General features: G+C 64.7%; 109 protein-coding genes, 1 tRNA gene and 1 riboswitch (1 of these 111 running past the window's edge). Of the genes, 70 read left to right on the top strand and 40 right to left on the bottom strand.

Translation table 11 applies throughout. The features are described 5' to 3' along the window. The 3 genes from M622_RS38355 to M622_RS38345 all read right to left on the bottom strand — a co-directional run. Positions 1–352 carry the 5' end (the start) of a spermine/spermidine synthase domain-containing protein gene (locus M622_RS38355; protein ID WP_021251043.1) on the bottom strand. The gene continues 419 nt to the left of window position 1, outside the view, so only the first 352 of its 771 coding nucleotides appear in the window; the start codon lies at positions 350–352; its stop codon lies off the left edge, out of view. A 9-nt stretch (positions 353–361) separates the two neighbouring features. Continuing rightward, positions 362–2944: a DNA mismatch repair protein MutS gene (gene mutS / locus M622_RS38350; protein ID WP_442478138.1), complete on the bottom strand. Its 2583-nt coding sequence runs from the start codon at positions 2942–2944 to the stop codon at positions 362–364. Between the two features lie 165 nt (positions 2945–3109). Then, positions 3110–3910 carry an inositol monophosphatase family protein gene (locus tag M622_RS38345; RefSeq protein WP_021251041.1) on the bottom strand — a complete coding sequence of 267 codons (801 nt, stop codon included), beginning with the start codon at positions 3908–3910 and terminating at the stop codon, positions 3110–3112. Positions 3911–4009: 99 nt separating this feature from the next. Here M622_RS38345 and M622_RS38340 point away from each other — a divergent pair, with 99 nt between their 5' ends. From M622_RS38340 to iscX, 11 genes are all read left to right on the top strand, one after another. Beyond that, entirely contained in the window at positions 4010–4741 is a 732-nt protein-coding gene (locus M622_RS38340; protein WP_021251040.1) for an RNA methyltransferase, read from the top strand. A gap of 181 nt (positions 4742–4922) precedes the next feature. Then, on the top strand, positions 4923–5678 hold the full coding sequence (gene cysE / locus M622_RS38335) for a serine O-acetyltransferase (RefSeq protein ID WP_021251039.1): 756 nt from the start codon (positions 4923–4925) through the stop codon (positions 5676–5678). Between the two features lie 137 nt (positions 5679–5815). Continuing rightward, on the top strand, positions 5816–6298 hold the full coding sequence (iscR, locus tag M622_RS38330; protein ID WP_031347596.1) for a Fe-S cluster assembly transcriptional regulator IscR: 483 nt from the start codon (positions 5816–5818) through the stop codon (positions 6296–6298). Positions 6299–6306: 8 nt separating this feature from the next. Then, complete coding sequence (locus M622_RS38325; RefSeq protein WP_021251037.1) at positions 6307–7470, top strand: cysteine desulfurase family protein; 1164 nt, start codon at positions 6307–6309, stop codon at positions 7468–7470. 56 nt (positions 7471–7526) lie between these two features. After that, on the top strand, positions 7527–8738 hold the full coding sequence (locus M622_RS38320; RefSeq protein ID WP_021251036.1) for an IscS subfamily cysteine desulfurase: 1212 nt from the start codon (positions 7527–7529) through the stop codon (positions 8736–8738). Between the two features lie 40 nt (positions 8739–8778). Continuing rightward, the gene (gene iscU, locus M622_RS38315) at positions 8779–9162 is read left to right on the top strand and encodes a Fe-S cluster assembly scaffold IscU (RefSeq protein ID WP_021251035.1); all 384 of its coding nucleotides are present in this window, start codon (positions 8779–8781) and stop codon (positions 9160–9162) included. 27 nt (positions 9163–9189) lie between these two features. Then, positions 9190–9513, top strand: a complete 324-nt coding sequence (gene iscA / locus M622_RS38310) for an iron-sulfur cluster assembly protein IscA (protein ID WP_021251034.1) — start codon at positions 9190–9192, stop codon at positions 9511–9513. Between the two features lie 14 nt (positions 9514–9527). Beyond that, the gene (gene hscB, locus M622_RS38305; RefSeq protein ID WP_021251033.1) at positions 9528–10061 is read left to right on the top strand and encodes a Fe-S protein assembly co-chaperone HscB; all 534 of its coding nucleotides are present in this window, start codon (positions 9528–9530) and stop codon (positions 10059–10061) included. Between the two features lie 23 nt (positions 10062–10084). After that, complete coding sequence (gene hscA, locus M622_RS38300) at positions 10085–11953, top strand: Fe-S protein assembly chaperone HscA (protein ID WP_021251032.1); 1869 nt, start codon at positions 10085–10087, stop codon at positions 11951–11953. A 7-nt stretch (positions 11954–11960) separates the two neighbouring features. Next, positions 11961–12302 carry an ISC system 2Fe-2S type ferredoxin gene (gene fdx / locus M622_RS38295; RefSeq protein WP_021251031.1) on the top strand — a complete coding sequence of 114 codons (342 nt, stop codon included), beginning with the start codon at positions 11961–11963 and terminating at the stop codon, positions 12300–12302. Between the two features lies 1 nt (position 12303). After that, on the top strand, positions 12304–12498 hold the full coding sequence (gene iscX, locus M622_RS38290; RefSeq protein WP_021251030.1) for a Fe-S cluster assembly protein IscX: 195 nt from the start codon (positions 12304–12306) through the stop codon (positions 12496–12498). 80 nt (positions 12499–12578) lie between these two features. Here the strand turns inward: iscX and M622_RS38285 are convergent, their stop codons facing one another. The 5 genes from M622_RS38285 to dapD all read right to left on the bottom strand — a co-directional run bounded on the left by M622_RS38285 (position 12579) and on the right by dapD (position 17387). Continuing rightward, on the bottom strand, positions 12579–13034 hold the full coding sequence (locus tag M622_RS38285; RefSeq protein ID WP_021251029.1) for a response regulator: 456 nt from the start codon (positions 13032–13034) through the stop codon (positions 12579–12581). A gap of 28 nt (positions 13035–13062) precedes the next feature. After that, the gene (gene prmB / locus M622_RS38280; RefSeq protein WP_031347594.1) at positions 13063–14046 is read right to left on the bottom strand and encodes a 50S ribosomal protein L3 N(5)-glutamine methyltransferase; all 984 of its coding nucleotides are present in this window, start codon (positions 14044–14046) and stop codon (positions 13063–13065) included. A gap of 29 nt (positions 14047–14075) precedes the next feature. Continuing rightward, positions 14076–15263, bottom strand: a complete 1188-nt coding sequence (dapE, locus tag M622_RS38275) for a succinyl-diaminopimelate desuccinylase (protein ID WP_021251027.1) — start codon at positions 15261–15263, stop codon at positions 14076–14078. A 54-nt stretch (positions 15264–15317) separates the two neighbouring features. Beyond that, complete coding sequence (locus M622_RS38270; RefSeq protein ID WP_021251026.1) at positions 15318–16490, bottom strand: PilT/PilU family type 4a pilus ATPase; 1173 nt, start codon at positions 16488–16490, stop codon at positions 15318–15320. Between the two features lie 75 nt (positions 16491–16565). Continuing rightward, positions 16566–17387, bottom strand: coding sequence for a 2,3,4,5-tetrahydropyridine-2,6-dicarboxylate N-succinyltransferase (gene dapD / locus M622_RS38265; RefSeq protein WP_021251025.1), 822 nt, complete (start codon positions 17385–17387; stop codon positions 16566–16568). 299 nt (positions 17388–17686) lie between these two features. Between dapD and smc the strand changes: the two genes are divergently transcribed. The 4 genes from smc (at position 17687) to galU (ending at position 25516) form a co-directional block, all read left to right on the top strand. After that, positions 17687–21253 carry a chromosome segregation protein SMC gene (gene smc / locus M622_RS38260; protein WP_021251024.1) on the top strand — a complete coding sequence of 1189 codons (3567 nt, stop codon included), beginning with the start codon at positions 17687–17689 and terminating at the stop codon, positions 21251–21253. A 28-nt stretch (positions 21254–21281) separates the two neighbouring features. Continuing rightward, complete coding sequence (locus tag M622_RS38255) at positions 21282–22391, top strand: cell division protein ZipA (RefSeq protein ID WP_021251023.1); 1110 nt, start codon at positions 21282–21284, stop codon at positions 22389–22391. After that, positions 22388–24472 (top strand): NAD-dependent DNA ligase LigA, encoded by a 2085-nt coding sequence (ligA, locus tag M622_RS38250; RefSeq protein ID WP_031347591.1) that lies wholly within the window; start codon positions 22388–22390, stop codon positions 24470–24472. Before M622_RS38255 ends, ligA begins: the two co-directional genes overlap by 4 nt. A 96-nt stretch (positions 24473–24568) precedes the next feature. Beyond that, positions 24569–25516, top strand: coding sequence for a UTP--glucose-1-phosphate uridylyltransferase GalU (gene galU, locus M622_RS38245; RefSeq protein ID WP_021251021.1), 948 nt, complete (start codon positions 24569–24571; stop codon positions 25514–25516). A gap of 84 nt (positions 25517–25600) precedes the next feature. Here the strand turns inward: galU and typA are convergent, their stop codons facing one another. Next, positions 25601–27418 carry a translational GTPase TypA gene (typA, locus tag M622_RS38240; RefSeq protein ID WP_021251020.1) on the bottom strand — a complete coding sequence of 606 codons (1818 nt, stop codon included), beginning with the start codon at positions 27416–27418 and terminating at the stop codon, positions 25601–25603. Between the two features lie 152 nt (positions 27419–27570). Here typA and M622_RS38235 point away from each other — a divergent pair, with 152 nt between their 5' ends. Next, positions 27571–28308, top strand: a complete 738-nt coding sequence (locus tag M622_RS38235) for an S-methyl-5'-thioinosine phosphorylase (protein WP_031347589.1) — start codon at positions 27571–27573, stop codon at positions 28306–28308. 36 nt (positions 28309–28344) lie between these two features. On the opposite strand, the gene M622_RS38230 is transcribed toward M622_RS38235, so the two are convergent. Continuing rightward, positions 28345–30921, bottom strand: coding sequence for a [protein-PII] uridylyltransferase (locus M622_RS38230; protein ID WP_021251018.1), 2577 nt, complete (start codon positions 30919–30921; stop codon positions 28345–28347). A gap of 58 nt (positions 30922–30979) precedes the next feature. Next, positions 30980–31813, bottom strand: a complete 834-nt coding sequence (gene map, locus M622_RS38225; protein WP_021251017.1) for a type I methionyl aminopeptidase — start codon at positions 31811–31813, stop codon at positions 30980–30982. Positions 31814–32119: 306 nt separating this feature from the next. Between map and rpsB the strand changes: the two genes are divergently transcribed. The 20 genes from rpsB (at position 32120) to M622_RS38125 (ending at position 51086) form a co-directional block, all read left to right on the top strand. Further along, the gene (gene rpsB, locus M622_RS38220; RefSeq protein WP_021251016.1) at positions 32120–32875 is read left to right on the top strand and encodes a 30S ribosomal protein S2; all 756 of its coding nucleotides are present in this window, start codon (positions 32120–32122) and stop codon (positions 32873–32875) included. A gap of 120 nt (positions 32876–32995) precedes the next feature. Then, on the top strand, positions 32996–33898 hold the full coding sequence (gene tsf, locus M622_RS38215; protein ID WP_021251015.1) for a translation elongation factor Ts: 903 nt from the start codon (positions 32996–32998) through the stop codon (positions 33896–33898). Between the two features lie 10 nt (positions 33899–33908). Continuing rightward, positions 33909–34622 (top strand): UMP kinase, encoded by a 714-nt coding sequence (gene pyrH, locus M622_RS38210; RefSeq protein ID WP_021251014.1) that lies wholly within the window; start codon positions 33909–33911, stop codon positions 34620–34622. Between the two features lie 19 nt (positions 34623–34641). Next, positions 34642–35199 (top strand): ribosome recycling factor, encoded by a 558-nt coding sequence (gene frr / locus M622_RS38205; protein WP_021251013.1) that lies wholly within the window; start codon positions 34642–34644, stop codon positions 35197–35199. A 46-nt stretch (positions 35200–35245) separates the two neighbouring features. Continuing rightward, entirely contained in the window at positions 35246–36025 is a 780-nt protein-coding gene (gene uppS, locus M622_RS38200) for a polyprenyl diphosphate synthase (protein WP_021251012.1), read from the top strand. Next, a complete protein-coding gene (locus tag M622_RS38195) occupies positions 36018–36839 on the top strand; it encodes a phosphatidate cytidylyltransferase (RefSeq protein ID WP_021251011.1) in 822 nt (273 codons plus the stop codon). Before uppS ends, M622_RS38195 begins: the two co-directional genes overlap by 8 nt. Positions 36840–36885: 46 nt before the next feature. Next, complete coding sequence (gene ispC / locus M622_RS38190) at positions 36886–38085, top strand: 1-deoxy-D-xylulose-5-phosphate reductoisomerase (protein ID WP_021251010.1); 1200 nt, start codon at positions 36886–36888, stop codon at positions 38083–38085. Continuing rightward, positions 38085–39449, top strand: a complete 1365-nt coding sequence (gene rseP, locus M622_RS38185) for an RIP metalloprotease RseP (RefSeq protein ID WP_021251009.1) — start codon at positions 38085–38087, stop codon at positions 39447–39449. Before ispC ends, rseP begins: the two co-directional genes overlap by 1 nt. Before the next feature lie 8 nt (positions 39450–39457). Beyond that, a complete protein-coding gene (bamA, locus tag M622_RS38180) occupies positions 39458–41806 on the top strand; it encodes an outer membrane protein assembly factor BamA (RefSeq protein ID WP_021251008.1) in 2349 nt (782 codons plus the stop codon). A 35-nt stretch (positions 41807–41841) separates the two neighbouring features. After that, positions 41842–42342, top strand: a complete 501-nt coding sequence (locus M622_RS38175) for an OmpH/Skp family outer membrane protein (RefSeq protein ID WP_031347588.1) — start codon at positions 41842–41844, stop codon at positions 42340–42342. A 12-nt stretch (positions 42343–42354) separates the two neighbouring features. After that, the gene (gene lpxD, locus M622_RS38170) at positions 42355–43407 is read left to right on the top strand and encodes a UDP-3-O-(3-hydroxymyristoyl)glucosamine N-acyltransferase (RefSeq protein WP_021251006.1); all 1053 of its coding nucleotides are present in this window, start codon (positions 42355–42357) and stop codon (positions 43405–43407) included. 8 nt (positions 43408–43415) lie between these two features. Then, positions 43416–43850, top strand: a complete 435-nt coding sequence (fabZ, locus tag M622_RS38165; protein ID WP_021251005.1) for a 3-hydroxyacyl-ACP dehydratase FabZ — start codon at positions 43416–43418, stop codon at positions 43848–43850. Then, a complete protein-coding gene (gene lpxA / locus M622_RS38160; protein ID WP_021251004.1) occupies positions 43847–44617 on the top strand; it encodes an acyl-ACP--UDP-N-acetylglucosamine O-acyltransferase in 771 nt (256 codons plus the stop codon). The genes fabZ and lpxA overlap by 4 nt, the downstream gene beginning before the upstream one ends. Positions 44618–44632: 15 nt before the next feature. Further along, the gene (gene lpxB / locus M622_RS38155; RefSeq protein WP_021251003.1) at positions 44633–45784 is read left to right on the top strand and encodes a lipid-A-disaccharide synthase; all 1152 of its coding nucleotides are present in this window, start codon (positions 44633–44635) and stop codon (positions 45782–45784) included. Beyond that, positions 45781–46404, top strand: a complete 624-nt coding sequence (gene rnhB / locus M622_RS38150) for a ribonuclease HII (RefSeq protein WP_021251002.1) — start codon at positions 45781–45783, stop codon at positions 46402–46404. Before lpxB ends, rnhB begins: the two co-directional genes overlap by 4 nt. Beyond that, complete coding sequence (locus tag M622_RS38145) at positions 46401–47210, top strand: TrmH family RNA methyltransferase (RefSeq protein ID WP_021251001.1); 810 nt, start codon at positions 46401–46403, stop codon at positions 47208–47210. Before rnhB ends, M622_RS38145 begins: the two co-directional genes overlap by 4 nt. A 219-nt stretch (positions 47211–47429) precedes the next feature. Then, positions 47430–47933, top strand: a complete 504-nt coding sequence (locus M622_RS38140) for a hypothetical protein (protein WP_021251000.1) — start codon at positions 47430–47432, stop codon at positions 47931–47933. A 130-nt stretch (positions 47934–48063) separates the two neighbouring features. Further along, entirely contained in the window at positions 48064–48855 is a 792-nt protein-coding gene (gene yaaA / locus M622_RS38135; RefSeq protein ID WP_021250999.1) for a peroxide stress protein YaaA, read from the top strand. A 5-nt stretch (positions 48856–48860) separates the two neighbouring features. Then, positions 48861–50015 (top strand): M14 family metallopeptidase, encoded by a 1155-nt coding sequence (locus M622_RS38130; RefSeq protein ID WP_021250998.1) that lies wholly within the window; start codon positions 48861–48863, stop codon positions 50013–50015. 60 nt (positions 50016–50075) lie between these two features. Then, on the top strand, positions 50076–51086 hold the full coding sequence (locus M622_RS38125; protein ID WP_021250997.1) for a mechanosensitive ion channel family protein: 1011 nt from the start codon (positions 50076–50078) through the stop codon (positions 51084–51086). Between the two features lie 74 nt (positions 51087–51160). Here the strand turns inward: M622_RS38125 and hpnE are convergent, their stop codons facing one another. The 5 genes from hpnE to M622_RS38100 all read right to left on the bottom strand — a co-directional run bounded on the left by hpnE (position 51161) and on the right by M622_RS38100 (position 56621). Beyond that, a complete protein-coding gene (hpnE, locus tag M622_RS38120) occupies positions 51161–52489 on the bottom strand; it encodes a hydroxysqualene dehydroxylase HpnE (RefSeq protein ID WP_021250996.1) in 1329 nt (442 codons plus the stop codon). A 4-nt stretch (positions 52490–52493) separates the two neighbouring features. Further along, positions 52494–53327: a presqualene diphosphate synthase HpnD gene (hpnD, locus tag M622_RS38115; RefSeq protein WP_021250995.1), complete on the bottom strand. Its 834-nt coding sequence runs from the start codon at positions 53325–53327 to the stop codon at positions 52494–52496. Further along, positions 53324–54157, bottom strand: coding sequence for a squalene synthase HpnC (hpnC, locus tag M622_RS38110; protein WP_031347583.1), 834 nt, complete (start codon positions 54155–54157; stop codon positions 53324–53326). The genes hpnD and hpnC overlap by 4 nt, the downstream gene beginning before the upstream one ends. A 108-nt stretch (positions 54158–54265) precedes the next feature. Then, entirely contained in the window at positions 54266–55129 is an 864-nt protein-coding gene (locus M622_RS38105; RefSeq protein WP_021250993.1) for a universal stress protein, read from the bottom strand. Between the two features lie 13 nt (positions 55130–55142). Next, positions 55143–56621 carry a SulP family inorganic anion transporter gene (locus tag M622_RS38100; protein WP_021250992.1) on the bottom strand — a complete coding sequence of 493 codons (1479 nt, stop codon included), beginning with the start codon at positions 56619–56621 and terminating at the stop codon, positions 55143–55145. 403 nt (positions 56622–57024) lie between these two features. Here M622_RS38100 and M622_RS38095 point away from each other — a divergent pair, with 403 nt between their 5' ends. The 9 genes from M622_RS38095 to M622_RS38055 all read left to right on the top strand — a co-directional run bounded on the left by M622_RS38095 (position 57025) and on the right by M622_RS38055 (position 66698). Further along, on the top strand, positions 57025–57702 hold the full coding sequence (locus tag M622_RS38095) for an ABC transporter ATP-binding protein (protein WP_031347582.1): 678 nt from the start codon (positions 57025–57027) through the stop codon (positions 57700–57702). Beyond that, a complete protein-coding gene (locus M622_RS38090) occupies positions 57699–60287 on the top strand; it encodes an ABC transporter permease (RefSeq protein ID WP_021250990.1) in 2589 nt (862 codons plus the stop codon). The genes M622_RS38095 and M622_RS38090 overlap by 4 nt, the downstream gene beginning before the upstream one ends. Positions 60288–60311: 24 nt before the next feature. Further along, positions 60312–61505 carry a lipocalin-like domain-containing protein gene (locus M622_RS38085; RefSeq protein ID WP_021250989.1) on the top strand — a complete coding sequence of 398 codons (1194 nt, stop codon included), beginning with the start codon at positions 60312–60314 and terminating at the stop codon, positions 61503–61505. 54 nt (positions 61506–61559) lie between these two features. Continuing rightward, positions 61560–62630, top strand: a complete 1071-nt coding sequence (gene rfbB / locus M622_RS38080; protein ID WP_031347580.1) for a dTDP-glucose 4,6-dehydratase — start codon at positions 61560–61562, stop codon at positions 62628–62630. Then, the gene (gene rfbD, locus M622_RS38075) at positions 62627–63514 is read left to right on the top strand and encodes a dTDP-4-dehydrorhamnose reductase (RefSeq protein ID WP_021250987.1); all 888 of its coding nucleotides are present in this window, start codon (positions 62627–62629) and stop codon (positions 63512–63514) included. The genes rfbB and rfbD overlap by 4 nt, the downstream gene beginning before the upstream one ends. A gap of 82 nt (positions 63515–63596) precedes the next feature. Then, the gene (locus M622_RS38070) at positions 63597–65045 is read left to right on the top strand and encodes a mannose-1-phosphate guanylyltransferase/mannose-6-phosphate isomerase (protein WP_031347579.1); all 1449 of its coding nucleotides are present in this window, start codon (positions 63597–63599) and stop codon (positions 65043–65045) included. 96 nt (positions 65046–65141) lie between these two features. Continuing rightward, positions 65142–65226, top strand: a tRNA-Leu gene (locus M622_RS38065). Between the two features lie 393 nt (positions 65227–65619). Next, positions 65620–66045: a disulfide bond formation protein B gene (locus M622_RS38060; RefSeq protein WP_021250984.1), complete on the top strand. Its 426-nt coding sequence runs from the start codon at positions 65620–65622 to the stop codon at positions 66043–66045. After that, positions 66042–66698 carry a DsbA family protein gene (locus M622_RS38055; protein ID WP_021250983.1) on the top strand — a complete coding sequence of 219 codons (657 nt, stop codon included), beginning with the start codon at positions 66042–66044 and terminating at the stop codon, positions 66696–66698. The genes M622_RS38060 and M622_RS38055 overlap by 4 nt, the downstream gene beginning before the upstream one ends. A gap of 77 nt (positions 66699–66775) precedes the next feature. On the opposite strand, the gene M622_RS38050 is transcribed toward M622_RS38055, so the two are convergent. Genes M622_RS38050 through M622_RS38040 form a run of 3 tightly spaced genes read right to left on the bottom strand, consistent with a single transcriptional unit; the run spans position 66776 to position 70382 of the window. Beyond that, positions 66776–68236, bottom strand: coding sequence for a heavy metal sensor histidine kinase (locus M622_RS38050; RefSeq protein WP_021250982.1), 1461 nt, complete (start codon positions 68234–68236; stop codon positions 66776–66778). Positions 68237–68238: 2 nt separating this feature from the next. After that, a complete protein-coding gene (locus tag M622_RS38045; RefSeq protein WP_021250981.1) occupies positions 68239–68919 on the bottom strand; it encodes a heavy metal response regulator transcription factor in 681 nt (226 codons plus the stop codon). Next, positions 68916–70382 carry a hypothetical protein gene (locus M622_RS38040; protein WP_021250980.1) on the bottom strand — a complete coding sequence of 489 codons (1467 nt, stop codon included), beginning with the start codon at positions 70380–70382 and terminating at the stop codon, positions 68916–68918. The genes M622_RS38045 and M622_RS38040 overlap by 4 nt, the downstream gene beginning before the upstream one ends. Positions 70383–70701: 319 nt before the next feature. Here M622_RS38040 and M622_RS38035 point away from each other — a divergent pair, with 319 nt between their 5' ends. From M622_RS38035 to M622_RS37985, 11 genes are all read left to right on the top strand, one after another. Then, positions 70702–71166, top strand: coding sequence for a hypothetical protein (locus tag M622_RS38035; protein ID WP_031347575.1), 465 nt, complete (start codon positions 70702–70704; stop codon positions 71164–71166). A 78-nt stretch (positions 71167–71244) separates the two neighbouring features. Continuing rightward, positions 71245–71553 (top strand): hypothetical protein, encoded by a 309-nt coding sequence (locus tag M622_RS38030; protein WP_031347573.1) that lies wholly within the window; start codon positions 71245–71247, stop codon positions 71551–71553. Continuing rightward, positions 71550–72962: a TolC family protein gene (locus M622_RS38025; protein WP_021250977.1), complete on the top strand. Its 1413-nt coding sequence runs from the start codon at positions 71550–71552 to the stop codon at positions 72960–72962. Before M622_RS38030 ends, M622_RS38025 begins: the two co-directional genes overlap by 4 nt. Positions 72963–72979: 17 nt before the next feature. Then, positions 72980–74383, top strand: coding sequence for a multicopper oxidase family protein (locus M622_RS38020; RefSeq protein ID WP_031347571.1), 1404 nt, complete (start codon positions 72980–72982; stop codon positions 74381–74383). Positions 74384–74461: 78 nt separating this feature from the next. Continuing rightward, a complete protein-coding gene (locus M622_RS38015) occupies positions 74462–74968 on the top strand; it encodes a cupredoxin domain-containing protein (protein WP_021250975.1) in 507 nt (168 codons plus the stop codon). 102 nt (positions 74969–75070) lie between these two features. Further along, entirely contained in the window at positions 75071–75418 is a 348-nt protein-coding gene (locus M622_RS38010) for a copper-binding protein (RefSeq protein ID WP_021250974.1), read from the top strand. 703 nt (positions 75419–76121) lie between these two features. Then, a complete protein-coding gene (locus M622_RS38005) occupies positions 76122–77429 on the top strand; it encodes a TolC family protein (RefSeq protein WP_021250973.1) in 1308 nt (435 codons plus the stop codon). After that, positions 77426–79015, top strand: a complete 1590-nt coding sequence (locus M622_RS38000) for an efflux RND transporter periplasmic adaptor subunit (protein WP_021250972.1) — start codon at positions 77426–77428, stop codon at positions 79013–79015. Before M622_RS38005 ends, M622_RS38000 begins: the two co-directional genes overlap by 4 nt. A gap of 1 nt (position 79016) precedes the next feature. Further along, positions 79017–82214 carry an efflux RND transporter permease subunit gene (locus M622_RS37995; protein WP_052028759.1) on the top strand — a complete coding sequence of 1066 codons (3198 nt, stop codon included), beginning with the start codon at positions 79017–79019 and terminating at the stop codon, positions 82212–82214. A gap of 32 nt (positions 82215–82246) precedes the next feature. Continuing rightward, positions 82247–84325 carry a copper-transporting P-type ATPase gene (locus M622_RS37990; RefSeq protein ID WP_217995347.1) on the top strand — a complete coding sequence of 693 codons (2079 nt, stop codon included), beginning with the start codon at positions 82247–82249 and terminating at the stop codon, positions 84323–84325. Positions 84326–84407: 82 nt separating this feature from the next. Continuing rightward, positions 84408–85625 (top strand): MFS transporter, encoded by a 1218-nt coding sequence (locus M622_RS37985; RefSeq protein WP_245543112.1) that lies wholly within the window; start codon positions 84408–84410, stop codon positions 85623–85625. Here the strand turns inward: M622_RS37985 and M622_RS37980 are convergent. Then, positions 85602–86975: a phospholipase D-like domain-containing protein gene (locus M622_RS37980; RefSeq protein WP_217995346.1), complete on the bottom strand. Its 1374-nt coding sequence runs from the start codon at positions 86973–86975 to the stop codon at positions 85602–85604. The two genes, M622_RS37985 and M622_RS37980, sit on opposite strands and share 24 nt — an antisense overlap. 17 nt (positions 86976–86992) lie before the next feature. Beyond that, positions 86993–87562: a DedA family protein gene (locus M622_RS37975; protein ID WP_031347563.1), complete on the bottom strand. Its 570-nt coding sequence runs from the start codon at positions 87560–87562 to the stop codon at positions 86993–86995. A gap of 297 nt (positions 87563–87859) precedes the next feature. Between M622_RS37975 and M622_RS37970 the strand changes: the two genes are divergently transcribed. The 6 genes from M622_RS37970 (at position 87860) to M622_RS37945 (ending at position 93017) form a co-directional block, all read left to right on the top strand. Continuing rightward, a complete protein-coding gene (locus M622_RS37970) occupies positions 87860–88603 on the top strand; it encodes a COG4705 family protein (protein ID WP_245543111.1) in 744 nt (247 codons plus the stop codon). A gap of 138 nt (positions 88604–88741) precedes the next feature. After that, positions 88742–89404 carry a response regulator transcription factor gene (locus M622_RS37965; protein WP_021250965.1) on the top strand — a complete coding sequence of 221 codons (663 nt, stop codon included), beginning with the start codon at positions 88742–88744 and terminating at the stop codon, positions 89402–89404. Then, positions 89380–90759 (top strand): ATP-binding protein, encoded by a 1380-nt coding sequence (locus tag M622_RS37960; protein WP_021250964.1) that lies wholly within the window; start codon positions 89380–89382, stop codon positions 90757–90759. Before M622_RS37965 ends, M622_RS37960 begins: the two co-directional genes overlap by 25 nt. A gap of 168 nt (positions 90760–90927) precedes the next feature. Beyond that, positions 90928–91103, top strand: a riboswitch (yybP-ykoY riboswitch). Between the two features lie 7 nt (positions 91104–91110). Then, the gene (locus M622_RS37955; RefSeq protein ID WP_021250963.1) at positions 91111–91686 is read left to right on the top strand and encodes a TMEM165/GDT1 family protein; all 576 of its coding nucleotides are present in this window, start codon (positions 91111–91113) and stop codon (positions 91684–91686) included. A gap of 6 nt (positions 91687–91692) precedes the next feature. Next, positions 91693–92463: a phosphatase PAP2 family protein gene (locus tag M622_RS39510; RefSeq protein WP_021250962.1), complete on the top strand. Its 771-nt coding sequence runs from the start codon at positions 91693–91695 to the stop codon at positions 92461–92463. A 116-nt stretch (positions 92464–92579) separates the two neighbouring features. Then, positions 92580–93017 carry a GFA family protein gene (locus M622_RS37945; protein ID WP_021250961.1) on the top strand — a complete coding sequence of 146 codons (438 nt, stop codon included), beginning with the start codon at positions 92580–92582 and terminating at the stop codon, positions 93015–93017. A 95-nt stretch (positions 93018–93112) separates the two neighbouring features. Here the strand turns inward: M622_RS37945 and M622_RS37940 are convergent, their stop codons facing one another. Both M622_RS37940 and arsC read right to left on the bottom strand, forming a co-directional pair. Continuing rightward, the gene (locus M622_RS37940; RefSeq protein WP_031347559.1) at positions 93113–93649 is read right to left on the bottom strand and encodes a sigma-70 family RNA polymerase sigma factor; all 537 of its coding nucleotides are present in this window, start codon (positions 93647–93649) and stop codon (positions 93113–93115) included. 49 nt (positions 93650–93698) lie between these two features. Next, complete coding sequence (arsC, locus tag M622_RS37935; protein ID WP_021250959.1) at positions 93699–94100, bottom strand: arsenate reductase (glutaredoxin); 402 nt, start codon at positions 94098–94100, stop codon at positions 93699–93701. Positions 94101–94360: 260 nt separating this feature from the next. Between arsC and M622_RS37930 the strand changes: the two genes are divergently transcribed. The 4 genes from M622_RS37930 (at position 94361) to M622_RS37915 (ending at position 97267) form a co-directional block, all read left to right on the top strand. Further along, entirely contained in the window at positions 94361–95428 is a 1068-nt protein-coding gene (locus M622_RS37930) for a permease (RefSeq protein WP_021250958.1), read from the top strand. A 12-nt stretch (positions 95429–95440) separates the two neighbouring features. Further along, positions 95441–95671, top strand: coding sequence for a thioredoxin family protein (locus M622_RS37925; protein WP_021250957.1), 231 nt, complete (start codon positions 95441–95443; stop codon positions 95669–95671). Between the two features lie 265 nt (positions 95672–95936). After that, positions 95937–96713 (top strand): PEP-CTERM sorting domain-containing protein, encoded by a 777-nt coding sequence (locus M622_RS37920; RefSeq protein ID WP_021250956.1) that lies wholly within the window; start codon positions 95937–95939, stop codon positions 96711–96713. Between the two features lie 116 nt (positions 96714–96829). Next, positions 96830–97267 carry a low molecular weight protein-tyrosine-phosphatase gene (locus tag M622_RS37915; RefSeq protein WP_031347558.1) on the top strand — a complete coding sequence of 146 codons (438 nt, stop codon included), beginning with the start codon at positions 96830–96832 and terminating at the stop codon, positions 97265–97267. A 96-nt stretch (positions 97268–97363) separates the two neighbouring features. Here M622_RS37915 and M622_RS37910 read toward each other — a convergent pair whose 3' ends face one another. The 4 genes from M622_RS37910 to M622_RS37900 all read right to left on the bottom strand — a co-directional run bounded on the left by M622_RS37910 (position 97364) and on the right by M622_RS37900 (position 99774). Then, positions 97364–97966: a PEP-CTERM sorting domain-containing protein gene (locus tag M622_RS37910; RefSeq protein WP_021250954.1), complete on the bottom strand. Its 603-nt coding sequence runs from the start codon at positions 97964–97966 to the stop codon at positions 97364–97366. A 231-nt stretch (positions 97967–98197) separates the two neighbouring features. Next, entirely contained in the window at positions 98198–98917 is a 720-nt protein-coding gene (locus M622_RS37905; RefSeq protein ID WP_021250953.1) for an HAD family hydrolase, read from the bottom strand. A gap of 75 nt (positions 98918–98992) precedes the next feature. After that, positions 98993–99487 (bottom strand): GNAT family N-acetyltransferase, encoded by a 495-nt coding sequence (locus tag M622_RS0120760; protein WP_031347555.1) that lies wholly within the window; start codon positions 99485–99487, stop codon positions 98993–98995. Then, on the bottom strand, positions 99484–99774 hold the full coding sequence (locus tag M622_RS37900) for a type II toxin-antitoxin system TacA family antitoxin (protein ID WP_021250951.1): 291 nt from the start codon (positions 99772–99774) through the stop codon (positions 99484–99486). Before M622_RS37900 ends, M622_RS0120760 begins: the two co-directional genes overlap by 4 nt. Positions 99775–99917: 143 nt before the next feature. On the opposite strand from M622_RS37900, the gene M622_RS37895 reads away from it, so the two are divergent. After that, positions 99918–101051, top strand: a complete 1134-nt coding sequence (locus M622_RS37895; RefSeq protein WP_021250950.1) for an enoyl-CoA hydratase/isomerase family protein — start codon at positions 99918–99920, stop codon at positions 101049–101051. Between the two features lie 50 nt (positions 101052–101101). Here M622_RS37895 and M622_RS37890 read toward each other — a convergent pair whose 3' ends face one another. Continuing rightward, complete coding sequence (locus tag M622_RS37890; protein WP_021250949.1) at positions 101102–101437, bottom strand: helix-turn-helix domain-containing protein; 336 nt, start codon at positions 101435–101437, stop codon at positions 101102–101104. Further along, positions 101418–101741 carry a type II toxin-antitoxin system RelE/ParE family toxin gene (locus M622_RS37885; protein ID WP_021250948.1) on the bottom strand — a complete coding sequence of 108 codons (324 nt, stop codon included), beginning with the start codon at positions 101739–101741 and terminating at the stop codon, positions 101418–101420. Before M622_RS37885 ends, M622_RS37890 begins: the two co-directional genes overlap by 20 nt. Before the next feature lie 207 nt (positions 101742–101948). On the opposite strand from M622_RS37885, the gene M622_RS37880 reads away from it, so the two are divergent. Then, on the top strand, positions 101949–102641 hold the full coding sequence (locus tag M622_RS37880; protein WP_021250947.1) for an MgtC/SapB family protein: 693 nt from the start codon (positions 101949–101951) through the stop codon (positions 102639–102641). A 535-nt stretch (positions 102642–103176) separates the two neighbouring features. On the opposite strand, the gene M622_RS37875 is transcribed toward M622_RS37880, so the two are convergent. The 6 genes from M622_RS37875 to M622_RS37850 all read right to left on the bottom strand — a co-directional run bounded on the left by M622_RS37875 (position 103177) and on the right by M622_RS37850 (position 108250). Beyond that, the gene (locus M622_RS37875; protein WP_021250946.1) at positions 103177–103638 is read right to left on the bottom strand and encodes an REP-associated tyrosine transposase; all 462 of its coding nucleotides are present in this window, start codon (positions 103636–103638) and stop codon (positions 103177–103179) included. Positions 103639–104669: 1031 nt separating this feature from the next. Beyond that, positions 104670–105842 (bottom strand): RtcB family protein, encoded by a 1173-nt coding sequence (locus M622_RS37870; protein WP_021250945.1) that lies wholly within the window; start codon positions 105840–105842, stop codon positions 104670–104672. A gap of 30 nt (positions 105843–105872) precedes the next feature. Then, positions 105873–106331 carry a TraR/DksA family transcriptional regulator gene (locus M622_RS37865; RefSeq protein ID WP_217995345.1) on the bottom strand — a complete coding sequence of 153 codons (459 nt, stop codon included), beginning with the start codon at positions 106329–106331 and terminating at the stop codon, positions 105873–105875. 430 nt (positions 106332–106761) lie between these two features. Further along, positions 106762–107523 carry a sulfite exporter TauE/SafE family protein gene (locus M622_RS37860; RefSeq protein WP_021250943.1) on the bottom strand — a complete coding sequence of 254 codons (762 nt, stop codon included), beginning with the start codon at positions 107521–107523 and terminating at the stop codon, positions 106762–106764. Positions 107524–107715: 192 nt separating this feature from the next. Continuing rightward, positions 107716–107997, bottom strand: a complete 282-nt coding sequence (locus M622_RS37855) for a type II toxin-antitoxin system YafQ family toxin (RefSeq protein WP_021250942.1) — start codon at positions 107995–107997, stop codon at positions 107716–107718. Further along, the gene (locus tag M622_RS37850; RefSeq protein WP_021250941.1) at positions 107984–108250 is read right to left on the bottom strand and encodes a type II toxin-antitoxin system RelB/DinJ family antitoxin; all 267 of its coding nucleotides are present in this window, start codon (positions 108248–108250) and stop codon (positions 107984–107986) included. Before M622_RS37850 ends, M622_RS37855 begins: the two co-directional genes overlap by 14 nt. A 190-nt stretch (positions 108251–108440) precedes the next feature. Between M622_RS37850 and M622_RS40245 the strand changes: the two genes are divergently transcribed. Beyond that, the gene (locus tag M622_RS40245) at positions 108441–108830 is read left to right on the top strand and encodes a hypothetical protein (RefSeq protein ID WP_157282154.1); all 390 of its coding nucleotides are present in this window, start codon (positions 108441–108443) and stop codon (positions 108828–108830) included. 81 nt (positions 108831–108911) lie between these two features. On the opposite strand, the gene M622_RS40740 is transcribed toward M622_RS40245, so the two are convergent. Then, entirely contained in the window at positions 108912–109037 is a 126-nt protein-coding gene (locus M622_RS40740) for a hemerythrin domain-containing protein (protein ID WP_021250939.1), read from the bottom strand. Positions 109038–109118: 81 nt separating this feature from the next. Between M622_RS40740 and M622_RS37840 the strand changes: the two genes are divergently transcribed. Next, a complete protein-coding gene (locus tag M622_RS37840; RefSeq protein WP_031347550.1) occupies positions 109119–109388 on the top strand; it encodes a ribbon-helix-helix domain-containing protein in 270 nt (89 codons plus the stop codon). Between the two features lie 66 nt (positions 109389–109454). On the opposite strand, the gene M622_RS37835 is transcribed toward M622_RS37840, so the two are convergent. The 4 genes from M622_RS37835 to M622_RS37820 form a co-directional block, all read right to left on the bottom strand. Continuing rightward, positions 109455–109658 carry a hypothetical protein gene (locus M622_RS37835; RefSeq protein WP_021250937.1) on the bottom strand — a complete coding sequence of 68 codons (204 nt, stop codon included), beginning with the start codon at positions 109656–109658 and terminating at the stop codon, positions 109455–109457. A 585-nt stretch (positions 109659–110243) separates the two neighbouring features. After that, positions 110244–111065 carry a hypothetical protein gene (locus tag M622_RS37830; protein WP_021250936.1) on the bottom strand — a complete coding sequence of 274 codons (822 nt, stop codon included), beginning with the start codon at positions 111063–111065 and terminating at the stop codon, positions 110244–110246. Between the two features lie 14 nt (positions 111066–111079). Next, positions 111080–111658 (bottom strand): hypothetical protein, encoded by a 579-nt coding sequence (locus M622_RS37825; protein ID WP_021250935.1) that lies wholly within the window; start codon positions 111656–111658, stop codon positions 111080–111082. Next, positions 111649–112449, bottom strand: coding sequence for a TIGR04255 family protein (locus M622_RS37820; RefSeq protein WP_031347548.1), 801 nt, complete (start codon positions 112447–112449; stop codon positions 111649–111651). Before M622_RS37820 ends, M622_RS37825 begins: the two co-directional genes overlap by 10 nt. Positions 112450–112961 lie beyond the last annotated feature (512 nt).

The raw sequence follows: 112961 nt of genomic DNA, 5'->3' as shown, positions 1-112961 counted from the left end.
CGACATGGATGGAGAAGCGCGCGTCTTGCTCGGGCAGCTTGAAGAACTGGCGTGCGGCGGCGATCACCGAGGGCGCGATCTCCACCACCTTGACCCGCGCCTGGGGGCAGTTGTGATGCACGAACTTGGCCAGGGATGCTGCGCCGAGGCCGATGATGAGCACCTTTTTTGGCCATTGCCCGGCGTCTTCGGCGAGGCCATCGCGCAGCAAGAGCCCGGCCATCATCTCGCGCGTATAGGCAAGCTCGAGCGCATTGGGTTTGCGGATGCGCATCGCACCCTGTATCCAGTCCGAGCCAAAGTGCAGGTAGCGCACGCCGGCGGCTTCTGAAATATCGATCGGGGTCGTCATCAGGGAGTCTCAGGAGGCCAGGCGCTTGAGCGCATACAGGCGCTCGAGCGCCTCGCGTGGGCTCAGCGCGTCGGGGTCGATGCTGGCGAGTTCGCTCAGCACCGGGTGCGACAGCGCCTCGGGCTCGGCTTCGGGCAGGTCGGCGAACAGGTCGGCCTGCGGCCCGGCGTGGATCTCACGGTTTTCCAGCGCGCGCAGACGGCGCCGCGCGTCGCGGATCACCGCGGCTGGAATGCCGGCCAGTGCCGCCACTTCGATGCCGTAGCTCTGGCTGGCCGGGCCTTCCTCGAGGGCATGCAGGAAGACGATGCGGTGGCCATGCTCGACCGCGTCGAGGTGCACGTTGGCGCACTCGGGGTAGTCGGCATTGAGTCGAGTGAGCTCGAAGTAATGGGTGGCGAACAGGGTCAGGCTGCGGTTCTTTTCCAGCAGCTGGCGCGCGATCGCCGCCGCCAGCGCGAGGCCGTCGAAGGTCGAGGTGCCGCGGCCGATCTCGTCCATCAGCACCAGGCTGTGTTCAGTTGCACCATGCAGGATGGCGGCGGCCTCGGTCATCTCCACCATGAAGGTCGAACGCCCGGAAGCGAGATCGTCCGAGGCGCCGATGCGGGTGTAGATGGCGTCCAGCGGGCCGATCTCCGCCGCCTCGGCCGGCACGAAGCTGCCGACATGGGCGAGCAGGCAGATCAGCGCCACCTGGCGCATGAAGGTCGATTTGCCGCCCATGTTGGGGCCGGTGATCATCAGCATGCGGCGATGCGCGGCGAGGCGGGCGTCGTTGTGGATGAAGTTCTCGACCTGTCGTTCGACCACCGCATGACGGCCACCACGGATGTCCACCCCGACGCCGTCGCGAAACTGCGGGCGGCAGTAGTTGTAGCGCAGCGCGGCGTCGGCGAAGGCGGCGAGGCCGTCTGCCAGCGCCAGCGCGCGGGCGATGCGCTGCAGGGCCGGAATGTGCGTGCACAGCGCGTCGAGGATGGTCTCGTAGAGCAGCTTCTCGCGCGTCAGCGCGCGTTCCTGCGCCGACAAGGCCTTGTCCTCGAAGGCCTTCAGCTCGGGCGTGATGAAGCGTTCGGCGTTCTTCAGGGTCTGGCGGCGGCGGTAGTCGTCGGGCACCTTGTCGGCATTGCTGCGGCTGACTTCGATATAGAAGCCATGCACGCGGTTGAACTCCACCTTGAGGCCGGGAATGCCGCTGCGCTCACGCTCGCGCGCCTCGAGTGCGAGCAGGAACTCGCCGCAATTGGTCTGGATGTCGCGCAACTCGTCCAGCTCGCTGTCGTAGCCGGGGGCAATGACGCCACCGTCGCGCACCATGGCGGCGGGTTCGCTGGCGATGGCACGCTGCAGCAGTTCGAGCGCATCGGGCGCAATGGCGAGCGCGGCGCAGATTTCGACCAGCAGCGCGGCGTGGCAGCCGCTCAATGTCTGCTCCAGCGCGGGCAGGCGGGCGAGGGTGTCGCGCAGGGCGGACAGGTCGCGCGGGCGCGCACTGCGCAGCGCGACACGGGCGGTGATCCGGTCCACGTCGGCCACTCCGCGCAGGGTGCCGCGCACGGCGGCGGCGCTGCGGCCGGTGCTGGCCTCCAGGCCCGTGATGGCGAACGCGTTGTCCTCAGCGCTCAGCGGCTCACCGACGAGCTCGGCAACTGCCGCCTGGCGCGCGGCCGGCAGCGCGCGCTCGCGCAGCGGATGGTGCAGGGCATGGCGCAGCCAGCGTGAGCCCATGCTGGTCATGCAGGTATCGAGCAGCGAGAGCAGGGTGGGCGAGGCTTCGCCGCGCAGGGTCTCGGTCAGCTCGAGGTTGCGCCGGGTGGCGGCGTCCAGACGCAGGTACTCGGATTCGCGCTCGACGATGAGACCGGTGACGTGGGCGAGGGTCTGGCGCTGGGTGGCCTGGGCATAGTCATAGAGCGCCGCCGCGGCGCCGAGAGCGACCGGCAGGTCTTCGACGCCGAAACCGACCAGGTCGCGAGTGCCGAAGTGGTTGGTCAGCAGCCGGGCGCCGGTCTCGGCATCGAACTGCCAGTCCGCGAGCCGACGCAAGGCGGGCGCCAGGGTCTCGAGCAGGGGCAGCGCCAGCCCGTCGGCGATCAGCACTTCGGCCGGGCGCAGGCGCTCGAACTGCGCCTGCAGGGTTTCGGCCGGGCACTGCATCAGGCGCAAGTCGCCGTTGGCAAGGTTGAGCCAGGCCAGACCGAGCACGCCGTGATGCAGGTTGGCCGCGAGCAGCAGGGCGTCGCGACGGTCATCGAGCAGCGCGGCATCGGTGAGCGTGCCGGGGGTGACGATGCGGCTGACCGCGCGCTCCATCGGCCCCTTGGTCGCGCCCGGCTCGCCGACCTGTTCGGCGATGACCACCGCTTCGCCGAGCTTCACCAGGCGCGCCAGATATTGTTCGACGGCGTGAAAGGGCACGCCCGCCATCTTGATCGGCTGGCCGCTGGACTGGCCGCGCGTGGTCAGCGTGATGTCGAGCAGGCGCGCGGCTTTTTCCGCGTCGTCGAAGAAGAGCTCGTAGAAATCGCCCATGCGATAGAGCAGCAAGGTGTCCGGGTGCTGCAGCTTGATGCGCAGATATTGCTGCATCATTGGCGTGTGCTGTGCGATTTCGGCTTCGCTCAGTTCGCGGGGCTGGGGCTGAGACGTCAATGCAACCTCTGGATCGGGACAGTCCGGGCGTGCGGCAGGCCGGCCCGGTCATGATCGAAAAACGGCCGCGCCACGGGGTCTGCGGCCGCTGTCTGCACCGGATCAGGTCTGCAGGGTGGACGGCCGGTAGGACTGGATGATGGGCAGCAGCTGAGCGAAGATCTTCGGCGTGCCAGCGACCATGTTGCCGCTGCTCATGTAGCCGTTTTCGCCCGACAGGTCAGACACCAGGCCGCCTGCTTCCTGAATGAGAAGGGTGCCCGCTGCCATGTCCCAGGGGGCGAGGCCGATCTCCCAGAAACCGTCCAGGCGCCCGCAAGCCACGTAGGCGAGATCAAGCGCTGCCGCCCCTGGGCGACGGATGCCGGCCGTTTTCTGCGCCAACTCCTTGAGCATGGCGAGATAGGCATCGACGTGTTCGAACTGCCGGTAGGGGAAACCGGTGCCGATGAGTGAGTCACCCAGGCGGGTGCGGCGCGACACGCGCATGCGGCGATCGTTGAGGAAGGCGCCGCTGCCGCGCGAGGCGGTAAATAGTTCATTGGTGTTGGGGTCGTAGACCACGGCGTGTTCGAGCACGCCGTTCTTGGTCTGCGCGATCGACACTGCGTACTGCGGAAAGCCGTGGATGAAGTTGGTCGTGCCGTCGAGCGGGTCGATGATCCAGTTGAACTCGCTTTCAGGTCCGGACTCGCCGGACTCCTCTGCTAAAATCCCGTGCCCTGGAAAGGCGTCGCTCAGCACTTCGATGATCGCCTTTTCGGCCAGGCGGTCCACCTCGGTGACGAAGTCGTTGGGCGACTTGGTGTTGACCGTCAGCAGGTCGAGCTGCGTGGATGCGCGAGTGATGATGCTTGCGGCGCGACGAGCGGCCTTGACGGCGATGTTCAGGGTGGGGTGCATGCGGAGCGGTCTCTGTTAAAGAAGCGGGGGGCAGCGCCAATCGCAGTCGCGAACACAGCCTGCCAACCCGACAAAATACGTACAACGCGGAATTTTAATATGAATCGCCCTCTTGCGCTTGACCGTGTCCGGGTCGTGCTGTCGCGTACCAGCCATCCCGGCAATATCGGCGCTGCTGCGCGCGCGATGAAAACGATGGGCCTGCGCCGCCTGTGGCTGGTGGCGCCGGCGTGCTTTCCCGACGAGGTGGCTACAGCGCGTGCGTCCGGTGCGGCAGACGTGCTGGAGTCGGCGCAGGTGGTCGGTACGCTGCAGGAGGCGCTGGCCGACACGGTGTTCTCGGCTGCGATCACCGCGCGCCGGCGCGAGTTGTCGCTGCCGCGCATGCACGCGCGTGAGGCGGCGGTGGAGATCGTCGGGCGCACGCTCGATGGTGAGGTGGCGCTGGTGTTCGGCAACGAAACCAGCGGCATGAGCAATGAGGAGGTCGGCTTGTGCAGCATGCCGGTGACGATTCCGACCGATGCCGAGTTTTCATCGCTCAATCTCGGTGCCGCGGTGCAGTTGCTGGCCTACGAGCTGCGCCTGGCGGCGTGTACGCCGCCGCCGCCGCAGGATGCGCAAGCCGAGGCGGCAACCCATGCGGACTTCGAAGGTTTCATGGTGCACCTGGAGCATGCGGTGACCATGAGCGGTTTTCATGATCCCAAGAATCCGAAGAAGCTGTTGCCGCGCATGCGGCGCATGTTCAACCGCGTGCGTCTGGAACGCGAGGAGGTCGCCCTCCTGCGCGGCATGCTGACCACCTTCGAGCAGCCGAAACGGCGTTGACCGTCCAGCGCTGCTGCAGGCTGAGTGCGGGCTTTGCTTGCGAACGGAGCGGGCTTGCAGGCGCTGCGCGGTTTCAGGATTGCGGCTAAGTCGATTAAAATGGTCGGGATTCGAGCCTCCTCGCCCAAGTTCGCCCCGCAGGCTCGGCTCTTTCGTCAATCTTTCCCGGAGTACTTTTCGAATGTTCAGTCGCCTGCGTGAAAACCTGGCCAGCGTGCGCGAGCGCGACCCTGCCGCACGCTCCACGCTCGAGGTGCTGACCTGTTACCCCGGCGTGCATGCCTTGATGTTTCACCAGCTGGCACATGGCGCATGGCGCCGACGGTGGTTCTGGCTGGGGCGCTTTCTGAGTCATGTCAGCCGCTTCCTGACCGGCATCGAGATCCATCCGGGTGCGGTCATCGGCCGCCGTGTGTTCATCGATCACGGCATGGGGGTCGTCATCGGCGAGACGGCCGAAATTGGCGACGACTGCACGATCTATCAGGCGGTCACCCTGGGGGGTACCTCCCTTTATCGCGGCGCCAAGCGCCATCCCACCCTGGGCAAGGGTGTGGTTGTGGGCGCGGGCGCGAAAGTGCTGGGCGGTTTCAGTGTCGGTGACGGGGCGAGGATAGGTTCCAACGCAGTGGTGGTGAAGCCGGTGCCCGCGGGTGCGACCGCGGTCGGCAACCCGGCGCGGATCATCGATGCCGAGCGCGACGCCGAGCGCGCGCAAAAGGCGCAGCAGATTGGCTTCAGCGCCTACGGCGTGACTCGGGACATGGATGACCCGGTGACCAAGGCCTTGCACGGCCTGCTCGATCATGCGGTCGAAACCGACCGCCGCCTGAAGGCGATCAGCGCGCGCCTGGAAGCGGCCGGGATGAAGCCTGATCCCTCCACCAATGCCACCGATGACTTCGACGCCGCCAGCCTCTCGCGAGGCGTCGATTGAGTGCGAGCGCCGCCGTGATCCTGCCGAGTAGTTGACCGTTTTTGTCGGGTTAAGTATAGTTGACCGAAACGTTCAGGTATTAGGCTCGACGGGCGTGCCCGCAAGCGAACGGCATACGGATTTCGAGAGGTGGCAAGATGAGATTGACGACCAAAGGGCGCTTCGCCGTCACGGCAATGATCGATCTGGCCGGGCGTCAGAGCGATGGGCCAGTAACCCTGGCGGGGATTGCCGAGCGCCAGAAGATTTCGTTGTCCTATCTTGAGCAGTTGTTCGGCAAGCTGCGCCGCCACGGCCTGGTCAACAGCGTGCGCGGACCCGGGGGCGGTTATCGCCTGGCGCTCGATAGCAATGCGATCACGGTTGCCGACATCATCATTGCCGTGGATGAGCCGCTCGACGCGACGCAGTGCGGCGGCAAGCAGAATTGCCACGATGAGCAGCGCTGCATGACGCACCACCTGTGGTCCAACCTCAACAAGCGCATGTACGCCTACCTCGACTCGGTCAGCCTGAGCGCGCTCGTCAAGCGTGAGGTCAAGCCGGATGCCGATATGGCGGTGCTCAAGAGTATTCGCCGTCGCGCCATCGTGCAGGTGCGCGAAATCGCCGCTGTCTGAGGCCGGGTATGAGTTTTGCACCGGTCTATTTCGACTGGAACGCGACGACGCCGCTCGAGCCTTTGGTGCGCGATGCCATGCTGCCCTGGTTGGGTGCGTCAGAGACGGTGCGTTTCGGCAACGCTTCGAGCCGGCACGACTACGGCCGGCAGGCGAGGGCGGCGATCGACGAGGCGCGGGCGCGCGTGGCGACGGCGGTCGGCGCCCATCCCACCGAGGTGATCTTCACCAGCGGTGGTTCGGAAGCAAACAATCTGTTCGTCAAGGGTGCGGCTGCGTGTCTGAAGCCTGGGATGCTGGCCTTCAGCGCGATCGAACACCCTTGCGTGCGCGAACCGGCTTATCAACTGCGACGCACCGGCTGGACCTTGAAGGAAATTGCGGTCGATGCGCAGGGCGTGATCGACGGTGAGGACTGGCAGCAGACCTTGCTGGCGCGACCGACTCTGGTGTCGGTGATGCTCGCCAACAACGAGACCGGCGTGGTGCAGGATATCGCCCGCCTCGCGGCGGAGGCGCGTGCGAGCGGGGCGTGGTTCCACACCGATGCGGTGCAGGCCCTGGGCAAGCTTGAGCTTGATTTTCGCGCCCTTGGGGTGAGTGCAATGACGCTGTCCGCGCACAAGATTGGTGGCCCGCTGGGCGCGGGTGCCCTCGTGCTCGACAAGCGCGTGGAGCTTGCGCCCTTGATCGCGGGCGGAGGCCAGGAGCGTGGTTTGCGTTCCGGCACCGAGAACGTGGCGGCCATCGTCGGCTTCGGTGTGGCCTGCGAGCGTGCGGTGGCGCGCCGTGAGTCGGAGTCGCAGCGGTTGGCGCAGTTGCGCGCTGAACTCGAGGACCAGCTCCTGGCTCAGGGCGCGGTCGTGTTTGCGAGGGCTGCCGAGCGCTTGCCGAACACCGTGTTCTTCGCCTTCGACAACATTGACGGCGAAACCCTGGTGGCCAAGCTCGACCGCGCAGGTTTTGCCTGTGCCAGTGGCTCGGCGTGCTCGAGCGCCCAGCCCGAGCCTTCGCATACCCTGCTGGCGATGGGAGTGGACCCGCTGCTGGCGCGCGGCGCAGTGCGCGTCAGCCTGGGGCGAGACAGCACGGCGCAGGAGCTCAGCCGCTTTGTCGGCGTGCTGGCGCGCGTGGTGGATGATTTGAACAAGCTGGCGTCGATCGCGGTCTGAACCGCGACCACGCTGACTGAATTAAAAGAGAAACAACCCCTCTGCGGAGAGATTCAATGCTGAAGTTCCCGATTTACCTCGACTATTCGGCGACCACGCCGGTAGACCCACGCGTCGCCGCGAAGATGATTCCGTGGCTGACCGAGCATTTCGGCAACCCGGCCAGCCGCTCCCACGCCTACGGCTGGGATGCCGAGCAGGCGGTCGAGGATGCACGCGAGCAGGTCGCGGCCCTGGTCAATGCCGACGCCAAGGAGATCATCTGGACTTCGGGTGCGACCGAATCGAACAACCTCGCCATCAAGGGCGCAGCCCATTTCTATCAGGGCAAGGGCAAGCACCTGATCACCCTGAAGACCGAGCACAAGGCGGTGCTCGATACCGTGCGTGAACTCGAGCGCGAGGGCTTCGAAGCCACTTACCTCGACGTCAAGGAAAACGGCCTGGTCGACCTTGAGGTGCTGAAGGCGGCGATTCGCCCGGACACCATCCTGGTGTCGGTGATGTTCGTGAACAACGAAGTCGGAGTGGTGCAGCCGATTGCCGAGATCGGCGAGATCTGCCGCGACAAGGGCGTGATCTTTCACGTCGATGCGGCGCAGGCCACCGGCAAGGTGGACATCGACCTCGCCCAGCTCAAGGTGGACCTGATGAGCTTTTCGGCGCACAAGACCTATGGCCCCAAGGGCGTGGGCGCGCTCTACGTCAGGCGCAAGCCGCGGGTGCGCCTGGAGGCGCAGATGCACGGCGGTGGCCATGAGCGCGGCATGCGTTCGGGTACGCTGGCGCCGCATCAGATCGTCGGCATGGGTGAAGCCTTCCGCCTGGCGCGTGAGGAGATGGCGAGCGAGAACGTGCGCGTGCGCGCGCTGCGCGACAAGCTGCTCAATGGCCTGACCGAGCTCGAAGCCACCTTCGTCAATGGCGACACCGAACAGCGCGTGCCGCACAACCTCAACATCTCCTTCGCCTATGTCGAGGGTGAGTCGCTGATCATGGCGGTCAAGGATATTGCCGTGTCCTCGGGTTCGGCCTGTACCTCGGCCAGCCTCGAGCCGTCCTACGTGTTGCGCGCGCTCGGTCGCAACGACGAACTCGCGCACAGCTCGATCCGTTTCAGCATCGGTCGCTTCACCACCGAGGAAGAGGTGGACTTCACCATCGATCTGTTGCACAAGAAGATCCACAAGCTGCGCGAACTGTCCCCGCTGTGGGACATGTACAAAGAGGGCATAGACCTCGACACCGTGCAGTGGGCAGCGCACTAAATATAACGAAGCTTCAACACAATTCCCCTGGAGATACGACATGGCATACAGCGACAAGGTGCTGGATCATTATGAAAACCCCCGCAACGTCGGTTCCTTCGCCAAGGACGACGAGGGTGTGGCGACCGGCATGGTGGGTGCGCCCGCCTGTGGCGACGTGATGAAGCTGCAGATCAAGGTCGGTCGTGACGGTGTGATCGAGGACGCGAAGTTCAAGACCTATGGTTGTGGCTCCGCGATCGCCTCGAGCTCGCTGGTGACCGAGTGGGTCAAGGGCAAGACGATTGATCAGGCGCTCGACATCAAGAACACCCAGATTGCCGAAGAGCTGGCCTTGCCGCCGGTCAAGATTCACTGTTCCATCCTCGCCGAGGATGCGATCAAGGCCGCGGTCGCCGATTACCGCAAGAAGCAGCAGGCCTGAAGCGGCCACCAGCAGGAGGTAAAGATCATGGGCGTGACCCTGTCCGAAAGCGCTGCCCGCCATGTGGCAAACTTCATCACCAAACGTGGCAAGGGCTTCGGCATCCGCCTCGGGGTGAAGACCTCGGGCTGTTCCGGGATGGCATACAAGCTCGAGTTCGTCGACGCGACGCAGGATGAAGACCTGGTGTTCGAGAGCCATGGCGTCAAGGTCATCATCGACCCCAAGAGCCTGGCTTATCTTGAGGGCACCGAGCTCGACTTCGTCAAGGAAGGCCTGAATGAGGGCTTCCGCTTCAACAACCCCAACGTCAAGGATTCTTGCGGCTGCGGCGAAAGCTTCAACGTCTGATCACCTGAGAAAGCATGAGCATAGACCTCACCCAGGACTACTTCAGCCTGTTCGAGCTGCCGCGGGCCTACGCCGTGGATGATCGCGCACTGGAAGCGGCCTGGCACCGCCTGCAGTCGCAGGTGCATCCCGATCGCTATGCCCACCTGCCCGATGCCGACAAGCGACGCTCGATGCAGTGGGCCACCCGCGTCAACGAGGGCTTTCGCACGCTGCAAAAGCCGCTCGCGCGTGCGCAATACCTTCTCGTGCTGGCCGGTGTGGATGCGGGCGTGGAGACCAATACCGCGATGTCTGCCGAGTTCCTGATGGAGCAGATGGAGTGGCGCGAGGCGGTCGAGGAGGCGAGGGCAGCGGGTGAGGTGGGGGAGCTTGAAAAACTGCACACGCGTCTGCTGCAGCATGCGCGCGAGGTGCGCGCGGCGCTCGAGCGCCAGCTCGATATTGATCACGACTACGCACAAGCAGCCGACACCGTGCGTCGGCTGATGTTCATCGAAAAACTACAGCACGAGATCGACGACGCCCTGCTCGCGCTCGAAGGCTGAAAACAAGAGGCACGGATTCCCTGATGGCCCTGTTGCAGATTGCCGAACCCGGCATGTCCACCGCGCCGCATCAGCATAGGCTGGCGGTCGGTATCGACCTTGGAACCACGAACTCCCTTGTCGCCACGGTGCGTAACGGTATCGCCGTGTGTCTGCCGGACGAGGCCGGGCGCTCGATGCTGCCTTCGGCGGTGCGCTATCGCGCCGATGGCGGCATAGACGTGGGGCAGGTGGCGCTCAAGGCGCAGACCACTGACGCGCGCAACACCATCCTCTCGGTGAAGCGCTTCATGGGGCGGGGCGTCAAGGACGTCGCCCATGTGGAGACCATGCCCTACGACTTCGAGGATGGGCCGGGCATGGTGCGGCTGCGCACCGTGCAAGGTGTGAAGAGCCCGGTGGAGGTCTCGGCGGAAGTGTTGCGCGTGCTGCGCGCGCGCGCAGAGGCCAGCCTTGGGGGAGCGCTCTGCGGCGCCGTCATCACCGTGCCGGCCTACTTCGATGATGCCCAACGTCAGGCCACCAAGGACGCAGCGCGCCTTGCCGGCGTGGACGTGCTGCGCCTGCTCAACGAACCCACCGCAGCGGCGGTGGCCTACGGCCTCGACAATGCGGCCGAGGGCGTGTATGCAGTCTATGACCTCGGCGGTGGCACCTTCGATCTGTCCATTCTCAAGCTGTCGCGCGGGGTGTTCGAGGTGTTGTCGACCAACGGCGACGCCGCGCTGGGCGGGGATGACTTCGATCATCGACTGTTTTGTTCGATCCTGGAACGCGCCGCGATTGACCCGCCTTCGCTCGAGGATGCGCGTCGGCTGCAGATGAAGGCGCGCGAGGCCAAGGAGTTGCTGACCTCCTGCGAGGAGGCGCCGATCCATGTACGCCTGAGTTCGGGAGAGCTCGTGGATATCGTCATCACACGCGAGGACTTCGCCGAGATGACCCGACACCTGGTGCAAAAGACGCTGACGCCGGTGCGCAAGGCGCTGCGTGATGCGGGGCTGGCGCCGGACGAGGTCAAGGGCGTGGTGATGGTGGGTGGGGCGACGCGCATGCCGCATATCCAGCGCGCGGTGGCGACTTTCTTCGGGCAGGAGCCGCTGACCAATCTGGACCCCGACAAGGTCGTCGCCCTGGGTGCGGCGATGCAGGCCAATGCGCTGGCCGGCAATCGTGCGCAGGAGGACGACTGGTTGCTGCTCGACGTCATCCCGCTCTCGCTCGGTCTGGAGACCATGGGCGGGCTGGTGGAAAAGGTGGTGCCGCGCAATTCCACCTTGCCGGTTGCGCGCGCGCAGGAGTTCACCACCTTCAAGGACGGTCAGACCGCCATGGCCTTCCACGTCGTGCAGGGTGAGCGTGAACTGGTCGCCGACTGTCGTTCGCTGGCGCGCTTCGAGTTGCGGGGAATTCCGCCCCTGGTGGCGGGAGCGGCCCGCATCCGGGTGAGCTTTCAGGTGGATGCGGACGGGCTGCTGTCGGTGTCCGCGCGAGAGATGTCTTCGGGGGTGGAGGCGAGCGTGCTGGTCAAGCCGTCCTACGGGCTGTCCGATGACGAGATCACCCAGATGCTCAAGTCGGGCATCGAACATGCCGGCGATGACATGATGTCGCGCGCCCTGCGCGAGCAGCAGGTCGAGGGCCAGCGCATGATAGAAGCCGCCGAGCGCGCGCTGGCCAGCGATGGCGATCTGCTCGACGTCGAGGAGCGCGGCGCGATCGATGCCGCCATCGCCGAGCTGCGCGCCTTGTGCGCGGGCAGCGACCATCGTGCGATCAAGACCGGTATCGATGCATTTGCGCGTACCACCGATGAATTCGCCGCCCGGCGCATGGACAAGAGCATCCGCAGCGCGCTGGCCGGCCACAAGGTAGACGAGTTGGAACTGTGACCCCATCATGACCCAGATCATTGTCCTTCCCCATGTCGAACTCTGTCCCGAGGGCAGTGTGATCGAGGCCCGCCCGGGCCAGACCATCTGTGAAACCCTGCTCGAAAACGGCATCGACATCGAGCATGCCTGCGAGATGTCCTGTGCGTGCACGACCTGCCACGTCATCGTGCGTGAGGGCTTCAACACCCTGGCCGCCGCCGAGGACGAGGAAGAGGACCTGCTCGACAAGGCCTGGGGGCTGGAGCCGCAGTCCCGCCTGTCCTGTCAGGTGCACATTGGCGAGGCGCCCCTGGTGGTGGAGATTCCGCGCTACACGATCAACATGGCTCGCGAAGGAAAGCACTGAAATGAAGTGGACCGAGGTGCAGGAGATCGCCATTCAGCTGGCGGATGCGCGTCCGGAGGTGGATCCGACGCGGGTGAATTTCGTCGACCTGATGAACTGGGTGATGGCCTTGCCCGAGTTCGATGATGACCCCAAGCGCTGTGGCGAGCGCATCCTCGAAGGCATTCAGCAGGCCTGGATCGACGAGCTCGCCTGAGCCGTTCGCAGCGCAAGAGACGCACGCAGAACCGGGGCCATGAGCTCCGCTTCTGCGTTCAGTGCTCGCTCGGTGGCTGCTCAGTAGCCGTTGTTCGTACTGGCTTCCACGCTCTCGTTGATGTTCAGCCAGTATTCTCCGAGCACGCCGACGAGGTGCTGGAAGCGCTCGAAGTCAACCGGCTTGCGCACGTAACTGTTCGCGCCGAGGTTGTAGGCCTGCTGCAGATCCAGGATTTCACGCGAGGTGGTGAGGATCACCACCGGCAGCAGCGTGGTCCGTGACTCGGCCCGAATGCGACGCAGCACCTCCAGCCCGTCTATGCGCGGCAGCTTCAGGTCGAGCAGCACCACCGCAGGCAGTTCGGGCGTGCAGCCGCTGAATACACCCGTTCCAAACAGGTAATCGAGCGCCTCCACACCGTCGTGTGCGACGATCACCTGATTGCCGATGCGATTCTTGCTGAAGGCGTGAAGCGCCAGCGCTTCATCGTCGGGATTGTCTTCCACGAGGAGAATGGGACGTTCCTTGCTCATCGCGCGGCCTCGCTCAGTGATTGCTGGTTCAGGCTCCGGAGCTGGTTCTTCCACCCGGCAGGTCTTCGCGACGCAGCACGAACACCATGTCCTCCCCGCCCCGAGTACCAAGCCAGTTGAAGGGCAGCTCCGGGAATGCGTGCTCAACAATGGCCCGATTATGGCCGACTTCAACGGCGAGGATGCCGCCCTCGTTCAGATGCGCCGCGCTCTCCGCGATCAGGCGTCTGACCAGATCAAGGCCGTCATCGCCCGCAGCCAGCGCCATGCGCGGTTCATGCAGGTATTCGGCGGGCAGGGTGTCCATCGCAGCGCGCGTGACGTAAGGCGGATTGCTCAGGATCAGATCGTAGCGACGACCCTCGAGCGCCGAGTACAGGTCGGTGTGCACAAGCTCGATGCGAGCTTCCAGACCATAGTCGGTCACGTTCTGCAAGGCGACGTCGAGCGCATCTTCGGACAGGTCGGCAGCGGTGACTTCGGCATTGGGGAAGGTGTGGGCCATCAGCACCGCCAGGCAGCCCGAGCCGGTGCACATGTCAAGCACCGCGGTCACCGCGTCGGCGTCCTCGATCCAGCCCGCGAGCGCGTCTTCGAGCAACTCGGCGAAGAAGGAGCGCGGCACGATGACGCGCTCATCCACGCTGAAGCGGAAGTCACCCAGCCAGGCCTCACCCAGGATGTAAGCAGTCGGCACGCGGGCGTCAGCGCGGCGTTCGATCGCCTCCAGCAGGGCAACGCGCTCTTCACCCGGAATGCAGGCGTCGAGGAAGGGCTCGAGGCGGTCCAGCGGCAGCGCGAGTGAGCCCAGCAGCAACCACACAGCCTCGTCATAGCTGTCGCTCACGCCGTGGCCGCAGAAGATGCCGGCGCGGTTGAAACGGGTGACGGCGTAGCGCAGCCAGTCACGCACCGTCACCAGTTCGGCGAGCGGGCCATGGTCATGTTCGTGCTCGTGCTCGTGCTCGGCATCGTGTTGTTCAGCGCTGTGGGCGTGTTCGTCATGCGACATCATTGAGGTTCTCTTCTTTGAGCAAAGGTTCAGGCGGCAAGCAGGGCGTGCAGGGTGCGTTCGTAGATCTGCGCGAGCGGCTCGATCGCGCTCACCTCGATGCACTCGTTGATCTGGTGGATGGACGCATTGATGGGCCCGAATTCCACCACTTCGGCACAGATGTCGGCGATGAAGCGCCCATCCGAGGTTCCACCGGTGGTGGATAGTTCAGTGTCGACATCCAGGGTTTCCTTGATCGCGCCCGAGAGGGCGGCGACCAGTTTTCCGCGGCCGGTGATGAAGGGCTTGCCCGACAGATGCCAGTCGATTTCATGGTCGAGACCATGGCGCTCGAGCACCTCGCAGCAGCGCGCCTTGAGACTGTCGGGGGACGACACCGAGCCAAAGCGGAAGTTGAACATCAGCTCGCACAGCGCGGGAATGACGTTGTTCGCGCCCGTGCCGGCATGGATGTTGGAAACCTGCCAGGTGGTCGGTGGAAAGAACTCATTGCCCTCGTCCCAGCGCATGGCCGCGAGCTCGGCCAGGGCTGGCGCAAGCGCATGGATGGGATTCAGGGCCAGATGGGGGTAGGCGACGTGGCCTTGCCTGCCCTTGATGCGCAGGTTGCCCGACAGTGAGCCGCGGCGGCCGTTCTTGATCGTGTCACCGAGGCGTTCGACCGAGGTCGGCTCGCCCACGATGCAGTAATCGAGGCGCTCACCGCGCGCGGCCAGGGCCTCGACCACCTTGACCGTGCCATGGGTGGCGATGCCTTCCTCGTCCGAGGTCAGCAGCAGGGCAATGCTGCCGCCGTGGGAGGGGCAGGCGGCGACGAAGCGCTCGATCGCGGTGACGAAGGCCGCGAGCGAAGACTTCATGTCGGCCGCGCCGCGACCATAGAGCACGCCGTCGACAATCGTCGGTTCGAAGGGGGGCGTTTTCCAGGCCTCGAGTGGCCCGGGTGGTACGACGTCGGTGTGGCCGGCGAAACACAGCAGCGGCGCGTCGCTGCCACGGCGCGCCCAGAGATTGGACACCCCGCCCAGGTCGATGCGTTCGCAGGCAAAGCCCAGCGCGCGCAGGCGCGCGGCGATGAGCTCAAGGCAGCCGGCATCGTCCGGCGTTACCGAAGGGCGAGCGATGAGTGCGCAGGCAAGCGCCAGCGTTGGGCAAGGTGCGCGCTCATCAGCGCGGCTGTCAGCCTGGGGGTTCGGGGTGTTGGCGTGAGGCATGCGGTGAGCTCTTCTTGTTGAGGCTGGCAAGCGCTGCGCGTGTTCAGGCGGCGCTCAGTTGTCATCGACGTGCAGGGTGAATTCCTGGAATGAAGCGCCATCCGCAGTGTCCTTGTCAAAGGCGAGCAGGCTGGGTGGCTGTGACGAAGCCGAGGGCTCGTTGGCGTTGCTCGGGGCGTTGTTGATCAACCAGTGCAGGTTGGTCGGCGAGTCGGCGTTGGCGAGCGCCTCCTCCAGCGAGATGACCCTGTCCGAATAGAGCTCGTACAGGTGTTGCTCGAAGGTCTGACAACCCGGCGCCAGGCTTTGCTCCATCGCCTGCTTGACCTCGTTGATATCGCCACGCTCGATCAGATCGGCGATATGACGCGTATTCATGAGGATCTCCACCGCTGGCACGCGAACATTGTCGGGCTTGCGAATCAGGCGCTGCGAGATGATGCTGCGCAAGGCGACCGCGAGGTCGAGATAGAGCAGCTGGCGGTTCTCGAGCGGGAAGAAGTTGATGATGCGGTTGAGGGCGTGATAGGCATTGTTGGCATGCAGCGTGGCCAGGCATAAATGGCCCGACTGGGAATAGGAAATCGCCGCCTGCATGGTTTCGCGATCACGAATCTCGCCGATGAGGATGCAGTCCGGCGCCTGGCGCATCGCGTTGCGCAGGGCTTCGCCCCAACTCAGGGTGTCGATGCCGACTTCGCGTTGATTGACCACCGACCTGCGATGGGCGAACAGATACTCGATCGGGTCCTCGACGGTCAGGATGTGGCCGCTGCGATTGCGGTTACGATGGTCGAGCATGGACGCCAGCGTGGTTGACTTGCCCGACCCGGTCGCCCCCACCACCAGCACCAGGCCGCGCTTTTCCATCACCACTTCGGTCAGCACCTCAGGAAGCCCGAGCTCTTTCACGCTGGGGATACTGCTCTGGATGTAGCGCGCAACGATCGCGATCGAGTTGCGTTGCCAGAACAGGTTGACGCGGAAGTTGCCCAGATCGCGACGACCAAAGGACAGGTTGAGCTCGCGGTCGCACTCGAACAGCGCGATCTTCTCCGGCGTCAAGGCTTCTTCGATCATGCGGCGGATCATGGGCGGCTCCATGACCTGCTGATTGATCGGCATGGTCTCGCCCTGGATCTTGATGTGGATCGGCGCGCCCGCGGTGATGAAGATGTCCGAGGCCTTCTTGTCTGCCATCAACTGGAAAAGACTGTCGAAAATCATCGCGCTCCACCCCCGCTCGTGATCGCAAAGCGGGTCCGGTCCCCGCTCTGTTTGTGTCCTGCTTCGCGCAGCGAATCAGGCGTTGCGCAACAATTCATTGATGCCCGTCTTGGCACGTGTCTGCGCATCCACTCGCTTCACGATCACCGCACAGTAAAGACTGTACTTGCCGCATGCCGAGGGCAGGCTACCCGGCACCACCACGGCGCCCGATGGCACGCGGCCATAGCTCACCGTGCCCGTCTCGCGGTCATAGATCTTGGTGCTCTGACCAATATACACGCCCATCGACAGCACCGCGTTCTCCTCGATGATCACCCCTTCGACCACCTCCGAGCGCGCGCCGACGAAGACATTGTCCTCGATGATCACCGGGCCGGCCTGGATGGGCTCGAGCACGCCACCGATGCCGACCCCGCCCGAAAGATGCACGTTCTTGCCGATCTGGGCGCATGAGCCGACGGTCGCCCAGGTATCGACCATCGTGCCTTCATCCACATAGGCACCGATATTCACATACGATGGCATCAGCACCACGTTCCTGCCAATGAAGCTGCCCTTGCGGGCGACGGCCGGCGGCACCACGCGAAAGCCGCCTTCACGGAACTGTTCAGGCGTGTAGTCGCCGAACTTGGTATCGACCTTGTCGAAGAAGTTGAGGCCGCCAGCCTGTACCTGTTCGTTTTCGCGCAGACGAAAGGAAATCAGCACCGCCTTCTTGATCCACTGGTTGAGCATCCACTGTCCGTCCTTTTTTTCGGCGACACGCAGGGTGCCGGCATCCAGACCGGCGATCACTTCTTCCACCGCATCGCGGATCTCGGCCGGGGCCGAGCTGGGGGACAGGCTGGCGCGGTTCTCGAAGGCGTCGTCGATGATCGTTTGTAGCGCTTGCATGGGGTTTTCTCTCACTGATTTGGGCACAAGCCGTCGACACGCCTGGCTGCCTCGACGCACTAGGGCGTATCGGCAGTCCGCGCGCGCAGCTTCTCTGCGGAACAGGGCTGACAGCGGGCGAGGCCAGGATTCACTCTGCTACACAATCCGGGCGACACAAGGCCGCTGCAGCCGAGTGGGGAGGGTCGGCGATGTTATCATGTCGGGCCTTGCCAGCGCCTGTAGTTGGGCTGGCAAGCGCCATCGCGCTCCCCCTGCGTTTCACCCCCTCCGGGTGCAGTTCCGAGTCCCGTCACGACGTGCGCCTGTCCAAGTTAAAACTCGCCGGTTTCAAGACCTTCGTCGACCCCACCACGGTGCTCACCCCCGGCAATCTGGTGGGGGTGGTCGGCCCCAATGGCTGCGGCAAATCGAACATCATCGATGCCGTGCGCTGGGTGCTGGGCGAGACCCGTGCCTCCGCCCTGCGCGGCGAGTCGATGCAGGACGTGATCTTCAATGGCTCGACCACGCGCAAGCCGGTGTCGCGTGCCAGTGTGGAGCTGGTGTTCGACAACGCCGAGGGGCGGGCGGCCGGGCAGTGGTCGCGCTACAACGAAATCTCCGTCAAGCGCGTGCTCGACCGCGCGGGCGAGTCGACCTATTACATCAACAACGTGCATGTCCGGCGCAAGGACGTCATCGATCTCTTCCTGGGCACCGGTCTGGGACCGAGAGCCTACGCGATCATCGAGCAGGGCATGATCTCGCGCATCATCGAGGCCAGGCCAGAGGAGATCCGCGGTTTTCTCGAGGAAGCCGCGGGGGTGACGAAATATCGCGAGCGCCGCCGCGAGACCGAGGGTCGCCTGCGCGATGCCCGCGACAACCTCGCCCGTCTCGACGACATCCGCATGGAACTCGGCGAGCGCATCACCCACCTCGAGGCGCAGGCCGAGGTCGCGACCCGTTACAACGCCCTGAACGCGGCGCATGTGCAGAAGCAGCAGCTCTTGTGGCTGCTCAGGCGCAATGAGGCGCAGGCCGAACGGGCGCGTCTGAGCGCCGAGCTCAATGCCGCCAGCCTGCGCATCGAAGCCGATAGCGCGCGCCTGCAGGAGCTGGAAGCGGCGGTCGACAGCGCGCGTGCAGCGCATTTCCAGGCCTCGGAGGCGGTGCATGTGGCGCAGAGCGAGCTCTTCGCGGTGAGCGCCGAGGTGGCGCGCCTCGAGACTGAATTGCAACACCTTGGCCAGGCGCGTAGCCGACTGGAGACGCGTCTGGCCCAGCTCGAACTCGACCGCGAACACTGGCAGGGGCGCAACGCAGCCCTGCAGCACGATCGCGAGCGCTGGCTGGGCCTGGCCGACAACGCCGCACTGCGCGCGGAGCGCGCGGAGGCGCGTCACCTTGAGATCGCCGAGCGCATGCCCGAGCTCGAATCCGCTCGAGTGGCAGCGGACACGACCGTGGCCGCAGCGCGACGTGAGCTGACGCAGACCGAACAGCGGCTGCGGGTGGAGGAAGCCCATCGCGCCAGTGCGACTCGCGCGCTCGAGGCCTTGCAGCAGCGCCGTGGCCGGCTCGAAGGCGAACGCGCGACCATCAGCGGGCCTGACGCGGCCGAACTGGCCGAGCGTGAGGCCCGCCTCGAAGCCATGCAGGACGCGCTCGCGACCCAGCAGCACGCGCTTGCCGCCTTGCAGGAGCAGCTGCCGGATGCGCAGGCGGTGCTGAAGACCGCGCTCGAGCACGAACGCGCCGTGCAGCGCCGCCTCACCGAGCTGCGCGCACGCCGCGACGCCTTGCAGCAACTGCAGGCGAGGGTGCAGGCGCAAGGCAAGCTGGGCGACTGGCTCAAGCGCCACGGCCTGGAAACCCTGCCGCCGCTGTGGCGCAGCCTGCGTGTGGCCGCGGGCTGGGATGCGGCGCTGGAAGCGGTGCTGCGTGAGCGTCTGGCCGCACTCGTCGGCGCCGACACCGAGGCCTCGGCGAATGCGGCGCAAGCCATGCTCGCTGAGGCACCGCCCGAGTCGCTGGCGATCGTGCTCGGCATGGGGCTCGGGCTTGGCGCTGATGCCATCACTTACGACGACACCTCGCCCGCGCTGCTGGATGCGACGTGGGTGCCGCTAATGGACAAGATCGAAGTGCTGACCCCGGCGCTGCGCCCGCTGCTGGCCAGCTTGTTGCGCGGGGTGTTTGCGCTCGAGCGGCTGGAGCCCTGGCTGGCACGCCATGCCGAGCTGCCGGCGGGGGTGGTGCTGGTCAGCGCACAAGGCCAGATTCTGAGCCGCGAGTTGCTCTGTCACGCGCTCGCCGACAGCCGCACCCAGGGCGTCATCGAGCGCCAGCGCGAGATCGACCTCCTGGCCGCTCAGCAAGAGGCGCTGGAGGACGAAGCCAGCCTGGCGCAGGAAGCCCTGGTCGCCGCCGAAACCGGGAGCGCTGCGCTGCAGGAGCAGGTCGGCGTGCTGCGGCGCGAGATCCAGGGCACTCAGGCGCAGGTGCACAGCGAGCAGGTCGAGGTGCTCAAGCTCGCACAGGCACGCAGCCGCGCTCAAGAGCGCCAGCTCCAGCTCACGCGGGATCTCGAAGACCTTGGGCACCTCGAGCACACCGAGCATGAGCACCAGGCGCGCGCCGAAATCGAACTCGCGCGCGCCGAAGAGCTTGCCGATCTGCAGCGTGCAGGCCTGGATGCGGGCACGGAGGTGTTGCGCGAGCGTGAACAGGCTGTGCGCGAGGCGCGCGCGCTGGAGCAGGCGGCGGCGCGTGAGTTGCAGGAGGTGAACTTCTCCGCACGCGAGTGCGTCACCAAGCTCGACGATATCGGGCGCAACCTGCAACTCGCCGCCGAGCAGCTCGAGCGCGTCATCGCCGAGACGCAAACCCGCGATGCCGAGCTTGCCGCCACCGACGACAGGCGCAGCGCCGATGCGCTGCAGGCAGCCCTTGAGCTGCGCCACAGCCGCGAGCGCGCGCTGGCGGCGCGGCGTGATGCGCTCGAAGAGGCGAGCGCCGCGCTCAAGCACACCGAGGAGACGCGACTGCGCGTCGAGCACGACGCGGCGCCCGCGCGCGCGCGCGTGTCCGAGCTGCGCCTGGCGCTGCAGGCGAGCGAGCTCGCCGTCACCCAGTTCGTCGAACGCCTGCTGGAAGTGGAGGCGGACGAGGTGGCGCTGCAGCCCATGCTCACGCCCGAGCTCAAGGACAGCAGCCTGCAGCGCGAAGTGTCGCGGCTGGCGCGTGAGATCTCCGAGCTGGGTGCGGTCAACCTTGCCGCCCTCGACGAGCTACGCAGCGCCGCGCAGCGCAAGGGCTATCTCGATGCACAGACCGAAGACCTGCTCCAGGCTATCGACACACTCGAGGACGCCATCCGCCGCATCGATCGTGACACGCGCGCGCAGCTGCAGGAAACCTACAATACGGTCAATCGCCAGTTCGGCACCTTGTTCCCGCAGCTGTTCGGCGGTGGGCGGGCAGAGCTGGTGCTGACCGGCGATGAAATTCTGGACGCGGGCGTACAGATCGTCGCTCAGCCTCCGGGCAAGAAGAACACGTCCATTCACCTCTTGTCGGGCGGCGAGAAGGCGCTCACCGCGATTGCGCTGGTTTTTTCGATGTTCCAGCTCAACCCTGCGCCGTTCTGCATGCTTGACGAGGTCGATGCGCCGCTGGACGATACGAATACCGAGCGCTACGCGAACCTGGTCAAGCGCATGTCCGCACAGACGCAGTTCATCTTCATCAGTCACAGCAAGATCACGATGGAATTTGCGCAGCAGCTTGTGGGCGTGACCATGCAGGAGCAAGGGGTTTCACGCGTGGTGGAAGTGGATATCGAAGAAGCGCTGCGCCTGGCCGAGCCGGCGGCAGCCTGAAGAATTGCAAGGAATTGTGGAAACTCTTATGGACAGCGAACTACAGATCGCCCTCATCGCCGCCGGACTTGGCGCGGTGGTGCTGATCGTCGGCTACAACAAGTGGCAGGAGCGCAAGCACCGCAACAAGGCGGAAAAGGCCTTCAAGTCGGAGCATCGCGACGTGCTGCTCGAGTCACGCGCAGGTGGGCCAGAAGACGCCGCCGAGCGCAAGCAGCGGCGTGAGCCGGGCATGGGGGCGACGGAAGCGGCGGGCGCTGGCGCCCGTCCGGTGCGTGAGGCTGCGCTCAAGCGCTCGGTGCCCGAGGTGCCCGAGCTCGTCGACGCGCGCGCTGACTGCGTGATCCGCCTTGAGGCGATCGAGGCGCTCGACGTGCAGCGTGTGTGGCAGGCCCAGGCCAGCGAGCTTGCCGGGCTGTCCAGGCCGGTGCGCTGGTTTGGTTTCAATGATGCGCAAAACCTGTGGTTCCCGCTTGGCCCCAACAGTGCGGGCGCCTGCCATTGGTTCTGCGCAGCGCTGCAGCTCGTGGATCGCAAGGGCTCGATCGGCGAGACCGATTTCATGCGTTTCTCGGGCGGTGTGCAACGTGTGGCCGACACGGTGGTGGCGCTCCCGCCCAGCGTGCCGGCGCGACTCACGACGCTGAACAACGCGACCGAGCTCGACCGTTTCTGCGCCGACGTCGATGTCCAGATTGGCGTCAATGTCCTCGCCATCGAGCGCGCCTTCGAAGGTCGCGACATCCAGCAATTCGCCACTCGCCACGGGCTGAGCCTGGGCGCTGAGGGCAGCTTCCATGCCCTGGACGAGGACGGCGCGACCCTGTTTGCGCTCTCCAATCTTGAAGCCGGCGTGTTTGTCGGAGAGGCCATGAGCTTGATGAGCACGACGGGGGTGACGCTGGTCCTCGATGTGCCTTGCGTGCGCGACGGCGTCACCGCCTTTGACCGCATGATGGAGTTCGCCAACGACTTTGCGCGACAGTTGGGCGGGGTGGTGGTGGACGATAACCGGGCGCCCTTCGGCACCGAATCGAGCGATCTGATTCGCGCCCAGATCCGGCAGTTCCAGGACCGCATGGCGGAAACCGGCATCGCCGCCGGTGGCCCGCTGGCGAGGCGGCTGTTCGCACTGTGAGCGCACCGTCAGTGTTGGAGGCGCAGCAGCGTGTGCAGGCGCTGCGCGCGCAGATCGCCCACCACGATCATGCGTATTACGTTCTCGATGCGCCCAGCGTGCCGGACGCCGAATACGACCGCCTGTTTCGTGAGCTGCAGGCGCTCGAGAGCACGTATCCGGAGTTGTGTACGCCCGATTCGCCGACGCAGCGGGTGGGCGGTAAACCATTGGCGCAGTTCCCCGCCGTGCGCCATCGCCTGCCCATGCTCTCCATCCGCACCGAGACCGATACCGAGGCCAGCGGAGCGCAGGCCTTCGATGCGCGCGTGCGCCGTGAACTTGGCCTGGGCGAGGTGGACTCGGGCGAGCGCAGCTCGGGTGATGCCGAGGTGGAGTACGCTGCCGAGCTCAAGTTCGACGGCCTCGCCATCAACTTGCGTTACGAGCACGGCGTGCTGGTGCAGGCGACGACGCGTGGGGATGGCGAAACCGGTGAGGATGTCAGCAGCAATGTGCGCACCATCCGCGCCGTACCGCTGCGCCTGCGGGGCGACGCGCCCGCGGTGCTGGAGGTGCGCGGCGAGGTCTACATGCGCCGCGACGACTTCGAGGCCCTGAACCGGCGCCAGGCCGAGCGCGGCGAAAAGACCTTTGTCAATCCGCGCAACGCGGCTGCCGGCAGCATTCGCCAGCTCGACCCTGCGATCGCCGCGCGCCGGCCGCTGTCCTTCTTTGCCTACGGCCTGGGCGAGACGCAGGGCTGGGCCGTGCCCGATACCCATGCTGAGGTGCTGGACGCCATCGCCGCCTTCGGCCTGCCGGTGTGCGAGCACCGTGCGGTGGTGCGCGGTGCGGCCGGCCTGTCCGAGTTTCACCGCCACATTGCGGCGTTGCGCGAGCGTCTGCCCTTCGATATCGATGGCGTGGTGTACAAGGTCAATGCGCTCGCGCTGCAGCGCGAGCTGGGCTTTGTGACGCGTGAGCCGCGCTGGGCCGTGGCGCACAAGTACCCCGCGCAGGAGGCGCTGACCCTGCTGCGCGGCATCGAGGTGCAGGTCGGGCGCACCGGCGCGCTCACGCCGGTCGCCCGCCTCGAGCCGGTGTTCGTCGGCGGGGTGACGGTGACCAACGCCACCTTGCACAACCAGGATGAGATCGACCGCAAGGACGTGCGTATCGGCGATTGGGTGATCGTGCGCCGCGCCGGCGACGTCATCCCCGAAGTCGTCGCGCCCGTGCTCGAGCGCCGCCAGGGTGAGTTGCCCCGCTTCCAGCTGCTGGAGCACTACCCGAACTGCCCGGTGTGCGGCTCACATGTGGTGCGGGGCGTGGACGAGGCGGTGGCGCGCTGCACCGGCGGTCTGTTCTGTCCGGCCCAGCGCAAGCAGGCCTTGCTGCATTTTGGCGGACGCCGGGCGATGGACATCGAAGGCCTGGGCGACAAGCTCGTCGAGCAAGTGGTGGACGCTGGCATCGTCAGGACGCCGGCCGATCTTTACCGGATGGGCGTTCTGGCCCTCGCCAGTCTTGAGCGCATGGGCGAAAAGTCCGCACAGAACCTGTTGGCTGCCATCGACAGGAGTCGTGCGACCACGCTCGCGCGTTTCATTTTCGCGCTTGGCATCCGCAACGTTGGCGAAGCGACGGCAAAGGAGCTTGCACGCCATTTCGGCAGTCTTGATCGCCTGATGGACGCGGATGTCGGGAGCTTGCAAGAGGTGGCCGATGTCGGCCCGATCGTGGCGCAGTGCATCGCCGAGTTCTTCGCCGAGCCACACAATCGCGAGGTCATCGAACAGCTGCGTGCAGCCGGCGTGCACTGGGCGGAGGGCGAGGCGGCGAGCACCACCGTGGGTGGCCTGACAGGGCAGACCTTCGTGCTCACCGGCAGCTTGCCCACGCTGTCGCGCGATGAGGCCAAGGCGCTGATCGAGGCCGAGGGCGGAAAGGTGGCAAGCGCGGTATCAAAAAAGACAAGCTATGTCGTGGCGGGCGCCGAGGCGGGTTCCAAGCTGCTCAAGGCGCAGGCGCTGGGGGTCGACATCGTCGACGAGCAGGGCTTGCGCGCGCTGTTGAACAAGATCGATACAAATGCCTAGTGCCTGCGGGGCCGGCTGCGTGCATCATGCGCGGCGCTGCCTGGCTGTCGGGGGCACAAGGGATCCAATACAAGCATTCAAAGTGGAGTGAAAAAAATGAAGAAGGTCACCAAGGCGGTCTTTCCTGTTGCCGGCATGGGCACGCGCTTCTTGCCAGCGACCAAGGCCAGCCCGAAGGAAATGCTGCCCATCGTCGACAAGCCGCTGATCCAGTACGCTGTCGAGGAGGCGGTGGCCGCAGGCATCACGGACATGATCTTCATCACGGGCCGCACCAAGCGCTCGATCGAGGACCACTTCGACAAGGCCTATGAGCTTGAGACCGAACTCGAGGCGCGTGGCAAGAAGGAACTGCTCGAGATCGTGCGCAAGACGGTGCCCAAGGGTGTCAATTGCATCTACATCCGTCAGTCCGAAGCGCTCGGCCTTGGCCACGCCGTGCTGTGTGCCAGCCACGTCGTCAGTGACGAGGCCTTCGCGGTCATCCTGGCCGACGACCTGCTCGACAACAAGGATGAAAAGCCGGTGCTCAAGCAGATGGTGGAGGTGTTCAACTACCATCGCTGTTCGGTGCTGGGGACGATGAATGTGCCGCGTGAACAAACCGGCAGCTACGGCATCGTCAGCACCGAAGCGCAGATCGGCCAGGTGCAGCGCATGACGGGCATCATCGAAAAGCCGAAACCCGAAGAGGCGCCGACAACGCAGGCGGTGGTGGGGCGCTACATCCTGACCCCGCGCATCTTCGATCACATCCGCGCGCTCAAGCCGGGTGCGGGCGGCGAGTACCAGCTCACCGACGCCATTGCCTCGCTGCTCAAGGAGGAGGCGGTGCTGGCCTACCAGTTCGACGGCGTGCGCTACGACTGCGGCTCCAAGCTGGGCTATCTCAAGGCGACGGTCGAGTTCGGTCTGCGCCATCCTGAGACGGGCTCCGATTTTGCCGCCTATCTCACCCAGCGCTTCGGTGCCGAGGCGGCGAACCTTGCGCTGCGAGACGCTGAGGGAGCGGGCACCCAGGGCAGCGCCAGCAAGAAGAAATAGGGGCCGCCACAGCCACACTCATAAAAAAGCCCCGGCAGCTTTGTGCTGTCGGGGCTTTTTGTAATCAGCGCTGCGTGCCGTGGATCAGGCGGCGCTCGCCTTCGCGGCGCGCTTGCGATCAGTTTCCTTCAGGTGGCGCTTGCGCAGGCGGATGCTCTTGGGCGTGATCTCCACCAGCTCGTCGTCAGCGATGAACTCGATGGCCGACTCCAGGGTGAGCGCAATCGGCGTGATCAGGCGCACGGCTTCGTCGGTGCCGGAGGCACGTACGTTGGTGAGCTGCTTGCCCTTGATCGGATTGACCACGAGGTCGTTGTCGCGGGTGTGGATGCCGATGATCATGCCTTCGTACAGCGCCGCACCCGGGCTGACGAACATGCGGCCGCGGTCCTGCAGGTTCCACAGTGCGAAAGCCACGGCCTCGCCGTCGTTTTGCGAAATGAGCACGCCGTTGCGGCGCTCGGCCATTTGGCCGGCCATCGGCCCGTAGTCGTCGAACACGTGGCTGGCAAGGCCGGTGCCGCGCGTCATGGTGAGGAACTCACCCTGGAAGCCGATGAGGCCACGCGCGGGGATGCGGTACTCGAGGCGCACGCGACCCTTGCCGTCCGGCTGCATGTCCTGGAGGTCGCCGCGACGGCGGCCAAGCTCTTCCATGACGCTGCCCTGGTGGTCTTCCTCGACGTCGACGGTGAGCATTTCGTAGGGCTCGGACTTCACCCCGTCGATGTCCTTGTACACCACGCGCGGGCGGCCGACGGCCAGCTCGTAGCCTTCGCGGCGCATGCTCTCGAGCAGGATGGTCAGGTGCAGTTCGCCGCGACCGGCGACTTCGAACACGTCCGAGTCCTCGGTGTAGGTCACGCGCAGGGCGACGTTCTTGAGCAGTTCCTTTTCCAGGCGCTCGCGAATCTGGCGGCTGGTGACGTACTTGCCCTCACGACCGGCCAGCGGCGAGGTGTTGACCATGAAGTTCATGGTCAGGGTCGGCTCGTCAATGGCGATCGGCTTCATGCCTTCGAGGCAGTTGGGGTCGCACAGGGTGACGCCGATGTTGACCTGCGAAATGCCTGCGATGAGCACGATGTCGCCGGCTTCGGCGAGCTCGGAAGGCGAGCGCTCGAGGCCCTTGAAGGTCAGGACCTGGCTGATCTTGCCCTTGCCGCGGTTCTCATCGCCGTACATGACGACGACTTCCTGGTTCGGGCGCACGCTGCCGCGCTTGATGCGGCCAATGCCGAGCTGGCCCATGTAGGTCGAATAGTCGAGCGAGCAGATCTGGATCTGAAGCGGACCGCTGGCATCGACTTCGGGTTGCGGCACGTGCTCGAGGATCGCCTCGAACAGCGGGTTCATATTGACGCGCTCGTCGTTCTCGTTGATCACCGCGAAGCCGTTCAAGCCGGAGGCGTAGACAACGGGGAAGTCGAGCTGCTCGTCGGTGGCGCCGAGCTTGTCGAACAGATCGAAGGTGTGATTGAGCACCCAGTCAATGCGCGCGCCCGGACGGTCGATCTTGTTGATGACCACGATCGGCTTGAGCCCCATCGCGAGCGCCTTGCGCGTCACGAAGCGGGTCTGCGGCATCGGACCTTCGACGGCATCGACCAGCAGCAGCACACTGTCGACCATCGACAGCACGCGCTCGACCTCGCCGCCGAAGTCGGCGTGGCCCGGTGTGTCGACGATGTTGATGTGGGTGTCGCCGTACTGGATGGCACAGTTTTTCGACAGGATCGTGATGCCACGTTCCTTTTCAATGTCTCCCGAATCCATCACCCGTTCGGCGACTTGCTGGTTGTCGCGGAAGGTGCCGGACTGGCGCAGCAGTTGGTCGACGAGAGTGGTTTTGCCGTGGTCGACGTGAGCGATGATGGCGATGTTGCGTATGGCGCGGGACATGGGAGCGGGAAGTCTTTGAAAGGGCACGGATTCTACCATGTGCTGTGGCGCCGCAGCATTTAATGTCAAGCGCCGCCGGCGCCGGGTTTGCGCAGCGCGGCGCTGCTGCGGTGCATGATAAAATCCGCGGCCCCATTCAGCGGAGCGACCGAATGCTCGCAATCATCGGCGGTAGCGGCCTTACCCAACTCTCGAACCTGGCCATCGTGCGCCGCGAAGTCGTGCGTACGCCTTATGGCGAACCTTCGGGCGCGCTCACTTACGGCAGCCTGTGCGAGGAGCCGGTGGTGTTTCTCGCGCGCCACGGTTACGGCCACACCATCCCGCCCCATCTGGTCAATTACCGCGCAAACATCTGGGCCCTCAAGCAGGCCGATGTCAGCGGCATCATCTCCGTGGCTTCGGTAGGAAGCATTCGCGCCGACCTCGCCCCGGGGACGCTGGTCGTGCCTGATCAGATCATCGATTACACCTGGGATCGCAAGAGCACCTTCTTCGAAGGCGGTGAAACCCCGGTGAAGCACGTCGATTTCACTCATCCCTATGACCCCTCGTTGCGCCAGCGCCTGCTGCTCGCGACCGCGGCGGTGGGCGAGCTCGCCGTCGATGGTGGAGTGTATGCCGCCACCCAGGGGCCCCGGCTTGAGACCGCGGCCGAGATCAACCGCTTCGAGCGTGATGGTGCGGACGTGGTGGGCATGACCGGCATGCCCGAGGCGGTGCTGGCGCGTGAGCTCGAGCTGCCTTACGCAGCGCTCAATGTCGTGGTCAATTACGGCGCGGGGCGCGCCGACAGCGCAGCCGGCATCATCTTTGACGACATCGAGACCGTACTGCAGACGGCCATGTCGCGCGTGCGGGTGATTCTTGAAAGGCTCTGCCAAGTGTGAGGTGTGGGGCCGGGACCATGAGGCAGGAGGCGCGGGCTAGACCTGCAGGCGTTGCAGCAGCTCGCGTTCCACCCGCAGCCGCTGCGCATCCTGCGCGAGGATGGCGCCGGTGAGCAGGAAAGTGTCCTCCACGCGCTCGCCAAGCGTGGCGATCTTGGCGGTGTGCAGACGTATGCCGTGGCTGGCGAGCACTTCGGCGATGTCGAACAGCAGGCCGGGGCGATCGGCGGCGGTCAGCGACAGGATGTAGTGGCGGCCAGCTTCGTCCGGCCGGATGCTGACCTGCGGCGTGATCGGAAAGTGCTTCACCTGACGTGACATGCGTCCGCGCGACGGGCGGTCGATGACGTCAGGATGGGCGAGGTAGCGCGTGAGCTCATGCTCGATCAGGGTGATGACGTCGCGGTAACTGGACTCGCCGCCGGGGTCTTGCAGCATGAAGCTGTCGAGCGCGTGGCCGTGGCGGGTGGTGTGCACCTTGGCGTCGATGATGGTGAAGCCGAGGCGACCAAAGAAGCCGGTGAGGCGAACGAAGAGCTCCTTCTGGTCGGGGGTGAAGATCATCACCTGCACCCCGTCGCCTTCTTCGGCCACGCGCGCCTTCACCACCGCCTCCTCGGCATCCGCACGGAAGTAGAGCACCCGTGTGTGCCAGGCGATCTCCTCGGCCGAGTGGCGCATGAAATAGACCGAATCGAGCTCGGACCACAGCCGCTCCTCGACGCCGGGGCGCAGGCCGTGGAAGCGCAGCATGCGCCGCGCGTCTTCCAGTCTGTCGTCCAGGCCCAGCGCCTGCTGTGGCGTGGCGCCGCGCAACAGGCGCTGCGAGGCGAAAAAGAGGTCTTCCAGCAACTTGCCTTTCCAGCCGTTCCAGACCTTCGGGCTGGTGCCGCGGATGTCGGCATGGGTGAGCAGGTAGAGCGCGACCAGGTGGCGCTCGTCACCGACAATGGCGGCAAAGCGCTGCACCACCTCGGGGTCCGAGGTGTCTTCCTTCTGGGCAAAGCGCGACATGCTCAGGTGCTGCTCGACGAGCCACACGACGAGGGCGCTGTCCTCCTCGTCGATGGCGTGCAGCACGCAGAACTCGCGCGCATCCGCCATGCCCAGTTTGGAGTGATCGCCGCCGCGGCCCTTGGCGATGTCGTGGAACAGCGCTGCCACATACAGCAGCCAGTGGCGATCGAAGGCCATGATGAGGCGCGTCATCAAGGGGTATTCGTGTGCGTGCTCACCCATGGTGAAGCGGCGGATATTGCGCAGCACCATCAGGATGTGCTGGTCGACCGTATACACATGGAAGAGGTCGTGCTGCATCTGGCCGATGATGCGGCGCCACGGCGGCAGGTAGCGCGACAGGATGCCGTACTCGTTCATGCGCCGGAAGGCATGCACGATGCCGCGCTTTTGCTGCAGGATCTGCAGGAACAGCGCGCGGTTGTGAGGGTCGGCGCGAAAGGCGGCGTTGATGCGGTTGCGGTTGATCCACAGGGTGCGCAAGGTGCGCGCGGTCATGCCCTTGAGTTCGGAGCGCTGTTGCAGCAGCAGGAAGCACTCCAGCAAGGCGGAGGGGTGGCGTTCGAAAACCTCATCGTGGCGCAGGTCGAGCAGCTCGCGCACGACCTGAAAGCGCGGGTTGATGACGATCGCGGCGCCGCGGTCGGGAAAGATCACCGTGCCGTAGTTCTGCAGCAACACGGTGTTGAGCTGCGTGACCATCTTGGCGTTGACGTAGTAGCGCTGCATCAGCGCCTCGGAGGCACGCCGGTTGGCAGTGGCTTCGACCCCCATCAGACGTGCCAGTTTTTCCTGGTGATCGAACAGCACGCGGTCTTCGGCGCGCCCGGTGAGGTAGTGCAGGCGAATGCGCAGGTGTTGCAGGAAGCGCTCGACACTGCGCAGCTCGCTGGCCTCGCCCCCGGTGATCAGGCGGCGGCGGGCGAGATCGCGCCAGCTGTGGCCAAGGCCCGCGGCGCGCGCGATCCAGCCCAGCATCTGCAGGTCGCGCAGGCCGCCCGGGCTTTCCTTGCAGTTCGGCTCGAGCGCGTAAGGGGTGTCGTCGAAGCGCGCGTAGCGTTGCTGCTGCTCGAGCTGCTTGGCCTTGTAGAAGCTGCGGACGTCGAGCGCGGCGTGGTAGCGCTCGTCGAGCTCGGCGAACAAGGCCTTGTTGCCGGCGAGGAAGCGCGCCTCGAGCAGCGTCGTCTGCACGGTGATGTCGTCGTTGGCGACTTCGATGCATTCGTCCACCGTGCGTACCGCATGGCCGATCTCCAGTCCGATATCCCACAGCGCGCCCACCATGTCCGACAGGCGCTCGCGCATGTGGGTGTCCGCGGCCTGTGGCAAGAGCACCAGCACATCGACATCGGATGCCGGAAACAATTCGCCGCGCCCGTAGCCGCCCACGGCCAGCAAGCTGGCCTGCGCCGGCATGGCACAGGCTTGCCAGATGCGGACGACCTCTCTGTCGACGAGCTTCGCACGCCCCTTGAGCAGTGCCGCGGTGCGCGGCTGCGCCTCGTAGGCGCTGCGCAAGGCGGCTGAGCCGTCGATGAGGCGCTGGCGCGAGTCCGCGATCAGGGCCTGGAGGCTGGTGTTGAGCGCATCTTGCATTCGACGGGACTCATCCGAGCGGCGGTGGAGGCGGTGGCCAGGAGGTGCTCCGCGTTGATCAGGCCAGTTGTGCGGCGAGTTGTGCGGCAACCACGGTCGGTGCGGGCGGGCTCTTGGCGGATACGGTGAGCACCTCGACGCCGGTCTCGGTGACCACGACGGTGTGCTCCCATTGTGCTGACAGGCTGCGATCCTTGGTGATGATGGTCCAGCCATCGGGCAGCTCGGAGATCGCCGCCTTGCCGGCGTTGATCATGGGCTCGATGGTGAAGATCATGCCCGGCTGCAGTTCGGCACCGGTGCCGGCCTTGCCGTAGTGCAGTACCTGCGGGTCCTCGTGGAACTTGCGGCCGATGCCGTGGCCGCAGAACTCGCGCACGACGGAAAAGCCGTTGCGCTCGGCATGCTTCTGGATCACCTCGCCAATATCGCCGAAGTGCGCCCCGGGTCTGACCGCAGCGATGCCCAGCCACATGCACTCGAAGGTGATCTGCGACAGGCGCCGCGCCGCGATGCTGGCGGCGGCTTCCCCGCCCACCAGGAACATGCGGCTGGTGTCGCCATGAAAACCGTCCTTGATGACGGTGATGTCGAGATTGATGACGTCGCCCTTCTTCAGCTTGCGGTCGCCGGGTATGCCATGGCAGACCTGATGATTGACCGAAGTGCAGATGGATTTCGGGTAGGGCGTGTAGCCGCTCGGGGCGTAGTTCAGCGGTGCGGGAATCGTAGCCTGCACATTGACCATGTAGTCGTGGCAGAGGCGGTCGAGTTCGGCGGTGGTCACGCCAGGCTTGACGAAGGGTTCGATATAGTCGAGGACCTCGGCGGCGAGGCGTCCGGCCACGCGCATCTTTTCGATTTCTTCCGTGGTCTTGATAATGATGCTCATCTTGATGTCTGTCGGGCTGGGGCTGAAAAGGCCTTAAAGGTATCGCATGCGCAGGGCCGGCGGCAAACGCAATGCACGGTCGTGCTTGAGTGGCATAAAGTTGGCGTGCTAATATCGCGGGCTTGTCTGCCGTTGCAGGCAAAATCCACACGTCCTGTGGCATGGGGTCCGAGGCGCGCACCGAACAACAGCGAGTGCGCGTGGCGGCAAGATGCGAGGCCTGTGATGTGCGCAACATGCGTGTGTCACGCAGCCGGACATCCCGCGGGACGGAGGTCAAACCCTTTGATTAGTTTGGAGTAACACATGTCAGTCACAATGCGTCAGATGCTCGAAGCGGGCGTCCACTTTGGCCACCAGACCCGCTTCTGGAATCCGCGCATGGCCCCTTACATCTTCGGCCAGCGCAACAAGATCCACATCGTCAACCTCGAAAAGACGATGGTGAAGTACACCGAAGCGATGGATTTCGTGCGCAAGCTCGCTGCCAATCGCGGCAACATCATGTTCGTCAGCACCAAGCGCCAGGCGCGCGAGATCATCGCGGAAGAGGCGCGTCGTGCCGGCATGCCCTTCGTTGACGAGCGTTGGCTCGGTGGCATGCTGACCAACTTCAAGACCGTCAGACAGTCGATCAAGCGCCTGAAGGAAGTCGAGGCCATGGTCGAGGACGGCTCGGTCGAGCGTCTGTCGAAGCGCGAAGCGCTGACCGTCAGCCGCGAGCTCGCCAAGCTGCAGAAGTCGATCGGCGGCATCAAGGAAATGGGCGGTCTGCCCGATGCCTTGTTCGTGATCGACGTCGGCTATCACAAGATCGCCATCACCGAAGCGCAGAAGCTGGGTATTCCAATCGTGGCAGTGGTCGATACCAACCACTCACCCGAAGGTGTGGATTACGTCATTCCGGGCAATGATGACTCCTCGCGCGCCATTCGTCTCTACGCCCGTGGCGTGGCCGACGCCGTGCTGCAGGGCCGCAGTCAGGTGTTGCAGGAGATTGTCGACGCCAGCGGCGATGAGTTCGTCGAGGTCGAGGAAGAAGGTTCGCAAGAGCAGGCCTGACCTGCAGCTTGCCGGGGCCTCGAGGGGCCCCTTTTTGTAAGTCTGTTTTGTACAGCCTGAACACCTGCCGCAGCGCGCACTCGTGCGCTGCTGGCATCAGCTGAAATTCGAGGAGTTAGCATGGCGGAAATCACCGCAAGCATGGTCAAGGAACTGCGCGAAAAAACCGACGCACCGATGATGGAGTGCAAGAAGGCGCTCACGGAAGCGGCCGGCGACATGGACAAGGCCGAAGAAATCCTGCGCGTCAAGCTCGGCAACAAGGCCTCCAAGGCTGCCGCCCGCGTTACCGCTGAAGGCATCGTTGGCATCGATATCTCCGCCGACGGCAAGCTGGGCACGATCATCGAAGTCAACTGCGAAACTGACTTCGTCGCCAAGAACGACGACTTCCTCGCCTTCGTGCGCAATTGCGCCGAGCTGGTGTCGGCCAACACGCCCGCTGATGTGGCGGCGCTGTCGGCCTTGCCGCTGGGCGAGGGCAGCGTCGAGACCACGCGCGCCGCGCTGGTGGGCAAGATCGGCGAGAACATGTCGATTCGTCGCTTCAATCGCGTCGAAGCCAAGGGTCAGCTGTTCAGCTACATCCACGGCGGCGCCAAGATTGGCGTGCTGCTGGATCTGGTTGGTGGCGACGAGCAGCTGGGCAAGGACATCGCCATGCACATCGCCGCCTCCAAGCCCAAGGCGCTGGATGGCTCCGGGGTGTCGCAGGACCTGATCGACGCCGAGCGTCGGATCGCGATCGAAAAAGCCCGTGCCGACAACAAGCCCGAGGCGATGCTGGAGAAGATCGCTGACGGCACCGTCAACAAATTCCTCAAGGACGTCACCCTGCTGGCGCAGGTGTTCGTCAAGGCCGAAGACGGCAAGCAGACCATCGAGCAGTTGCTCAAGGCGCGTGCTGCTTCGGTTGCCGGCTTCACGCTCTTCATCGTGGGCGAAGGCATCGAGAAGAAGGTCACCGACTTCGCTGCCGAAGTGGCCGAGCAACAGGCGGCCGCCGCCGCAGCAAAGAAGTAAGGAGCCGATAATGTCCGCCGCCTATAAACGCATCCTGCTCAAGCTCTCGGGCGAGGCTCTGATGGGTGACGACGCCTATGGCATCAACGAGGACGTCGTCAACCGCATCGTCTCCGAGATCGCCGAGGTCACGCGTCTCGACGTGCAGGTCGGAGTGGTGATCGGCGGCGGCAACATCTTTCGTGGCATGAAGGGGGCGGCTGCCGGCATGGACCGCGCCACCGCCGACTACATGGGCATGCTTGCCACGGTGATGAACGCAATGGCGCTCGCAGATGCGATGCGCCGCATGGATGTCGAGGCGCGCGTGCAGTCGGCGCTGCGCATCGATCAGGTGGTCGAGCCTTACATCCGTGGTCGTGCAATCCGCCATCTGGAGGAGGGCCGTGTGGTCATCTTCGCGGCGGGTACCGGCAACCCCTTCTTCACCACCGACACCGCTGCCGCCTTGCGTGGCTCCGAGATTGGTGCGCAGATCGTACTCAAGGCGACCAAGGTGGACGGGGTCTACACGGCAGATCCGAAGAAGGATCCGGATGCGCAGCGTTATCATCGCATCAGCTTCGACGAGGCGATCGGCCGTAATCTGGCTGTGCTCGATTCGACCGCGTTTGCGCTGTGCCGCGACCAGAAATTGCCGATCAATGTGTTCTCGATCTTCAAGCCTGGCGCGCTCAAGCGTGTTGTCATGGGCGAAGATGAGGGTACGCTGGTTCATTCCTGATGCTCTGGAGAGTGCGCTAATGATTTCCGAACTGAAGAAAACCCTTGAGCACAAGATGCAGAAGTCGGTCGAGACCCTCAAGACCGATCTCGCCAAGGTTCGCACCGGGCGGGCCCACACCGGCTTGCTCGATCACGTCATGGTCGAGTATTACGGCTCCATGGTTCCGGTGAACCAGGTCGCCAACATCAGCCTCATCGATGCGCGCACGATCGGCGTGCAGGCATGGGAAAAGCCGATGCTGGGCAAGATCGAGAGGGCTATCCGCGATAGCGACCTTGGTCTGAATCCCGCGAACATGGGCGAATTGCTGCGCGTGCCGATGCCCGCGCTGACCGAAGAGCGTCGTCGCGACCTCACCAAGGTGGTACGCAATGAGGGCGAGTCGGCCAAGGTTGCAGTGCGCAATCTGCGCCGCGATGCCAACCAGCAACTCAAGGACGCGGTCAAGGACAAGGAAATCTCCGAGGACGACGAGCGTCGCGCCGAAGAGGACGTGCAGAAGCTCACTGATCGCCATGTCGCCGAAATTGACAAGTTGCTGGCAGCAAAAGAGCAGGAACTGATGCAGATCTGATCCGCCGGATCGGCTGTTCCCTTACGGGCAGGACAGGAGGCGGGTCATGGCAGAACGAAAATACGCGAGCTCCACGCGGGATATCCCCGAGGTGTCCGCCGTTCCGCGGCATATCGCGATCATCATGGATGGCAACGGGCGTTGGGCGCGCAAGCGCTACATGCCGCGCGTTGCCGGCCATGCGCGCGGGCTGGAGTCGGTGCGCGCAGTGGTCAAGGCCTGCGTCGAGCGTGGTGTCGAGTATCTGACCCTGTTTGCCTTCAGCTCGGAAAACTGGCGCCGTCCTCAGGACGAGGTCTCCTTCCTGATGCAGCTCTTCATGAAGGCGCTGCGCAAGGAAGTGGCGCGTCTCGACCACAACGAGATCCGCCTGCGCGTCATCGGTGACATGACACGTTTTGATCCGGAGCTGGTGCGCATCATCCGCGAATCGGAAGAGAAGACCGCGGGCAACACCAAGCTCACCTTGTGCATCGCCGCCAACTACGGCGGGCGCTGGGACATCGCCAATGCGGTGTCCGAGCTCATGCGCAGCCAGCCTGAGCGCCGTGACGGTTTCAGTGAGGACGAGATCGCCGATGCGCTGTCGATGAGCTTCGCGCCCGAGCCCGACCTGTTCATTCGTACGGGCGGCGAAAAGCGCATCAGCAACTTCCTGCTGTGGCAGCTTGCCTATACCGAGTTTTACTTCACCGACGCCTTGTGGCCCGATTTCGATGCGGACGCGCTTGACCAGGCGATCGAATCCTACCGCAGCCGCGAACGGCGTTTCGGACGCACCAGCGATCAGCTGGTTGAGCGCAGCGCGCAGGAGCGGCATGCTTAAGGCCCGCATCATCACCGCAGTCCTGCTCCTGGCTGGACTGCTGGCGGCGGTCTTTCTCCTTCCTGCATCGGGCTGGCTGGTGCTGTGCGCACTCGTGTGTGCGGCGGCAGCCTGGGAATGGGGCGCGCTGGCGGGCTTCGCGCAGCCCGTGCGTCTTGCCACCGCGGTTTCCTTCGGCGGCGCCTGCCTGGTGCTCGGCTTCATCACAGGCTTTGCTGCGCCGTCTGCGGCCGGGGGCGCACTCCTTGTTCCGCTCTACATTCTCAGCGCACTGTTCTGGCTGCTGGTCGTGCCGCTCTGGCTGGCGCGCAAGTGGACGCTGTCCAACCCCATGCTGGCCTCGGTCACAGGCTTCGTCGTGCTCGTGCCCACCGCACTCGCCCTGGTGCATCTGCGCGCAATCAGCCCGTGGTTGATGCTGGGCGTGATGGCGGTGGTCTGGGTGGCCGACATTGCCGCCTATTTCTCCGGTCGGGCCTTCGGGCGGCACAAGCTCGCCCCCTCCATCAGCCCGGGCAAGACCTGGGAAGGGGCGATCGGCGGGGGGCTCGCGGTGCTCATTTTCGGCTTCGGCGTGCTCACCTGGCAGGGCGCGAGCCAGCCCGGCGGGGCGCTGGTGGTCGGCGCCGTGCTCGTCGGATGGACGGCAATCAGCATCATCGGCGATCTCTACGAATCCTTGCTCAAGCGCCAGGCCGGCATCAAGGACAGCGGCAACATCCTGCCCGGCCATGGTGGCATTCTTGACCGCATCGACAGTCTGACGTCGACGCTGCCCATGGTGGCCCTCGGCACTGTGCTGCTGGGGCGCTGAGCCCTTGCGCGCTGCTCTCATCTCCGCTCAGGCATCACCCCAAACCATGTCCCAACACGCCATCCAGCACATCACCGTCCTGGGGGCGACCGGCTCCATCGGTCAGAGCACGCTCGACGTGATCGCCCGTCATCCGGATCGCTTCTCCGTTTTTGCCCTCAGCGCGCAACGCCAGGACCGCAAGCTGCTCGAGCAGGTGTTGCGTTTCGCGCCGCGCTACGCGGTCATGGTCGATGCCGATGCGGCGTTGCGCTTGCAGTCGGCGCTGCGTGCTGCGGGCAGTCGCACCGAAGTGCTCAGCGGTAGCGCTGCGCTCGAGCACGTCGCCGCAGCCGACGAAGTCGATATGGTGATGGCCGCCATCGTCGGCGCCGCCGGCTTGCGCCCGACCCTGGCCGCGGCGCAGGCCGGCAAGAAGGTCCTGCTCGCCAACAAGGAGGCGCTGGTGTTGTCCGGCCAGCTCTTCATGGACGCGGTGGCCGACAACGGCGCACTGCTGCTGCCCATCGACAGCGAGCACAACGCCGTGTTCCAAGCGCTGCCTGCAGGCTATGCACGCTCACCGGGGGTGTCGGGTGTGCGCAAGGTGTTGCTCACCGCATCGGGTGGGCCGTTTCGCGCCCGCTCGATCGAAGAGCTGCGCGCGGTGACGCCCGATGAGGCCTGCGCGCATCCGAACTGGGTGATGGGACGCAAGATATCGGTCGACTCTGCCACGATGATGAACAAGGGCCTCGAGGTGATCGAGGCGCACTGGCTCTTCGGTGCCCCGGCCGACATCATCGAGGTCGTCGTGCACCCGCAGAGCGTCATCCACTCGATGGTCGAATATGTTGATGGCTCGGTGATCGCGCAACTGGGCAATCCCGACATGCGCACGCCGATCGCCCATGCGCTGGCCTGGCCCGAGCGCATCGACGCTGGCGTACGCTCGCTCGACCTCTTCGACATCGCCCGGCTCGATTTCGAGCGTCCCGACCTGCAACGTTTCCCCTGTCTGGCGCTCGCCTTTTCCGCCCTGCGCGCGGGCGGAGCGGCGCCTGCGACCCTCAACGCCGCCAATGAAGAGGCGGTCGAAGCCTTCCTCACGCAGCGCATCGGCTTTCTCGATATCGCTCGTGTCATCGAGGCCTGCCTGGAACGCTCCCCGGACTTTGCGGTCGATTCACTGGATGCGGTTTTCGCCGCCGATGCGCAGGCCCGGGACCGGGCGCGCACCGAAATCCGTAAACTCTCGGCTGCCTGATGAATCTGCTCAATTACCTCATTCCCTTTGTACTCGCGCTCGGACTGCTGATCCTCGTCCATGAACTCGGGCATTACCTGGTGGCGCGCTGGTGTGGCGTCAAGGTCCTGCGCTTCTCGCTCGGTTTTGGCAAGCCCTTGCTGGTGCGCAAGGCCGGGCGTGATCAGACCGAATGGGCGCTTGCCGCTTTCCCGCTCGGCGGCTACGTCAAGATGCTCGACGAGCGCGAGGCCCCGGTTGCGCCCGCGGAGCTGCATCGCGCCTTCAACCGCCAGTCCGTCTATCGCCGCTTCGCGATTGTCGCCGCGGGGCCGATCGCCAATTTCCTGCTTGCAATCGTGCTTTACTGGGGCTTGTTCGTCGTCGGCTCGGACGAGTTGCGGCCGCGCCTGGCCTTGTCGGACACGCCTGCCATCGCACAGGCCGCGGGGGTCAGGGATGGTGATCTGGTGCTTGCCGTCGATGGTGAGGTGGTGCGTTCGTGGCAAGACTTGCGCTGGGTCTTGCTGCGCAATGCGCTCGATGAGCGTGAAGTGGTGCTTCAGGTGCGCACCCTGGAAGAGGTCGAGGCCTTTCGCCGGCTCGATCTGGCCGGGCTGCCGATTGAGGACGCCAGCCAGGATCTGATCGTGCGCATTGGCTTGAAGCCCTGGCGTCCCGAGATTCCGGCGGTGATCGGACGGGTTGCAGACGACAGCGCTGCGGCACGCGCGGGCCTGCGCAGTGGCGACGAGGTGCTGAGCATAGAGGGCGTGGGCGTCGCGGGTTGGAGCGATCTGGTTGCGCGCGTGCGCGACGCTGCGGGGCGCAGCCTGCGCTTCGAGCTTCTGCGCGCGGGCGAGCGGCTCAGCGTGGACGTGACGCCCGATACGGTCTCCGATCAGGGCGAGCGCTTCGGACGCATCGGCGTCGGCGTTGCCGAGCCTGTTCAGGGCACCCTGTCGATGTTCGCCGAGGTGCGCTACGGGGTGGGCGAAGGCCTGGTGAAGGCCGTGCGCCAGACCTGGGAGACGAGCGTGCTGAGCCTGCAGATGATTGGCCGCATGCTCACCGGCGAAGTGTCGTGGAAGAACATCTCCGGGCCGGTGACGATCGCCGATTACGCGGGCCAGACGGCGCAGCTCGGGCTCAGTCACTATCTCAAGTTCGTCGCCCTCATCAGCATCAGTCTGGGAGTGCTCAACCTGCTCCCCATCCCGGTGCTTGATGGTGGGCACTTGTTGTACTATACGGTCGAAATCATCAAGGGCGGTCCCATCCCCGAGCGCATCATGGAAATCGGTCAGCAGATCGGTCTGACTCTCCTGATAATGCTCATGGCATTCGCCTTCTACAACGACATCAACCGTCTCATTTCCGGCTGAACTCCTGCATGAATCGCAAGCTCCTGCCCGGGCTCCTCATGGCCCTTTTTGCCGCTGCGCCGGCTTTCGCATTCGACTCTTTCGTGGTCAAGGATATCCGGGTCGAGGGCATCCAGCGTACGGAGGCGGGCACGGTGTTCAACTACCTGCCCGTACGTGTCGGCGAGCGTTTCGACGAAACCCAGGCCGCCGATGCCATTCGCGCCCTGTTTGCCACAGGTTTCTTCAGCGACGTCCGCATCGAGACCGAAGGTGAGGTGATCGTCGTCGTTGTCGACGAACGCCCTGCAATCGCTCAGATCGACTTCGTCGGCGTGAAGGAGTTCGACAAGGACGCACTCAAGAAGGGTCTGCGCGAGGTCGGTCTGGCCGAGTCGCGCATCTTCGATCGCGCGCTGCTCGAGCGTGCGGAGCAGGAGCTCAAGCGCCAGTATCTGTCGCGCGGCAAGTATGCGGCCCAGGTCACGACCACGGTGACGCCGCTCGAGCGCAATCGCGTGGGCATCAACTTCAGCGTGCAGGAGGGCGAGGTCGCCAAGATTCGCCAGATCAGCATCATCGGCGCGAAGGCCTTCGACGCGGACGACCTCATCGACCAGATGCAGTTGACCACGCCGGGCTGGCTCACCTGGTACACCAAGAACGATCAGTATTCGCGGCAGAAGCTCGCTGCCGACCTCGAGACCCTGCGCTCGTACTATCTCAATCAGGGCTATCTCGACTTCAACATCGACTCCACCCAGGTTTCGATCACGCCCGACAAGCAGGACATCTACATCACGGTGAACGTCACCGAAGGTGAGCAATACACCGTCACCGGCGTGCGCTACACCGGTGATCTGATCATTCCCGAGGCCGAATATCTCGCGCTCACCACGCTGCGCCCGGGCGATACGTTCTCGCGCGAGCGGCTCACCGAAACCACCAAGGCGGTCACCGATCGGCTCGGCAACGAAGGCTATGCCTTTGCCAACGTCAACGCCGCGCCCGAGGTGAACAAGGAAAAACGCGAGGTCGCGTTCACCGTGTTTGTCGATCCGGGCCGCCGGGTATACGTGCGTCGCATCAACGTGGGCGGCAACACCAAGTCGCGCGACGAAGTGATCCGACGCGAAATGCGCCAGCTCGAAGGCGGCTGGTATGACGCGGCGGCCATCAACCGCTCGAAGACGCGCATCGACCGGCTTGGCTTCTTCGATGAGGTGAACGTCGAGACGCCGGCTGTACCTGGCTCAACCGACCAGGTCGACGTCAACTTCACGGTCAAGGAACGCCCGACCGGAAACCTGATGCTGGGCGCGGGCTTCTCCAGCTCGGAGAGCATTGTGCTGTCGGCGTCGATTGCACAGCAGAACCTGTTTGGCAGCGGCAATTCACTGAGCCTGGGCCTGAATACAAGCAAATCCAGCCGTACCCTGGCGCTGTCCTTCACCAACCCTTACTACACCGTCGATGGCGTCAGCCTGGGCTGGGATCTGTATCACCGCACCTACGACCCGACCGACTTCAACACCGTATCGCCTTACAAGACCGTGTCCACCGGCGCCGGACTGCGCCTGGGCTGGCCGATCGCGGAAGATGACCAGATCAACTTCGGCCTGACTGCCGATCAGACCAAGATCACCACTTACGTCGACAGCCCCCGGCTCTATCAGGACTTCTGCAAGGACTTCGGTTGCAGCGGCCCGCAGGCAGCGGCGGGTATCGGCGAAGTCAGTGTCAGCAGTCTGCTGCTGACCGTAGGCTGGTCGCGCGACAGTCGTGACAGCTTCATCTACCCGCGCAAGGGCGTTTATCAGCGCGTCTATGGCGAGGTCACCGTGCCTGCCGGCGATCTGCGTTATGGCAAGCTCGGCTACCAGTATCAGCACTGGTTCCCCATCGGACGCGACTACGCCCTCATGCTCAATGCCGATGTCGGCTACGCCAAGGGCTTCGGTGGCAAGGAAGTGCCGTTCTACAAGAACTACTATGTGGGCGGCATCGGCTCGGTGCGTGGCTTCGACCAAGGCACGCTGGGACCGAAGTTCACCGACACCGATGGCGACATCACCTCGACCGGTGGCACACGCAAGCTGGTCACCAACGCCGAGTTCTTCTTCCCGATGCCGGGTGCGGGCAGCGATCGTTCGTTCCGCATTTCCGCCTTCTTCGATGCGGGCTATGTGTGGGGCGAAGACCCCGCCACGGGCGACAAGCAGAAGATTGGACTCGACGACCTGCGCTACAGTACCGGTCTGTCATTCGCCTGGAGCTCGCCGATCGGACCGCTGAAGTTCAGCTTCGGGCACCCGCTCAAGAAAGAGAGCGACGACGAGATCCAGCGATTCCAGTTTCAGCTCGGCAGCGTATTCTGAGCGCTGTACAAAACAAGATTCATCCGGAGGCATAAGTGAAAGTTAGTACCCTCTCCCTGCTGGCAGTGGCGCTGATAGGTATTTCCCAGGCGGCGGTCGCCGATACCAAGATCGGCTTCGTGAACTCCGATCGTGTCATGCGTGAGGCCGCACCTGCGGTGCGTGCGCAGCAACGCCTGGAGAAGGAGTTCGAGAAGCGCGATGAAGAGCTCCAGCGCATGGCCAAGGATCTCAAGGCCATGCAGGAGAATCTCGAGCGCGACGGCGCGACGATGACCGAGAGCGATCGTCGCAACAAGGAGCGTGCGGTCAACGACATCAACCGCGACTTCCAGCGCAAGCAGCGCGAATTCCGCGAAGACCTCAACCAGCGCCGCAACGAAGAGCTGGCGTCGGTGCTCGACAAGGCCAATCGTTCGGTCAAGGACATCGCCGAGAAAGAGAACTACGACATCATCTTCCAGGAAGCGGTGTTCGCCAATCCGCGCATCGACATCACTGACAAGGTCATCAAGGCCCTGTCCGACGCCAAGTAAACCGGCTGCGGCATGTTCCGACTCGACGAACTGGTCGCGCGCCTCGGAGGTGAAGTGTGTGGCGACGCCAGCGTCGAGGTGCGCAGGGTCGCGACCCTGGATCAGGCCGAGAGCGGTGATCTGGCCTTCGTCGCCAATCGCAGGTATTTTTCGCGTTTGCACAGCAGCGCCGCATCTGCGGTGATTGTCGGGCTGGATGCGCGGGCGCTGCTCGATGGGCGCTCAGGCATCCTCACTGCCGACCCCTATCTGTATTTTGCCCGCGTGGCGCAGCTCTTCAATCCGCCGCCCGCCGTGCGTCCCGGCGTCCATCTGCTGGCGGTGGTGAGCTGTTCGCTGCCGTCCACGGTGGAAGTCGGAGCGGGGGCGTCGATCGACGAAGGTGCAGAGATTGGCGAGGACGTCATCATCGGCCCCGGCAGCCACATCGGCCGCGGCACCCGCATCGGTCGCGGCACGCGGCTCGCAGCCAACGTGACGATTCAGCATGACTGCGTGGTGGGCGAGAACTGCATCATCCATTCGGGTGCGGTGATTGGCGCGGATGGCTTTGGCTTCGCGCGCGAGAAGGATGGTCGGTGGGTGAAGATTCCGCAGGTGGGGCGGGTCGTGATCGGCAACGAGGTCGAGATCGGCGCCAACACCACGATCGACCGTGGCGCACTTGACGACACCGTGATCGGCAATGGCTGCAAGCTCGACAACCAGGTACAGATCGCCCACAACGTGCGCATCGGGGAGAACACCGCCATTGCCGGCTGTGTCGGCATCGCCGGCAGCACCACGATTGGAGCGCGCTGCATGATAGGCGGGCAGGCGGGCATCATCGGCCACCTGCTGATCTGTGACGACGTTGTTGTCTCTGCCGGCACGCTGGTGAGCAAATCACTCACCAGGCCCGGTGTGTACACCGCCAACCTGCCGCTCCAGCCGCACGCTGACTGGGTGCGCAACTTCGCCCATCTGCGTCACCTCGACACACTGGTCGTGCGTGTTCGTGCGCTCGAAAGCGAACTCGAAAACCAAAACCACAAGGGCGGTCCTGACGACCGCAAGCTGGGCTGAACCCAATGATGAACATCAACGAGATCCGCGACTACCTGCCGCATCGCTATCCCTTCCTGCTCATCGACCGTGTGCTCGAGATGGAAGAGGGCAAGCGCATCCTGGCGCTCAAGAACGTGACCATCAATGAGCCATTCTTCCCCGGGCACTTCCCGCATCACCCGGTGATGCCGGGCGTGCTCATCGTTGAGGCCATGGCACAGGCGGCTGCAGTGCTGTCGTTCAAGAGCATGGGCGTGAAGCCCGACGAGAGCTCGGTGGTGTACTTCGCCGGCATCGACAAGGTGCGCTTCAAGCGCCCGGTGGTGCCGGGCGACCAGCTCATCTTCGAGGTGGAGATCACGCAGAGCAAGCGCAATATCTACAAGTACAAGGGGGTCGCCCGCGTTGACGGTCAGGTGGCGACCGAAGCCGAACTGATGTGCGCGCTCAAGACCCTATGATTCATCCGACCGCCATCGTCCATCCGGGCGCCCGGCTCGGAGAAAAGGTCACGATCGGAGCCTATTCGATCATCGGCGAGCACGTAGACATCGGAGCCGGAACGCAGATCGGCCCCCATGTCGTGATCGAGGGCCACACCCGCATTGGTGTCGACAACGAGATCTTCCAGTTCTGCTCGATCGGTGCCAAGCCGCAGGACAAGAAGTACGAGTCCGAACCCACGCGGCTGGAGATCGGTGACCGCAACACGATCCGTGAATTCTGCTCGTTCAATCTTGGCACCAGCCAGGACGTGGGCGTCACCCGCGTCGGCGACGACAACTGGATCATGGCCTACGTACACGTGGCGCACGACTGCCAGGTGGGCAACCACACCATCTTCGCCAATAACGCTACCCTCGCCGGGCATGTCCATGTCGGCGACTGGGCCATCCTCGGTGGCTTTACCGGCGTGCATCAGTTCTGTCGGGTCGGCGCGCACAGCTTCTGCGGCGTGGGCACCGTGCTGCTGCAGGATCTGCCGCCCTTCGTCACCGTCGCCGGCAATCCGGCCAAGCCGCATGGCATCAACAGCGAAGGTCTCAAGCGGCGTGGCTACAGCGCCGCCGGGATCGCCGCCATCAAGCGTGCCTATCGCGCGCTTTACCGCTCCGGCCTGAGCCTGGACGAGGCGCGCCAGCGCGTCGCCGAGATCGCCACGCAAGAGAGCGAGGTTGCGCTCCTGTCCGATTTCATCGCCCGATCCGGCCGCGGCATCATCCGCTGAGGGCTGGCCGAAGTCATGACCGTCCGTATCGCGATGGTCGCCGGGGAGACCTCGGGCGACCTGCTTGCCAGCCACCTCATCCGCGCCCTTCGTCAACGCATCCCCGACGCCGAGTTCTTCGGTATCGGCGGGCCCAAGATGCAGGCCGAGGGCTTCGATGCGCGCTGGTCGAGCGAACTGCTGGCGGTGCATGGCTATGTCGATGCGCTCAAGCGTTATCGCGAGCTCTCGGGCATTCGCCGCAGCCTGCTCGCGCAGATCCGCAAGGAGCGCCCGGCGGCCTTCATCGGCGTCGACGCACCCGACTTCAATCTGTGGCTGGAAGGCAAGACCAAGGACGCGGGCATTCCCGCGATCCACTTCGTCAGCCCCTCGATCTGGGCCTGGCGCGGCGGACGCATCAAGCGCATTGCACGCTCGGTCAGCCACATGCTGTGTCTGTTTCCGTTCGAGCCCGAGCTCTACGAACGTGCAGGGGTGGCGGTGAGCTATGTCGGCCATCCACTGGCCGACGTGTTTCCCCTGCATCCAGACCGCGAGGGCACGCGCGCGCGACTGGGGATAGGGCTGGAGCGCCGCGTGGTCGCGATGCTGCCCGGGAGCCGTCAGTCAGAGGTGCGCAACCTCGCCGACAACTACATTGATACCGCCCAGTGCATGCTCGCGCGCGACCCGGCGCTCATTTTCCTGGTGCCACTGGCAACGCGCGAAACGCGTACGATCTTCGAGCACGCCCTGCGCCGCAAGCAGGCCACCGAACTGCCCATTCGCATGTTGTTCGGACACTCGGTGGAAGCGATGACCGCCGCCGATGTGGTGCTGGTGGCGAGCGGCACCGCCAGCCTCGAGGCCGCCTTGCTCAAGCGCCCGATGGTGATCACCTATCGCATCGGCGCGTGGCAGTATCGTTTGATGAAGCACATGGCTTACCTGCCCTGGGTGGGCCTGCCGAACATCCTGTGCGAGGAGAGCTTGGTGCCCGAGCTGCTGCAGGACGAAGCCACTCCGGACAAGCTGGCACTCGCACTCGAAGCCTGGCTCAACGAGCCCGAGCGCTGTGCTGCACTCGAGTGTCGCTTCACCGAGCTGCACCTGACGCTGCGCCAGAACACCGCACACAAGGCGGCCGAGGCCATCCTGCCTTACCTGAGTGGTGCAGCGCCGTGAACGCCGATCTGTTCATGCCCGCCGCTGCCGGTAGCGGTCTGGTGCTGGTGTGCGGAGTGGATGAAGCCGGGCGCGGTCCGCTGTGTGGCCCGGTGGTCGCGGCGGCGGTCATTCTCGACCCGGCACGCCCGATCGAAGGCCTCAACGACTCCAAGAAACTCAGCGAACGCGCCCGCGAGCGCCTGGCGCCGCTGATTCGCGAACGCGCGCTGGCGTGGGCGATTGCCGAGGCGAGCGTGGAGGAGATCGACCGTCTCAACATCCTGCACGCCACCATGCTCGCCATGCAACGCGCGGTGCTCGGCCTGGGACAGGCGCCGACTCAAGTCCTGATCGACGGCAACCGCTGCCCCACGTTGCCTTATCCCACCCTTGCCATCGTCAAGGGCGACGCCACCCAGCCCGCCATCTCGGCAGCCTCCATCCTGGCCAAGACAGCGCGCGACGAATCCATGCGTGTCCTCGATGCACTGTGGCCGCAATATGGGCTCGCCGCGCACAAGGGCTACCCCACCGTCGCTCACCTGCAAGCCTTGCACGAACATGGCGTGGCCGATTTTTACCGTCGCAGCTTCGCACCGGTGCGGCGACTGCTCGAGAATGCCCCGCAGTCACGATGAAGGCCATCAGCTCGCGTGACAACCCTATGGTGAAGCGCCTGCATGCGCTTGCCAACTCGGCACGCGAGCGGCGCAAGCTCGGCGAGACCTTGCTCGATGGCGCACATCTGCTCGACGCCGCGCTGCAGCAGCAGTGGCCGCTGAAGGCAATCGTCGTCTCCGACAGCGGCTGTGCGCAGTTGGAAATCGAAGACCTGCTCGCGCGCTGTGCCCACGATATTCCGCGCTACCAGTTGCCCGATGCGCTCTTTGCCCATATCAGCCCGGTGGACAGCCCCTCGGGCGTGATCGCAATCATCGATCTTCTGCCCGAGCCGGACCCCGCGCGTCTGGCCGATAGCGCAGCCTTGTCCGCGCACAGCCTTGTGGTGCTCGATGGGGTGCAAGACCCCGGCAACCTCGGCACCATCCTGCGCACCGCAGCCGCGGCCGGGGTGCGCGACGTACTGCTCACCCCTGGCTGTTCCGGTGCCTGGTCGCCCCGTGCGCTGCGCGCGGGCATGGGGGCACATTTTGGTCTGCGCATCCACGAGCGCGTTGATGCCGTGGATGTGCTCGGCGCTTTCCGCGGTGCCATCCTTGCGACGGCACTCGGCGAGGGCGCGCGCAGCCTCTACGAGCTCGAGCTCGATGCGCCGGTGGCCTGGCTGTTCGGTGCCGAAGGGCAGGGCGTATCACCTGCCTTGCTCGCCTGCGCCTCGCAGCGCGTCATCATTCCGATGGCGGGCGACGTCGAATCGCTCAACGTCGCGGCTGCAGTGGCGGTATGCCTGTTCGAGCAGGCACGGCAGAGGCGCCGGCGATAACTGCGTCACGACTGCCGTGCGCAAGCCATTGACATGAATCTGGCTGAAAAACGACTCTAGTGCTGGATTCTGACCCGGGCCGCTGAGGCCGGCCCCTGTGCTGCACGCTTGACTGTGGCATAAGTGACGCACACAATCCGGGCCGCTGCAGGCACCGTAAGCAGCCCGCACGACGCAGACAAAGACGGCACCACGCCGCATGCGCAAAGGAGACGATAGATGACGGTGTACACCAAGACCGCACGCGGCCTGGACGAAATTGCCCACCGTAGCAATGCCATTGGCCTGCGGGCGAGACGGGTGCTGATCCTGATCGATGGTGCGCGTACCCTGGACGCGCTGCAGGCCTTGTCCGGCGATGCCGAGCTGGCTGCGACCCTGGCGCAGCTGGAGGAGGGTGGCTTCATCAGCGCACAGGCCGCGCCTGCGCCCACCGTCGACGTCGAGCTGCGAACGCCGCCGGCGCCGGCGCCGGCAAAAGCATCGGCCACGCCCGCCCACGCCGCCCCGGGGATGCAGATGGCGCGTGATTTCATGATCAACACCTTGCGCACCTTCCATGGCCCTTACAACAAGCTCGGCCTCATGAAGCGCATTCAGGACTCGCAGGAACGCCCTGATATCGAAGCCCTGATCGAAGAGTGGCTGAGCTCGATCAGCGAGACTCGTCTCGGGCGCAATCGCGCCCAGGAGCTGAAGGAGCGCTTGCTCGCGGTGATGTAGCGTGCGCACGCCCTCGCGACCGTGCCCGTGGTGAGTTTGCTAACATCAGGCTGCCTTGCTTGCTGCGCGCCCCTCAGCGCGTGCCGGCTGCCGCCCCCCACAGCCCCTCACTTGCCTTGCACAGTCGCCCATGATCATCGTCATCTCCCCCGCCAAGGCGCTCGACTACGACACGCCGCCGAACACGGCGCAGTTCACCCAGCCCGCCTTCCTCGATCACGCCGCCGAACTCATCGACATCCTGCGCCAGCGCTCGCCGGCACAGGTCGCTGCGCTGATGTCCCTGTCCGACCCGCTCGCCAGTCTCAATGTGGCGCGCTATGAGCAATGGTCACCCCCCTTCACGCCGGACAACGCCAAGCAAGCCGTGCTCGCCTTCAATGGCGACGTATATGCGGGGCTGGACGCCCCCAGCCTGCAGCCCGATGAGCTCGCCTGGGCGCAGGACCACCTGCGCATCCTGTCCGGCCTCTACGGTGTGTTGCGCCCGCTCGACCTGATGCAGGCCTACCGCCTGGAGATGGGCACGCGACTGGACAATGCCCGTGGCAAGAATCTCTACGCCTTCTGGGGCGAGCGCATCACCGACGAGTTGAACCGCCTGCTCACCGCCGAGGCCGAGGCCGATGCCGGTCGCGAGCCCATCCTGTTCAATCTGGCCTCGGAGGAGTACTTCAAGGCGGTCAAGCCCGCCAAACTCAAGGGCAGGCTGCTCAGCGCCGCGTTCGAAGAGTGGAAGGGCGGGCGCTACAAGATCATCAGCTTCTACGCCAAGCGCGCGCGTGGCCTGATGAGCCGCTACGTCATCCAGAACCGAATCGACGACATCGAAGGCCTGAAGGGCTTCGCAGCCGAAGGCTACGCCTTTGCCGCCGAGGCTTCGGAGCCCGATCGCCTGGTGTTTCGCCGCCGCGAGGCCTGAGTTCGATGCGAATCAGTTCTGCTTTTGACGCGGGCGCCATCGAGGTGCTCGAGCTCGATGGTCCGCAAAACATCCGCCTGCGCCTGCGCGCCGACAACGCGGCGGATATTCGCCAGTGGTTCCATTTCCGCCTGCTGGATGCGGCGCACAAGCCGGTTCGCATGGTGTTCGAGAACGCCGCCCAGGCCGCTTACCCGGATGGCTGGCCGGGCTACCGCTGCGTCGCATCGTATGACCGCCAGCATTGGTTTCGTGTCGCCACCACAGGCTACGAAGGCGGGCAACTGATCGTTGAGCACACGCCCGAACGCAACAGCGTCTACTACGCCTATTTCGAGCCCTATTCGCACGAGCGCCACCTCGATCTGCTCGCGCGTGCCGAAGCGTCGTCCTTCGCCGACGTGCGCAACCTCGGCGCCACCGTCGATGGCCGCGACCTCGACGTCGTCGTCGTTGGCGAGCCGGCGCCGACCCGCAAACCGATCTGGATCATCGCCCGCCAGCACCCCGGTGAGACCATGGCCGAGTGGTTCGTCGAAGGTCTGCTCGAGCGCCTGCTCGATGGCGCCGACGCGGTCGCGCGCAAGGTGCGCGAGCAGGCAGTGCTCTACATCGTGCCCAACATGAACCCGGATGGCGCCGCGCGCGGCAACCTGCGCACCAATGCCGCCGGACGCAACCTCAATCGCGAATGGCGTGCGCCCGAGCTGAGCGCCAGCCCGGAAGTCTTCCTCGTGCGCGAGGCCATGCAGGAGACCGGCTGCGAGCTGTTTGTCGACATTCACGGCGACGAGGCCCTGTCTTATGTGTTTTTCTCCACCGCCGAAGAAGTGCCCGGCTTTACCGCCCGCGCGGCGCGGCAGCAGGCCCGCTTCATCGACAGCGTTCGTCAGGTAGCGCCCGACTTCCAGACCGCGAAGGGCTACATGCCGGGGCGCTTTGGCGAGGAACTACTGACGCTCGCCAGCAAGTGGGTCGCCAATCATTTCTCCTGCGTGTCACTGACCCTGGAGATGCCGTTCAAGGACAACGCCAACCTGCCAGATGAGGCGGTGGGCTGGAACGGCGCGCGCAGCAAGCGCCTGGGCGCAGCGATGCTCGATCCCATCCTGCACCATCTGAGCGACTCAAGCGATCCCGGCTCAAGTCGCCCGGACTGAAACCGCCCGGCCGATCAAGCCGCTGGCAGCCGCAGCACGCAGCGTCTAGAATGGCTCGCTATGGCCGTGCCTGCATTCGACTTCGACCTCGTCGTTCAGCGCCTGCTGAGCGAGGCCTACGGACTGATCGCGGCCTTGCCCCTGCTGGCGCTGGCACTGGTGGCGGTGTGGGTGTGCTGGATGCTCGGTGGCTGGTTTTCGCGGCGCACGTTCCTGGACCGCGTGTCGCAGCGCAACCCCTTCATGGGCGACCTGGCGCGCACCACCGTGCGGTGGGGGGTGACGCTGCTGGGCGTGCTCGTGGCGCTGGAGATCTTGAACGCCACAGCGCTCGTCGGCGCGATGCTCGGCACCGCTGGCGTGCTGGGCGTAGCGATCGGCTTTGCGTTCAAGGACACGCTCGAGAACTATCTCGCGGGCATCCTCATGAGCTTGCGCCAACCCTTCTCGCCGCACGATCACGTCGTGATCGACGGCAACGAGGGCGTCGTGGTCTCGATGACCTCGCGCGCCACGATCCTGATGACGCTCGACGGCAACCACTTGCGCTTGCCCAACGCGCTGGTGTTCCGCAGCGTCACGCTCAACTACACGCGCAATCCGAGCCGGCGTTTCGAGTTCGACGTGGGCATCGGGGTCGGCGAAGACCTGGTGACGGCACAGCACATCGGCACGACAGAACTGTCACGCCTGCCGGGAGTGATGCAGACGCCGCCGCCGCGCGCCTACATCGCCGCGTTGGGTGATTCGAACGTGCATGTGCGGTTTCTCGGCTGGGTCGACCAGCGCTCGCACGATTTCCTGATGGTCCGCAGCGAAGCCATCCGCACCGTCAAGCTCGCGCTCGAAGCGGCCGACATGGACATGCCGGAACCGATCTATCGGGTGCAGTTGAGCGAGCGCGCCGAGCTGGCAGCCGCGCCGCCGGCACCGCCGCGGCCTCCGCGTGCGCCGTCGACCACGGCCCCGGTCGACACCCGCGTCATCGACGACCTGACACGGCAAATCGCTGCCGAACCGAAGTCGCGCAGCGCGCCCGACCTGCTGGACCCGAGCGCGCCGAAGGAGTAGTGGGCGTCTCCGTGCATGCCGCCGCGTTTGACGCTTCGATGTCATCAGTCCCGCGATACGATGCAATTGCCGGGTTAATGATTGCCCCATCCGAGCTCCGCCAGGATGGCGGCGGCGCACGCGGTGCCTGAACGCACCGCGGATTCGAGCGTGGCGGGGTAGGGCGAATCGAGATAGTCGCCCGCCAGCCACAAGCCGCGCAGCGGCGTGCGCATGCCAGGACGCGAGATGTCGGGTCGGCAGGCGATGGTGGCGCGCTTTTCGACGATCACCTGTGACCACAGCGGTGCGGGCAGTTCTCGCCCCAGCTGCTGTTGCAGCTGGCGATGCACCGCCTGGATGAGCGCGTCGCGCGCCAGATCCTCGTGTGCACCGCGCGCGCTGATCACGCACGACATCAGCCCTTCCGGCCCCCCCAGCTGGCCACGATCGAAAGCCCACTGCGCCGGGGCCGTAGCGCTGCCGCCGACCAGTCCGATCATGGTCTCGGGCAGTCTCTGGCCCTTGCCCAGGGCCAGGTACACCGACACGATGGGCTCGTGGGGCAGGGCGTCGATGTGGGCTGCGAGTTGATCGCATTGACCGGTCGAGGCGAGTAGGGCGCCGGCGTGATAGGGCGCGGTGGCGATCACGACGTTCGGCCAGGGCTGGCTGCCGGGGTCGCCCTCGAGGCGAAAACCTCCGCCCGCGACGGGCTCGATCGCGTCGATGGCATTGCCGGTGCGCACCCGGCCGCGCCGGGTGGCGAGATAGCGTGCGGCGGGCACGGGGAAGAGCTCGGACAGATCGGTGCGCGGGATCAGCAGCTCGCTGTCCGTCGCCGAGGCTGCCAGGCTGTCGCGCAATACGTTGGCAAACACCTGCGCGGCGGCTTCATCGGCCGGTGTGTTGAGCGCGGCCACACACAGAGGCACCCACACCAGCTCGATCATGGCCGGCGTCTGGCGGGTGTGCTGCAGCATCGCCGTCACCGTCATCTCTGGCGGGGTGCGGAAGTCCTGCTTCCTCAGCCAGCGCATCAGGCGCAGCATGGCGAGGCGGTCGCCCCAGGACAGGCCGCGCGCGCGCAACAGGCCCACGGCGAGATGAAAGGGTGCCGGCAGCGCTGCGGCCTTCAAGTGCAGGCGGCCCGGCACGTGCAGGGTCAGGGGCAGGTGGGCGAGTTGTTTGGGCGAGCAGCCAGTGAGGCGCAGCAAGCGGGTCAGTTCGGTATAGGCGCCCAGCAAGATGTGCTGGCCGTTGTCGACCCGCCAATCGTGGTCCTTGTGCACCACCCGTGCGCGTCCGCCCATGGTGTGCGAGCGCTCGAACACGGTCACATGCACGCCGGCGCGGGCGAGCTCGACCGCGCACGCCATGCCGGCATAGCCCGCACCGATCACCGCAACGACGGGCACGGCCATGGTCTCAGCCCTTGAACCAGGTGCTGCCGGCGATCCACACCTTGCGCACCGGAGTGAGCGAGATGCGGCGGTCCAGCACCTGGAAACCATCGGCGGCGATCTCGCGCAACAGGGTGCGGTAGATGGCGGCCATCACCAGCCCGGGGCGCTGTGCCTTGCGATCGCCCGCGGGGAGCTGGGCGAGGGCCTGCTCGTAGAAGTGTTCGGCGCGCTCGGCCTGGAATGCCATCAGCTCACGGAAGGCGTCGGAGTAGCGCGCCTCGAGGATGTCCTTGGCCGGCACCCCGAAGCGCTGTAGGTCTTCGATGGGCAGATAGATGCGGCCGCGGCGGGCGTCTTCGCCGACGTCGCGAATGATGTTGGTGAGCTGCAGGGCCAGGCCCAGGTCGTGGGCGTACTTCAGCGTCTGTCGATGCTCGTGGCCGAAGATCTCCGCCGAGAGCAGGCCGACCACGCTGGCGACGCGATAGCAGTACAGCTGCAAGCCCTTGAAGTCGAGGTAGCGCGTCTGCGACAAGTCCATCGCCATGCCGTCGATGATCTCCAGCAACTGCTCCTGCGGCAGCTTGAAGCGCCTCAGCACGTCCTGCAGCGCAAACCCCACCGGATGCGTGGGCGTGCCGGTAAAGATGCGCTCGACCTCCTGTCGCCACCACTCGAGCTTGATCTGCGCCAGCGATACGTCGTGGCATTCGTCCACCACATCATCGACTTCGCGACAGAAGGCATATAGCGCAGTGATCGCCTGGCGCTGCTCGGGGGGCAGAAACATGAAGCTGTAGTAGAAGCTCGAGCCGCTCTTGGCAGCCCTGTCCTGGCAGTAGTCGTGCGGATTCATGCAATCTTCCGATAATTCAGGGCACGCCATCCCAGGCGCAGCCAGTCGTGTTTGCCCAGCACCGGGCGGTGGCGAAAGACGTCGTAGCTGGCGGCTTCGATGGCTTCGATGATGCGCAGCCCGCCGAGCACGATCAGGCGCAACTCCCAGCCAATGCGCCCCGGCAGGGCGCGCGCGAGCGGAGCGCCGTCGAGCATCATCGCGCGTGCACGCCCGAGTTGAAAGCTCATCAGTGCCCGCCAGCGCTCGTCACAGCGCCCGGCGGCGATGTCGTCCGCGCTCACGCCAAAGCGCGCCATGTCATCCTGCGGCAAATAGATGCGCTGCTTTTGCCAGTCTATCGCCACGTCCTGGCAGAAATTGATCAGCTGCAGGCTGGTGCAGATGGCGTCCGAGCGCCGCAGATTTTCCGGCGTCCCGGCGGTGTACAGGCACAGCAGCAGGCGCCCGACCGGGTCGGCCGAACGCCGGCAGTAGTCCTTCAGTTCGGCAAAATCACGATAACGCGTCTTGCCCACATCCTGCGCGAAGGCGTCGAGCAAGTCGCGCAAGCGCTGCACGGGCAACTTGTGCGCCCGGATCTCACGCCCCAGGCGCTCGAACATCGGCGCCAGGCTGGCATCGGCCACCGCCGCGCCGTGTGCGCAGGCCTCGAGCGCCTGACGATAGTCGTGCAGACGCGCCAGCCTTGCCTCCGGCGCCGCATCGCCTTCGTCGGCGACGTCGTCCGCACTGCGCGCAAAGACATAGATCGCCTCTACCGGCTCGCGCAGATGCGAGGGCAGCAGCAAGGACGCGACAGGGAAGTTCTCGTAATGGTCGACCGGCATGCCTGACACAAGAGGGAGAGAGCCGCGGGGGACACCCGCGCCTGCGGGCGGGCGGAGTATAGGGGCTCGTCCGTGCAAACGGGAAGGGCTGCGCCCCTTGCGCCCCGACTAGCGCAACAGCAGGGTCGGAATCGTCGCCGAGCGCAAAAGTTCGGCGGTCTTGCTGCCAAACAGCAGGCTGCGCAGGGCAGAGTGGCCGAACGCGCCCATGATCAACAGGTCGATCGCCTCGTCCTCGACGCTGCGCGCGATGGCGCTGTGCGCATTGGCCGCGGTGAGCACGGCGCTGACCTCGAAGCCGGCGTCCTTGAGGCGCGTGCTGGCCCAGTCGAGCTGCCTGGAGGCGTTGGCGTTGTCCTTGCCCGACATCAGCAGATGAATCGGCAAGCCGCGAAACAAGGGGCTGGTGGCGACCATGTGCACGCCGCGCCGGGTGACAGTGCCACCATCGAAGGCAATCATCACCCGTTGCGGTGTCTTGAAGCCTTCGGTGACGGTCAGGATGGGCTTGCGCAGCGCCCGCACCACGCGCTCGACGTTGCGTCCAAGGGCGCGCTGGCTGGCCTCGGCGGACTCGCCGCGGCGGGCGAGCACCAGCAGGCGAACGCCTTCTTCCTGCTCGGCCAGGGTCTGCTCCAGTTCGCCGTGGCGCAGACGCATGTCCACCTGCTTGACGCCGGCGGCGCTGGCGCGCTGGCGCAGGCGGTTGAGGAAGATGCGGCCCTGCTCGCGTGCCGCGCGGCTGTGGGCTTCATCTGCAGCGGACAGGCGATCGAGCAGATGCTCCCGGGCGTCGATGCCGATCGCACCGCTATGGTCCTGGCCCGTGCTGCGCTCGGGATGGCGCTCGATGACGTGGAGGAACTCCAGCGGCGCATCGAGGCGCTGCGCCGCCCACGCTGCATAATCAGCCACATGGTCGGCGAAACGGGACTGGTCCACACAGGCCAGCACCTTGTTGGTGTTCTTCATGGCGCTTCTCCTCTCAGTGGCCCGCCAGCATGTCCGCGGCGGCGTCCTTGTCGTGGACGGCGAACTTGTCCACCAGTGTGGCGCTGGCCTCGTCGATGCCGATCACCTCCACCGCCGTGGCTTCGCGGCGAAACTTGATCACCACCCGGTCCAGCGCACTGATGGCGGTGATGTCCCAGAAGTGAGCGCGGCTGACGTCGATGCGCACGGTGTCGATGACTTCCTTGTAGTCGAAGGCATTGATGAAGCGCTCCGCCGAGGCGAAGAACACCTGGCCAGTGATGGTGTAGGCGCGCGTGCGACCCTCGTCCTCGGTGCGCGAACTCACATGCAGCACCTGGCCCACCTTGTGCGCAAAGAAAAAGCCCGACAGCAACACCCCCACCAGCACGCCCCTGGCCAGATCGTGGGTGATCACCACCACCACCACCGTGGCCAGCATTACCACGCTGGAGCTGGCCGGATGGGTACGCAGGTTGCGGATCGAAGCCCAGCTGAAGGTGCCGATGGACACCATGATCATCACCGCCACCAGCGCGGCCATCGGGATGCGCGCCACCCAGTCGCCGAAGAACAGCATCAGCAGCAGCAGGAACACGCCCGCGGCCAGCGTCGACAGCCGCCCGCGGCCGCCCGATTTCACGTTGATCACCGATTGCCCGATCATCGCGCAACCGGCCATGCCGCCAAGAAAGCCGGAGGCGATGTTGGCGATGCCCTGGCCCACACATTCGCGGTTCTTGTTGCTGCTGGAGTCGATCAGCTCATCGACGATGGAGGCCGTCATCATGGATTCGAGCAAGCCCACCGCCGCCAGGGTGGCCGACACCGGGAAGATGATCGCCAGCGTCTCCAGGTTGAGCGGTACATCGGGCAGCAGGAAGATGGGCAGGCTGTCGGGCAGTTGGCCCATGTCGCCCACGCTGCGGATGTCGAGCTCAAGGAAGATGGCGACGGCGGTGAGCACCACGATGGCGACCAGCGGCGAGGGCACGGCCTTGGTGAGGTAGGGGAAGAGGTAGATGATGCCCAGCCCGGCGGCGGTCATCGCATACACCTGCCAGCCCACATTGGTGAGCTCGGGCAGCTGGGCCATGAAGATCAGGATCGCCAGCGCGTTGACGAAACCGGTGATGACCGAGCGCGACACGAAGCGCATCAGCCCACCCAGCCTGAGCCAGCCGGCGATGATCTGCAGCACGCCGGTGAGCAAGGTGGCGGCAAGCAGGTATTGCAGGCCGTGTTCCTTGACCAGCATCACCATCACCAGCGCCATCGCGCCGGTTGCGGCCGAGATCATGCCCGGGCGGCCGCCGGTGAAGGCGATGACGATGGCGATGCAAAATGAGGCATAGAGCCCGACCTTGGGATCGACCCCGGCGATGATCGAGAACGCGATCGCTTCGGGGATCAAGGCCAGCGCGACCACCAAGCCGGCGAGCAGATCGTTGCGGACATTGGACAGCCAGTCCTGGTGTAAGGCTTTGAGCATTCTTGGGTTCCGTTCTGGGGCTGGTCAGCGGGCGCAATCAGGGCGTGATCAGGACGCCATCGGGGGGCGTAAACCTGTCTTCCTGGCCAACGGAATATGCAAGGAACCCCCGCGTGATCCGGGGTCGGCAAGACACATTGAATCGGAGCTGAGGCCGCGTTCAAGCGCGGGCCGGCTTGAGCGCTGAAGCGCAGCGGCCAGTGAACTGCGGACAGAGGACTCGACGGATGGACACCCTGATTACGGTCTGAACCGTATTCAGCAGGCGCCTCTTTTAACCCGGCGGCAAAGGCGGTGTCAATCCGCGCCCTCTGGCCTCCGCCTCGCATCCGCGCGCAGGCGCATGCAACCAATCACGGCCAAGGGTGACAAAATGGACTGTCATTTCCTGCTGCTGCCGCCCATGCTCACTGCCCACGCCCTGCGCAAGACTCTGCCTGGCACGCCGCCACGCGTCCTGTTCGATACCCTTGAGTTGCAGGTGGGCGCCGGCGAGTGCGTGGCGATTGTCGGTGAGTCGGGCTCGGGCAAGTCGACCCTGCTGAACTGTCTGGCCGGACTGGAGCCGGTCGATGGTGGCCGTATCGAAGTGGGCGGCCAGCGCATCGAAGGCCTGGATGAGGATGCGATGGCGCGCTTGCGCCGCTCAGCCTATGGCTTCGTGTTCCAGGCATTCCACATCCTGCCGCACCTGTCACTGGTGCAAAACGTCGCGCTGCCGCTGTGGCTGCTCAGGACTGACGACAAGGAGGCCGAGGCGCGCGCGCGCACCATGTTGACGCGTGTGGGGCTCGGCACGCGCGCCGACGACCCGCCGCATGAGCTCTCCGGCGGGGAGATGCAGCGCGTGGCGATCGCGCGCGCACTGGTGCACCGTCCGCGCCTGGTGCTGGCCGATGAGCCCACCGGCAACCTCGACCCGGTGCGCGCAAGCGATGTGCTCGACCTGCTGCTGGAGCAGATCCGCGACAGCGAGGCCGCCGGGGTGCTGGTCACGCACTCGCGCGTGGCCGCAAGGCGCGCGGACCGCGTGCTTGAGCTTGGCGTGCAGGGGCTGGTGGACATCACGGAGCGCGCATGAGCGCCACGCTGCACCGGCTGTTTCTTGCCAGCCTGCTGCGTCGCCGCCTGGCAACGGCTTTGTCGCTATTCGCGATCGCGCTCGGGGTGGCGCTGGGCCTGGCAGTGCAGCTCATCCACAGCGCTGCCATCGATGAGTTCGGGCGCGGCATGCGCCTGATCGCTGGCGAAGCCGATCTGCAGCTGGTGGGGGCGCGCGATGGTTTTGACGAAGCCATCTACCCGGTGCTGGCCGCGCGCGCCGAAGTGGCCGAAGCCAGCCCGGTGCTGGTGATTCAGGCGCGCCTGCCGGGGCGCGAGGATGCGCTGGAGATCCACGGCGTGGACCTGTTTCGCCTTGCGCGCGTGCAGCCCATGCTGCTGCCGCGCGCGGCTGCGGCTGCAGACGCTGCGGACACACGTTTCGCGGCCCTGCAGCCGGACAACATCTTTCTCAGCGACGAAGCGCGCGCGCACTTGAGTGAGTCCCAGCAATTGGAAAGCGGCGAGTTTGCAGCACCCGCACTGCGTGGCGGCGAACTGGTGCTGCAGTCCGGCGTGCGCAGCTTTGCACTGCGGGTTGCGGGTGAAGTCCCTGCCGCCAGCGCCAGTCTGGCAGTGATGGATATCGCCGGCGCGCAGCAGCACTTCGATCGCATCGGCGTCCTGAGCCGCATCGACCTCAAGCTCGCCGCGGGGGTCAGTGCGCAGATGGCCCGTCAGTCGCTGGCGACGTTATTGCCACCTGGCCTCTCGCTACGCGTGCCCGAGGCTGCCGCCAGTGAGCTCAGCACGCTGTCACGCGCTTACCGGGTCAATCTCACCATGCTCGCCGCCATTGCGCTGCTCACCGGCGGCTTTCTGGTGTTCTCGACGCAACTGCTGTCGGTGGTGCGACGGCGGCGTGAGTTCGCCTTGCTGCGGGCGCTCGGCATGGAAAGGCGCCAACTGCTGCGCGGCCTGCTCGCCGAAGGCGCGGCGGTAGGGCTGGCGGGTGGGCTGTTGGGCGTGGCGCTGGGCCATGGGCTGGCAGCGGCGGCGTTCAAGTTCGTGGGGGGGGATCTCGGCGCAGGTTTTTTCCGCGGTACGCAGCCGCAGCTGCAGTTCGACGCCATGCTGGTGGTGGGCTATCTGCTGCTCGGTATCGCAGCGGGCGTGATCGGCACCTGGTTGCCGGCACGCGAGGCCTCGCGCGTCGCCCCGGCGCGGGCCTTGAAAGCGGGCGAGGGCGAGTACGCGGGCCTGCCCCAGGTGCGCGGCGGGTGGCGGCCCGGCGTGGGGTTGCTGGTGATTGCCGGACTGGCGTGCATCCTGCCGCCGCTCAATGACATTCCGATCGGCGGCTATGGCGCCGTTGCGCTCACGCTGGCGGCCGCGGTGCTGTTGCTGCCGACGATTGCGCGTGGGGTCTTGCCCGTGCTGCGCCGGGGCAGGGCGCTGAGCTGGCGTCTTGCCCACGCCCGCCTGTCCGCCACCCCCGGCCAGGCGGTGGTGGCCGGCGCCGGGGTGGTGGCCAGCGTGGCGCTGGCGGCGGCGATGGCGATCATGGTCAGCTCCTTTCGGGTCTCGGTCGATGACTGGCTGGCGCAGGTGTTGCCGGCGGATCTGTATGTGCGCGCTTCGGTGTCGTCCGGCAGTGGATATCTGGATGGCGACGCGCTCGCACGCATCGCCGCCGTGCCCGGAGTGGCCACGGTCGACACCACGCGCCAGGTCAATCTGCGCATTTCGGACGAAGAGCCATTGTTCACCGTTCTTGCACGCCCGGTACGCGGCAACTGGGGCTTGCCGCTGATTGCGGGAAGCAGCGAGCGTCCGGCCAGGGTCAACGCGGCCGACGCGGCAGGCGAAATCGACGCTGACTTGCCCCCGGCATGGATTTCCGAAGCAACCGCCGACCGTCGGCAGATCGGCGTTGGCGATCGCCTGACGCTGCCGCTGGGCGGGCAGCTGCGCCATTTCATCGTCGCCGGCATCTGGCGCGACTACGCCCGCCAGCACGGCGCGGCGCTCATCGAGAGCGCGGACTACGTCGCCCTTACCGGCGACCAGCGCATCAACGACGCGGCCATCAGCCTGGCGCCAGGTAGCGACGCCGCTACGGTGGCGGCTGCCCTGCGCGCCGACTTTGGCGCCGAGCACCTCAGCATCGCCTTGCCGGGCGAGATCCGCGCGCTCAGTCTGCAGATCTTCGACCGTACCTTCCTCATCACCTATCTGATGGAGGCGGTGACGGTGATGATCGGGCTGTTCGGCATCGCCACCACCTTTGCCGCGCTGGCGACCACGCGCGAGGGTGAATTCGGCATGCTGCGCCACCTTGGCTTCACCCGCGCCGACATCGGTCGCCTGATCGCGATCGAAGGTGCGCTCACGGCGAGCCTGGGCGTGATCGCCGGTCTGCTGGCCGGCGCGGCGATTGCCTGGATCCTGATCGAGATCGTCAACCGCCAGAGTTTTCACTGGAGCATGGATCTTGCCGTGCCCTGGGGCGCGCTGGCGCTGTTTGCCAGCAGCCTGATCGTGCTCGCGGCCCTGGTCGCTAGGCTGGCGGGGGCGCGGGCGATGCAGCGCTCGGCGGCGCTGGCGGTGAAGGCGGATTGGTGAGCTCGGATCAATGAGGGCAGGGCGATGATGGACACACGAAAGGACGCTCAGCAGCGCGGGTTCTGTAATGCAAGTGCCGTGATCGGGCGCCGCTGCGCAGCCCTGCTGTGGGCTGCGCTGCTGGCGGTGCTGGTCCCGGCGCCGCTGCTGGCGGCCGATGTCGCCCCGGCGCAAGCGTCGTATCCACCGGTGCTGGCCGGCAAGGCGCTGAGTTTTCCGCACGATCTGGGCGCGCACCCCGACTACCGCACCGAATGGTGGTACATCACCGGCTGGCTGCACGACGCTGCGGGGGAGGAGCGTGGCTTTCAGCTCACCTTCTTTCGCGTGCGCACGCTGATCGGCGAGGACAACCCCAGCCGCTTCGCCCCCAGCCAGCTCATTCTTGCCCACGCTGCGGTGGCCGACCCGGCGACCGGCCGGCTGCGCCACGCCGAACGCGCGGCGCGCGCCTATCCCGAGTTGGCCGAAGCCGCCACCGGCACGACCCAGGTGGGCGTCGGTGGCTGGTCGCTGCGCACTGACGGAGGCGCGCCCGACTCCGACCGTGCCCCCTATCGCACCCATATCGACGCGCAGGACTTCGCCTTCGATCTCGTCTTCGAGCCCGGCCGTGCGCCTCTGCTCAACGGCCGTGAGGGTTTCAGCCAGAAGGCGCCCGATCCGATCAATGCCAGCTATTACTACAGCCGGCCGCAGCTGCGCACCGCGGGCACGCTGCGTCTCGATGGCGAGCGCTTCGCGGTCAAGGGCCACGCCTGGCTGGACCACGAGTGGTCTAGCGAGATTCTGCCCGCCGCCGCGAGTGGCTGGGACTGGATCGGCATCAACCTGCATGACGGTGGCTCGCTGATGCTGTTCCAGATGCGTGATGCCGAGGGGCGGGCAATGTGGGCGGCCGGCACCTTGGGCGACAAGGCCGGGAAGGCGCGCAAGTTTGCCGCTGACGAAGTGCGCTTCGAGCCCTTGCGGCACTGGACTTCGCCGCGCACCGGCGTGCGCTACCCGGTTGAGTGGCGCCTGCACCTGGCCGATGGCCGCACTTTGCAGCTACGCCCGCTGCTGGACGACCAGGAGCTCGACAGCCGCAGTTCGACCGGTGCGGTGTATTGGGAGGGTGCGGTGCGCCTGTTTGAGGCGCAGGCAGACGGTGGCGAGCGTGAAATTGGTCAGGGTTATCTTGAAATGACCGGCTATGCCGAGCGCCTGAACATGTAGTGCCGCGCCCGGGATGCGATAATCCGCCGCATTCGACTGAGGCGGAGAAAGACCTTGATTCTAGTGACTGGCGGTGCGGGCTTCATCGGTGCCAATTTCGTCCTTGACTGGCTGGCCAGCAGCGACGAGCCCATTGTCAACCTCGATCTGCTGACCTACGCCGGCAATCTCGAGACCCTGTCCAGCCTGCGTGACGACGCGCGCCATGTGTTCGTGCAAGGCGATATCTGTGATCGTGCGCTGGTGGACCGCCTGCTGGCCGAGCACAGGCCGCGCGCCATCGTGCATTTCGCTGCCGAGAGCCATGTGGACCGCTCCATCCATGGTCCGGGCGATTTTGTGCGCACCAATATTGACGGCACCTTCACCCTGCTCGAAGCAGCGCGCGGCTATCGCGCCACGCTCGACGCTGCCGGGCAGGCGGATTTTCGCTTCCTGCACATCAGCACGGACGAGGTGTATGGCTCGCTCAGCCCCAGCGATCCGGCCTTCACCGAGACCAAGGCCTACGAGCCCAACAGCCCGTATTCCGCCAGCAAGGCCGCCAGTGACCACCTGGTGCGCGCCTGGCATCACACCTACGGCCTGCCGGTGCTGACCACCAACTGCTCGAACAACTACGGGCCCTGGCAGTTCCCGGAAAAGCTCATCCCCTTGATGATCGTCAACGCCCTGGCCGGCAAGCCCTTGCCTATCTATGGCGACGGCCAGAACGTGCGCGACTGGCTGTACGTCAGCGACCACTGCAGTGCCATCCGCGAAGTGCTCGCGCGTGGCACGCCGGGCGAGACCTACAACATCGGCGGCTGGAACGAAAAGACCAATATCGAGATCGTGCATGCGCTGTGCGCCTTGCTCGACGAAATGCACCCCCGGACCGAGGGCAGCTACTCGCAGCTCATCACTTATGTCACCGATAGGCCGGGTCATGACCGTCGTTACGCCATCGACGCACGCAAGATCGAGCGCGAGCTGGGCTGGCGCCCGGCGGAGACCTTCGACACCGGCATTCGCAAGACGGTGCAGTGGTATCTCGACCATCCGCAGTGGATTGCGGACGTGCACAGCGGCGCCTATCGCGCCTGGGTGGCGACCAACTACAGCACGCGGGGGCAGGGCGCATGAAAATCCTGCTGCTGGGCAAGAATGGCCAGGTGGGCTGGGAGGCGCAGCGCGCACTGGCGCCACTGGGCGAACTGGTGGCGCTTGACCGCCACGGCAGCGACGGCCTGTGCGGTGACCTCGAGCAGGTCGACGCGCTCGCTGACACCGTGCGCCGTCTCGCGCCCGATGTCATCGTCAATGCCGCGGCCTACACCGCGGTGGACAAGGCCGAACAGGAAGCCGAGCGTGCCCGAGCCATCAATGCCGACGCGGTTGCCATGCTGGCCCGGCAGGCGCATGAGTTGGGCGCGCTGCTGGTGCATTACTCCACCGACTACGTTTTTGATGGCAGTGGCGCGCAGCCCTGGCGCGAGGACGACGCACCTGCGCCGCTGTCGGTCTACGGCGCCACCAAGCTCGCTGGCGAGCAGGCGATTCGGCACAGCCACTGCGAGCATCTGATTTTTCGCACCTCGTGGGTGTATGCGGCACGCGGCGGCAACTTTGCCCGCACCATGTTGCGTCTGGCGGCCGAGCGCGAGCAGCTCAGCGTCATCGATGACCAGATTGGCGCCCCGACCGGCGCCGAGCTGATCGCCGACGTCAGCGCCCACGCCATTCGCAGCACGCTGAAGGATCGCAGTCTGTGCGGCACCTACCACCTCGCGGCGGCCGGCCACACCAGCTGGCATGCTTACGCCAGCTTCGTCATCGACCGTGCTCGCCGCAGCGGCGCCGCGCTGGCGGTGCAGAAGATCACGCCAATTCCGACCACCAGCTATCCGACCCCGGCCACGCGGCCGCTCAATTCCCGCCTCGACACCCAGCGCCTGCGCAGCCGCTTCGGTCTGCATCTGGCCGACTGGCGCGACGGCGTGACACGCATGCTGGCCGAGATTGGCTGAGGCCTTGAAGCGCCAAGGCCTTGAAGCTCCGAAGCCGCAAGGCTCCTCATTCATTTCAGGAATTTCCGTGGACAAGCGCAACATGATCATCAAAAGCGTCATTCTCTCCGGCGGCTCGGGCACCCGGCTGTGGCCGGCTTCGCGCGAGAGCTATCCCAAGCAGCTGCTGCCGCTTACCGGTGAGCGTTCGCTACTGCAGGAAACCGCGGTTCGACTGGATGATTTTGTCGGCGCTGAAGTTGATCCGCGCCCGCTCATCGTCACCAATGAAGAGTACCGCTTCATCATTGCCGAGCAATTGCGCCAGATCGGTGTGAGTTCGCCACAGATCGTGCTCGAACCCTGCGGCCGCAACACCGCGCCGGCGCTGACGCTGGCGGCACTGGCTGCGCACGGGGAGGGCGACCCGGTGCTGCTGGTAATGCCGGCCGATCACGTCATTGCTGATCCTGGTGCCTTTCAGCGCGCCATTGCCGAAGGCGCTGAGCTTGCCGCAGCGGGCGCTCTGGTCACTTTCGGCATCGTTCCCGACCGCGCGGAAACCGGCTACGGCTATATCCGTGGCGGAGCCATCCTGGCCGAGGGCAGTCAGGGCCGCGTGCTCGCCGAGTTCGTCGAAAAACCCGATCGGGACACGGCGCAGCGCTACCTGGAAAGCGGTGAATATTTCTGGAACAGCGGCATCTTCATGATGAAGGCCTCGGTGTGGCTGCGTGCCATCGAGCGCTTCAACCCAGCGATGGCCAGCGCGTGCACCACGGCCTACGCCGGTTGCACGCCCGACGCCGATTTCATCCGTCTGGCGCAGGGCGCTTTCGAGCGCTGCCCGAGCGACTCGATCGACTACGCCGTCATGGAACGCCTGGCTGACGCACCCGAACTGGGGCAGGGCGTGGTCGTGCCTATGGCAGCGGGCTGGTCCGACGTCGGCGCTTGGGATGCGCTGTGGGCGGTATCGGACAAGGACAGCGACGGCAACGCCGCGCGCGGCGAGGTGATGTTCGAGGGCTGCCGCAACACCCTGGTGCATTCGGCCAGCCGCCTGGTAGCCGCCATCGGTTGTGAAGACATGATTGTGGTCGAGACCCCCGATGCGGTCATGGTCGCGCACAAGGACCACACTCAGGACGTGAAGAAGGTGGTCGCGCGCCTCAAGGCCGAAGGCCGCAGCCTGACTCAAAGCCACCGCAAGGTGTATCGCCCCTGGGGCTGGTACGACTCGATCGACGAGGGCGAGCGCTTCCAGGTCAAGCGCATCGTCGTCAACCCGGGCGCCAAGCTCAGCCTGCAGATGCACCATCACCGCGCCGAACACTGGATCGTGGTCAAGGGCACGGCCGAAGTCACCAACGGCGAGCGCAGCTTCCTGCTCGGTGAAAACGAATCGACCTACATCCCGCTCGGACACACGCACCGCCTGGCAAACCCGGGCAAGGTGCCACTGGAAATCATCGAAGTGCAGTCAGGGAGCTATCTCGGCGAGGACGACATCGTGCGCTTCGAGGATACGTATGGGCGCGGTTGCGCGTGAGTGTCCTGGGGGGCGTCAAATCAGGCCCTTCGTGCCTCGCTGCACCCTTTGCACCGGTGTATGTATAATTCGCCCCGCTTCAAAGCCATCACAGATGCGGGGGTGGCGGAATTGGTAGACGCACTGGATTTAGGTTCCAGCGCCGCAAGGCGTGAGAGTTCGAGTCTCTTCCCCCGCACCACCATGGCGCAATCAGGCTCCGTCATCGATCAAGCGCACTTGACCGATGACGGTTTGAAGGAAGATCGAGGCATTGGCGCCACCGATTCGCTCGCCTGAAAACACGATAATTTGTGTTATGTAAACTTCAATATCAGAGTCAGGTCAGATACGGCCACACACCCCAGTCCATCAGCGCGGTTGCGAGCCAGAACTCGGCGGAGGTGAACTCTGCCGGCAATGCCAATGGAAACGAGCCGAGTCTACAAGCACATCCCGTCATGGCAGGCATGTGCCGACACGGCGCGGCAACAAGCGAAGCCAAATGACCGCCCCGTCCCGGTTAGAATCCGTCGCCATGTACCACAAGCCTGCAGCTCCCCGCACCTCCGCTGGTGGCAATCGAGATCGATCAATGCACAACAAACAAACGCACTGGTGGTGGCTGATGGCCGCCTGGGCGCTCGCGCTGGTATCCACCCTGAGCGCCTTGTTCCTCGGTGAGGTGATGGGCATGACACCCTGTGTGCTGTGCTGGTATCAGCGGATCTTCATGTTTCCGCTCGCCATCATCCTGGGCATCGCCGTGTTTGCCGAAGACCGGCGCGGCGCGCTCTACGCCCTGCCCTTCGCCGTGGGCGGTATCACCCTGGCGGGCTATCACACCGCCCTGGTCGCCGGCTGGGTGCCGCAGTGGTGGATACCTTGCGGCAGCGGGCCTTCGTGCAGCCAGCAAGCCCTGGTCATCTTCGACGACATCCAGCTGCCCTGGCTTTCGCTCGCCGCCTTCGTGGCAATCACCCTTACCCTCACGCTTTATCTGCAAAGGACTCGTACATGAACGCAAGAAAAATTGGGGCACTCGCCGTGCTGGTTGTCCTCGGCCTGGTCTTCTACTTCGGCATGAACGCCTATCGCGATCAAACTCAAGCCGAGCAGGACGCCCGCGTCGTGGTGGAAAAGAGCCGCCTGGTGCGCATGCACAGCCCGATCATCGGACCCCAGAGCGCGCCGGTCACGATCGTGGAGTTCTTCGACCCCGCCTGTGAGACCTGCCGCGCCTTCTACCCCATCGTCAAGCAGATCATGGCCCAGCACCCCGGCCAGGTGCGCCTCGCGCTGCGCTATGCGCCCTTCCACCAAGGCTCGGACCAGGTGATCAAATTGCTCGAAGCTGCGCGCAAGCAAGACCTCTACACCCCGGTACTGGAAGCGCTGCTGGGCGCGCAGCCGGAGTGGGCCGACCATGTGGCGCCCAATCTCGATCTTGCCTTCAAGATCGCCCAGGACGCCGGCCTCGATCTGGCGCGGGCCAGGCAGGACATGGAAACGCCCGAGATTCAAGCGGTGCTGGCACAGGATGTGGAAGACCTGACCGCGCTCCAGGTCAGGCAAACGCCCACCTTCTTCGTCAATGGCAGCAGCCTGCCCAGCTTCGGTCCGGAGCAACTTGCACGCCTGGTGGACGAAGCGGTGATGAGGACGGGGCGGTGATCGGAATGCTTAAGGTCGCCGACCTTTTTGCATCGACCACCGTCGCGAAGATTCGCGCTTAAGACTCGGTCGCTTCCTCATGTCCCGGAAGGTGCTTGTCGAAGCGGCAAGCTGATCGTGAACGTGGTCACCCCCGCTTTCGAGCTCGCCACCACCTCACCGCCGTGCGCGCGCGCGATCAAGCGCGTGATGGCCAGCCCCAGCCCGGCGCCTTCGCCATGGCGCTCGCGCAGGCTGCTGCCGCGGTGGAAGCGGTCGAAGATGCGCTCGAGCTGATCGGGCGCGATCGGATCGCCGACGTTGCTGACGCTGAGCCCAAGCGCAGCGCCGTCCGCTGCGATGTCGATGGCGATGGTGATCTGTCCGCCGTCGGGGGTGTGGCGCAGCGCGTTCGACAGCAGGTTCGACAGCGCGCGCCGCAGCATCAGCCGATCGCCCGCCACCACCGCCGAGCCGTGCCGCTCAATGCGGATGTGGTGCTCCTCGGCCAGCGCTTCGTAGAAATCGATGAGCGCATCGGCCTCGCAGGCGAGGTCTATCGGTGCGCTGGCTTGCGCCAGCGCGTTCTGCTCCGCCTTGGCGAGGAAGAGCATGTCGCTCACCATGCGTGCGATGCGCTCGTACTCCTCGATGTTCGAAGCCAGGATGTCCTGATACTCATCGTTCAAGCGCGGCCGCGAGAGCGCGACCTGAGTCTGGGTCATCAGGTTCGAGATCGGCGTGCGCAGTTCGTGGGCAATGTCGGCCGAATAGTCGGCGAGGCGCTGAAAGGCCGCCTCCAGGCGCTCGAGCATGCCGTTGAAGGCTTCGACGTGCTCACGCACCTCGCGCGGTGCATCGTTCTCGTTGAGTCGCTGTCCCAGTTGCTGCGCCGAAAGCGCGCTTGCGGTTGCGGTCACCCGACGCAAGGGGGCAAGCCCCCGATGCGCCGCAAACCAGCCGACCAGGGCGGCAAGGAAGGCCGCAATCGCCACGCCCGCCCAGGTCGCGTTGCGAACCGAGGCCAGGAAGTGGGTGTGATGCGACAGGTCGAGGGCGACGAGCACGTCCACGGTGTCTGGGGCACCCACATCCGTCGGGTGCTGCGGCAGCGTGATCCGAGCCGCCAGCCCGCGGTGTGGGTGTCCATCGACCTCCCAGCTGCTCACAGCCTGGGGCGGATGGCTTGCGCCTAGTTGTTCGGGCGCCAGTTGTTCGGAGCTGAGCTGCTCGGGGGTGAAATGCTCGGGATGGATGACTTCAAGCACGCGACCATCGAGCGCGCGCAACAGGACGCCGACGTTGTCGTGGCCGACGAAGGAATTTTCCAGTGCTGCCATCCGCCCCGAGCTCGCACTGGGCAGGCCATCACCTTGCAAGGCAGTACGGATGAGTGTGAGCTTGCCCTGCAGCTCATGCACATCCAGTTCCTGGAAGTGTGTCTCCAGCATGCGCCCGAAGAAAATCCCTGCAATGACGAGCAAGCCTGCGCTCAGCGTGGCGAACAGGATCGCCAGGCGCGCGGTCAGCGATACCGGTTGCGACAGCGATCGGCGCATGCTCAGACCGGCTCCATCGACTCGAGCACATAGCCCATGCCGCGTACGGTACGGATCAGCTTGGGCTCGAAGGCGTCGTCCACCTTCGCCCGCAGTCTGCGCACCGCCACCTCGATGACGTTGGTGTCGCTGTCGAAGTTCATGTCCCACACCTGCGAAGCGATCAGGGAGCGCGGCAGCACTTCGCCCTGGCGACGCAGCAGCAACTCAAGCAGCGCGAACTCCTTGGCAGTCAGATCGATGCGCTGACCATCGCGGCTTACGCGCCGGCGCAGCAGATCCAGCTCCAGGTTGGCCGAGCGCAGGGTCTCGGGCTCACTGATACGCCCGCGGCGCAGCAGGGTGCGCACACGTGCGAGGAATTCCGCGAAGGCAAAAGGTTTGACGAGGTAGTCGTCCGCCCCCAGCTCAAGACCCCGCACCCGATCCGCCACCTCATCACGCGCGGTCAGAAACAGCACCGGCGTCTCGCGCCCGCTGCGCCGCAGCTTCTGCAGAACGCCCCAGCCGTCCAGCGACGGCAACATGATGTCGAGCACGATCAGGTGGTAGTCGCCATCCAGTGCCAGGTGAAGCCCATCGAGGCCGTCGCGCGCCAGGTCGACGACGTATCCCGCCTCGGTCAGGCCCTGGCGCAGATAGTCACCGGTCTTCAATTCGTCTTCAACGATCAGGATTTTCATGTCCGTGCTCCCGCATCCGACGCATCGAGCACTTTGGCCTCGCCCGATGGCACTGGCCGCATTGAGCCCCGTTCCGCTGCGCCAGGCCCATCGGTGCGCTCGAGAGCGGCATCCTCGTCGCCGCACACGCAGGCCTGGGTACTCCCGCCCAATGCATCGACAGCGCTGAACACCGGCGCAAAGCCACCGCCGGGCGTGCGAAAGTTGGTGGTCTGCCCCTGATACAGCCGGGCGGCCACCCACTGCACCGCGCCGTCGTAGGTGTAGGCGCGAAGGTCGAACTTCATGGGCTTGGTGGCCAGCTCATTGTCGGCGTCGTCCACCCATCTCTCCCCCGGCGCGGCAATGGCCTGCGCGACGTAGTCACCGGCCAGGATGTCCTGCCACACGCGCTTCGTCAGCTTGTCGCCGCGGTAGGTCGCGCGGCTGCCAAAGCCGGCCACGGGTTTGAAGAACAGCCCGCGGCGCGCCTCCCACAGACGCTGTGCAGCGTCGGCAGCAACCACTTCGGTGCGCGGTACATGCTCGAGCAGGATCTGCTGCGTGGCTGGGGGCACGCCCAGTGCCTGCAGTCGCGCGGCATCGCTGAACAGCGCGAGGTGGCGCTTGTCGGCATACAGTGCATGGGCCTGCGGGTGCGGCGTCAGCACGATCGCGTGCTGCAGATACGCTTCGCGCAAGGCGGCGCTACTGGCCTGCTCGAGATAGAAATCGGTGAGTCGGTTGTACACCAGATCGATGGCCAGCTCGTCGTGCCACAGCACGCCGTCGCGCCATTCCAGCGCGGCGGGGTCGGCGATCACCGCGCGCAGGCCATGGCGCTCGAACAGCTGCTGGAAAAGCAGGAACTCGGGGTAAAGGTACTGCCCTTCAGGCGCCTCATCGACGATGGCGATGCTCGCCAGCGGCCGCGTCGTGGCGTTCGGACCGGCCAGACCGGACACACGCCATTCATGGCGAAACATGTCGACGATGCCTTGCTCGAACGCAGCCACGTCGGCCAGCGTGGGCGCCATCTCACCCACCTCCGCGCAGCACGCTCGTTGTGCCCGCGCCAGCACCGCGTTGAGCATCGCCCCGCCGGCGTTGGTATTGATCTCGATCAGCCCCAGGCGGCCTTGACTGAGGTGAAAGTCGTAGCCGAAGAAGACTCCCAGCGGCCCACCGGCTCCGATGCGGGCGATCGCCGGCGCGCCAGCGAGCACCTGCTCCCGATACGCCGGCATGGCCACCACCGCTTCAACGGCCTGCATCACCTGCGCCATGCGCTGCAACTGCGACCTCGCCACGAACACCGGTCGTGCCGCAAAGAGGAATGGACAGCGTTGTCGAACCATTTCCATAAGGCCCGGCTGTCCGAGTTCGGAATCGAGCGCGCTCGCCAGCGCGTCGGGGTCGAGGCTGAGGCAGAAGCACGCGCTGTTGAGTGCGTCGATGGGCGAGCCAGGCTGCGGTGATGGCATGACAGTGTTCAGGCTTGGGTGGGAGTGCTGATTGTGGGGGAAGTTGGGCGCCGATGTCGTTTTCAGAAGACGAAGTATCGAACGCCAGACGTCAAGCATGGCGCCAAACCAAGCGAGGTACGCGCCCGGTTTGTAGCTTTACGCCAGCACGCCTCGTGCGTGCACTCAATTTTGCGCTTTGGGTCCGGGCAGCACGCGGAATTACAGAAATGTAATTCTCAGGTCACGCGGACGACAGGCGCGAACGCGCAGGATGCACTGCGTGGCACAAGGATCCGTATCACCACAGAACCAGCTTGTAACCGATGGGAGATCGATCATGAAACACAGATTGCATCGTCTTGGCCGGCTCTTGCCGGTCGTCGCACTGCTTGGGGTCATGTATGGCAGCCCGGCTGTCGCACAGACGACGGATCAGGCGCAAGCGTCGCCACCAGCATCGAGTGTCGCGGCGCTTCAAGCGCGCATGAAGTCCATCCGTGAAACGACCGATCCTGCGCACCGCATGGTCCTGATGGAAGAGCAGATCAAGGCCCTGGAGGCCGCATCACAGGGTGCGCTCGCAGGGTGTCCGATGATGGGCGGGCAGATGATGGGCGGGCAGATGGGCGCAGGCCCGATGATGAAGGGCGGTGGGGCTGGACCCGGGGCTGGCCCGATGGGCGGCATGATGATGGATCCCAAGCTCATGCAGGAGCACATGAAGACGATGCAAGAGCACATGAGCATGATGCAGAACATGATGAAGATGCATCCGGCCGCCAAGCCGGCGATGCCCAACTGAGCTTCTCGAGGCGGAGCGGTGATCTCGTCGATCGCCCCGCGTCCGGTTCCCCACAAGACCAACAAAGAGACATTCCCCATGCAGAGACGACTCATCCACCTCGGTGGAGGATTGGCCGTTGCCGTGGCGCTCGTGTCGGGCGCGCAGGCCGAGCCCCCTTCGCCACCCAACCCCGCTGACCACGTGCCTGCCGAGACCCGCCCTGCCGCAGCGGTTGAGCAGTCCAAGCCACAGGCCCTTCCGCTGTATCGCTCGCCCCTGAGCGAATATCGGTCCTACCGTGTCGACGAGCCGCTGCGCTCGTGGAAGGACGCCAACAACGAGGCCGGGCGCCTGGGCGGGCACATGGGTCACCTCACGCCGTCTTCGAAAGGGGGCGAGCGATGAAAACGAGCCTTCCGCTATCGCTGCTGGCGGCCACCGTACTGACCGGATGCGCCAGCGTTGCGATCGACCAGAACTTCGCCGAGGTCGAGCGCTTTGCCCGCGAGCAAGCGGGTAGCGAGGTGCGCTGGCTACGCTCGGATAGCGAGCGCGAGGCAATGCGCGCCGAGGTCGATCGCCTGCTCGCCCAACCGCTGACGATCGACGATGCGGTGCGCGTCGCGCTGGGCTACAGCCCGGCGTTCCAGTCCCTGCTGGCGGAGGCCGCCATGGCCTCGGCGGATGCGACCGGCTCGGCCCGCATCGGCAACCCCGTGTTCACCTTCGAACGCCTGTTCCGCTCGGGCGCCGAGGGGCGCGAACTCGACATCGGTCGCTCGCTCGGCCTGTCGCTGTTCGACCTGCTGTTCCTGCCCGCGCGGCTGGAGCAGGCCGAGTTCCGCCAGCAGCAGACCCGGCTGCAGTCGTCCATTGCACTATTGAGCACCCTCACCGAAGTGCGCCAGGCCTGGGTCGATGCAGTCGCGGCGCGACAGGTCGCGCGCTACCGGGAGGATGTGGCCACGGCCGCAGGTACCGCTGCCGAGTTGGCGCGCCGCATGCAGACCACGGGCAATTTCAGCCGCCTGCAACGCGCTCGCGAGCAGGCGCTGGCCGCCGAGGAGACCGCCAACCTGATCCGCGCGCGTCAGAACGCCACCGCTGCCGGTGAGGCCTTGATCCAGCGTCTGGGCCTGACCCCTGGCCAGGCGCAGGCGCTGCGTTTGCCGGATCAATTGCCGACCGTACCTGCGGCGCCGATGGACGAAGCCACCGCCGGTGCGGCGCTGCTCGAGAACCGGCTCGACGTGCGCATCGCGCGCACCGACCTTGATCGTACGGCGAAGAGCCTGGGCCTCACGCGCGTGACCAGCGTCGTCAACGGCCTGCATGTGGCAGGCGTGCGCATTAGTGCCACGGGTGAATCGACCCAGCGCGGCTTCGAGATCGAGCTGCCGCTGCCCCTGTTCGACTTTGGCGACGCCGCGCGCGCCGGTAGCGAGGCGCGCTATCTCGCCGCCTTCAATCGCACACTCGAGGTCGCCCGTAATGCGAGCTCCCAGGTCCGGGTGGCCTACGACAGCTATCGCAGCGCCTACGACCTCGCGCGCCATTACCGTAACGAGGTCGTGCCGCTCTATCAGAACATCACCGAGGAATCAGTGCTCCAGTACAACGGGATGCTGATCGGGGTGTTCGACCTCCTTGCCGCCGCACGTGCCCAATCGGCCAGTGTGTTGCAGGCAATCGAGGCCGAGCGCGATTTCTGGCGCGCCGATGCCGCGCTCAAGGCCAGCCTGCTCGGCCAACCGATTGCCCCGCTCACCCTTTCATCACCCGCATCACCGGCGCAAGCCGGCGGTGGCCACTGATCCTTGCGGAGATGCTCATGACCACTCGACGCCGATTTCTCGCCGGGGCAGGCCTGCTGGCCGCTGCCGGAACCGTCAATCGCTCCGCGCTCGCCGCGCTACCCGAACCCGTGATCCAGACCAGTGCCGCAACGGCGGCCCCGCTGAGCCCGCCCAATGGGCGCCCGTACGACCCGGTCGTCACCTTGAACGGCTGGACCGCCCCCTGGCGCATGAACAATGGCGTGAAGGAGTTCCACCTCGTTGCCGAGCCGGTCGAGCGCGAAATCGCCCCTGGCATGGTGGCGCGATTGTGGGGCTACAACGGCCAGTCGCCCGGGCCGACGATCGAGGTTGTGGAGGGCGACCGGGTGCGCCTGTTCGTCACCAACCGCCTGCCCGAACACACCACCATCCACTGGCACGGCCAGCGCCTGCCCAATGGCATGGATGGAGTCGGTGGTCTCACCCAGCCGCAGATTGCGCCGGGCAAGACCTTTGTCTACGAATTCGTCGCCCGTCGCCCCGGCACTTTCATGTACCACCCACACGCGGACGAGATGGTGCAGATGGCGATGGGCATGATGGGCTTCTGGGTCACGCACCCGCGCGATCGGCATCCGCACATCGCGCGCGTCGACCGCGATTTCTGCGTCCTGCTCAACGCCTACGACATCGAGCCGGGCAGCTACGTGCCGAAGATCAACACCATGCTCGAGTTCAACCTGTGGACCTGGAACAGCCGTGCCTTCCCGGGCATCGACTCGCTCAACGTGCGCAAGGGCGATCGGGTGCGGGTACGCATCGGCAACCTGACGATGACCAACCACCCGATCCACATCCATGGTCACGAGTTCGAGGTCACCGGCACCGACGGTGGCCCGACACGGCCCGAGTCGCGCTGGCCCGAGGTCACCACCGACGTGGCGGTCGGCCAGATGCGCCAGATCGAGTTCGTCGCCGACGAGGAAGGCGACTGGGCGATGCATTGCCACAAGGCGCACCACACGATGAACGCGATGGGCCATGAAGTACCGACCATGATTGGCGTCGATCATCGCGGCCTGGTCGAGAACATCCAGAAACTCGTGCCCGACTACATGTTGATGGGCGAGCGCGGCATGGCCGACATGGGCGAGATGGAGATGCCCCTGCCCGACAACACCTTGCCGATGATGACTGGGCAGGGGCCGTTCGGTTCGATCGAGATGGGCGGCATGTTCACCGTGCTCAAGGTGCGCCGCGAGCAAAAGCGCGACGACTACAGCGACCCTGGCTGGTTCAAGCACCCGCAGGGGACGGTGGCTTACGAGTGGGCGGGCGCGGGGCTGGCGGAGCCCGCGCGCAGCGACTCGGCCGGACGCTCGAGCATGCCCCGCACCGAATCCGAACAATCGATCGAGATGACGGTCCGCAAACCCACCGGCCATCAAGGCCACTGAAGCAAATCGCCCTGTATTCGGCGCAAGTAACAACACCAACACAGCAACGAGATTCAAGCAACAGAGATGGAGACCCCCATGAACAACCGTCGTCGTTTTCTTGCCTCCGGCCTCGCCGCCGGTATCGGTGTGCTCGCCTTGCACCGCACCGCATTCGCCCACGGCGAAATGGGGCACGCAGCCAAGGCCGATGTCGATACGCCGAGAGAACAGCAGCTCTGGGGCATTGCCGGGGACGAGAAGGCCGTCTCGCGGACGATTCCGTTCGTGATGACCGACGAGATGCGCTTTGTGCCTGACCACTTCGAGGTGGGTCTTGGGGAGATCGTCCGCATCACGCTTGAGAACCGGGGCGCGGTGATGCACGAAATGGTGATCGGCACGCCCCAGACATTGAAGGAACATGCAGAACTGATGCAGCGCTTTCCCGGGATGGAGCACGACGAACCGTGGATGGCCCACGTCGCGCCGGGCGGACGGGGCGAAATGATCTGGGAATTCAACCGCGCCGGCGAATTCGAGTTTGCCTGCCTCATTGCCGGGCATTTCCAGGCTGGCATGGTCGGCACGATCAGGGTTGGCTGACAGAAATGTAATCCGCGTGTCAGCGTCCTGTCGGTGAATGCTCCACATAATCCGTCGACTTTTCGCCATTTACTCAAAGCCCTGACCCTGGAGAAACCCAGCATGAAGAAGATCATTGTCACCTCCACGCTCCTGGCCATGCTCGGCGCCGCTGCCCCTGCAGCGTTTGCGCAGGCCGAGCACGGCGTGCACCACGGCAGTGCGAGCGCCCCGGCCGAGGCGGAGGCCAAACTGGCCGAGGGCACGGTCAAGAAAATCGACAAGTCGGCCGGCAAGCTCACCATCGTCCATGGGCCGCTCGAGACGCTCGGCATGCCGGCGATGACCATGGTGTTTCGCGCTGCCGATGCGGCCATGCTCGACCAGGTCAAGGTTGGCGACAAGATCCGCTTTGCAGCGGAAAGCGTCGGTGGCGCGCTGACGGTGACGGCGCTTGAGGCGGCGCCGTGATTTGGGGCGTGCTTGGGAAAAAGCTCGCGGCTCGCGCCGCTCCTACAGGGGCCCAACGCGGCTTCAGCGACGTGCTTGGATAAAAGCTCGCGGCTTGCGCCGCTCCTACGGGGGGGCGCTGCGGCGTTAGCGACGTACTGGGAAAAGGCTCGCGACTTGCGTCGCTCCTACGGGGTTCCGACGTGGCTTCAACGACGTACTTGGAAAATGGCTCGTGGCTGGCGCCGGAGCCCGAAGCGGCTTCGCTCCCATGTAGGAGCGGCGCGAGCCGCGAGCCTTTCGTCTTGTCCGGCCGTGATCACGCCCTCGTGCTGCCGCCGAAAGCGATGGCGGTGCGATGACGGCCCCTGCGCTAGAGGCGGTGCCGTGATTTGGAGGCGGTGGAGCACTGCGAAAGAGCTCGCGGCTTGCGCCGCTCCTACAGGGGCCCGGCGCGGCGTCAGCGATGTGCTTGGATAAAAGCTCGCGGCTTGCGCCGCTCCTACAGGGTTCCGACGGGGCTTCAACGACGCACCTGGATAAAGGCTCGCGACTTGCGTCGCTCCTACAGGGTCTCGGTGCGGCTTCAGCCTCATGTAGGAGCGGCGCGAGCCGCGAGCCTTTCGCTTGTCCCCCGCGCTCCACACCACGCTCCTTACCACGACTCACCCCGCCTCACCCTCCACCCCACCACCCAAACCTAAACCTGCCGGCCCTGTTCGCCATGAAACCGCGTCTGTCCCCTCTTGCCAATCACCTCGCTCGCCGCTCGGCGTTCGCCCTGATCTTCGCCATCTGCCTTGGTAGCGCGAACGCTTTTGGCCAGGACCCGGCCGCCGCGCCCGCGCTCGGTGCCAGCGCTCTGTCCCTGATCGAGTTTGCCCGCCAGAGCAATCCCGGCTTCGCTGCCGCCCGCGCCGAAGCTGCCGCCGCGCATGAGCGCACGACGCCCGCGGGCGCTCTGCCTGACCCCACTTTCGAACTGGAGTTGATGGACGCCACCAACACCATGAACAAGCGCTCGGCGTCCTTGCTGCCCGGCCAGGTGGGCCAGACGCGTTATCGCATCACCCAGCCCCTGCCCGGCTGGGGCAAGCGCGAGCTGGCGGTGAAGGCCGCGGTGGCGCAGGCGACGCAGGCCGATGCCATGGAGGACATCGCGTGGGTCGAGTTGGCGGCCAGGATCGAGACGCTGTGGCTGCGCTATTACGCGGCCGATCGGGAGCTCGCCCACGGCCGCGAGGCCCTCGCCCTGCTGCAGGGGCTGGAAGACATCAGCCTCGCACGCTACAAGCTGGGTCTGCTGCCGCAGCAGGCGGTGCTGCGCATGCAGCGCGAAATCACCAGCCAACGCCTCGCGCTGGTCGAGATCGAGCAGCGCCGCAAGGGTCTGGCTACAGGCCTGAACGGACTGCTCGGTCGCGCACACGATGCGCCGCTGGCCCTGCCGCTCGACCCTGAACCGCTACCCGAGGGCCTCGAGGCCAGCGCCCTGTTCCAGGCGGCGAGCAGCGCCAATCCCGAGGTGATCGCCGCTGCCAACGGCATCGAGGTCGCACGTGCCGAGCGTGAGCGCACCTATCGCGATCGCCTGCCGGATTTTGCCGTGGGCCTGACCAACAATCGGCCCTACGAGGGCAAAGCCTCATGGGACGTGATGTTCGAAGTGATGATCCCCTTGCAGCAGTCGAGCCGACGCGCGAAGGAGCGCGAAGCGGAGTACCTGCTGATGGCGGCCGAGGCGCGGCGTGAGGACGCCAGGGCCCGCGCCACCGGCGAACTCGGCAAGGCCTGGTCGACTTACACCCAGGGCCGCGAGACCTTGCGCCTGCTCGATCACACCTTGCTGCCGCAGGCGCAGGCCACCCGCGATGCGAGCCGCGCAGCGCTCTCCAGCGGCACGGTCGATTTCGACAGCGTGATCGAGGCCGACCGTCAGCTCATCGACATCCGCACCCGGCGGCTTCTTACCGAGCTCGATACCCGCCTCGCCCTTACCGAAATCAAGAAACTGACAGGGGAATCACAATGAGCGCTGCTGCCCAAATCACCGCGATCGCCGTGGGCCTCGCGATCGCGGCGGGTGCCGGATACTGGGCCGCACAGCTGCACCAGAGCGCCCCCCAGGCGCCACTGGCCGGCGCGCCGCAGGCAGCCGCCGAGACCGAATCGCCATCGACCGGCGAGCGCAAGATCCTCTACTACCGCAACCCGATGGGCCTGCCCGACACCTCGCCCGAGCCCAAGAAGGATTCGATGGGCATGGACTACGTCCCGGTCTATGCCGACGACCGCGCCGACGATGCGGGCGTGGTCGTCGTCAGCCCGGCGCGCATGCAGACGCTGGGCGTAAAGACGGCCGAAGTCGAGATGGGCGCGGTGGACGCCACGGTGCGCGCGAGCGGGCGCATCGAGATCGACGAGCGCAGCCAGGTGGTGGTCGCACCGCGCTTCGAGGGCTGGATCGAGCGCCTGCACGTCAACGCCGTCGGCGACCCGGTGAAGAAGGGCCAGCCGCTATTCACCGCCTACAGTCCCGAACTGCAGGCCGCAGGCGAGGAACTACGCATTGCCGACCGGCTGGCCGAGCAAAGTGCGGCGCACGATGCGCTCGCGAGCGAATCCGCCCGCCGTCTGGCGGCGGCGACGCGCACGCGTTTGCGCAACCTCGAAGTGGCCGGCCAGACCGGGGCGCGTCAGGTGTTCCATGCGCCGGTGAGCGGCGTCGTGCTCGACAAGCCCGCGATTCAGGGCGGGCGCTTCATGCCCGGTGAGGCGCTGTTTCGCATCGCCGACCTGTCGAAAGTGTGGGTCATCGCCGACGTCTACGAACAGGATCTGGCCCGCGTGCACGTCGGCCAGAGCGCCTCGATCACGCTCGACGCCTTTCCAGGGCGCAGCTTCGAGGCCCGTGTCGCCTTTCTCTATCCCAGCCTCGATGCCGCCACGCGCAGCACGCCGGTCAGACTCGAGCTCGACAATGCGCAAGGGCTGTTGCGCCCCGGCATGTTCGCCCAGCTCACCCTTGCCGTTGGTGACACGAGCGCAAAAACGGTGGTGCCGAGCTCGGCCATCATCGACGACGGCGCGCGCCAGATCGTGCTCATGGCGCTCCCCGAGGGCCGCTTCAAGGCGCAGCCAGTAAAACTCGGGCAGCGCGGTCGCGACCGGGTCGAAGTGCTCGAAGGCCTGACGGTGGGCGAGCGCGTCGTCGTGTCCGCCAACTTCCTCATCGATTCGGAAAGCCAGCTCAAGGCGGCCTTGTCGAATCTGGTGGCGGCCGATGGCGCCGATGCGTCGGGGGGCGCTGATCGCGCCAGCGCCACGCGCTACGAGGCAGAAGGCACGCTCGATGCCGTCGACGCCGAAACCGGCAGCCTCACCCTGACCCACGGCGAGATCCCCGCATTGAAGTGGCCTGCCATGACCATGGACTTCGCCATCGCCGCCGCCATTGCCGATTCAGGTCGGGTGAAGGACATCGCGCCCGGCACGGCGGTGCGTTTCAGCTTCGAGGAGGGAGAGCCGGGCGAGTACATCATCACCCACATCGAAGCGGCCACCGCCAGCACTGCAGCGCCCGCCGCTGACGCCGCCGCCCACAGCGGAGGCCACTGAGATGCCCACTCCAGTGCCGAACCCCTCCCCCACCCCCACCCCGCCTGCTGCCACGACAGGCCTGCTTGATCGCGTTATCGACTGGTCGGCGCACAACGTCTTTCTGGTGGTGCTGGCGACGCTGTTCCTGATCGGCGGCGGGCTGTATGCGGTCAAACAGACCCCGCTCGATGCCCTGCCCGACCTGTCCGACGTGCAGGTCATCGTGTACACCGACTACCCCGGCCAGGCACCGCAGGTGGTTGAAGATCAGGTCACCTATCCGCTCACCACCTCCATGCTGGCGGTGCCGCGTGCGAAGGTGGTGCGCGGTTTCTCCATGTTCGGCGCGTCCTACGTGTACGTGATCTTCGAGGACGGCACCGACATCTACTGGGCGCGCTCGCGCGTGCTGGAATATCTCAGCTCGGCCGCCGGCCGCCTGCCGCAGGGCGTGGCGCCGCAGATCGGGCCGGACGCCACCGGCGTGGGCTGGGTCTATCAGTACGCGGTGGTGGGCAAGGACATGAGCCTGGCCGACACGCGCAGCCTGCAGGACTGGTACGTGCGCTACCAGCTCACCAAGGCGCACGGCGTGTCCGAGGTCGCGAGCATCGGCGGCTTCGTGCGCGAGTACCAGGTCACGGTCGATCCGCTGCGCCTGGCCGGCTACGGCATCGCGCTCGACCAGGTGACGCAGGCCATCCGCGCCTCCAACCGCGACGTCGGCGGCAGGGTGATGGAACTCGCCGAGAAGGAATACATGGTGCGCGGGCGCGGCTACCTGCGCAGCGCGGCAGACATCGGCGACATCGTGCTCAAGGCCGATCGCGGCACACCGGTGCGCGTGTCCGACGTCGCTCGCGTCGAGCTGGTGCCCGCCGAGCGGCGCGGCATCGCCGAGCTCAATGGCGAGGGCGAGGTCGCCTCGGGCATCGTCATGGCGCGCTTTGGCCAGAACGCGCTCGACGTGATCGCCAGCGTCAAGGACAAGATCGCGGAGATCACCCCCGGCCTGCCCGCGGGCGTGGACATCGTGCCGGTCTACGACCGTTCCGAGCTCATCGAGCGTGCGATCGCCAACCTCAAGTGGACCCTGTTCGAGGAGAGCCTGATCGTCGCCGCCGTGTGCGTGATCTTCCTGCTCCACGTGCGCAGCGCACTGGTGGCCATCATCACCCTGCCGCTGGGCATCCTGATCGCCTTCATCGCCATGCGCAGCCTGGGCCTGGGTTCGAACATCATGAGTCTGGGCGGGATCGCGATCGCGATCGGGGCGATGGTCGATGCGGCGATCGTGATGATCGAGAACGCGCACAAACACATCGAGCACCTGCCCGCAGGGGCCACCCAGAAGGAGCGCGGCGCGGCGATCGTGGCGGCCTGCAAGGAGGTCGGGCCGCCGCTGTTCTTCTCGCTGCTGATCATCACCGTCTCCTTCCTGCCGGTGTTCGCGCTCGAGGGTCAGGAGGGTCGGCTGTTCTCCCCGCTCGCCTTCACCAAGACCTTCGCCATGGCCGGTGCTGCGCTGTTGTCGGTCACCCTGGTGCCGGTGCTGATGCTGTTCTTCGTGCGCGGGCGCATCCTGCCCGAGGCCAGGAACCCGGTGAACCGGCTGCTGATCTGGCTATACCGGCCCATCATCCAGGGCGTGCTGCGCTTCAAACTGGTGACGCTGCTGCTCGCCGTGCTGGCGATGGTCGCCACGATCGTGCCCGCGCGCCAGATCGGCTCCGAGTTCATGCCGACCCTCAACGAAGGCACGCTGTTCTACATGCCGGCCGCCCTGCCGGGCATGTCGGTGACCGAAGCCGGGCGCCTGCTGGCGACGACCAACCGCATCATCAAGACCTTCCCCGAGGTCGACCTGGTCTACGGCAAGGCGGGCCGCGCCAACACCGCCACCGACCCGGCGCCGCTGGAGATGTTCGAGACGGTGATCAAGCTCAAGCCGCAGGAGCAATGGCGCCCCGGCGTGAACACCGACACGCTCATCGCCGAGATGGACGCTGCGCTCAAGTTTCCCGGCCTGGCCAACTCGTGGACCATGCCGATCAAGGCGCGCATCGACATGCTGTCGACCGGCATCCGCACACCGGTGGGGGTCAAGGTCTTCGGCAAGGATCTGGAGACACTGGAGAAGGTGGCGCAGTCGGTGGAGGCTGCGGTGCGCAAGGTGGCGGGCGTCAGCAGTGCCTATGCAGAACGGGTCGCGGGCGGCTATTACGTGGACATCGTGCCGCGCCGCGAGCAGCTCGCCCGCTACGGCCTCACCACCGGTACGGTGCAGGACGCGATCGCCACCGCACTCGGCGGCGAGACGGTGACCACCACCGTCGAGGGCCTCGAGCGCTACGGCGTGTCGGTGCGTTATGCGCGCGCTCTGCGTGACGATCCGCAGCAGCTCGCGGCCGACGTCTTCGTGCCGACGGTCAACGGCCCGATCCCGCTCGGCCAGGTCGCCGACGTGCGCCTCACCCGAGGCGCGCCCGCCATCCGCACCGAGAACGCGCTGCTGGCCGCCTACGTCTATGTGGACACCCGCGACGCCGACCTCGGCGCCTTCGTCAAGCGTGCGCAGCAAGTGGTCGCCGCCGAGGTCGAATTCCCGCAGGGCTACTACGCCACCTGGAGCGGCCAGTTCGAGAACATGGAGCGTGCCAAGGAGAAGATGAAGATCGTCGTGCCGGTGACGCTGGCGCTGATCTTCGTGCTGCTGTACCTCAACTTCCGCCGCCTCACCGAAACGCTGATCGTGATGCTGTCGGTGCCCTTCGCGCTGGTGGGCGGGGTGTGGCTGATGTGGTGGCTGGGCTACCAGATGAGCGTGGCGGTGGCGGTGGGCTTCATCGCCCTCGCCGGGGTGGCGGCCGAGACCGGCGTGATCATGCTGATCTACCTCGATCAGGCGTGGACGGAAGTGCGTGCGCGCAGGCAGGCTGAGGGCCGTGAGGCGGGCGTCGGTGATCTCTACGAGGCGATCATGCATGGTGCGGTGGAGCGCGTGCGGCCTAAGATGATGACCGTGGTGGCGATCATGGCCGGCCTGTTGCCCATCATGTGGAGCACCGGTACCGGCAGCGAGGTCATGAGCCGCATCGCTGCACCGATGGTAGGCGGCATGGTGTCGTCGACGGTGCTCACGCTGGCGGTGATCCCGGCACTGTATGCGCTCGTCAAGCAGTGGGAGTTGCGTCTCGTCAAACACTGGAGCGTGTGATGAAACCTATTGACACCGAATACACCTGCCCGATGCATCCGGAAGTGCAGCAGATCGGCCCTGGCACCTGCCCGAAATGCGGCATGGCGCTCGAGCCGATGATGGTCAGCCTTGAGAACGAGGAAAACCCCGAGCTCATCGACTTCCGCCGCCGCTTCTGGTGGACGCTGCCGATGACGATGATCGTGACGGCGATTGCGATGTCCGGCGGCTTCTTCGATCCGATGCTGGGCGCAGCGCGCCCCTGGGTCGAGCTGGTGCTGACGACACCGGTCGTGCTGTGGTCGGGCTGGCCGTTCTTCGTGCGTTGTGTGCAGTCGATCCGTAACGCGAGCCCCAACATGTGGACCTTGATCGGCCTGGGCACGGGCGCCGCCTACAGCTATAGCGTGGTCGCCACCGTCGCCCCGCAGGTGTTTCCGCCCTCGTTTCGCACGGGCGCGCACGTCGCGGTGTATTTCGAAGCGGCGGCGGTCATCATCACCCTGACCCTGTTTGGCCAGCTGATGGAGCTCAAGGCGCGCGCACAGACCAGCGCGGCGATGAAGGCCTTGCTGAGCCTCGCGCCCAAGACCGCCCGTCGCATTCGCGCAGATGGCAGCGAAGAGGATATTCCGCTCAACCACGTCCATGAGGACGACCGCCTGCGCGTTCGTCCCGGCGAGAAAGTGCCGGTCGATGGCGTGGTCGCCGAAGGCGAAAGCGCGGTCGATGAATCCATGCTCACGGGCGAATCGATGCCGGTCCACAAACGGCCCGGCGACAAGGTGATCGGCGCCACGCTCAACACCAGCGGTGCGCTGATCATGGTCGCGGAAAAGATCGGCGCGCAGACCATGCTGTCACAGATCGTGCACATGGTTGCCCAAGCCCAGCGTTCGCGCGCGCCCATGCAGCGCGTGGCAGATGTGGTCGCGGGCTGGTTCGTCATCGTCGTCGTCCTCGTCGCGGTCGTGACCTTTCTCACATGGGGTTTCTTCGGGCCGCAGCCGAGCTGGGCCTACGCCCTCATCAACGCAGTGGCGGTGCTGATCATCGCCTGCCCCTGCGCGCTCGGTCTGGCCACGCCGATGTCCGTGATGGTGGCGACCGGAATGGCTGCGAGTCACGGGGTGCTGTTTCGTGATGCAGCCGCAATCGAGTCACTGCGCAAGGTCGACACCCTGATCGTCGACAAGACCGGCACCCTCACCGAGGGCCGCCCCCACTTCCATAGCGTGGTGGCCGCTGCGGACTGGACCGAGGCTGAGGTGCTGCGCATTGCAGCAAGCCTCGATCAAGGCAGCGAGCACCCGCTCGCCCAGGCCATCGTCACCGAGGCGCGTGAGCGCGAGCTCGAACTCAGCACGCCGGAGAACTTCGAGTCCTCGTCCGGAATCGGGGTGCGTGGCAGCGTTGACAGCCGTCGCGTGACATTGGGAAACACCGCTCTGATGGACGACGACAAGATCGACTGGAGTGCGCTCGCCGAGCGCGCCGAAGCCTTGCGTCAAGAGGGTGCGAGCGTGATGCATCTCGCCGTCGACGGCGTTCTTGTCGGCCTGATCGCGGTAGCCGATCCGATCAAGGCGTCGACCCAGGAAGCGCTCGACTCGCTGCGGGAAAGCGGCCTGCGCATCATCATGGCCACCGGCGACGGCCTCACCACGGCGCGCGCGGTTGGCGCCCGCCTGGGCATCGATGAGGTCCACGGCGAAGTGAAGCCCGCCGACAAGCATGAACTTGTCGGCAAGCTGCAGGCGGAGGGCCGCATCGTCGCCATGGCCGGCGATGGCATCAACGATGCGCCGGCGCTGGCGCGCTCGAATGTCGGCATTGCCATGGGCACGGGCACCGACGTGGCGATGAGCAGTGCGCATCTGACCCTGGTCAAGGGCGACCTGCGCGGCATTGCCACCGCACGCAACATCTCGCTCGCAACCGTACGCAACATGAACCAGAACCTGAGCTTTGCCTTCCTTTACAATGCCTTGGGCGTGCCGATCGCGGCCGGCGTGCTCTACCCCGCTTTCGGCCTGCTGCTGTCGCCGATGATCGCGGCGGTGGCGATGAGCTTCAGCTCGGTGTCGGTGGTGGGTAATGCCTTGCGCTTGAGCAAGGCGAAGGTTTGACTGTTTGCTGCGACTGATCGACACGGACTCCGACTTGTTGGCACGGCTTCGCCACCGTCACAAATGTGAATGAGCTCAGACCGTGACCACGAAACCACCCGCAGAAAGCGCACCCGCAGGGCTGAGGCAGATACCCGCCGGGGTATGGACGCTCGGCTTCGTCAGCATGCTGATGGATCTATCGTCGGAGATGATCCACAGCCTGCTGCCGCTGTTCATGTTCACGGCACTGGGTGCCAGTGCCTTCACCATCGGCTTGATCGAAGGGCTGGCCGAAGCCACCGCCTTGATCGTCAAGGTCTTCTCGGGCGCGCTGAGCGACTTTCTGGGCAAGCGCAAGGGGCTGGCGGTGTTCGGTTACGCGCTCGGTGCGCTCAGCAAGCCGCTGTTTGCCGTCGCTCCCGTCCTCGGCATTGTGGTGAGCGCAAGGCTGCTTGATCGGCTCGGCAAAGGCATCCGTGGTGCGCCCCGCGATGCGATGGTCGCCGACATGACCCCCTCGCACCTGCGCGGCGCCGCCTTCGGACTGCGCCAGTCACTGGATACGGTGGGCGCTTTCCTCGGCCCCTTGCTGGCGGTGGGCCTGATGCTGCTGTGGGCCAATGATTTTCGCGCCGTGTTCTGGGTCGCGGCGGTTCCGGCCCTGATTGCAGTCGCCCTGCTCGCCTTTGGCTTGCGCGAACCAGACCGGCCACGCGCCGAAAAACGTCAGAACCCCATCTCTGGCGAAAACCTGCGCCGCCTTGGCACCTCGTACTGGTGGGTGGTCGGCGTGGGCGCGGTGTTTACGCTGGCGAGGTTCAGCGAGGCCTTCCTGGTTCTGCTCGCGCAACAAAGGGGCGTGCCGATCGCCCTGGTGCCGCTCGTCATGGTGGCGATGAATATGATCTACGCGCTCTCGGCCTACCCCTTCGGCAAACTCTCGGACCGCATGAGTCACCGCAGTTTGCTGGCCCTAGGGCTGGGCGTGCTCATCGTGGCCGATCTCGTGCTGGCCATGGCCGGTCACTGGAGCACTGTGCTGGCCGGGGTTGCGCTCTGGGGCTTGCATATGGGCATCACCCAGGGCCTGCTGGCGACCATGGTGGCCAACACCGCCCCTGCCGATCTGCGCGGCACGGCCTATGGCTTCTTCAATCTCATGAGCGGCATCGTCATGCTGCTGGCGAGTGGGGTCGCCGGCCTGTTGTGGGACCGGCTCGGGGCCTCATCCACCTTCTACGCCGGGGCGCTGTTCTGCCTGCTTGCGCTCCTTGTCCTGGCATCAGCGCGCAGCCTAGAGTTGGAACCCAAGCCATAGCAGCATGCCCTCGGCAAGGTCGCGCATCAGCCCGGGTGGCTGGCCGACGTATCGACGCGCAGGGCCGCATTCCTGTGCAAACCAGCGGGCGAAGTCCTGCACGTCGGCTTTGCCATGAAAAGCCAGCATGAGTTCATAGTTCAGAAAAAGACTTCGGCTATCCAGATTTGCGGACCCTGCGAGCGCCAGCGTGTCGTCGATCAACGCCAGCTTGCCGTGCATCATGTCCGGCGCCAACCAGATGCGCCCGCCGGCCTGCTCCAGCGAACGCAGCGCGCGGTTGCGGGCAAAATCAGATAGCCGATGGTTTGATCGCGCGGGCAGCAGCAAGTTGACTTCGACCCCCCGCTTCGCAGCCATGCACAAAGCCATCGACAGGGCCGAATCGGGAACGAAGTAAGGCGTCGCCAGGGCGATGCGCCGACGAGCCCGATAGGCCGCGGTGACCAGCAGCGCGTGGATCGTATCATCTCGCTCATCGGGCCCGGAAGCCACGACTTGCGCAGCGGCAGCACCGTCACCAGCCAAGGGCTTCGCGCCGTGCCGTATGACTGTGCGCCCGGTGGCAAAAGCCCAGTCACGCTCGAACAGCTCACTGGCCTGCGCAACGACAGGGCCACGCAGGTCGAAGCTCAGATCTCGCCACGGCGGCTCGCCATCCTTGCCCTCGAAGTATTCCGCCGCCAGATTGCGACCCCCGCACCACAGCCGTGCCGCGCCCTCGGGAAAATCGACGATCAGCAGTTTGCGATGGTCGCGCAGGTTGAAGCGACCCTTCAATGGCGAATGCAGCGGCGGCACGAACAGCGCAAACTCTCCGCCCGCGCTGGCAAGCCGTTTCAGATTCGGCCGACCTGCCATCCAGCGCCCCATCCCGTCAAGCAGCAGACGAACGCGGACGCCAGCGCGTGCCTTTTCGCTCAAGCGATCGATGACGCAGTCGCCGAGCGGATCACGTCCCAGGATGAAAGTACATATCTCGATCGAGCGGTTGGCCGAATTGATCGTATCGATCAATGCCCGGCATGCGGCATGGCCGTCCATATGCACATGCAGATCATGGAACGCGACCGGCGCGGGCTGGCCGAGCGCCGCAATGGTCTCCACGGCCCACGCGTCTTTCCGTGTGCTCGCGAGTGAGGGGGCGGGTGCGCCATCAGGGGGGCGCGACAGTTTTCTTGAACCGAACAGGGCGAATGCAGGAAGGGCAAGATAAGGCACCAGGGCGATGAACAGAATCCACGCGATCGCCGCGGAAGGATGGCGTCGCTGATGCATGACATGTGATGTGATCACATAGAAGAGCAATGCGATCACGGTGACCAATGCGTGCAGCGTGAGCCAGTGCACGGGAAATGAATCAGCCATCAGTCCACACGGTCAATATTTGCGGTCGCGCGGCGCCGATGCCATAGCCAGATCCCGACTCCGGCGACCAGGATTGCAAGCAGCAAGACCTCCTCGATCTTCTTGATGTCGGTGAGAATGGCTTCCAGGGCTGCGCCGAAGAACCAACCGACGCCGGCGATGATCACCGCCCACAGCGCAGCGCCGATCACATTGAAGAGTGCGAAGCGGCCCATGGACATGCGACTCGACCCCAGGATCGCCGGGCCGGCAATGCGCAACCCGTAGATGAACCGCAGCGACAGGATGAACAGCACGTCGTAGCGCGCCAGCAGACGGAACACCTTTTCCTTGCGCTGCGCGAGGGCGGGAAAGCGGGCAAACAAGGCCTCGCCGCGCCAGCGCCCCAGCATGAATGCGAGCTGGTCGCCGAGGGTGCCGCCGGCCATTGCCACCACCACCACCAGCGGCCAGTCGAGCAGACCACGGTGGGCCGCGTATCCCGCAGCAATCAGGATCGTTTCGCCTTCGAGCAGCGTGCCGATGAAAACTGCGAAATAGCCATAGGACGCAACCAGTGCACTGATCATTCTATTGTCCGGGGCGGCGCCGGTGACCGGGCCGATATGGAAGTGCCGTCGAATCCACAGCAGCGCATCGCCGTTGCCATGCCGCAGCTTTGCCTGAGCGCGACCGCCACCGGTCAGCGCCGTCGTGAAGCATAGCACCGGGCAAAAACAATGCCGCAGCGATGGATTGATGGGTGTTTTTACACGTGTGCTGCGCGCTCAGTTTCAGCTAAGTCTGGCTGCGTACTCTTTGAATCACGCAAGCCATGTCTTCGGGAGAACATCATGAATGCCCTGTCACGCGAAGATGCACACCGCATGCTCAACAAGGTTCCGGAAGTCACACTGTTCTTCTGGATCATCAAGATCATGGCCACCACGGTCGGTGAAACGGCCGCCGACTTTCTCAACGTGAATCTCAATTTCGGCCTGACCGGCACCTCTGCGGTGATGGGAGGGCTGTTGCTCGTCGCGCTGCTGGCACAGCTCAGATCGAGAAAATACATTCCCTCGATCTACTGGGTCGCGGTCGTTCTGATCAGTGTGTTCGGCACGCTCGTCACCGACAACATGGTCGACAACTTCGGCGTCTCCCTGAACACCACCACCGCCCTCTTCAGCGTCGCCCTGCTGGCGACCTTCGGGCTGTGGTACGCGAGCGAAAAGACGCTCTCGATCCACACCATTTTCACCACCCGGCGCGAACTGTTTTATTGGGCTGCCATCCTGTTCACCTTTGCGCTCGGCACCGCCGCCGGTGATCTTGCCGCCGAGGGCTTGCAACTGGGTTACACCGTCTCGGCGCTGATGTTCGGCGCAATGATCGGCGCGGTGACGATCGGGTATTACGTATTGCGCCTCAATGCCGTGCCGGCCTTCTGGATTGCCTATATCCTGACCCGACCGTTCGGCGCCTCGTTCGGCGACCTGCTCTCGCAACCGGTGGCCAATGGTGGGCTCGGCCTGGGTACAGTCGTCACCAGTGCCATCTTCCTACTCACCATCCTCGGCCTCGTCGCCTACCTCACGGCGACCGAACGTCGAGTCGCCGGCGGCGCCTGATCGACACAAGGTGGGTTTCAATCCGCGTTCCGTCGATAAGTTTTCGATGGCATCTGTCGCCGCGACCCTGGCGTTCTGGCACGTTGGAGTTTGCCGGGCGCCCGGGGGTACTCTGAAGCGTTTCACGGAGAGAGTCCGATGCGAGTCCTGCTGGTCGAAGACGATCGAATGATTGGCGAAGCCGTGGAAGCGGCGTTGGTGGACGCCGCCTACGCTCCCGATTGGGTACGCGACGGGCAGTCGGCGATCGAAGCCGTCGCCGCTCAAACCTACGACATCGTGCTGCTCGATCTGGGTCTGCCAAAGACAGACGGAATTCAGGTTTTGCGCACCATTCGTGGGCGCAACAATGCCGTGCCGGTGCTCATCATCACCGCACGCGACGCCGTCGAGAGTCGCATTCAGGGGCTCGATCTGGGCGCCGACGACTATGTTCTGAAGCCCTTCGAGATGGCCGAGTTGCTGGCACGCATGCGTGCGGTAGCCCGACGCAAGGGCGGCGTCGCCGGTCCGCTGCTGTGCAATGAGGTGCTGTCGCTGGATGTCTGCGCAAGAACCGTTGCGCTCGACGGCCAGGAGATTCACCTGTCGGCGCGCGAATTCGCCCTGCTGCATGCGCTGATGATCCGCCCGGGGGCAATCCTGTCGCGCGGCGAACTGGAGGATCGCATGTATGGATGGGGCAGCGAGGTGGAAAGCAACGCCGTCGAATTCATCATCCACGCGCTGCGCAAGAAACTCGGCAACGACGCAATAAAGAACGTGAGGGGCGTGGGATGGCTGGTGCCCAAAACCCGCTGAGGCAGTCGCTGCAGTTCAGGCTTTCGGCATGGGTCAGCGCCCTCTTGCTGGGGGTGGCGGTGGTCGCCGGCGCGTTCTCCTTCATCACCGCGTTTGAAGAAGCGAACGAACTTCAGGACGACACGCTACGGCAGATCGCCGCCCTCATCGACCGCAATCACTTGCCGGTCACCACTGCATCCGAACAGTTGCCCGAATTTGCTTCCGATTCGGACGTGCAAGTGGTGGTGCAGATGCTGCCCAACGTGCGCGAACAAACGCCGCGCTCGTCCGCAACGCCACTGCGGCTCCCTGCCGAACTGCCCGACGGGCTGCAGACGGTGATGGTCGAGGATGAATCCTGGCGCCTCTTCGTCACCACCCTGGCTGCCGACAGGCGCTTTGTCGTCGGCCAACAAACGGCGGTACGCGACGAAACTGCGCGCGACGGCGCTTTGCGTACGCTGATGCCGTTTGTCATCCTGATTCCCATCTTGCTGGTGGTGCTGCGCGACGTCATCCGCCGCATGCTCAAACCGATGCGCGATCTCGCCACCGAACTGGACGGGCGAAGCGATCAGGATCTCGGCGCGCTCGGCGCAACGGGTCTGCCGACCGAGGTTCGCCCCTTCGTCGTCGCCATCAACCGCATGTTGATGCGGGTCGAGCAGTCCGTCAGCCAACAGCGCCGCTTCCTCGCCGACGCGGCGCATGAACTGCGCTCACCGCTCACCGCGCTCTCGCTGCAGGCCGAACGGCTGGCCGGTACGCTGATGTCCGACGCGGCGGGCGAGCGCCTCGCGGCGCTGCGCCAGGGGATTCGCCGTGCGCGACTGCTACTCGATCAGCTCCTCACCTTGGCGCGAGTGCAGGACGCGCCAAGCGCGGCGGCCACGCCGGTGTCGGTCCTCGGCGTGTTCCGCCAGGTCATCGAAGAACTGCATCCGCAAGCCACGGCAAAGTCCATCGACATCGGGGTCACCAGCGAAGAGGACGTGAGCATCGCGCTCACCGAATTCGATCTGCAGACGCTGGTGCGCAATCTCGTCGACAACGCAATCAAATACACGCCCGTGAGGGGGCGGGTCGACCTTGCGGTCGGCGTCGATGTCGGCGTCAGTGTACGCGAGGTGGTGGTGCAGGTCAGCGACAGCGGACCCGGCATTGCGCCGGAAGCGCGTGCGCGCGTGTTCGAGCCGTTTCACCGCCTGTTGGGAAATGACGAGATCGGCTCCGGCCTCGGGCTCTCGATCGTCAAGGCGATCGCCGATCGCTGCGGCGCTACGGTGGCGCTGGACTATACGGACGTCGCGCGCTCAACGGGATTGCGGGTAACGCTCACCTTCAGCAGGCCAGTCGAGCTTGACTCGACATGACGGGTGTCGCGCGTCCAAGTGCTTGAATTGCCGCAGTGAAGTATGGAGCGCCAAAAGCACCATTACGCTCGCCACTCAGGGTGTGCCTCCGGGCACCGGGCGTCCGTGTTTTTCGTGCCGCGCAAAAGTCGATGCGCTTTGACCACGCTCGCCGGTTCGACTAGACTGCGCGCCGTCATTGGGGAGTAGCCGCCCTCCGGCGTTCGGGAGGGGTGCGTGTCAACATGCTCGGTCGAAAGATCGTGGTGCGCACGGGTTTCAGATCTGGCAAGACCTTTGACCCTGCCGCCGCCATTCATGGCCGGGGAGGCGCAGGGTCATCGGTATGGACCGGCCTGGAACCAGAATCGAATGGATGCCTTCCTCGTCTCCACCGCCATCGTCGCCCTCGCCGAGATCGGCGATAAGACCCAACTGCTCGCTTTCATCCTCGCCGCCAAGTTTCGCCGACCATGGCCGATCGTGGCGGGCATCCTGATCGCGACCCTGCTCAACCACGCATTTGCCGCAGCGCTCGGCACCTGGTTGACTTCCTTGATGGCGCCACAGACCCTGCGCTGGGTGCTCGCCCTGTCCTTCATCGCGATGGCGGTCTGGACGCTGATTCCCGACAAACTCGACGAAGACGATGCGAAGCTGCCGCGCTTCGGTGTGTTTGGTGCCACCCTGATCGCCTTCTTTTTCGCCGAAATGGGTGACAAGACTCAGATCGCTACGCTCGCGCTGGCGGCGCAATATCAGGCGCTGGTCGTGGTGGTGGCGGGAACCACGCTCGGCATGATGATCGCCAACGTGCCGGCGGTGCTGCTCGGTGACCGCATTGCGACACGAATGCCGGTCAAGTTGGTGCACGCCATTGCGGCAAGCATTTTTCTCGGGCTGGGTATCGCGACCTTCTCGGGTGCCGGAGCAGCGTTCGGCTTGTAGGGACAAATGATCGACACGCTTGCCACTTTCATCCTGCCGTCCATTGAGGATTTCCATCTGCGCGCTTACTGGCAGGACATCATCGCGCTGGACCATGCAGTGGCCCAGTTCATCGCCGCCTTTCGCGAGCCGCCGGTCCTTCCTGCATTGCTCTGGATCACCAGTCTGGGCGAGCCGCGGGTGGTCGGCGCCCTGCTCCTTGTGGCATGCCTCGTGCTCTGGCTCACGCAGCGCAAATACGCGATCGCAGGTTTGCTGGCATCAAGCCTGGGGGCGGCGGTTTTCGTCACCCTGGGCAAGCTGGCCTTTCAGCGCCCCCGCCCGCTCGAAGCGGTCCTGATCGAAGCGTCCTACTCCTTCCCCAGCGGCCACGCCACCATCGCCGTCGCCTTCTACGGCTTCCTGGGCTATGTGCTGATCCGATGCACGGCCCGGCGGGCGCTGCGTATCACGCTGCTGGTCGCGAGCGGCGTGCTCGTCCTCGCCATGGGCCTGAGCCGCATCGGGCTCGGCGTGCACTACCTGAGCGATGTATGGGCGGGCTACCTGCTCGGAACGCTTTGCCTGCTCGTGGGCATCGCCCTGAATGAATGGCTGAGCGCGCGCGGCAGAATCGTATGGAATGGCACGACCACAGCGCGCCGAAGGACGGTGGCGTTTGCGCTGGTGTTTGCTGCGGTCGTCGGCGTCCTCATCCACGCATCCACCCGCAGCCTGGCTACCGATGCTCACCCTGGCCGCTTGGGGAAAACACCGAGCTTTCTTCTTCGCGCCTGAGGCCCATAATCAGCCAAGGACTTGGGCGTTTCATTGTTCAGCGCAAGCCTTCCGGTGTGGCCAATGCAGACCAGCCGGGCATGACGGTCCATCATAAAAAAACCAAGGAGAGAGAGATGACTGCAAACACGACGGGCGGCTGCGAACATGTACACACGCGCCTGCATGCCGGCCCCATCGACAATCACACCTGCCACTGTTCGGTGTGCAAACGCGTCACCGGCCAGGACACGACCCATGTGGTGTTCTACAGGCATGCGGACGTCGAGGTCGACAACCCCGCGGGCCTGAAACGTCAGCCCTTCAATGATCAGAACCCGAACGGCCCGCTGGAGCTGTGCACCTGTGCCAAGTGCGGCACCCCGATCATGCTCGACGACAAGGAGCGACGCATCCGGGTGATCGTCCCCAATCTCATGGGCCTAGACGCAGCGGCGCTGTCACCGACCTACCACGCGTTCTACGATCCCGCGACCGGCGCACCCAAGCCCAGCGACGGCCTTCCGGTCTACGCCGGACTACGCCCCGACTTCGTCTGGCCTCAGCCTGCCTGACCTCAGCCGGTCTGACCCGCGCTTCAGTATCCATACATCGACCCGAACAGGCCCCCGCCGCATTGCGGTTCGGGCCTGTTTTTCATCTTGCGCGCTTACACCCTTGCCCGCGGCGTAAAGCAACAGCGCCTGCCCTCATCATCAAACCGTACCTGACAGGCTTCGATCAGCTGCGCGCGTAATCTTTGGCGGGCGCGTTGAATACGCGACTTTGCGGCGGGCAGTGAGAGGGCCTTGATCCGGGCGAACTGGGCCTGGGTCATGCTGCCAAGGTCGCACAGCTCGATCACTTCGCGGTCCGCCTGGGCGAGCTCGGACAGCACGCGTGGCAGGCAGTCCACCAGGCCGTCGGCGATGTCGAGCTCGGGCTCGGGCGTTGGCAGATCATCAGGGACAGGGCGGGTGTCGCGCTTGCGGCGCAGTTGGTCGTGCACCAGATTGCGCGCCACCTCGAACAACCACGCACGCGGATTTTCGATTTCACAAAAAGCGCGGTCCTTGAGCAAGGCCTTCAGGAACAGATCCTGGAGCAAGTCGTCGGCGCTGACGCCTTCGGGCGCGCGGTGGCGCAGGAAGGCGTGAAGTTCGCGCTCGCAGGCTTGCCAGGCGCTCATCAGGCAGGGTGGATTCATCGCCTGTCGGCCATTCGTTCAGCACAGCCGCAGGCCCAAAACCCGCGCTTCATATCGACGCCTTGTCGCCCGCGCTGGCGAGGGCGTCGCGCTGGGCCTGGGACAGGATCTCCAGCAAGGTCTCGGGCGGCCGGCACAGACGGGTGCCGAGCGGCGTGACCACGATCGGGCGGTTGATCAGGATCGGATGCGCCATCATGGCGTCGATGAGCGCTTCGTCGCTCGTGTTGGGGTCGCCCAGGCCAAGCTCAGCAAACAGCGCCTCTTTCGCACGCATGATCCCGCGCACCCCAAGGCCGGCGGCCTTGATCAGCTCGATGAGCTGCGCGCGGCTGGGCGGGGTCTTGAGGTATTCGATGACGAGCGGTTCGGCGCCGCTGCTGCGGATCAGCGCCAGGGTGTTACGCGAAGTGCCGCAGCGCGGGTTGTGGTGAATCGTGATGTCGCTCATGGCTTGTTTCCTTGTTGAAGACGCCCTGCCTGTCGGCGGCAGTCAGCCAGGGACGAATTATCGGGTAATAATTCGACGAAGGTACGCGAACGTAGGCCCTGGCCACGCACGCCAGGCCGACAAGCGCCACCACCCAAGACCGCGGCACAATGGTTTTTTCGCTCCAGGCTGCATCCTTTTGCCTCCTGCTACGTCTCCCTGAGTGAGTCGTCGTACAGCTTCAAGCGGCCAAGCACTGAACCCTGCAAGCGGAGCACGCAATGAGCAGCACACCCCCTTCCACTCCCAGCTTCCAGCCTTCTTCACCCCGCCTCGGGCGCTGGGCGGCGACGATCCTGGTCGCGGCCGCCGCATGGGTGGCTGCCTACACCCACCTGACCGATTTTGCCGATGTGTTCGTCGGCCTGCTGGGGCTGGCACGGGGCACGCACGCGGCCGAAGCCGTGCATTTCTTCATCTACGACACGCCCAAGGTGTTGCTGCTGCTGGTAGCGGTGGTCTTCATCATGGGCGTGGTGCATACCTTTTTCACGCCCGAGCGCACACGCAGCCTGCTTGCCGGGCACGCAGCCATCTTCAACTACCTGCTCGCCGCCTTGCTGGGCGCGGTGACGCCGTTCTGCTCGTGTTCGGCGGTGCCGCTTTTCATCGGTTTTCTGTCGGCAGGCGTACCGCTGGGCATCACCCTCACCTTTCTCATCGCCGCGCCCATGATCGACCAGATTGCGGTGGTCATGCTCGCGGCGATGTTCGGCTGGAAGATCGCCGCGCTCTACTTTGCCTTTGGTATCGTGGTGGCCATGCTTGCCGGGCTCATCCTCACGCGCATGAAGCTCGAGCGCCATCTGGAAGACTGGGTGCTCAACATCCAGCGCGGCGCGGCCGCCACCAACATCTCGCAGACGCGCCCGAGCTGGCCCGATCGCTTCGACGCCGCCTGGGCCAGCGTGAAGGAGATCGTTGGCCGGGTGTGGCCGTATGTGATGGTCGGCATCGCCATCGGCGCCGGCATCCACGGCTATGTGCCGGCCGAGTTCATGGCCCAGATCATGGGCAAGGAGGCGTGGTGGGCGGTGCCGGCCAGCGTCGGCATTGGCGTGCCGATGTACACCAACACCGCGGGCGTCATCCCCATCGTCGAAGCCTTGTACGGCAAGGGCGCGGCCATGGGCACCTTGCTGGCCTTCATGATGAGCGTGGTCGCCCTGTCACTGCCGGAGATGATCATCCTGCGCAAGGCGCTCAAGCTCAAGCTGATCGCGATCTATGTTTCCATCGTCGCCACCGGCATCATCCTGGTCGGCTACATCTTCAACCTGATTCTCTGAGGAAGGCACAGCATGAAAAACATCAAGGTTCTGGGCTCGGGCTGCGCAAACTGCCGCAACACCATCCGCCTCATCGAAGAAGTCGCCGCCGCCAATGGCGCGCAAATCATGCTTGAAAAGGTCGAAGACCTGCAGCAGATCATGACTTACGGCATCATGGCCACGCCCGGCGTCGTCGTCGATGGCACCGTGGTGCACGCGGGCGGCATGCCGGCGCGCAGCAAGGTCGAGAGCTGGTTCTGAACCGGCCCGCATCGGCAGGCGCCACCGTAGGTCAGAGCAGGTCTGCAGCTGCCGCGTTCAGCAGCACCCAAAAGGCTTGTCGGAAAACTTTACACTCGCGCTCTTCCAGGCTCGTCTTGCGATACAAAACAAATCAAAATCAATGACTTGAAAAACTGGCATCGATATTGCTTTAGTCTGCACAGCGACTACCTACACGTTGCGACGAAGTTAAACCCGCACTCTGGCCATACACCAGCCGTGACGTACTGACAGGACTCAAATCATGAAAAAGACTGCCCTCATCGCCGCCGCAGCGGCTCTGGCCACGATCAGCACCGGCGCCTCGGCTGCTTTCGTGAGTAACATCAACTCCCTCAAGGGCGACTTTCTCGTTGAGGGCTTCGCTGATGGCACGCCCGGTACCTACTCGGTCAAGCTCACAAGCCTGCTGGGCAGCGGCAACCTGAGCACAGGCCCCTCGAGCACTTATGCCGTGAGCGTCGGCCCGGGTTCAGCCGGCCCGATTGGCTCTGGTTGGGTTAATTTTGGTGCTGGCAACATCAATCTCCCCCCCGTCACGAGCAACACCCCGGTCTATAACGGCAACATCAGCATCGCTGGCCTGACTCCCGGGTCCTATCCCTTCGTGTTCGGCTCGGGCCTCGTCCTCGGTACGCACAATTTTGGCTTTAGCGGCTCGTACAATGGCAATACCACCTCGGGTGTTCTGGGCTTTCTGAACGGCCTGCTCGGCACCGGTTTCGTTAATACGAACGGCTCCGGCACCTTCGCTGTCACGGGCAACTTCACCGACACCACCGTCACCATGAACATCACCGAGACCGCCACCGACTGGCCGGGTCTGGGCGCACTGATGTGGGCTGCCGACGGCGGCCCCGTGCCCGGCAAGCTCACCAACGACTCCGACAACAAAATTGACGGCAAATTCTCCCTGAACAATATCGCCGTCACCGCCGTCCCCGAACCCGCATCCCTCGCCCTCCTGGGTCTGGGTCTGGCCGGTCTGGGTGCAGTTCGTCGTCGCAAGCAAGCTGCTTGATCAGCTCGCTTGATCGGGTCAGTCAGCGCGGCCTTGTCTGCGCTGCTTGATCGGCAACATATCTAAAAAAACCGATGCCCCTGAACCGGGGTGTCGGTTTTTTTTACGCCAAGGCCATGTTCGAAAAAATTCTCATTCTGTGCACCGGCAACATCTGTCGCAGTCCGCTTGCCGAAGAGCTGATCCGTCAGCGTGCACTCGCCGCGGGCAAGAAAGTCCTGGTCCGCTCCGCCGGCATCGGTGCGCTGGCAGGCCACGGCGCTGACAAGATCACCCAGCAGGTTTCCAATCAGCACCAGGTGGATCTCTCCGCCCACCGCGCCCAGCAGCTCAACCTCGAGCTCACGCGCTGGTCGGATCTCATCCTCGGCATGGAAAAGCACCACCTCGACTACGCCAACGACCTCGACCCCACCACCCGCGGCAAGACCTTCCTGCTCGGGCACTGGACCAGGACCGAGGTGCCCGACCCCTACCGCGAGCCCGAAGACGCGCATCAACTCGCCTACGACATCATCTCCGAGGCGGTCGATCACTGGGTAGGCAAGATCTAAGCCGCAAAAAAGCAAAAAAGGGAAAGCAAAAAAGGGGACAGACCACGATTCCCGCACAGGATCGTGGTCTGTCCCCTGCATGCATTGAGGCTTGGTTTAGCTCATGCGGCGCCGGCGCACCATGGCGAAGGCCGCCGCGCCCGCCGCCAGCAGCGCAAGCATGCCCGGCTCGGGCACAGACGCCGTCGTAGACTGAATGACGCGCTCGCCGCTGAAAGCCACTTCGCCCACCGCATACAGGTTGTCGCCACCGGTCGCCATGATGCGGGCAAAGCGCGCTTCAACCGGGGCAAAGTCCAGCTGGCTGACGTATTCCAGATCGCCACCGTGCGTGGACATCGTGTCCATGCCCCAGAACACTTCACCGTAATGCCAGGCCACCGCAAACAGCGTGGTCCAGCTCAGGTTGTCGAGCGAATATTCCAGCAAGTAGCTGTCGTTGTTGTCGACCGACAGGCGCACATCGTCGACACGGTAGAGATCGCCAAAAGAAAACGTGAAGGCCTTGTCCGTGCCTTTCCAGGACAGCGTCTTGTCCGAGCTCCACACGCTCATTTCGGCCGGAACGATACCGTCGTTGAGCACCTGCAAGCTGCCGTTGAAGCCGGTGCTGGCAGTGCTCACCACCGTCGGAATCGGCGCTGCGCTCGCAAGGCTTGCGGACAAGGCCAACACGGCGCCAAGGACAAGTTTCTTCATCGGTATTCCTTCAGGACATTTGAGCGGCTGTATCAGCGTGCCTTGCGAGCGCGGCGGGGTCGTGCCCCGCTCACCGCATCGCTGCGACAGGGCGCCTCGGTTCGAGGCCTGCCGACACTGTGTCTCAAATGGCCAGGCGTGCATGTGACCTGCTGCACGACCGGTGGCGCAGGGCTGTGGACGGCGTGCACTGCATCACGCTCGCGCGCCCAATGCAGCCTCTCCCAGGCTCTACTCAGGGCTTTTCAGCACTCGACGCTCGTCCAGCGTCTGCACCAGTTCGCTCAGATCGCCCAGCTCCACATGCGGCCTCTCCGCATGCTCCCACGCAGCTTGTTCGCGATTCACCCACGCCGCCTGCATGCCCGCGGCGCGCGCACCCAGCACGTCCTGCAGCGCATGGTCGCCGACGTGCAGGACCTCGTCGGCATGCACGCCGGCGGCCTGCGCTGCGGCCTCGAAAATGCGCCGGTCGGGTTTGGAGACGCCAAACTTGAACGCCGACACGCTGCCCACAAACAGCGGCGCCAGCGCCATGCGCGACACCTCGGCGTTGCCGTTGGACAGGCTCACCAAGGGATAGCGCGCGGCGAGAAATTCCAGCGCAGGCAGCGCGTCGGGATAAAACGTGACGTTGTGGCGTTCGGCAATGAAGACCTCGAACGCCGGTTCGGCCAGCTGCGGATCATCGCCTGCGTTGTTCAGCGCAAAGCGTAAGGATTCGCGGCGCAAGCTCGTCATGTCGTGGGCCAGGTCGGGGCGCTGCTGCGCGAGCGCATCACGCACCGCGCGCAGCGCCAGTGGGCTGGCGTACAGGGTCGCCGTCTGCGGCGCGTTGAGGGTAAGCCAGTCGTAGAGCACGCTCTCGGCACGCGCGATGGTGGGCCAGATCGGCCACAGCGTGTCGTCCAGATCCAGCGAGATGGCCTTGATTCGATTCAGATTCAGCATGATGGCGATGTTACCTGAAGCCAAGCACCCTGAGCGCAGCCAACGCCGCTGCTGGCACGGTCGTTACCAGGAACACTAGATCCAGCGCCGTGCATCCTTGGGCAGCAGCAGCAATTGCTGCTCACGCAAGGGCGATGCGATGAAGCCAAAGCGGGTGTAAAAGCGCGTCGCTTCAGCGTCGATGGGGTGAGTCAACAGCGCACGGATGCCGGCCTGCTCTGCAATCAAAACTGTACGACGGATCGCATCCTGCATCAGTCCGATGCCAATGCCACGCCCCTGATGTTGCTGTGACACGGCCAGACGCGCGAGGACCACCACTGGCAAAGGGTATTGCCCCATCCCTTTGCGGGCACGTTCCGGCGCCTCCAGCGTATTGATCTGACCGACGGTCAGACTGAAGTAAGCCACCACGCGATCATCGTCTGTTACGACAAAGGTCTTGGCTGACCCCGCGCTTTGCGCTTGCCGAGCGTGTCGCAACAACCATTCGCTCAGCGCCGGCTTGCCACACTCGAAACCTTCCAGCCGATGCTGTGGCCCCAGAGGCTGAGGGCCACGCAAACTCACTTTGAGTCCCAGGGGGCTTTGCGCGAGAAGAGATCCTGCAGCCCCCTATTGGGCTGATCGGCTTGGTCCAACAGATCCATCAAACCCTGATACTGGCTGCCCGAGACCATGAACAAACGCTGGTCCAGCAAAGTCTGCTCAGCAGCCAGACAGGCGCTATCGAGGATGAAGTCGGTCAAGGATTTATGGGCTACATCGGCCGCGCGACGCAGGACGGCCTCCTGTTGTGGCGTAGCACGCAGTCCAAGACGGGCAGAGCGGGCGCTAGCAGACGCAGTGGCAGTCATGACGGAACCTCAACCTATTTGATCAACTGCTATAATGTTAGTACAAATGACGCACAACGTCATGCTATCTCACAGTCTATTAAGCCCGCAACCAAACCATAGATACCGTTCGCCCATTGGCGCAACCCCCAAGGAGACTGATCATGAACGACTGCGTGATCCTGCGCGAAATCCCCACCGCCTGCGGCCGGCGCTTTGGCCACGCCACGCTCAACGCCCCCCAGCGCCTCAACGCGCTGTCGCTGGAGATGATCGACCGCCTCGCGCCGCAGCTCGCGGCCTGGGCGGAAGACTCCGAGATCGTCGGCGTGCTGCTCGACGGCAGCGGTGACAAGGCCTTTTGCGCCGGCGGCGACGTCGCCGCGCTCTACCGCGCCATCAAGGCCGCACCCGCCGGACAGGTCGCGCCCGAGATCGCCACCTTCTTCGAACACGAATACCGCCTCGACCACCTCATCCACACCTATCCCAAGCCCCTGCTGTGCTGGGGCCAGGGTGTGGTCATGGGCGGCGGCCTGGGGCTGATGGCGGGTGCCTCACATCGCGTCGTCACCCCCAGCACGCGCATGGCCATGCCCGAGATCACCATCGGCATCTACCCCGATGTCGGCGGCAGCTGGTTTCTGCGCCGCATGCCGGGGCGCGCCGGCCTCTTCCTGGCGCTCACCGGCGCCCCGATCAACGCCGCCGACGCGCGCTTTGCCGGCCTGGCCGACTACCTCATCGACGAGCGCGAACGCGCACGGCTGCCCGCGCTGATCGGTGCCACCCACTGGCAGGCAGCGGAGGATGGCGGCAGCGCCGCTAACCATGCACGCTTGGACGCCCTGCTCCACCCGCTCAGCGCACCTGCGGACAGCATCCCCACCTCACGCCTGCGCACCCATTTCGACCGCATCGAAGCGCTCATCGGCAACGACCGCCTGGTCGACATCGCCCACCGCCTGCGCGCCCTCACCGACGATGAAGACAGCTGGCTGGCCACCGCCGGCAACACCTTCGCCCACGGCGCCCCCAGCTCCGCCCGCCTGTCCTGGGAGCTGTGGCAGCGCACCCGTCACATGTCGCTGGCGGAAGTGTTTCGGGTGGAATACATCGTCTCGGTCGCCTGCACCAGCAAAGCCGACTTCGCCGAAGGCGTGCGCGCCCTGCTGATCGACAAGGATCGCCAGCCGCGCTGGCGCCATGCCGACCTTGGCGAAATCAGCGCCAGCGAAATCGCCGACCACTTCCGCCCCCGCTTCAGCGGCGCACATCCGCTGGCGGATCTGGATTAGGTGATGCTTGCCCAAAACCCTTGCAGGTAAATCCAGGGGCGTCTCGCAGATCAGGCGCTTGCAAGCGTCAGATGCCCGAGCGGCTCGGCAGCGGGTCGCACCTTTATCTCGATGTCGTAGCCAAGGCGATTAAGGCAGTCCATCAGCTTGCGCTCGGACAGGTTGGTGAAGTCGCCCCGCATCATGCCCGAGACTTTCGCTTGCGAAATGCCCATGCGCTTCGCTGCCGCCTGTTGCGTCAGCCCGAGCGCACGCATTGCCTTCCTGATCTCAACCACCAGGCCGGTTTTTATCTTCAGGTTCTCGGCTTCGGGGAGTCCAAGATCGGCGAAGACGTTGCCCGAACTGCGTTGAACCTCGACGCCTTCAATGATTTTCTTTTCCATCTCGTAGCTCCTGTGCCAGTGCCTCGGCCACCTTCAGCCGGGCGCGGATGATGTCCATGTCTGCCTTTGGCGTGGCGATTCCGCGCTTGCTCTTCTTCTGGAAGCAGTGCAGGACGAACACCGCTTCTGCAAACTTCACCGTGTAGACAGCTCGATAGGTGCCACCGGCATCGTCTTCGACGACCTCTAGCACCCCAGCGCCGCCGAAACCCTCGAGCACCTTCGTCGCGTCATCCTGATCGCCAATCTGCGCCAAGGACAGCGCGAAACCAAAACGTCGACGCACGTCGGGCGGCAAGGCCATCAGATCCTTGTAGCTGCTCGCGATCTACTCAAGCGGTTTTTCTTTGACGGCCATCGTTCGCAGATTATACCTGTTCAGGTAATTAAAAAATATCCACTCGCTGTTCAGCGAATTGGTGGCAAGGGTTTCTCCGTATTGTCTTAAAAACGACATTTATCGTTTAATTACCACAACTACAGATCAGTCCTCTCCTCGAGACCGCGCATCATGACGACCGACGCGCTGACCATCGTCATTCATCTTGTCTCTGCGCTGGTCGCAGGCGGCGTCATCGGGCTCGAGCGCAGTTTTCACGGGCGCCCCGCCGGCTTCAGAACCCACGCGCTGGTCTGCCTCGCCTCCAGCCTGCTGATGCTGGTCACCGTGTATCAGGACAAATGGATCCTCGATATCCCGCTGGAGACCATTCGCACCGACCCCACCCGAATGGCGCAAGGCATCATGACCGGCATCGGTTTTCTGGGCGCCGGCGTCATCTTTCGCGAGGGCCTGTCGGTGCGCGGGCTGACCACCGCGGCCTCGATCTGGATCACCGCGGCCATCGGCATCCTGATGGGGGTCGGCTTCTATCTACCGGCCATCCTCGCCACCGTTTTCACGCTGTCCATCCTGTCGGTGTTCCGCTGGATCGAATCCAGGCTGCCCGCGCACTATTACGCCCAGCACAGCGTGCGTTTCGAGCGCGACAAGGTCATGCCAAAGTCCGAGTTCGACAGCTTCCTGCTGGGCTACGGCTTCACCGCCAGCAACCTGAGCTACCGCTTCTCCGATGACGAGCTGTTCTTCGAATATCGCATGGTGATCCGCACCAACAACCAGGACAACCTGGCCCGGCTCGCCGCCGCCTTGCGCCAACTACCCACCGTGCGCGCCTTCCGCATCTCACCCACGGGTGACTGAATGGGCGATGGGAAGCACGGCCAGACGCCTCCATCTCCCATCTGATTGCAGCGCGCGCTCAACTCACACCGCATTTACTGGCCGGCGCCCAGGCGCATGCGTCGCTGCAAAGCGCCGTCCAAACGGAAACCAAGCGCACTTGATTCCGGCAGTAGGAGGGGCGCGAGCCGCGAGGGTTTCTGGTCGCTCCGTAGCGGCATTGCCGCCCGATCATTGTGAAAGGCTCGCGACTTGCGTCGCTCCTACAAAAAGCCGATGTGCGTGCGGGAGTCGGCGTGCGTGCGGGAGTCGGCGTGCGTGCGGGAGCCGATGTGTGTGCAGGAGCCGGTGTGTGTGCGGGAGCCGGTGTGTGTGCGGGAGCCGGTGTGCGTGCGGGAGCCGGTGTGCGTGCGGGAGTCGGTGTGTGTGCGGGAGCCGGTGTGTGTGCGGGAGTCGGCGTGCGTGCGGGAGCCGATGTGCGTGCGGGGGCCGGCGCGTCTATGGTGGGGTGATGTGGGGTGATCGGTTTCGTCGTGGTGTTGAGGCAGCTGGCTTTTCATTCTGGCAGCCAGACGGTGTCCCAATGCGGGTAGGCGCGCACGCTGGTGACGATGCCTGCGCGCAGCGGGTTGGCGATGACATAACGTGCGATGGCTGCTATGTCTTCTTCTGTTCGGAGTGCATGGTCGTGGAAGCCCGTTTGCCAGCGGCGCTGACCGGGCGTTTGCAGGATACGGTTGATCGACGACGCCGATCCCGCCTTGAAGCCGGCAACAAGTCTGGACAGTTCACCGTCTGCGAGTTGCACGAGCCAGTGAAGGTGGTCTGGCATGAGCACCCATGCGAGTGTTTTTGAGCGCCCGTGTGCATCGGCATGGCGCAGGTGGGCGATGGTGGTGCGCGCCAGCGCCAGATCCTCGAAGAGCGGTACGCGGTCGAGGGTGACGGCGGTGATCAGATAGATCCGCCCAATCTCGGAAACCCGGCCGCGGCGGAGGTCGATGGCGCTCGGAGGCATGCACGGAGCTTACCGGCAAATGCGCCTGGCATGAAGTCGGCGTGCGGCGATAGTGCTGCGGAGCTGAAAACCCTCGCGGCTCGCGCCGCTCCTACAGCCAGATCCACGGGTGGGTGGCATTCCTTGGCGTGGTCGGTATCCGCATGCGCGACGGCTCCCCTATACGATGCGGTTTTTTGTAGGAGCGACGCAAGTCGCGAGCCTTTTACGGCGATCGGGCGACAATGCCGCTACGGAGCGACCGGAAACCCTCGCGGCTCGCGCCGCTCCTACGGCCAGATCCACGGGTGGGTGGCATTTGTTGGCATGGTCGGTTTCCGTATGCGTGGTCGGTATCCGCATGCGCGACGGCTCCCCTATACGATGCGGTTCTTTGTAGGAGCGACGCAAGTCGCGAGCCTTTTACGGCGATCGGGCGGCAATGCCGCTACGGAGCCACCGGAAACCCTCGCGGCTTGCGCCGCTCCTACAGCCAGATCCACGGGTGGGTGGCATTTGTTGGCATGGTCGGTTTCCGTATGCGTGGTCGGTATCCGCATGCGCGACGACCCCCTATACGATGCGGTTTTTTGTAGGAGCGACGCAAGTCGCGAGCTTTTTGCGGCGATCGGGCGACAATGCCGCTACGGAGCGACCGGAAACCCTCGCGGCTCGCGCCGCTCCTACAGCCAGATCCACGGGTGGGTGGCATTCCTTGGCGTGGTCGGTATCCGCATGCGCGACGACTCCCCTATACGATGCGGTTTTTTGTAGGAGCGACGCAAGTCGCGAGCTTTTTGCGGCGATCGGGCGACAATGCCGCTACGGAGCGGCTGGAAACCCTCGCGGCTTGCGCCGCTCCTACAGCCAGATCCACGGGTGGGTGGCATTTGTTGGCATGGTGGGTATCCGCATGCGCGGTCGGTTTCCGTATGCGCGACCGCTCCCCTATACGATGCGGTTTTTTGTAGGAGCGACGCAAGTCGCGAGCTTTTCGCGATGCTGGCGCGGCACTAGCGACACGGGGCGGTGGGCTGGCGCGGCTTTGGTTGTTAGCCTTTGATGACCGCCAGGGGTTGCAGTTCGATTTGCACGTCGACCAGGTCGACCTGGTTTCTCATCACCTCGTCGATGTCCTTGTAAGACCCCGGCGCCTCGTCCAGGTCTGTGCGGTGGCGGATGGCGTGCAAGACGCCGAGCTCCTTGAGGGCTTTGATCTCTGCTTTCAGGTCCAGCGTCTTGCGGGCCTTTGCGCGGCTCATGATTCGTCCGGCGCCATGGGCGCAGGACTCGAAGGACTGTGCCTCGCCTTTACCCTTCACCAGAAAGGAGCGCGTGCCTTGAGAGCCGGGGATCATCCCCCATTCGCCTTTGCGGGCGCGGGTCGCGCCTTTTCGGTGCACGATGACGGTTTCGCCGAAATGCTCTTCCACGGCGGCGAAGTTGTGCGGCTTGTTGATGAAATCGGCGAATTCGACCTCGGGCAGGACTTGTCTGAATGCCGACTTTGCCCGTTCCATCATCAGCTTTCTGTTGGCCAGGGCAAATTCGAGGCAGTAGTTCATTTCATTCCAGTACAGCTCGAACTGATCCGAGGATTCCGGGATGTAGGCGAGGTCCTGCGACACATCCACGCCGGCTGCGGTATTCAGCTGCTTGGCGACGTCGTCGTAATGATTGGCCACGGTGAAGCCGACGTTGCGCGAGCCGGAGTGGATCATGATCCAGATGTAGCCGTCCGATCCTTTCTGTATTTCGATGAAATGGTTGCCGCCACCCAAGGTGCCGAGCTGATACAGGGCGCTTTCGTACTCTTGCTCGACGATGGGCAGACTGCCCTTGCGCTCGGGCATCCAGGCTTCGTCCTGGGGGGTCTTGTGGTGATTGAAGCCCACCGGAACGGTGTCGCGGATGATGCCCATGATGGCCTTCAGGTCCGCGGTTTCGACCTCGGTCAGGTTGGTGCGCAGGGAGCACATGCCGCAGCCGATATCCACACCCACGGCGTTGGGCACGATGGCACCCTGGGTGGCCAGGATGGCGCCGATGGGCATGCCGTAGCCTTCGTGGGTGTCGGGCATGATGGCGATGTGCTTGAAGGCAAACGGAAGGTTGGCCAGGTTGCGCGCCTGCTCCAGCGCGCCTTCGTCCATCTGCTCCTCGTCAAGCCAGAGCTTGATCGGGATTTGCTCTGTCTCAATGATTGCCTTGCCGCTGGTGTGCATGAGCTCTCCGTGTTTCGCCGAGTTCGATGGTCATCGCCCAGTGTAGGGTGAAGGGGCCTGCAGCTTTTCCCGGCGCACCTGGCATGCAAAGCAGCGTTTGGCGGTCGGGTAGGCATCAAGCCGTTTGTAGCGGATGGCCGTGCCGCAGTCGGTGCACAGGCCGTAGCGTCCGGCCGCGATGCGCTGCTCGGCCTGAACGATGTCGCGCACCTCGCCCACGTCGCGGATGATCTCGGCCTCGGTGATGTCGCGGAGCAGGGAGGCGGTCGCCGCATCGGCAGAATCGCCCGATCCGCCGATGAGGTCGACATAGTGTTCGCCGCTGGAGCGGTCAAGCACCTGCCGAATTTCTTCCAGCAAAAGGGCTTTACGCGCGTCGATGCGCTGCGCGAAGTGGGTGATCTGTTCGTTCGTAAGGGAATTTTCAGGGGTAGTCATGGCGTCATGGTCCGCAGTTTGAAAAAACAGGCACGATTCATGCCAGCGCACACCCTCGATCCCCCGGGATGCCGGTCGAGCGTAGCGACTGGGCAGCATGAAGGCAAGGGACGGCGGGTTTCCATTGACGCGGGATTCCTGTACGCGCAGCGAATCTCCGCACGCACGCCGCTTCCCGCACGCACGCCGGCACCCGCACGCACACCCGCTTTCTGTAGGAGCGACGCAAGTCGCGAGCCTTTCACAGCGATCGGGCGGCAATGCCGCTACGAAGCGGCCAGAAACCCTCGCGACTTGCGTCGCTCCTACAGCCGGAATCAAGTGCGCTTGGTTCCCGTTGCTGCAGTCCGTTTCCGTTGCCACAGCGATTCTCCGTTAGCCCGACAACTCCCCCATGCGCAACGGTTTTCTGTAGGAGCGACGCAAGTCGCGAGCCATTTGCGGCGATCGGGCGGCGCGAACCGTAGGTCTGCGTGGGCCCTCAGCGCAAGAAGAACAAAACCGTCATCACCAGCCCGGTCAGCACAATGCCCGCGCGCATCAGCGGCGCCGGTATGCGCCGTGCCAGGCGCGCGCCGAAGTAGCCGCCCGCGGTCGCGGCGACCATCATCACCAGCGCTTGCGGCCATGCCACCACCCCGCCCCAGGCATAGATCGCCACCGCAATCGCGGTCAGCAAGGCCGACACCACGTTCTTCATGCCGTTCATGGCGTTGAGCTTGGTCTGGCCCAACAAGCCGAACAAGGCCAGCAGCAAGATCCCCAGCCCGCCGTTGAAGTAGCCGCCATAAATCGACACCGCCAGCATGCCCGCTGCCGACTTGCCCGCCGACGCCTGCGTGCCGCCGCCGCTGCCCTTCAACCGGCGTAGCAAGCTCGGCCCCACCGCAAACAAGACCGTCGCCAGCAACAACAGCCAGGGCACGATCTTGCTGAAGGTCTTGTCGTCGGTCACCAGCAGCAGCGCGGCGCCGATCGCGCCACCCACCAGGCTCAGCACCGTCAGCGCGCGCAAGGTCAAACCCGGCGGCGCCTCCAGGTCTTCGCGAAACCCCAGCGCGCCCGACACATAGCCAGGCAACAGCGCCACGGTGCCGGTCGCGTTGGCCACCACCGGCGGCATGCCAACGAACACCAATGCCGGCAAGGTCAAGAAGCTGCCGCCGCCAGCAACCGCGTTCAGCGCACCCGCAACAAACGCCGCGGCCAGCAAGAGGATGAGGTGAAAGGGGTCGTTCAGCATGTGTGGCTCAGAGCGAATGAATCGGCAAAAAGTAACAGAAAGATATCGACGGCGCTCAGTGGTGATGGCGCTCATCGTCGCCTTCACCGCGCCCACGTAGGCTCAACCGAAAAGCTCGCGACTTGCGTCGCTCCTACAAAATGCCACCGTGCGAACGGGAACGGGCCGCGCTGGGTCTGGCGGTGTGCTGGCTCAACCGAAAAGTTCGCTGTGCGAGCCAAGCCGTGCAAGCCTGAGCGTGTCGGTATCCGACTTGCGATAGATCAGCAGCAGGTCGGGCTTGATATGGCATTCACGGTAGCCCGCCCAATCGCCACTCAGGTCATGGTCGCGGCATTTGGCGTCGAGCGGCTGATCGGTCGCAAGCGCCACGAGAACAGCCTTCAAATCGTTATCGAGCGTAGCCCGGTGCCGGCCCTTGGCCTCGCGCTTGTAGTCACGTTTGAACGCTGTGGCGCGGTCAATCGTCCGCATGCAGGTCTGCCATCAGATCATCGACGCTGCTGAACCGCTTGCCCTTCCCGGCCTCGAGCTCAGCAATTGCCTTGCGCGTGGTCGCGTTAGGGGCCTTCACATCGAAGGGCAGCCGGCGCTCATCGGCAATGCGCAGCATCAGCAAGCGGATAGCGTCCGAGATGGACAGACCCATTGCTTCGAGTGCCTCAGCGGCACGCTCCTTGGTGTCGGTGTCAATGCGAGCGCGGACATAGGTATCGGCGGTGCTCATGATGACTTCCCTTTGAGGTTTCAGAGGCTCCATTGTAGTCACACTGCGACTACGTCTCAAGGCCATGTCGCATGGCTGGCTTAACCAAAAAGCTCGCGACTTACGTCGCTCCTACAAAAAGCCACCGTGCGAACAGGAACGGGCCGCGCTGGGTCTGGCTGTGTGCGGGCTTGACCGAAAAGCTCGCGACTTGCGTCGCTCCTACAAGAAGCCACCGTGCGAACGGGAACGGGCCGCGCTGGGTGTGGCTGTGTGCGGGCTCAACCAAAAAGCTCGCGACTTGCGTCGCTCCTACAAAAAGCCGTCGTGCGAACGAGAACGGGCCGCGCTGGGTCTGGCGGTGTGCGGGTTCGACCAAAAAGCTCGCGACTTGCGTCGCTCCTACAAAAAGCCGCCGTGCGAACAGGAACGGGCCGCGCTGGGTCTGGCGGTGTGCGGGTTCGACCAAAAAGCTCGCGACTTGCGTCGCTCCTACAAAAAGCCGTTGTGCATACGGGAGTTGCCGCGCCAACGGAGACTCGCCGAACCAACGGAAACCGACCACGCCAACAAAACCCACCCCTGCTCGATCTGGCTGTAGGAGCGACGCAAGTCGCGAGCTTTTCCACTCGTTCCGCCGCCCCATTGCCGCCCTACCGCCCCCTACCGCCGAAAAACCGCTTCAACCACCCGCCCCCCAGCGCTCATTGGTGATACCAATCATCGTCGCCTTCACCGTGCCCACATAGTCAGCATCGTCGCGGCGGATGTGGCTCACCAGGCGGTGGCGTTCGACGTGGTCGCCCACGCGGTGCACAAATAAAGAAGACTGGACCTCATTTCATCAGCCTAGTAGGATTAAATCCTACTCACGCTACAGGAGCCACCCATGCGAACAACCCAGCAACTAAGCATTACGCTGCCAAACGATATGGCGGACATCGTGAAGGCCAAGGTGCGCACGGGCGAGTACGCCAGCGAAAGCGAGGTGATCCGCGACGGCTTGCGGGCACTGATGGCGCAAGAGCGTGCCGTTGAAAGCTGGCTGCACAACCAGGTTGGCACCGTCTATGACGCTCTGAAGGCCGACCCAGCCCGCGCAGTCACCCCGGACCAGGTGCGCGCCCATTTGGCAGCCGAGCATGCGAAGGCCCGATAGCCGCACTCTGCCTCAAAGCACTATGCGGCTATCGGGCTGTAGCCTCGGCCTCGGGTTCGGAAAGCGTCAAGCCTTCGTCAGCATATGCTCGAGATGCCGTTGCTTCAGACGCTCGGGCAGCTCCTTTTGAACGTAGTCGGCGATCGATTTCTTGCTCTGCTGCAGCAAGACGATTTCGGATGGCGTCAATTGATTTGAAGCCATCCAGATACCCTGCCTCGTTGACCGTGAGCGCGTCTGGCTCGATGCCGAAGGCTTCTTTGATTTCATCGCTGAATCGCTCCTTGTTTGATCAGTCGCACAAACTTCTTGCCAGCTACAAGCGCAGGGTTGCGTCCAGCGCTGTACAGCACGACCACATCCTCGACTACACCGTGCCCTTGGCCTTGCGCTCATAGACACGTTTGTGGTGGCGCGGTCAATCGTCCGCACGCAGGTCCACCCGCCCTCTTGCTTCTTCTCGTGGCGCTCAGTGGTGACGCCGCTCATCGTCGCCTTCACCACGCCCACGTAGGCTCGACCAAAAAGCTCGCGACTTGCGTCGCTCCTACAAAATGCGGCCGTGCATACGGGAGTTGCCGCGCCAACGGAAACCGACCACGCCAACAAAACCCACCCACGCTTGGATCTGGCTGTAGGAGCGACGCAAGTCGCGAGCTTTTCCACTCGTCCCATCACCCCATCACCGCCCTACCGCCCCCTACCACCGAAAAAACCGCTTCAACCACCCACCCCTCAGCGCTCATTGGCGATGCCGACCATCGTCGCCTTGACCACACCCACATAGTCAGCATCGTCGCGGCGGATGTGGTTCAGCAACCAGGTGGTCAGCAGTTGGTACAGCCCGTCGGCCCATCATACGAATGGCATCGGATCCAGCGGGTCGCTGCGCAGGGACAGATGCTCAAGTGGAAAGCGCCTATACGACCGGACAGTGGCGTAGGAAATCTCGCTTTCCAGCGCCACCGCGCTGAGCACCTCCATATCGACCAAACGCATCAACGCTGCGAGTTTTTCCACCGTCTCATGCACAGATACCCGTTGAGTTTCATGCGAATCAGGTACGAGCGCGAGCAGGTTGACGCTGTAACGCTCGCCCGTCCTGAGGTCACGATCGGGGCTGATCTGCGCATATAGCCCCGACACATCGGGCGAAAGACGTTCATGCAACTTCTTTTGCTTTTTTCGGGCGGCTTCAAGAAGATCGTTGAAGTCATCCGGAAAGGCTGCACGGATATAGCGCTGGGCCAGCCAGTTGGTCACGACATCCAGATCAACGCTAAAACAATTGCGCTCGTGGTCAGGAGTGATATCGAGGAATGCTGTGCGATCGACCGCAAAACGATTCCACGGTACGAACTCGAACCAAACTTCACTACCCCCGTACTGAATCGGCATGTGCAGGCACCGAGGGTGCTTGCCACCGGTACAGTTGCCCCGCTTCTTGATGGCGTCTTCAGTCTCTGCCTTCAGGCCAAGAAGAAGCTCCGCACACGGCTCGCCTTCCAGCCAGTCGTAAGTCAGATCGCACGACTGGCTCACCACCAAGCCAATCACATCCGCGACACGGTGCATCTTGAACGAATAACGCTCACTCAACGAGCGCAAATCATCATCACGCAAAACGCTTCCCTGAAGCCACCCGTTGGCCGCAATCCGCGCGCCGATAGTCGACATCGGTCTTCTGTCTCTCAGCGAAAAGGATCGGCCAGCTTCCGCCGCATGGAGAGTTCGCGCATCAGCGCGACACGCCCGCCTGCAAACTGGATCGCCTCGAAGTCCAGTGGCTCGGTACGCAACAGATCGAGCAAGCTTCGTTCGTGGATGATCGGCGTGTGCAATGCCGCGCCCGGTTGACCAAAGCCGGAACGCTCCCAGTTACGCGCTGCACGCTGCAAGGCGTTAATTCGCGCCAGGGTCGCAGGCCGCGGAACGGCTCCCTTGCGCCAGTCATAAACCGGCTTACGGGTGCTTATTCCGCAAATTTCTGCCAACTGTTTTACGTTCAGCGCAAAAACACGCTCGATCAGGTCAAGCGCGGCAGCGACACCCGGACTCCCATGAGCGGGTTCGCTGCCCCTCGCCACTTCAGGAAGAGAGGGAAACTCGCGCAGCTTTCCCGCACCGCCCGTGGTGTCCGAAAAGAATCTCATCGCGACGCCACCGCTCGCGTTAACGATGACTTCACCCAAGCCCTGCACAAACCCCGCCAAGCGGTCTACGCCAAACTGATTCGACGCCACCTGAAACCGAAATTGGGTCAGTTCCATCGCTCTGTCCTCGCAAAGTCCGTCGTCACTTTCCAGAAAGCCTCGCGCGCAGGTTCATGCAGATCGGCGAGGCGACGGCTGGCCACATCAACACTGAACGGCTCGCCTTCGAGTTCGGGCAACTCCCAGAAATGGTCGAAATCCAGCACCGCAGTCGTTTTATCGGTGGGTACCTTGATCGCCAGTGGCAAACCAAACTGCCCTTGGAGATCGGGCATCATGCCCAAACCGTGCATCCCTGCCAGAGCGCGCACCACCAGCGTACCTGCCGCTGTCTGCACCACCGTCTCGCTCAAGTGTCGAACCACCTTGCCACCGTTGTCCGATAGCGGAACAAAAGGCAAAAGCGGCGCATAAACGTAGTCTGCAAGCGCTTCATCCTGCATGGGTACGACAACGTCATTGTAGCGCAGCCCTACCCGATGCAATGACGACGGCCTTAACGTTTCAAGCAAAGCCTCTACCACCGCCATGCTGTCGCGTAAAAATCCATCAAAGCGCGGATACGTCGTCGTGGCATAGATGATTCTGTCGGCCTCAAGATGCACCGACTTCCCCAGCAAGGGCGCACGCCAGACGATATAAGGCGCTGACACCACCGTCACCCCCCGATCGCCAAGCTGCACCTGCTGGGTCACGCCCTCGGTCAACTCAGAGAACAAGGGCGCAAATCGCTCTTTCAGGGCGGCGATCGCCTGGGGTTCGAACTCGACCGACTTGAAGCGGAACTCCGCCAATACAAGCGTCAGCGGTTGCCGCTCAAGCTTCGGACAACGCTCATCCCGTGCCATGTCAACCTCCCCATTGCGACGTGCATCTATACACGAAACTATACACTTCGATCGCAACTTACCGGGGAATTCTCACACCCTCACGCGCGCGGTGTGAGGCAGCGGCGTGTGCAGCCCGCCCTACCGCCGAAGAAAACGGTTCAACCATTCGCCCCTCAGCGCTCATTGGTGATGTCGGTCCGAAAAGCTCGCGACTTGCGTCGCTCCTACAAAAAGCCACCGTGCGAACGGGAACGGGCCGCGCTGGGTCTGGCGGTGTGCGGGCTCGACCAAAAAGCTCGCGACTTGCGTCGCTCCTACAAAAAGCCGCCGTGCGAACGGGAGTTGCCGCACCAACGGAGACTCGCCGAACCAACGGAAACCGACCACGCCAAAGAAACCCACCTACGCTTGGATCTGGCTGTAGGAGCGACGCAAGTCGCGAGCTTTTCCACTCGTCCCACCACCCCATCACCGCCCTACCGCCCCCAACCGTCCTACCGCCCCTACCCACCAACCGCCCAACCGTCCTA

Origin of the sequence: Thauera terpenica 58Eu, from assembly GCF_000443165.1 — a bacterium.
In the GTDB taxonomy this organism is placed as follows: domain Bacteria; phylum Pseudomonadota; class Gammaproteobacteria; order Burkholderiales; family Rhodocyclaceae; genus Thauera; species Thauera terpenica.
The sequence above is the reverse complement of the archived record's forward strand: the minus strand, read 5'-3'. Positions and strand labels throughout refer to the sequence as shown.

Excerpts from the sequence above, each read along its gene's own strand:
- arsC (WP_021250959.1), bottom strand. The coding sequence starts at position 94,100 with ATGAGCGACATCACGATTCACCACAACCCGCGCTGCGGCACTTCGCGT.
- M622_RS37880 (WP_021250947.1), top strand. The coding sequence starts at position 101,949 with ATGACGACCGACGCGCTGACCATCGTCATTCATCTTGTCTCTGCGCTG.
- M622_RS38020 (WP_031347571.1), top strand. The coding sequence starts at position 72,980 with ATGACCACTCGACGCCGATTTCTCGCCGGGGCAGGCCTGCTGGCCGCT.
- M622_RS38070 (WP_031347579.1), top strand. The coding sequence starts at position 63,597 with ATGATCATCAAAAGCGTCATTCTCTCCGGCGGCTCGGGCACCCGGCTG.
- M622_RS37830 (WP_021250936.1), bottom strand. The coding sequence starts at position 111,065 with ATGTCGACTATCGGCGCGCGGATTGCGGCCAACGGGTGGCTTCAGGGA.
- M622_RS38345 (WP_021251041.1), bottom strand. The coding sequence starts at position 3,910 with ATGCACCCCACCCTGAACATCGCCGTCAAGGCCGCTCGTCGCGCCGCA.
- M622_RS38025 (WP_021250977.1), top strand. The coding sequence starts at position 71,550 with ATGAAAACGAGCCTTCCGCTATCGCTGCTGGCGGCCACCGTACTGACC.
- uppS (WP_021251012.1), top strand. The coding sequence starts at position 35,246 with ATGGCAGAACGAAAATACGCGAGCTCCACGCGGGATATCCCCGAGGTG.
- M622_RS37925 (WP_021250957.1), top strand. The coding sequence starts at position 95,441 with ATGAAAAACATCAAGGTTCTGGGCTCGGGCTGCGCAAACTGCCGCAAC.
- yaaA (WP_021250999.1), top strand. The coding sequence starts at position 48,064 with ATGATCATCGTCATCTCCCCCGCCAAGGCGCTCGACTACGACACGCCG.
- M622_RS38040 (WP_021250980.1), bottom strand. The coding sequence starts at position 70,382 with ATGCCATCACCGCAGCCTGGCTCGCCCATCGACGCACTCAACAGCGCG.
- M622_RS37825 (WP_021250935.1), bottom strand. The coding sequence starts at position 111,658 with ATGGAACTGACCCAATTTCGGTTTCAGGTGGCGTCGAATCAGTTTGGC.
- rpsB (WP_021251016.1), top strand. The coding sequence starts at position 32,120 with ATGTCAGTCACAATGCGTCAGATGCTCGAAGCGGGCGTCCACTTTGGC.
- M622_RS37910 (WP_021250954.1), bottom strand. The coding sequence starts at position 97,966 with ATGAAGAAACTTGTCCTTGGCGCCGTGTTGGCCTTGTCCGCAAGCCTT.
- M622_RS37835 (WP_021250937.1), bottom strand. The coding sequence starts at position 109,658 with ATGAAATCAAAGAAGCCTTCGGCATCGAGCCAGACGCGCTCACGGTCA.
- M622_RS38325 (WP_021251037.1), top strand. The coding sequence starts at position 6,307 with ATGAGTTTTGCACCGGTCTATTTCGACTGGAACGCGACGACGCCGCTC.
- M622_RS38125 (WP_021250997.1), top strand. The coding sequence starts at position 50,076 with ATGGCCGTGCCTGCATTCGACTTCGACCTCGTCGTTCAGCGCCTGCTG.
- M622_RS38000 (WP_021250972.1), top strand. The coding sequence starts at position 77,426 with ATGAGCGCTGCTGCCCAAATCACCGCGATCGCCGTGGGCCTCGCGATC.
- lpxB (WP_021251003.1), top strand. The coding sequence starts at position 44,633 with ATGACCGTCCGTATCGCGATGGTCGCCGGGGAGACCTCGGGCGACCTG.
- iscX (WP_021251030.1), top strand. The coding sequence starts at position 12,304 with ATGAAGTGGACCGAGGTGCAGGAGATCGCCATTCAGCTGGCGGATGCG.
- hpnE (WP_021250996.1), bottom strand. The coding sequence starts at position 52,489 with ATGGCCGTGCCCGTCGTTGCGGTGATCGGTGCGGGCTATGCCGGCATG.
- M622_RS37975 (WP_031347563.1), bottom strand. The coding sequence starts at position 87,562 with ATGATCAGTGCACTGGTTGCGTCCTATGGCTATTTCGCAGTTTTCATC.
- map (WP_021251017.1), bottom strand. The coding sequence starts at position 31,813 with ATGAGCATCATTATCAAGACCACGGAAGAAATCGAAAAGATGCGCGTG.
- prmB (WP_031347594.1), bottom strand. The coding sequence starts at position 14,046 with ATGTCGCATGACGAACACGCCCACAGCGCTGAACAACACGATGCCGAG.
- M622_RS37970 (WP_245543111.1), top strand. The coding sequence starts at position 87,860 with ATGCTCAACAAGGTTCCGGAAGTCACACTGTTCTTCTGGATCATCAAG.
- M622_RS37895 (WP_021250950.1), top strand. The coding sequence starts at position 99,918 with ATGAACGACTGCGTGATCCTGCGCGAAATCCCCACCGCCTGCGGCCGG.
- M622_RS37940 (WP_031347559.1), bottom strand. The coding sequence starts at position 93,649 with ATGAATCCACCCTGCCTGATGAGCGCCTGGCAAGCCTGCGAGCGCGAA.
- M622_RS38145 (WP_021251001.1), top strand. The coding sequence starts at position 46,401 with ATGAAGGCCATCAGCTCGCGTGACAACCCTATGGTGAAGCGCCTGCAT.
- typA (WP_021251020.1), bottom strand. The coding sequence starts at position 27,418 with ATGTCCCGCGCCATACGCAACATCGCCATCATCGCTCACGTCGACCAC.
- galU (WP_021251021.1), top strand. The coding sequence starts at position 24,569 with ATGAAGAAGGTCACCAAGGCGGTCTTTCCTGTTGCCGGCATGGGCACG.
- M622_RS37840 (WP_031347550.1), top strand. The coding sequence starts at position 109,119 with ATGCGAACAACCCAGCAACTAAGCATTACGCTGCCAAACGATATGGCG.
- M622_RS38050 (WP_021250982.1), bottom strand. The coding sequence starts at position 68,236 with ATGCGCCGATCGCTGTCGCAACCGGTATCGCTGACCGCGCGCCTGGCG.
- tsf (WP_021251015.1), top strand. The coding sequence starts at position 32,996 with ATGGCGGAAATCACCGCAAGCATGGTCAAGGAACTGCGCGAAAAAACC.
- M622_RS38130 (WP_021250998.1), top strand. The coding sequence starts at position 48,861 with ATGCGAATCAGTTCTGCTTTTGACGCGGGCGCCATCGAGGTGCTCGAG.
- fabZ (WP_021251005.1), top strand. The coding sequence starts at position 43,416 with ATGAACATCAACGAGATCCGCGACTACCTGCCGCATCGCTATCCCTTC.
- M622_RS38055 (WP_021250983.1), top strand. The coding sequence starts at position 66,042 with ATGAACGCAAGAAAAATTGGGGCACTCGCCGTGCTGGTTGTCCTCGGC.
- iscA (WP_021251034.1), top strand. The coding sequence starts at position 9,190 with ATGGGCGTGACCCTGTCCGAAAGCGCTGCCCGCCATGTGGCAAACTTC.
- M622_RS38230 (WP_021251018.1), bottom strand. The coding sequence starts at position 30,921 with ATGCAAGATGCGCTCAACACCAGCCTCCAGGCCCTGATCGCGGACTCG.
- dapD (WP_021251025.1), bottom strand. The coding sequence starts at position 17,387 with ATGCAAGCGCTACAAACGATCATCGACGACGCCTTCGAGAACCGCGCC.
- M622_RS37900 (WP_021250951.1), bottom strand. The coding sequence starts at position 99,774 with ATGACTGCCACTGCGTCTGCTAGCGCCCGCTCTGCCCGTCTTGGACTG.
- M622_RS37990 (WP_217995347.1), top strand. The coding sequence starts at position 82,247 with ATGCATCCGGAAGTGCAGCAGATCGGCCCTGGCACCTGCCCGAAATGC.
- M622_RS37875 (WP_021250946.1), bottom strand. The coding sequence starts at position 103,638 with ATGCCTCCGAGCGCCATCGACCTCCGCCGCGGCCGGGTTTCCGAGATT.
- hpnC (WP_031347583.1), bottom strand. The coding sequence starts at position 54,157 with ATGCCGGTCGACCATTACGAGAACTTCCCTGTCGCGTCCTTGCTGCTG.
- M622_RS37885 (WP_021250948.1), bottom strand. The coding sequence starts at position 101,741 with ATGGCCTTGCCGCCCGACGTGCGTCGACGTTTTGGTTTCGCGCTGTCC.
- M622_RS38270 (WP_021251026.1), bottom strand. The coding sequence starts at position 16,490 with ATGATTTTCGACAGTCTTTTCCAGTTGATGGCAGACAAGAAGGCCTCG.
- pyrH (WP_021251014.1), top strand. The coding sequence starts at position 33,909 with ATGTCCGCCGCCTATAAACGCATCCTGCTCAAGCTCTCGGGCGAGGCT.
- M622_RS37945 (WP_021250961.1), top strand. The coding sequence starts at position 92,580 with ATGACTGCAAACACGACGGGCGGCTGCGAACATGTACACACGCGCCTG.
- M622_RS38005 (WP_021250973.1), top strand. The coding sequence starts at position 76,122 with ATGAAACCGCGTCTGTCCCCTCTTGCCAATCACCTCGCTCGCCGCTCG.
- M622_RS38010 (WP_021250974.1), top strand. The coding sequence starts at position 75,071 with ATGAAGAAGATCATTGTCACCTCCACGCTCCTGGCCATGCTCGGCGCC.
- M622_RS38285 (WP_021251029.1), bottom strand. The coding sequence starts at position 13,034 with ATGAGCAAGGAACGTCCCATTCTCCTCGTGGAAGACAATCCCGACGAT.
- M622_RS37855 (WP_021250942.1), bottom strand. The coding sequence starts at position 107,997 with ATGCGGACGATTGACCGCGCCACAGCGTTCAAACGTGACTACAAGCGC.
- M622_RS38085 (WP_021250989.1), top strand. The coding sequence starts at position 60,312 with ATGATGGACACACGAAAGGACGCTCAGCAGCGCGGGTTCTGTAATGCA.
- lpxD (WP_021251006.1), top strand. The coding sequence starts at position 42,355 with ATGTTCCGACTCGACGAACTGGTCGCGCGCCTCGGAGGTGAAGTGTGT.
- M622_RS38195 (WP_021251011.1), top strand. The coding sequence starts at position 36,018 with ATGCTTAAGGCCCGCATCATCACCGCAGTCCTGCTCCTGGCTGGACTG.
- cysE (WP_021251039.1), top strand. The coding sequence starts at position 4,923 with ATGTTCAGTCGCCTGCGTGAAAACCTGGCCAGCGTGCGCGAGCGCGAC.
- hpnD (WP_021250995.1), bottom strand. The coding sequence starts at position 53,327 with ATGAATCCGCACGACTACTGCCAGGACAGGGCTGCCAAGAGCGGCTCG.
- iscR (WP_031347596.1), top strand. The coding sequence starts at position 5,816 with ATGAGATTGACGACCAAAGGGCGCTTCGCCGTCACGGCAATGATCGAT.
- hscA (WP_021251032.1), top strand. The coding sequence starts at position 10,085 with ATGGCCCTGTTGCAGATTGCCGAACCCGGCATGTCCACCGCGCCGCAT.
- M622_RS39510 (WP_021250962.1), top strand. The coding sequence starts at position 91,693 with ATGATCGACACGCTTGCCACTTTCATCCTGCCGTCCATTGAGGATTTC.
- M622_RS38255 (WP_021251023.1), top strand. The coding sequence starts at position 21,282 with ATGGACAGCGAACTACAGATCGCCCTCATCGCCGCCGGACTTGGCGCG.
- M622_RS38060 (WP_021250984.1), top strand. The coding sequence starts at position 65,620 with ATGCACAACAAACAAACGCACTGGTGGTGGCTGATGGCCGCCTGGGCG.
- M622_RS38235 (WP_031347589.1), top strand. The coding sequence starts at position 27,571 with ATGCTCGCAATCATCGGCGGTAGCGGCCTTACCCAACTCTCGAACCTG.
- lpxA (WP_021251004.1), top strand. The coding sequence starts at position 43,847 with ATGATTCATCCGACCGCCATCGTCCATCCGGGCGCCCGGCTCGGAGAA.
- M622_RS38105 (WP_021250993.1), bottom strand. The coding sequence starts at position 55,129 with ATGAAGAACACCAACAAGGTGCTGGCCTGTGTGGACCAGTCCCGTTTC.
- M622_RS38090 (WP_021250990.1), top strand. The coding sequence starts at position 57,699 with ATGAGCGCCACGCTGCACCGGCTGTTTCTTGCCAGCCTGCTGCGTCGC.
- fdx (WP_021251031.1), top strand. The coding sequence starts at position 11,961 with ATGACCCAGATCATTGTCCTTCCCCATGTCGAACTCTGTCCCGAGGGC.
- M622_RS38035 (WP_031347575.1), top strand. The coding sequence starts at position 70,702 with ATGAAACACAGATTGCATCGTCTTGGCCGGCTCTTGCCGGTCGTCGCA.
- M622_RS37955 (WP_021250963.1), top strand. The coding sequence starts at position 91,111 with ATGGATGCCTTCCTCGTCTCCACCGCCATCGTCGCCCTCGCCGAGATC.
- M622_RS37965 (WP_021250965.1), top strand. The coding sequence starts at position 88,742 with ATGCGAGTCCTGCTGGTCGAAGACGATCGAATGATTGGCGAAGCCGTG.
- rfbD (WP_021250987.1), top strand. The coding sequence starts at position 62,627 with ATGAAAATCCTGCTGCTGGGCAAGAATGGCCAGGTGGGCTGGGAGGCG.
- iscU (WP_021251035.1), top strand. The coding sequence starts at position 8,779 with ATGGCATACAGCGACAAGGTGCTGGATCATTATGAAAACCCCCGCAAC.
- hscB (WP_021251033.1), top strand. The coding sequence starts at position 9,528 with ATGAGCATAGACCTCACCCAGGACTACTTCAGCCTGTTCGAGCTGCCG.
- M622_RS37905 (WP_021250953.1), bottom strand. The coding sequence starts at position 98,917 with ATGCTGAATCTGAATCGAATCAAGGCCATCTCGCTGGATCTGGACGAC.
- M622_RS37995 (WP_052028759.1), top strand. The coding sequence starts at position 79,017 with ATGCCCACTCCAGTGCCGAACCCCTCCCCCACCCCCACCCCGCCTGCT.
- bamA (WP_021251008.1), top strand. The coding sequence starts at position 39,458 with ATGAATCGCAAGCTCCTGCCCGGGCTCCTCATGGCCCTTTTTGCCGCT.
- ispC (WP_021251010.1), top strand. The coding sequence starts at position 36,886 with ATGTCCCAACACGCCATCCAGCACATCACCGTCCTGGGGGCGACCGGC.
- M622_RS37820 (WP_031347548.1), bottom strand. The coding sequence starts at position 112,449 with ATGGCACGGGATGAGCGTTGTCCGAAGCTTGAGCGGCAACCGCTGACG.
- M622_RS38095 (WP_031347582.1), top strand. The coding sequence starts at position 57,025 with ATGCTCACTGCCCACGCCCTGCGCAAGACTCTGCCTGGCACGCCGCCA.
- M622_RS37920 (WP_021250956.1), top strand. The coding sequence starts at position 95,937 with ATGAAAAAGACTGCCCTCATCGCCGCCGCAGCGGCTCTGGCCACGATC.
- M622_RS37960 (WP_021250964.1), top strand. The coding sequence starts at position 89,380 with ATGGCTGGTGCCCAAAACCCGCTGAGGCAGTCGCTGCAGTTCAGGCTT.
- M622_RS37915 (WP_031347558.1), top strand. The coding sequence starts at position 96,830 with ATGTTCGAAAAAATTCTCATTCTGTGCACCGGCAACATCTGTCGCAGT.
- M622_RS38320 (WP_021251036.1), top strand. The coding sequence starts at position 7,527 with ATGCTGAAGTTCCCGATTTACCTCGACTATTCGGCGACCACGCCGGTA.
- dapE (WP_021251027.1), bottom strand. The coding sequence starts at position 15,263 with ATGCCTCACGCCAACACCCCGAACCCCCAGGCTGACAGCCGCGCTGAT.
- M622_RS37930 (WP_021250958.1), top strand. The coding sequence starts at position 94,361 with ATGAGCAGCACACCCCCTTCCACTCCCAGCTTCCAGCCTTCTTCACCC.
- mutS (WP_442478138.1), bottom strand. The coding sequence starts at position 2,944 with ATGCAGCAATATCTGCGCATCAAGCTGCAGCACCCGGACACCTTGCTG.
- frr (WP_021251013.1), top strand. The coding sequence starts at position 34,642 with ATGATTTCCGAACTGAAGAAAACCCTTGAGCACAAGATGCAGAAGTCG.
- M622_RS37870 (WP_021250945.1), bottom strand. The coding sequence starts at position 105,842 with ATGCACACCAGCGGCAAGGCAATCATTGAGACAGAGCAAATCCCGATC.
- rseP (WP_021251009.1), top strand. The coding sequence starts at position 38,085 with ATGAATCTGCTCAATTACCTCATTCCCTTTGTACTCGCGCTCGGACTG.
- M622_RS38340 (WP_021251040.1), top strand. The coding sequence starts at position 4,010 with ATGAATCGCCCTCTTGCGCTTGACCGTGTCCGGGTCGTGCTGTCGCGT.
- M622_RS38030 (WP_031347573.1), top strand. The coding sequence starts at position 71,245 with ATGCAGAGACGACTCATCCACCTCGGTGGAGGATTGGCCGTTGCCGTG.
- M622_RS38045 (WP_021250981.1), bottom strand. The coding sequence starts at position 68,919 with ATGAAAATCCTGATCGTTGAAGACGAATTGAAGACCGGTGACTATCTG.
- M622_RS37860 (WP_021250943.1), bottom strand. The coding sequence starts at position 107,523 with ATGCTGAACGACCCCTTTCACCTCATCCTCTTGCTGGCCGCGGCGTTT.
- M622_RS38015 (WP_021250975.1), top strand. The coding sequence starts at position 74,462 with ATGAACAACCGTCGTCGTTTTCTTGCCTCCGGCCTCGCCGCCGGTATC.
- M622_RS37890 (WP_021250949.1), bottom strand. The coding sequence starts at position 101,437 with ATGGAAAAGAAAATCATTGAAGGCGTCGAGGTTCAACGCAGTTCGGGC.
- M622_RS37850 (WP_021250941.1), bottom strand. The coding sequence starts at position 108,250 with ATGAGCACCGCCGATACCTATGTCCGCGCTCGCATTGACACCGACACC.
- M622_RS38140 (WP_021251000.1), top strand. The coding sequence starts at position 47,430 with ATGACGGTGTACACCAAGACCGCACGCGGCCTGGACGAAATTGCCCAC.
- M622_RS38100 (WP_021250992.1), bottom strand. The coding sequence starts at position 56,621 with ATGCTCAAAGCCTTACACCAGGACTGGCTGTCCAATGTCCGCAACGAT.